The sequence below is a fragment of the Acinetobacter sp. AS23 genome (assembly GCF_023612055.1).
In the GTDB taxonomy this organism is placed as follows: domain Bacteria; phylum Pseudomonadota; class Gammaproteobacteria; order Pseudomonadales; family Moraxellaceae; genus Acinetobacter; species Acinetobacter oleivorans.
The window spans coordinates 2,652,887-2,766,303 of the sequence record NZ_CP082274.1; the positions used below are offsets into that span (position 1 = coordinate 2,652,887).

Consider the following 113,417-nt stretch of genomic DNA (forward strand, 5'->3'; position numbering starts at 1 on the left):
ATCGGACAAGGCGTTAATTGGGAGCAACTCCAGCAGCAACTCAACGATTGTTTATTAACAATGGACGAAATTAAGGATGGGCCTGATGTTTGGTCAGATTATTAATATTTAACCAATCCAAGTAATCACGCCACACTATTATTTTTCCATTTTTAACTTGTAATTTTCTTGCGCGGCTAAGCGCAAGCTTTATCAAGTTTAAATTTTGAGGTCTAAACGCTTTTGCCAAAGGTTTTCTAACCTTTTGGTATCGTGGTCAAAAGGATGAAAATCAGGACGGTAGTAATCTAAAAAATCTTTAACGGTTTGTAGTGTCAGTAATCCTTGATTACCTACGCCCTTTTTAAAAAATTTAGTGATGCCATTTAAAGAAAGCACTCCATCGGCTTTAAGTAATCTTCGTGTGTTATTCGCAATTAAGAAAAGTAAAATGCTTCCTGCAAATGTCATGTAAAAAATACGTGATAAGTATCCACCGCCTGATGCTACATAAGCATCAAAAAATACCGCTTTATGTTCATTTTCTTCAACTGCATGCCATAGCCATAGCTCAGCAACTGGACCGACTAAGCGATGATTCCACTCATCATTACGCAAGAGTTCGGCGCCTAAAGTTGCCGTAATATGTTCAATTGCGCAACCAACCGACATGATATGCATAGTTGGCAATATTTTTTGCATTAGGGCATATAAGGCTTTAACTTCATTTTGCAATTCATTGATATTGATTTGCTGTTCATCTGCATAACGGTTAAATGCCAAATGCTCTTTAGCATGCATCGCTTCTTGTCCAATAAAGGCACTTATCTCTGCTTGAAGTACAGGATCATCAATTTTATCTCGAATATTTCTCAGAGCCTCAATCAACATTAATTCTCCTTGCGGAAAAATAGCTGACATTGCATTCATCAAATGGGTGAAATAAGCGTCATTATCAAACCAGTAACGCTTTGAACTGGTGAAATCGAAACTTAAACGTCTGACTGGAAACGAGGCTATCAAACGATGTGCTGTTGAGGATGGCTTAGGTTTAACTTCTTCAAGGGTAGTCATCATTATTTCCATTTTACAAAAGTACCAATTAGTTCTTTTGTAAATTTCTTTATATCCTTAGTCAATAGTTATTTTTCATCCAATTGAAATTCATATATTTATTTATAAAAAAGTTTCTGAGAACAAAACAATCTTGAGCAAAAAAGCGGTTAATGATAGTTTTAGCAAGATTTCAAATTTTAGAAGATTCAGTGTGGAAAAACTCTCTGGCGCTTACGATACTCAAGCAGCAGGCTTACCCAGAGGCCGCACCAGCCTGTTAACTGAAGAAACTCGTGAAAAGCAACGCCGACGTTTGGTTAAAGCAGCCATTAGTGCATTTGCAGAAAAAGGATTTGCTGCTACAAGCATTACAGACATTGTTAAAAGAGCACGAGTATCTAAGCAGGCGTTTTATGAAATTTTTGAAAATAAAGAAGATTGTTTTCTGGCAGCAGATGATTTAGGTAGAAAAGCTTTATTTGAGCAAGTTCTCTCTGAAATTAAACTTGAAAATATGAATGCAGATCAATGGATTAGATCTTCAGTTCGTGCCTATTTACAACTATGCAATAGTGAACAAGACTTTACCAAGGCTTGGGCGATCGAGTTCCCCAATGCTGGAAGTCGCTGTCTAGAACAACGTAATTTATTTTTTGCAGAATTAGGACAAAGACTAAAATCTATACATGACATCATTAAAATGAATGACCCAGATCAATGGGTCAGCGTTCCTCATTTATTTTATGATGCAGCAATTGGCGGCGCTTATGAAATTATTTTCCGCTACATTTGCCAAAACAAATTTACTGAATTATTAGCTCTCGAAGATGATCTGGTTAACTTTATTCAGTTTTCTATTGGATATAAACAAGTAGTCTAAACCTATCCAGATACGCTAAAACCCTATGATATAGAGCTTACCCAAACAAAGGCTCAAACGTCTAAAGAAAGATATTAGAAATCATATTCCAGTGGCTTTCTCTGTTTTCTGCTCCATCTGAGCTTAAATGCTGAATAATTGCGCCTTCAATCATATATAAAAATAGTTTTGCATCCTGAAAAGTTGCATCGGTTTTTAGTTTTATTAACTGGCTATAGATTTCACTGATTAGCCAAGTTCTATATTTAATTGCGACTTGATAGGCTTTTGAATAGGTTAGTTTTATTTCAAAAATGGCTTTAAATAATAGGTAGTAAAGCCCGTCTAAATCGGTGTGTAAAAGATAAATTTTCTTAAGTTTATCAGTCACGCTTGTACCTTGGTGAGACTCAGCAATTAAAACCACTTTTTCTTTTAAGCGTTCTTTCTGCACGATTAAACAGATTTCAATAAACCGCTCTTTAGAATGAAAGTAGTTATAAAAAGTCGCTTTAGGAATTTGGCACTCTTTCACAATTCGGTCGATCCCCACAGTATGAAACCCAAAATGGTGAAATAAATGAATCGACTTGTTGATGACTTGCATGGCACGGGAGGAAAGTACTAAATTTGGCATGGTTTTACCGTTATAAATTCTTGTTGTTTCTAAATGAGATACTTTTTTGGGAGAAAAAAAGCATAGCAAAGCCCGTAAGACTATGCGTAGCACATCTCGATTTTGTTATTGCTAAGTTTTAAATAAAAAGACTTAAAGCCTGAGAACCTTAGGGCAATCAAGCTGCTTTAAAATTTTAAGCTGTGTTGTTATAGCCTTTGGCAGTAAGAGCCAAGAAATAATGGATGTGCAAAGCCAACTCCTTTTTATTGGGAGTTCTGCCAGACATTAAAATTATGGTGGCAGAACGAGAAAGGGTTCGCGGACTGGTGAAAGATATAACCAGCACACCCGAAGGTGTCCCTCTCCCGTCCTACCGCAACGGGAGGAGACGAGGAGTTCACGCATAAGACTATCCCTCAGAAGGAATAACTCTGATGCGATCTTTCATCACGGTCCGCGACGACCGTCTGGCAATGTAGGCCAGCAGGCAAAGAATAGTGCCCAACCCTATTGCAGTCAAGCACGCAAAATGCCATTTGTTTTAAATTAAATCATTAGAAAAGTAAGGCTAAATAATGAGGGAGTTATTGTTAAGTGGGGGTTATAGAGGACGGATTTTTTAGGCTTAATGCGGTGCTAATTTTGAAATGTAAGTTGGAAATTAGAGATTTATTATCTCTTTAATACAGCTTCGTTCCCCGTATCAGAATACTTACTTAAGGCTTTGGTTTTAAATCTTCACCCCATACATTAGGTACACCTGAAAAATAATCTCTCAATCTATCTTCCACGTGCTCTGGCTCCCAGACCGCTGCAGATTCTAAATCTTTAATTTCCTCATATGTTGCAGGCAGAATATTACCTTGGTGATAAATTGAAAACTCCTTGGTAATCACATCCTGCATGAAATATTTATTTGGTATCGCCAAATCTGCCTCAATAGGCTTATTGTCAATCACTACCCATTGACCAGAAGTAATAGCATATTTCATTACGGGCACTCGAAATAATTCTTTTGCTGAATAAATCTTATCGAGATCAAGACTAGAAATATTATCTGTAAAAAAGTCATAAAAAAGTGTTTCCTCTTTATTTATGACCCGACCAAATGCATATTGACCATTTTTTAAATCAATTTGTAATAAAGCCCCAATACTAAAATTCTGCTTTTTCATTTTCTACTCCTCTTTAATATTTCTAACTTCACTAAAGTTGGATCGCATTTATATCCTTTACTATTAGGATAAATATTAGTTATTTTTTATTAAATATCAAAAAATCAGTCATCAAACTTAGTAAAAAATTTAATCCTCTACTCTAAAGAGTCGGGTTCAAATGTAACGATGGATGAGGGAATAGAAATAGTTTTACCAAAATTTTCTTTGGTTCAACGAGTCATATAATGATCAAACTCAGGTTTGTAATAACGATAAATTACGACCCGATGACTAGCTTAGAAAATTGAAATTTTATGCCTATACTACTCAAAAAGTTTTTAATCTTATCCAGAAATTTAAGATCACTCACAAAAGGATCGAAACGATAAATAAGTTCTATAACAAATTTTTTGCCAATAGCTTGTTCATACTTTTCATAAACATCACCACTCTCAATAAAATCAATATACTTATTTATTTTTTCTTGCAGGATATAAAGATGCTCATCATTCCCCCATACGAAATGATCAGAGATCGTTAACACGACATCCCCTTCTGGACTAGTGCTAATGAAATCTATACTTTCCAAATTATCTACTGTCATCATTTTCTCTTATTTATTTTGGCCAAACAATTTCCATCTTTTATAATTAACTAGATAATATAAAATTATTGAATAGCTCTTTAACCTTTGAAGTAGTGTTTGTTTTATCAAAAAAGAATGAAACTTGATTTGGCTCAAGCTTTATATGGAAAAGTACAGAATGCTTTTCCGTTAGAAAATCTTCAAATTGATCTGCAAGCTCCAAATTTGGACAAACTAGTATTACGCCGTATTCAGGATCTTCCATAATTTGTACATTAGAAATTGGATTATTCATTTACTACTGCTCTAAATTTGTTGACTCTCACGCCATTTTTTAAATAAGTCTTCAAGCTTCTTTTGTGCATTGAAACGTGGTTTGTCTCTATTCCTATCATAATAATTGAGCCATTTTGTATTAGAAAACAACCAGAAAGACCAACCCTCATCAGTCAAATCACCGCGTGTTACTACCGCTTTTTTCACACCTTTTCCTAATACTTTTTCACGACTAACGAAGAAATTATTTTGAGCAAGAAAATTTAAATAATATGTATATATTTCTTCTATTTGAAAATAATACTTCTCATCACGAACCCATTCATCATCCATCAGCACGACAGCTTCTCGCTCAAGCGAACCTGTTACATTCATTGCTTTATATGAGCTTTCTACTTCTACTATTCTTACGATGGCATCCTCTCTTGTAGGACATTCTGAAATGGATTGCTCATGATCTATGTTCCAACTTTTTTAAAACACTAACAAAATTTATCATCAATATACTGATAATATTTTTTCCATTAATGCCTTTTCTTTAGCCCCAATAGACCATTTCGTACTATCAAACATTTCAATCACAACTTCACAATTATCAAAGATCTCTTTTTTTAATTGATCACCTCTAATATCTTGTGGTGATTTAGCTGCGATAATTAAACAATCATAAATCTGCTCTAATGAATTTGAAAATTCATTTAATTCAGACCATGTCATAAAGACTCCATGTGGACTAGACCGTACAAGTTTTTCAAAATCATCCATGGACAGGTTATTTGGAGCATGACCTATCCCATAAAAGTCTAATATTGCCCACGTCCAGTTATTTTCGGGAACAACTGTCAGTAAATCTGTTAATTGAACTAAAGAATCATTTTTTCGAAACGAAGGTAATGTAACAAACTTCATTTTGGTAACTCCACGGATCTTTTTATTTAATCTCCTAAAGGAGTGGCATAACTTATCTTTCTTTATTTGACTGTGAAACTAAAGAAGCAGCTAAAGTCTTTGTTGTACCATTATATTTTTCACTTTGTAATACTCTAGACGCTTCTGATTCCATTTCACTTCCAGTTTGTTTAGTGGAGTGCGTTTGGGCTAAAGCTGATCCAGCTAACTTTTTCTGAATTGCTGAGGAAGATGGATCTCGCAATACTTCTGAAGCTAATTTAGCGACTTTATTTGAAGTTTGTTTTGCATTTTTAGACATAATAAAAACCCATTAGTTAAGAAATTCTTATCATATCTAAGTCTTTGAATTGATCAATATATAAACGACTCAAACTGTCGTGTTAGTTAAGTTTTACTCTGAATCTAACAATCAAACAACCATCTATTAAGGTGCAAGTCTGTAACACGTAGATGTAAACAAAGCGACTCTATTATTCAAACCGTCTATTATCACAACTTCATAATGCCAAATTCTTAAAAAAGCTTGGGTAAATGCACATTGGTAAAAATATTATCAGCACACAGATGCAGATTTGTGTGAAGACCTATTAACCGAATTCAAGCTTTCCATTAGAAATTTACTAAAAAATTTAAAATGTCTAATAAATCATCGGTTTCAATTATTTTTAGGATACTTTTTTTAAAAACGATAATTTGAATATTGATTAAGACAATAGATTTTCTACTGGGTTCAACGAATATATATCGTTTGCTCAACACCCTCTTAAATTTTAACATCATCTCAAAATTTATTAAATATTTCATATTTTTAATTAAATCTAGAGGTGAGAATTATGTCTGAGAAAGTTGCTATTATTACAGCTGCTGGGAGTGGTATGGGCGCAGCTATTGCAAAAAAATTAGCAGCAGATGGATTTAATGTTGCTATTCTTTCTTCATCAGGAAAAGGTGAAGCTCTCGCAAACCAACTGAATGGTCTAGGTATTACTGGATCAAATCAATCAATAGACGATGTTCAACGCCTTATTGATGAAACTCTTTCACGTTGGGGACGAATAGATGTTTTGGTTAACAGTGCAGGACATGGTCCCCGCAAGGAAATTTTAGAATTAACAGACCAAGATTGGCATGATGGTATAGACACTTACTTTCTTAATGCTGTACGACCTATACGTTTAGTTATTCCTGTAATGCAAAAACAAAAGCAAGGTGTAATTATCAACATTTCTAGTGCATGGACATTTGAGCCTAGCTCACTATTTCCAACTTCGGCAGTTGCTCGTTCTGGATTGGCAGCATTTACCAAAATTTGTGCAGATACCTATGCGATTGATAATATCCGTATTAATAATGTCTTACCTGGATGGATTGATACTCAGCCAGAAACAGATGAACGCATTAACAATGTTCCAATGAAGCGTTATGGTTCAAAAGAAGAGATAGCAGATACAGTTGCTTTCCTTGCATCTTATAGTGCTGCTTATATTACAGGGCAGAATATTCGAGTAGATGGTGGCTTAACTCGCTCGGTATAATGAATCTTAATAAAAATTTGAAGGGATAAATTGCTAAACCATTATCCCTTCAAGATTGGAGTTAAACTCATCACAGCAATAAAACTCTCCTTTTATGGTTGCTCTGTACCTAAATATTCAATACACCATTTCCAAATTTGATCTACTTTGTCATTCGGATGTAGAACTTTTTTTCTGACAAGAAAATAACTTGGCTCAACAATTTTAGTGTCGGAAATAACTTGTACTAGTTTTCCTGACTTAATATCTGCTTCAACAAACGCTCGACATGTTAAAGCTATTCCTTGCCCTGACACAGCAGCATCCAACGCCAGAGTGGTTTGATTAAATATAGGCCCTGACAACTTGGTGAATGTATTTAGAAATTTTGGCCATTGATCGTGTGCATCGTGCAGAAGTGGCATTGATAATAACTGTTCACGTTTTAATGGCAACGTTAAATCTTTGACAAAATAAGGACTTGCGACAGCTACGAGTTCCTGACGAAACAATAATTGTGTTTCTAAATTATCTGGAAATGATTTTGTGGTAAGCCTGATGGCAATATCAACCTGATCCCGATCAAAGTCAGATACTGCTTCAGTAGCTAATGTATGTAAGTTAATGTCAGGTAATAGAGTATGTAAATCGCCTAACCGAGGAATTAAGAGTTTAGCAGCAATGGTTGGTGTGACACTTATCGTAACGCTATCAGGCTGATCTAATAGTAATTCTGTCGAATCAGTAAGAATGTCGAAAGCACGAGTAATATTGACCAGATACTTTGCTCCTTCAGGAGTCAAAGACAGTCCTCGTGGAAGCCGTTGAAACAAAGTAACGTTTAAATGATCTTCTAGTGCACGAACTTGTTGAGCAATAGCACCTTGTGTAACACCTAATTCATCAGCAGCAGCGCGAAAACTTAACTTCCTGCCCGCTGTTTCAAAAGCACGCAAAGCATTTAAGGACGGAAGTTTTCGACGAGATAACATGAAAAATAAAGAAGTAGTTTTTCTACACTCTAGTTTGTTTGCTAACTGTATGCAACCCATTCACGGCGCAAGTCTGTAACATGTAGATGTAAATAAAGCGACTCTATTATTCAAACCATCTGTTATCACCACCTCATAATGTGCAAATTTTTTACTACTACCAACCTTGGTTGCCGTTGCAAATAACACCTTATCTTTCGCACCGCTCATATAGCGAATATCCGCCTGTAGGCCAGTGTATGGCGCATTCCCTGCATTACAAGCCATCGCAAAAGCAATATCGGCTAAAGAAAATATGACACCACCATGTACGCCGCCCAAGGCATTCATGTGTTCGTCTTTTATATTAAGCTTGCAACGCGCTTCATCAAAACTGCGATGCAGCACTTGAACACCCAATAGCTCTGCGAATTGATCAACCGCAGTGGTTTCCTTTTTTTGCACAAACGTCTCCCTACTCGTGCGAGTATTCCTTAAATGTTATGAATCTATCTGTATTGAAATCGACTTATGAATAGCCGTTAAACGCTATCTTGTTTAATCTGATAGTTTGAAGAACTAAAGTCCTTATAGGTCAGGCGATCATCCAACTCTGAGCTTAAAGGCTGAACTTCTTGCATTGAGTTTAAGCAGCGCTGTGCAAGCTCAATGTATTCTTGCGTGCCTCTAGTTTTCCACTTTTTTTCTTGTTCTGATAAATCACGTGCAACCTTGGCAGGACTCCCCATTGCCAATACATTTGCCGGAATAATATCTTTGGTTTTGACCAAACTATTTGCGCCAATAATAGTGTTTTCACCAATTTCGGCATAGTCCAAAATTACGCTGTTCATGCCCACCAAAACATTTTTTCCAATGCAGCAGCCATGCAAAATTGCCCCATGCCCAATGTGCCCCATTTCTTCAACCAAAGTCACGCTTTGTGGAAAACCATGTACAGTGCAGCTATCTTGTATATTGGCATTTTGCTTAATATGAATACGACCAAAATCGGCACGCAATGAAGCAAATGGCCCCACATATACGCCCGCTTCAATAATCACATCACCAATTAAAACAGCAGTTGGATGTACAAAAGCCTCTGGGCTAACGACGGGAATAACACCGTCAATACTATAACAAGGCATGATTTAACCTCTCATTTGTTGCCACCAAACCTCCGAAACGGCGCCAATAATGTGCTGTGGCATTGGGCATTGGTCCTTCTGCTGTTGCAGCAACAGACAAGAAGTATTCATCCGCAGGTTCAAATACTTTTTTATAAATATTCATTGATAAAGTTCGTGCACTAATCGCGGGCCAGTCAGTTGGCAATAACTCAAGCGGTAATGCAGGGTCTTTCAATAAAATCCGTCGATAATAATGAATTAGCAAAGTTCGAATTTGAAAGGCCTGAACAGGTTCCAGTTGTTCGTTTTCCTGCATCAGCAACACGCCAATTTCTCTAAAAATATCAAGAAACTGTAAATATCTTTGGCGTAATTCATCGATGGGCCAGTTGGTTCTGAGCATACGACCAATGGTATCGACCGAATTATTAAAGAGCTGCAAGGTTTCGGCTTTAAACACCACCACTTGCTCACTCATATTTAAGTCCACCAACAAGCGTTGCAGTTCAATACGGTTACAACCCGGATAAGCCATTAAGTTTGTCGAAATATTGGCAAATCCTAACCATTCGAGTTCTTTCTTTAACAACGCTTTATTTTCAGTGTCGAGGCTAGACATCAGAATAAGATCCCAATAATGGTCCCACTCTTTCATCTGGTCGTTATAAATGCGTTGCTCAGCCTGCAAATAGGTCGAACGGCTCGAATCGGTAATTCGATAAAAACTGGTTCTGCCGATTTTGTCTGAACATAACCAATCATTTTTAACTAAACGAAAAACAGAGGTTCTTACAGCGCGGTCATTAAAACCAAACAGCTCTAATAACTGAATCAGGCTTGCAAGACTAATGTTTCCACCCCGATGAAGTACTGAATCTCCAAAAATTGTCGAAATAAGCGAAGTTCCACTTAAGGTCTCATTCTTTACAACAGAATCAATTATTTGCTGTATTTTTGCACTCATACTCATGTCTTGGCGTTTAGTTTCAGGGTATAGATTCTATACCCTGAATGATTTTGATGTTAAGCAATCTGACGCATATCGATTACCCGCTTTGCCTTTCCTTCCGAACGAGGTAAGGTCGCTTCTGTAACAACTTCTACAGTAACGCTAATCCCAATCATGGTTTTAATGCGTTTCATCAACTCCTGAGCAAGTTGATTGGCCTGTATATTACAGTTATGACACATCTCTGTACGAATATGCAAAGTATCCATATGCCCTTTTTTAGTCACCAAAATTTCATAATTTGGAACTAAATGCGGAACTTGTAAAATTTGCTCTTCAATTTGGGTCGGGAAAACGTTCACGCCGCGAATAATCAGCATGTCGTCACTACGGCCCACAATTTTATCCATTTTACGCATCGCCAGATTTTCTCCAGCGAGTAAACGTGTCAAATCACGAGTACGGTAACGAATAATCGGTAAGCCTTCTTTGGTAATGGTGGTAAAGACTAACTCGCCAAGTTCGCCATCTTTACAGACTTCACCTGTTTCAGGGTTAATAATTTCTGGGTAGAAATGATCTTCCCAAATGGTTAGCCCTTCGCCCTCACCTAAGCACTGCATTGCAACGCCCGGCCCCATCACCTCAGACAAACCATAAATATCGAGTGCTTTAATATTTAAGCGTTCTTCAATTTCACGACGAAGTTCATTGGTCCAAGGCTCGGCACCAAAAATACCGACTTTTAAAGACGTATTACGTGCAGTACCAAATTGTTGCTCGAGCTTTTCAATAATACTCACGCAATACGATGGCGTAACCATAATTGCAGTCGGTTTAAAATCTTGAATAAGCTGCACTTGCTTTTCAGTTTGGCCGCCAGACATTGGAATAACCGTTGCACCTAAGCGCTCGGCACCATAATGTGCGCCTAAACCACCTGTAAATAGTCCATAGCCATAAGCCACCTGAACCATATCTTTTGCGGTTAAACCTGCCATGCGTAAGCAACGCGCAACAATGTCTGACCAAGTATTAATATCTTTTTGGGTATAACCCACCACGGTCGGTTTACCCGTTGTGCCCGATGATGCATGTAAACGCACAATCTGTTCTTGTGGCACAGCAAACATTCCAAACGGATAGTTGTCTCTTAAATCCTGTTTGGTGGTAAATGGAAACTTTGCCAGATCGTCTAAAGTCACGAAGTCATCAGGATGTACACCTGCATCATCGAACTTTTTCTTATAGACCGGACTATTTTCATATACAAAAGTCAGGGTTTGTTTTAACCGTTTAGTTTGCAGCTCTCTAAGCTCTGCAAGTGTTAATTGTTCAACATTATCCGTTGTAAGGCTGTCCATCGCCTCTCTCCTCATTATGTAATTTTTAAAACCGTCTAAATTAATTTAAGTTTTCCAAAATCAGCGCAACGCCCTGTCCCACACCTACACACATCGTGCAAAGTGCATAGCGTCCACCGCGTTTTTTTAGCTCACGTGTTGCTGTAATCACTAAACGTGTACCGCTCATACCCAGCGGATGGCCTAACGCAATCGCACCACCATTTGGGTTCACGCGTTCATCGTCATCTTTTAGACCAAGTTCACGCATACAAGCCAAAGATTGGGCTGCGAATGCTTCATTCAGTTCAATCACATCTATCTGATCTAGCGTTAAACCTGTTTGCTTTAAAATTTTCTGCACAGCCGGAACAGGACCTATACCCATATATTTGGGTTCAACCCCTGCACTTGCAATGCCAATTACACGTGCTAAAGGTTTTAACCCATGTGTATTTGCAAATTCACGGTTGGTAATTAACACACACGCGGCACCGTCATTTACACCAGAGGCATTTCCGGCAGTCACCGAGCCGCCTTCTTTTTTAAATGGCGCTTTTAGTTTTGCGAGTGCTTCAAGTGTCGTTTCACGCGGATGTTCATCGCGATTAACAACGTTCACGTTTTTTTTACGATCTACAATCTCGACAGGCAAAATCTCGTCATTAAAGAAACCATTTTGTTGTGCCGCAGCCGTTTTTTGTTGGCTACGCAATGCAAAAGCATCTTGGTCTTCACGACTAATTTGATATTTTTCAGCTACATTTTCGGCAGTTTCCGGCATGCTGTCGGTGCCGTATTGCGCTTTAAGTTGCTTATTTACAAAGCGCCAGCCAATAGTGGTGTCATAAATTTCAGGTGTACGGCTAAACGCTTCGGTCGGTTTAGCTTGTACAAATGGCGCACGGCTCATTGACTCAACGCCACCTGCCAACACAAACTGCGCTTCACCTGCCTTAATTGAGCGTGCCGCAAGGCCTACCGCATCTAAGCCAGAAGCACATAAACGATTGACGGTCATGGCTGGCACTGTATCAGGTAAGCCCGCCAAGAGTGTCGCCATACGTGCAACGTTACGGTTGTCTTCACCTGCTTGGTTAGCACATCCTAAAAACACTTCGTCTACCGTATTCCACGGCAAGTTCGGGTGTTGATCTTTTAAATATTTGATGGGCAATGCAGCTAAATCATCTGCACGTACTGCACTTAAGGCACCTGCATATCGTCCAATTGGGGTACGAATAAAATCGCAAATTAAAACGTCTTCCATGTTGACTCCTGATTATGCAAATTCGGTCATATCACGTGAATATTGAGTAGCAATGTTTTGAGTTTTCGCTACATATTGCTTGAGGTAGATACTCGCGCGATATTTTTCCTCTCCATACAGTGCATATAAATTATTTAAGGTTTGGAGCACATAAGCACCACCCATTTGTGTCAACCACTGGTAAGGACCCTTAGGATAATTCACTCCATATTTCATGGCATTATCAATATCTTCCAGACTCGCAACACCATGTAAACTTGCTTCGCAGGCTTCATTAATGAGTAAAGCGATGGTGCGTAAGGTTAACAGCGCAGGATGGTCTTTAATCCACATCACGCTGACACCAAACTGTGCAAAGTAAGCCTCAACTTTAGCCAGATCACTTGCTTCACAAAGCTCGTTATGACTGAGTACTAAAGCCTCTGCGTGCTCACAATCATGATGCCAATCCATTAAAACCACTTTACGGCTTAAGTAATGAATATTGGCTGACTCACCTTGGCTTAAACGTAAGTCGATATCATCAATTTGAAGGATATTGTCGTCACTCGCAGATCCGCTTTTTAAACCTAAACGCGTTACAAAAGCAGGTAGCTGAGACCAAGCGCCTTTTAGCTGAATATGGGCATCGACTGGCTCGGCAACCACAGCTTGAGGTTGAAATGTCTCGTACTGATTTTTTTCGTTATAGCTATAAAAGCCTTGTTTTGACTTACGGCCCCAAGCACCTGCATCGACCAATTCTTTTTGAATGAGGCTTGGGCGGTAACGTGGTTCGTAAAAAAACTCTTGATAAACGCTTTGCGTCACCGAAAAGTTAACATCTTGCCCAATAAGGTCGGTAAGTTCACACGGCCCCATCGCAAAACCGCCGCACTGCTTTAAGGCATAGTCTAGCTGGTCGTAGCTAGTGACTTGTTCTTGCAGTGCTCTAAAGCCTTCTGCATAAAACGGACGTGCAATTCGGTTAACAATAAACCCAGGAGTCGACTTGGTGAGTACCGGAATTTTTTTCCAGCCCAACATCAAATTTTTTAAAGCCAAACATAAGCTGTTTGGGGTTTTTAAGCCTTGCACAATTTCAACCAGTTTCATGACTGGCGCAGGGTTAAAAAAGTGTAAACCCACTACGCGCTCAGGGTGAGCAATGCCAGCCGAAATTGCAGTCACTGAAATTGAAGATGTGTTACTTGCAAAAATGGTTTGCGCACTACAAATTTCAGCAAGTTGCTTAAATAAAGACTGTTTAACTTCTTTTTTCTCGACGACCGCTTCAATGACTAAGTCAGCATCACGTAGCGCTTCAACTTGGTTGACCACAGTTAAACGTGCCAAAGCTTCATCAGCTTGCTGTTGTGTGAGCTTGCTCTTTTCAACCAGCTTTTTAAATGTCTGCCCTAAACCTTGAACGGCTTGTTGCGCTTTTTGAGCGTCCAGATCATATAAAATGGTCGAGTGCCCATTAACAATGGCTAACTGGGCAATGCCGATGCCCATAGTGCCAGAACCAATAACGGCAATTCGGGCACGAGATAAGTCTAAATCTGTCATGCTTAGCGCCCTTTAAAATTTGGTTCACGTTTATTCATAAAGGCTTGTACACCTTCACGATAATCTTCGGAACGACCCGCAATACGTTGTAAGTCACGCTCTAACAGCACTTGCTCATCAAAGGTGTTATTACTTGATTGATGAATGGCTTTTTTAATGAGAGATAGACCAAATGTAGGCTGTTTCGCTAAACGCTCTGCGAGTTCAGTCACTTTTGTTTTAAGTTCAGCGTCTTCTACAACATCCCAAATCATGCCCCATTCTTTTGCGGTTTCTGCTGGGAGCTTGTCACCTAACAAGGTCAAACCCATAGCACGCGCATGGCCTACAGCACGTGGTAAAAACCATGTACCCGCAGAGTCTGGAACCAAACCTAAACGGCAAAAGGCTTGTACGAAGTTTGCCGATTTTGCTGCAATCACCAAATCACATGCCAGTGCAATATTTGCTCCTGCACCTGCTGCCACACCATTTACGGCGCAAATCACAGGCTTTGGCATATTTACAATCGTTTTAATGAGCGGGTTATAGTAAGTTTCAATGGAATATCCTAAATCTGGAGCTTCAGCATTTGGGTCAACTACACGGTCACCCAAATCTTGCCCTGCACAGAAGCCACGGCCTTCGCCACTAATCACCACACAGCGAACATCCGGATTTTTGGTCCACTGGTTTAAAACCTCAGCCACTTCGCGATGCATATCAACGTTAAAGCTATTCAGTGCTTTTGGGCGGTTAAATGTCAGGTAGCCAACACCATTTTTTTCTTCAGCAATAATATTTTGATAGTCCATCACTCACCTCTAAACACTGGCTTTCTTTTCTCAAAGAAAGCATTAATCCCTTCGTTTCGATCTTTTGTAGCCGCCAACCAGACAAAGTTTTGACGTTCAAACTTAAGGCCCTGACTTAAAGTCGTTTCATGAATACTTTTAATTGATTGTTTAATCACGCGAATCGCTAAAGGCGCTTGTTTGGCAATTTTAGTTGCAAGTTGAATGGCGTATTCGACGGTTAATTCGATCGGCACCACTTGACTGCAAATGCCATGTTGCTCTGCCTGTTTTGCCGAAATCATCTCACCTGTCATGGCCCAGCGCATCGTGAGTTGTTGTCCAACCAAGCGAGCCAAACGCTGTGTTCCGCCTGCACCCGGCAACATACCCAAGGTAATTTCAGGTAAAGCAAAACGGGCATTTTCACCGCAAATTACCATATCTGAATGTAAAACCAGCTCAAACCCAGCGCCTAAGGCATAACCATTCACTGCACTAATCAGTGGCTTACTAAATGCATCAATTTTTTGCCAAAGCTTCGGGCGAATATCGAGTTGCAAAGTCACGGCGTCCATTGCAGCTAATTCGCTAAGATCTGCTCCAGCCGCAAAACATTGTGAGTTACCCGTTAAAACCACCGCTTTGACTTGAGCATTGTGTTCAGCTTCTTCGAGCAACTCGCATAAACACTGCAATGTTGCATTGTTTAAAGCATTTCTTTTTTCTGGACGGTTTAGGGTTAATAACAAAACACCGTCAGTTGCTGTGCTGGCTTTGATCAACTCTTGCATGACAGCCTCTACTCATCAAAACTCAAACGAACATTTGAGCCTTTTGGTAAGGTTTGACAGCTAAGTACATAGCCCTTTTCGACTTCGTCTTTTTCAAGGCTATAGTTAAGGAACATATCAACTTCACCAGAAACAACTTTACAACGACAAGTCGCACACACCCCACCTTTACAGGCATATGGTAAGTCAGCACCCGCACGTAAAGCCGCATCAAGAATACTTTCATCGTCCTGAGCCACAGAAACAATCAGTTCACGACCGTCTAAAATGATGTTGACCTTTTCTTCTTTACGGTTCGCATCAGCTTCAGCGCTACGTTTACGAGCCTGCCCTGTGTGGAAACGTTCGGTGTGGATTTTTTCTTTTGCAATACCATAGTTTGGCAAAGTGTTTTCTACGGCATTCATCATTTCGTCTGGACCACAGGCAAACACATGGTCAAAACTCGTTTCAAGCACATCAAAATCAAAAAGCTGTTTAAGCTTTTCTTCATCAATACGACCGTTCATTAGTTCACTATCGTTGAACTCACGAGAAAAGATATTGATGAGCTGAAAACGTTCTTTAAACTGATCTTTCAAATCCATAATTTGCTCGGCAAACATGGTTTGTTTCCATGAGCGATTGCCATAGAGCAACGTAAATTTAGCTTCAGGTTGTTCAAATAAAACTTGCTTAACAATTGATAAAATTGGGGTAATACCACTGCCCGCAGCAACGCCTAAATAGTTTTGTCCGCCTATCTTGGCTGCTTTTTGGAAAAACACACCTTGTGGTGGCATGACTTCAAGCACATCGCCTACTTTTAAATGGTCATTGGCCCAGTTTGAAAATTGACCTTGATCAATTTTTTTAACCGCAATGCTGATGTCTTCTTTTGCTGCATAGCTACAAATTGAATAACAACGGCGGATTTCACCCGCTTCGGTTAAATGGCGAATGGTTAAGTGTTGACCCGGTTGAAATTGAAATTGTTCTTGTTGTTCAGGTACAACGTCAAATGCAATACAAATTGCCTGATCGGTTTGCGGTGTAATACTTTTTACTTTTAATGGTACAAATTGGCTCATGGCTGATTTCCTTATCTAAAGACTTAAATACATTTGAAGTAATCAAAAGGCTCAAGACAGTCCTGACATTTATAAAGTGCTTTACAGGCGGTAGAACTAAACTCTGTTAACAGTCGGGTATGTCGGCTTTTACAACGTGGGCACTCGACACCATCATTTAAATGAACGTGAGTCCCACATTGATGCGCCAGCCCTTCAGGTGGTGCAATGCCATAAACTTGCAGTTTCTTTTTACCCGCTTCAGACATCCAGTCTGTGGTCCATGCCTCTGACAAATCAACCATGACTTTGACCGGTGTCAAAGCTTCTGCGGTAAATGCCTCAACAATTTGTGCTTTGAGCATATCTGTTGCTGGGCAACCGCTATATGTCGGAGTTAAACGGACAATGATCTCTTGATGATCGTTAATCTCTACACCGCGAATCATGCCTAAATCGACAACCGATAAAACCGGAATTTCAGGGTCACTTACCGTTTGTAGAACATCCCAACATTGGTCGATGCAATGACGAATCATTTGCATGGCTCACCTCCTTGTCTTACCAGGTCATTCCCGGATAAGTTCTTTGAATACATTGCATTTCAGCCAACAAATAACCTAAATGCTCAGTATGCAATCCTTGTTTCGCACCACGGCGATAAGCACCGTTCACAGCAACATTTAATTCAAAGCGCTTAAGCTCATCTGCAATGGTTTGGTTCCATTGTTCTTTTTCATTTGAAAAATCTGGAATCACGCCTTGTTCGACTAATGCTTGTTCATCTGCATTTAGTTCAAATAATTCAGCGGTAAAACGCCATAAATTATTTAATCCATCTTGCACACGTTGATGCGCTTCATCTGTGCTTAAACTTAAACGTTCCATCCAGCTTGTTGAAAAACGGATGTGATACTTCACTTCTTTTAAAGATTTAACGGCAAGTGCGCTTAATCCAGGAAGTGAGCTTTGCGTTAAAGCAGTAAATAAATGAAGATGGTAATGGTCCATCAACCACTGGCGTACAATCGTTTGTGCAAAGTCACCATTGGGTTGTTCGCACAACAATAGGTTTAAAAACTCACGTTCTGTACGGAAATACGCAAGTTGGTCTTCATCACGTTTAGCTTCATCATATTGACCTGCCAACGTCAGAAAGTTTCTTGCCTGACCTAACAAGTCCAAACCGATATTTGCTAAAGCAATATCAACTTCAAGCTCAGGTGCATGCCCGCACCATTCAGCCAAACGCTGAGATAAAACCAGTTGACTGTCGCCAATATGTAATAAGAATTTAGATAAAACTGAATGATTCATTTGCCATTCCCCTTACATGTGCTCAATGCCATCTGGGATATGGTAAAAAGTCGGATGACGATAAACCTTGTCTAAAGAAGGATCGAAAAATTCTGCTTTTTCATCTGGCTGTGATGACTTAATCAGTTCAGAACGAACCACCCAAATGCTGATTCCTTCATTACGACGCGTGTAAACATCACGAGCATGTTGCAATGCGATTTCATCATCAGGTGCTCTTAAGCTGCCTACGTGTCGGTGGCTTAAACCTTGTTTACTACGTACAAATACTTCGTAGAGCGACCAGTTATTTTTATCTTCCATTTTGATTTCCTCAAATTTTTCCATAAATCTTGTTAAGCCACTTTGTTTGCTTCAAGCTGCTGTTTTTTTGCATAGACTACTGCTGCATCACGAACCCATTTGCCGTTTTCCCATGCTTTACGGCGTGCTTCGATACGCTCGTGATTACATGGTCCACGTCCGGCAATCACTTCATTAAATTCGTGCCAGTCAATCTCGCCAAACTCATAGTGGCCTGTTTCTTCATTGAACTTTAAATCTGGGTCCGGTACTTCCAAGCCAAGTTGCAACACTTGTGGTACGGTGTTATCGACAAACTTTTGACGTAATTCATCGTTACTAAAGCGTTTGATTTTCCACGCCATGCTTTGTGCGCTGTTTGGAGAGTGTTCATCACTTGGACCAAACATCATCAGTGCTGGCCACCAATAACGATTTACCGCATCTTGCGCCATCTGTTTTTGTTCTGGTGTACCGCCTGCCAAAGCCATCATGGCTTCAAAACCTTGGCGCTGGTGGAAACTTTCTTCTTTACAAATACGTACCATTGCACGTGCATATGGTCCGTAAGAGGTACGGCAAAGCGCAACTTGGTTCACAATGGCTGCCCCATCGACAAGCCAACCAATTGCAGCGACATCTGCCCAAGTCAAAGTTGGATAGTTAAAAATTGATGAGTATTTCATTTTCCCATCAATCAATTTTTCCATCATGTCATCACGGTCAGCACCTAAAGTTTCTGCCGCACTGTACAAATACAAACCATGACCTGCTTCATCTTGTACTTTTGCGAGTAAAACCGCTTTACGTTTTAAAGTTGGTGCACGAGTAATCCAGTTCCCTTCGGGCAACATACCTACAATTTCAGAATGGCCATGTTGCCCGATTTGACGAATCAATGTTTTGCGGTAGGCATCGGGCATTTGATCCTTAGCCTCAATCGTAATTTCATTGGCAATATTTTGTTCAAATTTCTGGTAGTTGTTTTCCATTCTTTCATTCCCTGTAGGTATCACCCTTAAACCCATTTTTCGATACACTAAAAACAAAGTCAATCACTTTTTTAGTATCAAATTAAATCCAATCAAAAAATAAGAATTAAATACTTGAAATTAATAAATATTAATTAAAAACAAAAAACCTTTTTACGTTTACAAATCAAAATAAAGTTGACTTTTAGACAAATTAATCCGAAATTATGAATCATATTTTTGCAATTTTTATAATTGACGTATCAAATAAAAAAGGAGTTTGGTCATGCTTGAACAAGCACACCTAGAAGGAACCTCAACTGACACAGATTTTCAGCAGCCTGAGCATCAACTGCCTCATCTTGCTTCTTATGTCTATGGAACATGGCATTCGTCTGACGAAGAACTACGCCCTGTTTATCATGCCATTACAGGTGAATCGATTTATGCCGTAAGTAGTCATGGCATTGATATGAAACATGTTGTTCACTATGCCAAACAAAATGGTTCAGAACTGGCTAACTGGACATTCCACCAACGTGCCAATGCATTAAAACAAATTGCCCAGCATTTACTTGAACGCAAGGAAGACTTCTACAAACTTGCTTATGCAACGGGTGCGACTCGTAAAGATGCATGGATTGATATTGAAGGCGGTATCCAGACATTATTTGCTTATTCAAGTCTGGTTCGTCGTGAACTCAATGATGAAAAAATTATTACTGAAGATAGCTGGATTCAATTATCTAAAAATGGGACTTTTGGTGCTAAACACATTTTAAGCCCTAAAGCGGGTGTTGCCGTTCACATTAACGCTTTTAACTTCCCAATTTGGGGAATGCTTGAAAAAATTGCACCGACGCTACTTGCAGGTGTGCCATGTATTGTAAAACCTGCAACCGATGGCTCTCAATTAACTCAAGCTGTTGTAAAAGCGATTGAAGAAGCACATGTATTACCAAAAGGTTCGCTACAACTCATTTGTGGTCAGACTTATGATTTGTTCGACCACTTAGGTCCACAAGACTGTGTTACGTTTACAGGTTCTGCTTACACAGGCCAAAAACTGCGTAACCACCCTCACCTCAATAAATATTCGATTCCATTTAGCATGGAAGCCGACTCGGTAAACAGTGCAATTTTAAGCCCTGAGGCAAATGAAGAAACCATCGATTTATTTGTGCGTGAAGTCTTCCGTGAAATGACCACAAAAGCAGGCCAAAAATGTACGGCCATTCGTCGTGCATTTGTTCCTGAAAATTTGTTAGGTACTGTACAAGAGAAACTAACTGCCAAACTTGCTAAAGTTGTAGTGGGTGACCCGCAAAAAGAAGCAACCACCATGGGTGCTTTAGCGAGCATTAAGCAAAAACATGACGTTGCAGAAAAAGTTGCTGAACTCAGCAAAGATGCAAAAATTGTTTTTGGTGGCAATGATAGCTTTACATTTAATGCAGACCATCCTGAAAAAGGTGCTTTTTTCGCTCCAACTTTATTGCTCTGCGAGCAACCTTTACAAGCGATACATGTACATACCACAGAAGCTTTCGGCCCTGTATGTACCCTCATGCCATATAGCAACATTGAAGAGTTAGCTGATCTTGTTTCTCGCGGTGAAGGTAGCCTAGTGGCTTCAGTCGTTAAAAATAACGATGAGAATATTGAACAGATTATTCAAAAAATTGCACCTTGGCATGGCCGTGTCCATGTACTCGATGCAGAATCGGCAAAAGAAAGTACAGGACATGGTTCACCACTTCCGCATTTAGTACACGGCGGCCCTGGTCGTGCAGGTGGTGGTGAAGAGTTAGGTGGTATTCGCGCCGTTAAACACTACATGCAGCGCACTGCAATTCAAGGTTCTCCAAACAGCCTGACGCAAATTACCCACTCGTGGACTGCTGGCTCGAAAGTTAACGAAGACCGCGTACATCCATTTAAAAAGTCATTTGATGAGCTAGTGATTGGTGAACGTTTATTAACGGCGCGTCGCACCGTAAGCGAAGCAGATATTGTCAACTTTGCTGGTTTAAGCGGTGACTATTTCTATGCGCATACCGACAAAATTGCAGCTGCCGAGTCTTTCTTTGGTGAGCGTGTTGCACATGGATATTTCATTGTGTCTGCCGCAGCTGGTCTATTTGTAGATGCAGCACAAGGTCCTGTGATTGCCAACTACGGCATGGATAACTTACGTTTTGTTGAACCAGTTAAAATTGGTGACTCGATTCAGGTTGAATTGACCTGCAAACAAAAAACGCCTAAACCACAAAAAGACCCGTCTCAGCCTGCGCATGGCGTTGTAGTGTGGGATATTAAAGTCAAAAACCAACGTGGTGAACTTGTCGCAACTTACGACATTTTAACTTTAGTTGCTCGTGATTTATAAATAGAACTCAAGCTGATGGATAGCTAATATCCATCAGTTTTTTATCTTACATTAGTCGTTGTCCTTTTAATGTACCGAAAAATAGCGACTTTAGAATTGTCTCAGATGAAAACGTTTAGCCAGTTTCTTTTGCAGAATAATAACGAGAATTGGAAACACTGCTGCGGAAATTGCACATATCATCAGTAACTTTTTTACATTTTGTGGTGCCATGCCATGATCAGGTAATAAAAAAGCAGACAGAAAGAATGCGATGGTTGTAACCAGATACATGATTGAGGTCTGTAATGAAGAAAATCCAGCTCGTTGTCTATCATCAGGAAACTGAATCGAAATCACCGAAGATGTCACCAAACGACTATAAGATGCACCGAGAAATAAACTAATAAATAACGTCGCATGCGGATAGCCTAAAATTAGTATCAGCAAACTCAGTATAAAGACGATCGTTGAAGCTGTAGCCAGCATTAAAGCAGAGAAACGGGAGGTTAACGCCCCTGTGATTTTTGTAGACAGATAACCTATCACGCCCCCGCTAAAGAAGAGCCAAGACAGTAGATCTTGAGAAGCACCCAACTGTTGTATCATTAAGGGTGCCAAAATAGGAATAACCAGCATAGGACTAAACTGAACAAGTGCATTACTGGAAGCGAACAGTAAAGTTTCCATATCAAGATGCAGCTTAGGGAACGTATCTAAAGAAACTGGGTCTTGGGGAATGACGGATACAATCAATGGTAATGCCAATACACATAAGGCACTTATGAGCCACAAAGCCACATGCCAGCCATAATGTGTGCACAAAAATAATATCGTGGGCATTCCTACAATACTTACTATTGAAAATGACGCGATCACCGTCGCCAACATTTTTCCATGCAAGTTAGGCGGCACGTTGTTTATTAATATACTTATACCCACACCCATTGTGGTACCGCCGACCAGTCCTGCACAAAATCGAAGTGCAAGTAGAAGACTAAAACTGGATGTATATGTAGTTAAAAGTGTTAGTAGACCCAACAACGCCATATTGGCAATTAAAAAATGTTTCTTATTGAAATGATCAATCCAGTAAAAAGCAATAATTCCCGAAAGGACGGCACCTAGTGTGTACATGCCGGACACATAGCCTGAGAATGATACAGGCACTGCGAAATCCGTTGCCATAAAAACAAAAACAGGGTTGAACACCATATATTCCAGTGCATTGGTGAACTGGACAAAAGCAATCACAATAGCTATCCGCATGAGAGCTTTATGATTAAATATCTGCATGACTGGGAGCATAGCAAGCAACCTATGGATGAAAGATATCCGAGTTTAGCTGCTATCAATGGTGTTTATTATATGGTAGAAATGGCACTTATTATTATCAAATATGGGATAATTGATGCGTCCTGCTCTGGATTTTAATACCCTGAAAGTGTTCATTGCGGTGGTTGAAAGAGAAAGTTTTGTTGGAGCATCGAAAATCCTTGAAATGCCGACATCAAACGTGAGTCGCTGTATTTCTCAGTTAGAAGAAAAACTGGATCTTCAGCTCATTGAGCGTAGCACCCGACATATGAAAATCACTCAGGCGGGGCAGCTACTCTACACTCGCGCGAAACCATTACTGGAGGCGCTTGAGCAAACTGAGACAGAATTAACATCGCGGCAAATGCAACTCAAAGGCCCATTGCGAATCTGTATTCCCAATGAAATAGGTCCTGCATTGCTGGGTTCTGTTATTGCCGATTTCGCCTGTCAGTACCCAGACCTTGAGATCAGCTGTGTTACCAATTTGTCAGGTTTCGAATCTCTGCGAGATGATCTGGATTTAGCGATTATTATTACCCGTGGTCAGATGGATAACAGTGACTACATCGCTCGTCATCTGGTGACTATCCCTTGCACCATTGTTGCAGCCCCACCCCTCATTCAGCGTTACGGCATCCCGACTCATATCCAGCAATTTGAAGAATTACCCTGTATTACAACAGTAAGTGCACTTAAAGGTGCTCCTTGGCAATTTGTCAATAAAAAGGGGGAATTCGAAACCATCAAGGTTAAAGGGCATTATCGGGTAAACAGTGGAGAGATGGCCGGACAAGCTGCTGTAGCAGGTGTCGGTTTCGCAATTCTATCGAAACAAGTCTGCCATCCATACATTAGCAATGGACGTTTAATCGAGATTGAGTTTGAACAATCGGCAGCCCCATTGCAATTGTTCGCACTTTATTCAAATCGTCGTTACTTACCCGCTAAAACAAGAGCGCTTATTGATTTCATGCAGCAGAAATTAAGTGAGAGTTCGAGCTGATAAGGTCACTTTCTTTTTGCTGTTTATTTCCTCACTCATTTTAGGAATCCTTTTTGCCAATCAGTCTCAATTTGTTAAGATGGCAAGCTTGAGAAATTAAGTTAAGCTCTCACACACTGTTGACTCAATTTTGACATAAAAAAGGTACACTAAAAGGTATACTTTTTTCTTTGATTAAGTCCAATTCACACAGAAGTTGTTAGAATTGGTTAGATGACCAAACGTAAAATATTATTGATTTTTTAAGGGTTTATTACGCATGAATAGCGCTGAAATCATGGCTGATCTCTCCACCCACACTCCAATGATGCAGCAATATCTCAAGGTTAAAAAAGACTATCAACATGCGTTGCTGTTTTATCGTATGGGCGACTTTTATGAACTATTCTTTGAAGATGCCCATTTAGCAGCTAAACTTTTAGGTATTACCTTAACCCATCGTGGTAAAGCAAATGGCAATCCGATTCCAATGGCAGGCGTTCCATATCATTCGGCAGAAGGTTATCTTGCACGCCTTGTCAAAGCTGGGCGAACTGTAGCCATTTGCGAGCAAGTGGGAGAAGTGACAGGTAAAGGTCCGGTTGATCGTAAAGTTGTTCGCATTCTGACTCCTGGTACTTTAACTGATGATGCATTACTCAGCAGTTATCAATCCTCTAATCTCGTTTCATTATGCATTCATCAAAACCAGATTGGTTTCGCGTTACTAGACTTAAGTGCAGGCATTTTTAAAGTTCAACAACAAGATTACAAGCCAGAACAATTACCTATTGAACTTGCGCGTTTAATGCCAAGTGAAATCTTGATTGATGAAGACTTGGTCGACACAAATATTATCGAGCAAATTAAAAAACACTTAGAATGCCCTGTTACCAAACGTCCAAATGTAGACTTCAATCTAAATAACGCACAAAAAACTTTATGTGACCAATTTACGGTATCAACGCTTTCAGGTTTTGGTTTAGACCCATTACCTTTAGCTAAAGCTGCTGCCGCTGCACTCATTCACTATGCAAAAGAAACACAAAAAACTGCATTACCGCATATCCGTTCAATTCAGCTTGAGCAAAGTACAGACTTTATAGCGCTCGACCCAATCACACGCCGTAACCTAGAAATTATCGAACCGTTATTTGAACATGGCACCTCATTATTCCAACTGGTAAATGACTGCCAAACTGCAATGGGTGGTCGTTTATTAAGCCGCACACTCATGCAACCTGTTCGTGATACGGCTTTACTCGATGCTCGTTTAGATGCAATTGAGCAACTCATTCAAGGCTACCATGAAAGTCCTGTTCGTTTAGTGCTTAAAGAAATTGGAGATATTGAGCGTGTGCTTAGCCGTGTAGCATTGGGCAGTGCGCGACCACGCGATTTAGTACAGCTTCGTCATGCATGTGCACAAATTCCAGCTTTGAGAACGGCTTTAACTCCAGTCATTCAAGCGAAAAAATCTAAGTTATTAGTTCAACTTGATCAAGAACTTGGAGATTTTAAAGCGCTTCATCAACATTTGATGGCGGCTATTGTTGAAAATCCGCCAGTATTACTTCGTGATGGCAATGTAATTGCAGAAGGATATGATGCTGATCTCGATGAATTACGCCAAATTCGCGATCATGCAGGTCAATTCCTGATTGATTTAGAAATCAAAGAACGCGAGCGCACAGGTATTAACACCCTTAAAATCGGCTATAACCGTGTAAGCGGTTACTACATCGAATTGACTCGTGCTCAAGCAGAACAAGCCCCTACTGACTATATTCGTCGTCAGACTTTAAAAAATGCTGAGCGCTACATTACGCCAGAGCTAAAAAGTTTCGAAGATAAAGTCCTGTCGAGCGAATCGCGTGCCTTAGCACGTGAAAAAGCATTATTCGAAGCTTTGCTTGAAAATCTTCGCGAAAATATTGCTCACTTACAAATGATGAGTTCAGCAATTGCTCAAATTGATGTGGTTGCAAACTTTGCTCATCAAGCACGTTTAAACAATTGGGCGCGTCCTGAATTTACCCCAGAAACGGGCATTAAAATTCAGGCGGGTCGTCATCCTGTGGTTGAAGCATTAAATAAAGCTCCATTTACCCCAAATGATACGTTCCTTGATGCTCAGCACCGCATGGCAATTATTACCGGTCCAAACATGGGCGGTAAATCAACCTTCATGCGTCAAACAGCATTAATTAGTTTGCTTGCTTATTGCGGTAGCTATGTTCCAGCTAAAGCAGCGAAGCTTGGTCCAATTGACCGAATTTTCACTCGTATTGGTTCAGCCGATGATTTATCTACAGGCAAATCAACCTTTATGGTTGAGATGACAGAAACTTCGCAAATTCTGCACCATGCCACCAATCAATCGCTTGTTTTAATGGATGAGGTTGGCCGCGGAACCAGTACCTATGATGGTTTATCTTTAGCATGGGCATGCGTGGTTGATTTAACCAAGCGCGTAAAATGTTTATGTTTATTCGCCACTCATTATTTCGAGTTAACCGAACTGGGTAGTGAAGTAGGAATTGATAACTATCATGTGACGGCGCAGGAACTTAACGGCAATCTGATTTTATTGCATAAGGTTCAGCAAGGTCCTGCAAGTCAAAGCCATGGTTTACAGGTTGCAAAATTAGCGGGTATTCCTGCCAATGTTATTAAAGAAGCACAAAAGCGTTTACGTATTTTGGAAAAACAGCAGCAACAACATCTACAAACCAGTTTTCAAAATGATTTGTTTGCTCCACCAGATGCAAACTCTGGTTCACAAATCATAGAAAAAGTGGTCGAGATCGAAGTTTCATCCCCTGCTCTAGACTTACTTAAGCAAATTGAAGTCGATAACTTATCGCCTCGTCAGGCGCTTGAACAACTCTATGAGCTGAAAGCTGCACTCAAATCTTAATAAATCACCTCTGAATAAGCAGGCTTAGGTCTGCTTATTCATCTCGGAGAATAATATTTATATGATCTTAAGATCTTTGCAATATTCAGAAATCGATCTTATTTGGCAGCATATTAGCCGCCGTGAATTAATTACTCAAAACTACATACAAAAACAGCAACATCTAGACCTAGTTGATTGTTTTTTTGATGTACAACATTGGGACTCATATCATCTAGAAAATGACCCACCTAAACTAAAACAGCTCTTTGAGCAAGGTTCAATATTTGTCGGCGCCTTTGATGCTTCTGAAAAACTCGTTGGTATAAGCGTAGTCTCAAATCAACTTATAGCGGATTACCCTCACGCAAAGTTATTGCACTATTTCTATGTCGATGCAGACCTACAAGGTCAAGGCATTGGCACTAAGCTTATGCAAGCTGCAAAAGCGTCCGCCAAGCAACTCGGTGCAAAGCAATTGTATATTTCAGCAACTCCAAGTCGGCGCACTGTAGACTTCTATATGAAGCATGGTGCAGAGCCTCTAAGTGCTCCAGATCAACAACTTTGGCAGCTCGAACCTGAAGATATTCATTTACTGTGTAACGTTTAGCTCTAAATATTTAAGGATTTTCAGCCCAAAAAGCTAAAAATCAAAATTTGTAAAAGAAAAAATGAAAAGTTAAGGTATTTATTAAAATAGATGCCTTGACTTAAATGACATCTAAATAATTAAATAAAATAATTTTTAAGTTATTGTTTTATAAAATATATTATTATTTTAATTTTATAGACAAGCAGTTCATAAGACTGAAAGATCTATTTGATTATCAACGTATTAACTTATCTTCATATGCATGAATAAAGAATATCAATAAAAGCAATTGTTTGTTTACCCCTTTTTTGCCTAAAATAAGCTATTCGAAATGAAACCATATTTTTTAGGTAGCTGTCGCCATGACCTTTGTTGTCACTGAAAATTGTATTAAATGTAAATACCAAGATTGCGTAGAAGTTTGTCCTGTTGACTGTTTCTACGAAGGTCCGAATTTCCTAGTGATTAATCCGGATGAATGTATTGACTGTGCATTATGTGAACCAGAGTGCCCGGCAAATGCAATTTTCTCTGAAGATGAGTTACCAGAAGGTCAGGAAGTGTTTATTGAATTAAATGCTGATCTTTCTCAAAAATGGCCTAACATTACGCAAATTGGTGATCAACCAGCTGACCGTGAAGAATGGAACGGCAAACCTGATAAATTACAATATCTTGAAAAGTAATTTCAAAAAAAGATCAGCAACCGCTGATCTTTTTTATACCCGATTCAAACATTTCATTGCAAATTCCTCGTAATTTGTGCACTGTTTTGCATTAAAATAGCCGCAATATTTATAAGTGCTTAATTTTTCTTATGCGGAAGTTTTTGCAGAGTCTGGTGCCCTTATGCATAATCCCAGCGGTTATGGTAGGTTGTGTCAGCTCTCCCCAACACACAACAACAGGCAAAACCTCTCCAAGTGGTAAACGAATCTTTATTCCACAAGAGCGCGTTATTATCGAGCGCCCAATCCCCCCTAAAGTTGAGCCTGCGTCTTATCGAGGCTGGTTAAGTTCTGGTGAAAATTACCAACGTGTTCGTGAATACGAAAATTTCTTAACCCGAAACAACGTCGCAGGCATTGTGCCAAGTTTTGAGTTATTACGCTCAGCACGTGATTGGCAAAAATGTGGCCGCTCAGAATATGCGGTGCCTAATCGCGAACTTTGGGGCAACTCTTTATCAACCCTACGCGTATTTAAATATTTAGTTGCAGCAAAAGTTTTAACTGACTTTGAAGTAACCTCGGTTTACCGTGACTTACCTTTAAATGAATGTGCTGGTGGCGCAAGCTCATCTAAACATTTATTTAACTCGGCAATCGATTTCCGTATTGGCCCTGAGTTCCCACAAGCTCAAGATTATGCTTTTATCGAAAATACCAAGTTTAAACTTTGTCAGTTCTGGGCTCAGCATGGTCAAAGCTTAAATATGGGTATTGGCTTATATAGCTCTGGGCAAATTCATATTGATACTCAAGGCTATCGTACTTGGGGGCCAGACCTCACCCGAAACAGTTCGATGTGTAATTTCTAATTCAAAAAACTCCTTTCAACTGAAAGGAGTTTTTTTATTGTTCATTTCTCAAGCAACCAAAATTTCTTGAAACGAAGATTTTTGCACTCTATGCATAAACGTTTAAAATAGCCCGATCAACATATAGGTAAATTTGATTATGCAGCAGATGTGGACAGACATTGACCAATATATCGATTCACATTTAATTCCTGAAGACCCGCGACTCGAATATGCATTAAAGAATACCGATGAACACGGCTTTTCAAATCATCTTGCAGTGGCGCCTAACCAAGGTATGTTCTTGCAGATGCTTATTCAAATGAATAAATGCAAACGAGTTTTAGAAATCGGAACCTTTGCTGCATATAGCACTATCTGGTTAGGCCGAGCTTTGCCTGAAGATGGTTATTTACTCACAATTGAAGGCCGTGATACTCATGCAGAAATGGCTCAAAAAAATATTGACCATGCTAACCTTCCGGTAGAAGTCGATCTTAAAGCTGGTCGCGCCGCTGATATTCTGTCTGCAATTGATCCTCAATCTATCGAGCCTTTTGATTTTATTTTCATTGATGCAGATAAACAGGGTTATCCTGAATATTTAGAATTGAGCCTAAAATTCTCTAGATCAGGTACGATTATTGTGCTGGATAATGTAATTCGCGCAGGTGATATTTTAAATCCAGACAATAAAAAACCGAGTATTGAAGGCATCCGTGAAATGTTTAAAGCTCTCGAAAATCATCCACAAATATTGTCTTGTACAGCCTTACAAACAGTCGGCTCAAAAGGTCATGATGGCTTCGCAATTGCAATTGTGAAATAATGGTTAAAAAATCATCTTTTTTATTTTATTATTTATAATCAATAAATTACTTTTATTACTGTTGCTTTTCCATATAGTTATCCACAAGATTTGCGGATAACTATATGGAAATCTCATCATTTAGCCACAAGTAACGGTACAGTCGCGTTTCGGAATATGGTTGTCGCAATACTTCCTAAGAAAAATTGATGAATCTTGCTATGACTAAATGCCCCTAGCACAATAATTTGAATACCGTGTTCTTGTTGGTACTCTAAAATATTTTGTGCAACATCACCATAGCGATATACGGTCACAACATCAATGCCCGCTTGTTTAAGATAATGCTCAGGTTCATTTAATATTTCCGGATGATCACCTACATATACCAAATGACATTGCAGTGTTCGCAATAAATCACTTTGGGCAATACGGCGCATCATTTTTTGACAAGTTGGTGAATATTCATAAGCAAAGATAAAACGGGTTGGCACTTTAAAGTTTTCACCAATAGTCAAAACTGTACAGTTAGCACCACGGATAAAGTTTTCAACATTACTACCGATTGGTTTCTGTTTCTCGGCAGCCCGCTCCCCAACTCGACCTAAAATGACGATGTCATTTTCATGCAAAAGATTAAAACTTTGCTCTAAAAAATCGCCTTTTTCTTGAATTTTTGAACTCGTAATTCCATGTTTTTCTTGAATAAGATCAGAAATGTGACGGAGTAAATTATTGCTATAGTCTAAAGCGAGTTCACTTTGTTTTTGTTCCAGCTCAGCTAACTCTTTTAGCAGCATTGCATTGCTTTCAAAGCCAATTACCCCACTAATTTCACCAAGATGATAACTGGCTGGGTAATAATCTAGAATTTGTAATAATACAAGTTCCCGTCCGGTTGCTTTAGCAACCCATGCTGCTGCATCGGCAATAGCATTAATACACGGTGATGAGTCAATACACGCAATAACACGGTTCATGTTAGCCTCTCTTCTTCAGGTCTATTGCCTTGGAGATTATTCTTAAAACTTAGCTTTAACTTAACATAGATAAAAATTGCTATGTTAAGGTTTATGTATAAAAATCAACTTTTTTGTTTAAAGATCAAACATTTTATTACATTCTTAAGACTGCATTATTCTCTTAAACGAATAAATTTTGCGGGATTTCCACCAACAATATGGTAAGGCTCAACATCTTTGGTCACCATACTATTCATCCCGACTATGGCATGTTTTCCTATTTTAATACCGTCTTTAATACCCACATGTGCACCCAACCAAACATCCTGCTCAACTTCAATTCCTTTAGAAGTGACAGGCTGTTGGTAAAGTGGACGGTCTAACTGCATCCCATGATCAAATGCATATAAATGACAATATGCTGCAATACGAACTTGGTCATGCAATTTTATGCCAGCTCGCCCACCATCTAAAATACAATGATGATTTATCGCGACCTCATTTCCAATTTCAAGGGGTCCATGCAAACTACAATCTGCTGCGATAAAGCAATTATCACCAATAATAATTTTGCGTCCCGGCTCAGCAAAAATATGTGCTAACGGTGAAATAAAACAGTTTTCACCAATCTCAACGGTTTCCATGTCCATCAAATAAGCTTGGTATTCTTTTTGCCATTCTTCGGCCCAAGCACGATGTTTAGGTTTTAAAGTCCAATATAACCATGGCATATAGTTTAAGCGGTGCTTGTGTTGCTCACGATATTTCAATAAGGAATCAGTCATCAGTTAATTCCTCTTCAATCTTTAACTCTTCACGACCACGCGTTACGTCTCTAAGTTTTAAAGCAAGCGGTTCAATTTGATGTATTTGTAACCTTGCTTCGATATCTACACCCGTTGCAGTGTAGGTTTCCTGATATTCAATTTGTTGTTGAGTAAGCTCATATTGAAATATCGCCCACTCATTAAAGTGACAAGAAAAGTAAATCGTTTTCTTTGCAATCAGTTCAATACGCTCAGCCAAAAGCAAACATTGCCCAGCACAGCCTCCATATGCTCTAACAAGGCCGCCTGTTCCAAGTTTTATTCCACCATACCAGCGGTTAACCATCACAATAATATTCGTCAGGTCATTCCCTTCAATGGTGGCTAAGATTGGGCGGCCTGCTGTTCCTGACGGCTCACCATCATCATTAAAGCGTACGTTATGGCCAATTTTCCAAGCCCAACATTGGTGAGTTGTAGAGATATCTTTATTGAGTTCTAAAAATTCTTTAACTTGCTGTTCATTTTCTACTGGCGCAGCGATAGCCTGAAATCTGCTTTTTTTAATTTCTTCTTCAAATGTAATCTGTGATGCAATCGTAAAAGCCATAAATTAAATAAAGCATAATAAAAATCAAATTATAACGTGAATTTAATAGAATCAAACCCATAAAAAAGCCCCGAATCTCGGGGCTTTTTTTATTATCTTTCTCGTAACGCTTCTTTCGCTTTATTAAACGGTTTAAGTAAGTAATCGAGTACTGTTTTTTCACCCGTACGAATATCTACTGTTGCCACCATACCCGGTGTAATACCAAAAGCCTTACCTTCTTTATTATAAAGCTTGTCGGAATCAGTGCGGATATAAACACGATAATAGAATTGGTCTTGTTTCACTTCATCACGAATTGTATCTGGTGAAATAACCGTAACCTTTCCTTTTAAACCACCATAAATTGAGTAGTCATAGGCAGTAATCTTAACCAGTGCTTCTTGTCCCGGACGAATAAATGCAATGTCACGCGGCAAAATACGCGCTTCAATAAGCAACTGCTCATCAATCGGTACAATGGTCATCAATTTACCGTTCTGTGGAATAACACCACCATGGGTTGTGACTGCAATTTCTTTTACAACACCACGTACCGGTGCTTTGAACACTGCACGATCTAAGCTGTCACTACGACCCAGCACAATTTGTTGTTGCGTTTCACTATCCGTATTTGCTTTCGATAACTCTTCACGAGCCTTAACATAATACTGATTCTGCGCATCATTCATTTTGTTTCTAAGGTCATTTGCTTCACGACGTAAACGTAAAACTTCAACCTCACTTGCCGCACCTTTAGCAACCAAAGGCTCCGTCATTGCCAGTTCTTGTTGCACCAGTTGCAAAGCCTGTTTTAAACCTGAAAGTGTTTGCTCAAGATCAGCACGACGTGAGCGATAGAGCGCTGTTTCTTCTAGTACAAGTTTTGGTTCTTTCATCACAATTTCAGGAAAAACCAATGGCGTACCGTTTACTTCCGCACGCAAACGCGCTGCTGTCGCCTGAGCTGAAATGAGTAAAGATCTTGATTCACCCACATTAGATGCAAAACGGGTTGGATCTAGTTGCGCAAGAATTTCACCTTTTTGAACAATGTCGCCTTCTTGTACATTGAGCTTGGTTAAAATACCGCCCTCTAAAGACTGAATCACCTGTTCTTTAGATGATGGAATCACTTTACCCGTACCGGTAGAAACTTCTTCAAGTTTAAATACCCATGCCCAGATAAAGAAAATAACTAAACCAATCCCCACAATCCAGATCACTAAGCTGGCACGTGGTAAAGGTGGCTCACTATAAGAGACATTCATTGAACGGGTGAGTTGTTGTTCTTGTTGTGGTTCGCTCATGAATTACCCCCTTGCACTTGTTTTTGTTGGGCTGTTGATTGATTAAGGACCTGATCTCTTGGACCATCCATCACGATTTTGCCATCGTTAACGACAATAATACGGTCCACCAGTTCTAAAACAGCTCGGCGGTGAGTCGCAACGACCAAGGTCCGATGCGCCAGCCAACCTTTTAAATGATCAATCAGTTGTTTCTCTGCCACATCATCAATGGCTGCTGTTGGTTCGTCTAACAATAAAATGTTAGGTTGACGAATCAATAAACGAGCCAATAACAACGCTTGTTTCTGACCACCCGAGAAACCAACGCCACCCTCTAAAATCAGGTGATCTAGTCCTTCTTTTTTCTCTTGAACAAAAGGTAATGCACCCGTCACCACTAAAGCCCGAAGAATTTCTTCATCGGTTGCAAGCGGAGCACCCAAAGTCAGGTTTTCACGAATCGTACCGTAGAAAAGATACGCATTCTGGTTAAGTAAACCCATATCACGACGTACATCAGATGGGTCAATTAAAGACAGATCCAGACCATCTAAATGCACTGAACCTTGAGTTGGGACTTGCATTCCAGATAGAAGCTGAAGCAATGTCGATTTACCCGCCCCATTACGCCCTAGAATTGCAATTTTTTCACCAGCGCGAATTTTTAAATGACGGATTGCCAAACTTGGTCTCGGATCTTCTTCTCCATATTGGAACAAGGCATTTTTTAGTTCGTAATCGCCATTTAAAGCAGCTTTATGTACCAGATGTGAACGGTCAGCCTGATCAATCGGACGTTGCATAAGCTCATCTAAACTTTGTTTTGCAACTTTCGCCTGCTGTAAACGTCCTAGAACGCCTGTAATCTGTGCAATCGGACCTAACATACGTGAAGATAAAATTGAACAGGCCACTAACGCACCTGTCGTCATTTCACCATCCATCACCGCAAAACATCCCACTAAAACCACAATCGCATAGGTCAGACCTTGAAGCATTTGAGTCCATGCCATTAAGGTACCAACGATTTTACGTTGTCTCATACCAATATCGGCTGAAACTTCATTCATGTGGTTCCACTGGTTTTGGAAGCGTGATTCAGCACGTAAAAGCTTGATGTCTTCAATACCTTGCACCGCTTCAACAAGAATGGCGTTACGGATTGATGATTCTCTCATACCCTCTTGTGCGAGTTGAGCTAGCTTCTTCTGTGCCAGAATACCCGGCAATAGCATAAGCGGTACAACCAGCAACATCACCCAAAACAATTTCCCGCCAATAATCGCAAAGATGGTCAGGAACAGGAAAAAGAACGGGAAATCGGCAATTGCACTAATGGTGGTAGAAGTCACCAGCTCACGCACACCTTCAAGCTCACGAATCTGGGAAATAAAACTACCTGTAGACTTCGAACGGTCTTTATTTTTGATGCGTAAGGCATGACCAAATACACGGTCAGATACCCGTAAGTCAGCACGTTTACCAATAATATCGGATAAGTACACGCGTGATATACGTAAGGTAAACTCAAAAAGCGCTGCAATGAGTACACCGCCTGCAAGAACCCATAAAGTTGGAATAGACTGTGATGGAACAACGCGGTCATAGACTTGCATTGAGAAAATAATAGTTGCCAGTGCCAAAATATTGGCAATCAGTGAGGCAAACATAATATCAACGTAGCGCTTCCAGTCTCTGAGTACAATTGACCAGAACCAGCTTGCTTCATACGGTTTGATATATTCGTCAATACGTGCATCGGGAATAGAAGTTTCAGGACGCAAAATATAGACATTTTTAATTGTCGTTTTTAAGACGTCTAAGCTTAAATTTTGGGAAAGGCCGTGATCTCCACTCAACTGGATACTGACATTTCCTTGTGTATCAGCTTTATCAACAACACCAACCTGTCCGTCGTTAAACTCGACCATAACAGGCAGGCGCCACGGATTCAGCACCTCTAATGAAAAAGGTACTTTACGTAAATTTAGTCCAACCTGACGTGTAATGAGCTGTAAAACATCATCAAGGTTTTGATTCTGGTTCCAGTCAAGTTGTAAACGGATTCTTTCTTCTGAAGGCTCAATTCGGTAATGTTTAGCAATCGTTAAGACCGCCTGTAACCAGGGCTGGTAGTTTATTTTTGTCATCATGGTTGTACTTCGAACCCCTGAATTGAAATATTATTTAAGTCATAAGCTTGGCGGGAACGTCCTGTTGCCGAAATGTACTGAACAATACTGTTATAGATATCGTAACGTGCCGTCTCGAGTTCTGAGTTAGCACTATGAATGGCTTGTTCTGCGTTCAGTAAGTCAACCAATGAACGTGTACCAAGCTTGTACTGCTCTTGATAAAGTTCACGGGTACGAACTGTAGTGGCTTGGCGATTTGCTAAAACCAACATTTGACGTTGTTTATTTTCAATTTGTTCACGGCTGGTTCTAATTTGGTCGAGAACGTCCAGATAAACTGAATTGACTTTAGACTTTGCTGCTTCTTCGGCATAACTTGCCATTTTCACCTGAGAAGAAACGGCTCCACCTTGATAAAACTGACTGCTTGCTTCAAGCATGACCGAACTATATAGACCGTCATCTTTATCATTGTTTGGGTTTCTGCCATTGATGGCTTGACTCAAAGAACCTTTAACGGACAAAGTTGGATAACGTGTTAAACGAGTCTGTTCCTTTTGTGCTTTAGCGACTTCAACACTGGCTTGAGCCGCGATCATTTTTGGAATGGTATTAAACTCAGGTTCGCCATATAAATCAGATTGTTTCACCAAATCATCTGAAATAATCCAACCCGTGCGCGAGACATCTGCACCCAATAATGTTCTTAAATGTTGTTGGTACTGACGCAATAATGATTGCTGTGCAATCAAACCAGACTGGGCAGCTTGTAAATAAGACTGAGCTTGAATCGGGTCAGCCTGACTACTAATACCCGCATTTGCACGTAAATTAGCGATTTCCTGAATTCGCTGAATACCCGCAATTTGCTGCTCGGCAATTTTATTTAATTGAAGATAGCGCTGAATATTGATGATCGACTGCGCAACATCAAGTGCAATATCATCAATGCTGACCAGCACATTGGCCTGTTCAACCTGAACCTTGGCTTGCTCAACATCTACACCTGATTTAACTTTACCAAAATCATAGAGCATTTGAGTCGCATTTAAGGTCAATAACTGCCTACCACGCTCACCACTAGTCAAGTCACCTGTAGTGATACCACCTGAAAGCTGTGGATAATAACCAGCCTTGGCGTAATCAATACCTGCGTTTTGGCCAGCTAAAGTAGAAATGGCTTGAGAAATATCAGGGTTACGCTGGATTGCGATTTTCACCGCTTCCTGCAAAGTCATTTTGCTTGATGGCAAACTTGAATAAGATCCAGCCGATCGATCATTGAGTTGAACAGTCGGAAACTCCTGAACTCTAGAACGATCTAACTTAAAATTACTCAGCTCTTGCATCTTGGCAACTTTAAATTCATCACTACTTTTTGGGGCAAAAAGCTGTGATAAGTTGTCTTTTAAGGTGTGATATTGCTCACTTGGTTTAGCAGCATATATCACCATAGGTACATGCAATGAAGTTAAAAGCATCAACCCTTTCAGGAAAGCTGGCTTTTTACATGTCCTTGTTACTCTTCTCTGGTTATATCCAATCATGCTTGTCTTGTTGATCTTGTTTGTTATCGTTTAAAAGCTTTTACATTCTACATATTTTTTTGCATAAAGAAGCATAATTGCAGGAATAATTCACACATTATAGTTCTATTAATTAAACAAGTTAAATCATTGTTTTTAAAAACTAAATATAAAAAAACTAAAAAGAGGCATTGACCTCTTTTTAGACAAATAGATTAACTTTGTTATTTAAACTGTGAAATCGTCACCTAAGTAGACTTTACGAACTTGCTCGTTATCCAGAATTTCTTGTGGTGTACCTTCTGCAATTACAGCCCCTTCACTCACAATATATGCACGTTCACAAATTGCTAAAGTTTCACGTACGTTATGGTCAGTAATGAGTACACCGATACCACGATCCTTCAAATTTTGGATAATATCTTTAATATCTCCAACCGAGATTGGATCAACGCCGGCAAATGGTTCATCAAGCAACATAAATTTAGGATCAGCAGCCAATGCACGTGCAATTTCAGCACGGCGGCGTTCACCACCAGACACGCTCATTCCTAATGAATCTTTAATATGACTAATTTTAAAGTCATTTAATAATTCAGTAAGACGTTGCTGGCGTTGTTGCTTATTTAAGTCCTTACGTGTTTCTAAAATGGACATAATATTTTCAGCAATAGTCAGCTTTCTAAAAATAGAAGCCTCTTGCGGAAGATATCCAATGCCCTTACGTGCCCGTTCATGCATTGCCAAATCGGACATATCGAGATCATCAAGGTGAATTTCACCTTTGTCCATACGCACTAGCCCTACAACCATATAGAAGCTTGTTGTTTTTCCTGCACCGTTAGGGCCAAGCAAACCAACAATCTGTCCACTTTGCATACTAAAAGATACGTCTTTGACGACCCAACGCTTACTATAGTTTTTTCCTAAGTGCTTAATACACAAAGTTTGGGGTTGTTGAAGAGCTTGTTGCATTAGTCACGCGCTCCTGGAAAGCTTTTTGAACTTGATGGTGGAATAATAATCTGCACACGATTTGATGATGAACCTTGAGCTTCAACATCACCTTTGTTCATACTATATTTCAATGAGTTACCACGAATACTAGAACCATCTTGATATAAATATGCACCACCATTCAATGTAATAATGCCCGTATCTGCATTATAAACAATGGTCTGTCCTTCACCACGTGCCACACCCTTATCAGCACTTATTTGTTGCTGAAACTTAGATGGTCGGCCTTTAGCAGTAATGGTTTGGATTTCACGCTTAGAGTTTAGTGTAGCAACAATCGAATCTGCTTGAAGCTTCATCGTACCTTGCTCAATCACGACATTACCGGTGTAAGTCGTCAAACCAGTTTTTTCGTTATAAGTTGCACGGTCTGCCACGAGTGAAATTTGTTGATTACGGTCAGACGGCAACGCAAAAGTCGAAGCTGATGATAAAGCAACGAATGTAATAACCGCAGCTTGTTTTAGGAAAGCTGAAGAACGTTTTAAATTAAGACTTTGGTGCATACTTTCCTCGAATATTAAAAAATTCGTACTGACCGTTGTTCAAATTGGCTTTTAATCCTTTGCTGACAAAGTCGGCTTGTGGAGACTGTACAATCACTTGATGATCCGTTTCAATCTCTCTGGTCTTTGGATAACCAGTTAACTCATCGGTTTTGAATTCGATTTTCCCTTGTGGAGCAAGTTTAGTTGCGACCACATCACCCGATAATATAACTTTACGATTATCATCATAGCCATTTGCTTGTTTCGCAAAGAATGTCGCATCAACCTTGCCATCTTTATACATAGAGGCATTAAGTTGATCCAACTTTGATGTTTTTTGTTGCATATCCTGTTCAAGCTGACGAACTTCAGCACGAATATACAAATTGCCTTGATCATCAGTTTGAGTCAAATGGACGCCCTGCGCCGAATATGTCATATTCTTCGCAGAACCAATGTCTAGTTTTTTTGCTTTGCCACTATAGTAGTAATAACCACCACTTATAGCAGCAATAACTACAGCAACAATAGATAAAACTCTGGTATCCATGAGCAGGAATAGCCTACCTTTTTAAGTAATCTTATTATTAATGCGGTACTGCAAGATATTTTTCAAGAAGTTCTTGGTAAATGCCTTTTGCGATCAGCAACATATCACAGACTTCACGTACAGCACCACGTCCGCCCATCGACTGGGTAACCAAATGCGCACGACGACGCACTTCTTCATGACCATTTGGCACGGTAACGCTCATTCCTGCGATTGCAAAAGCAGATAAATCAGGCCAGTCATCACCCATATACAAGCAATCGGAAGGCAAAATATTAAACTGTGCACAAGCTTCACGTAACGCAGAACCTTTGTCTTCACGGCCTTGAAAAACAAGATCTACGCCTAAATCAGACATACGTTTTTCAACAATATTACTTTTTCGGCCCGTAATAATGATGACTTTCATGCCTGCTTGCTGCACAAGTTTCATGCCTAAACCATCACGAATATCGAATGATTTAATTTCATCGCCACTATTGGTTAAAGTTACAAAGCCATCACTCAAAATACCATCGACATCCAGAACCAATGCCTGTAAGTGACGTGCTTGTTCTAACAATGCATAAGATGCCATTGATTAATTTACCCCTGCCTGAATAAGGTCATGCATACTAATTACACCAATCACTTTATTTTGGTCATCAACCACAACAAATTGACTGATTTTTTTCAGGTTAAGCTGTTGTAGAGCTTCTACCGCACGTGCTTCTTGAGAAATAGTTGACGGTTTTTTTGTCATTACTTCAGAAACAGGTAAATTCACATCGAAACCTTGCTGTTTATCAATTAAACGACGCAAGTCACCATCAGTGAAAATACCAAGCAAATGTTCCTGTTCATCTACAATCGTGGTCAAGCCTAAACGCTTATTAGAAATTTCATAAAGCACTTGATTCATTGGCGTATCTGGTGAAACTTTTGGCAATTCATCGCCTGTATGCATGAGGTGTTTTACATGTAAAAGTAAACGCTTACCCAATGCCCCAGCAGGATGCGAACGAGCAAAATCATCTGCAGTAAAACCACGTGCTTCAAGTAAAGCAACAGCCAGCGCATCACCCAACACTAAAGTCGCTGTCGTGCTCGATGTTGGAGCCAAACCTAGTGGGCATGCTTCATCAGACTCACCTAAAGTTAAAGCGATGTCGGCATTTTGAGGCATTGGCCCTTTATCAGTACGGCTAATGGTAATAAGAGGTACACCAAGATGTTTGATGAGTGGCATCAACATCATGATTTCATCGCTTTTTCCAGAATTGGAAATCGCAATTAAAACATCGCCACGAACCAGCATCCCCAAATCGCCATGCCCAGCTTCGCCCGGATGCATAAAGAAAGATGGTGTACCAGTTGAAGCAAAAGTCGCAGCCATTTTACGGCCAATATGCCCTGACTTACCCATGCCAGTAATCACAACACGGCCTTTACACTGTAACAATATTTCACAAGCCTGATTAAAACTGTCATTAATTTGTGTTGCTAACACGTCTAGAGCTTGCTGCTCAATACGCAAGGTTGCTAATGCGCTGCTTTGAAAATCTGTAGGATTGGGCATACGAGTTTGACTCAAAATAATTGATCTGATCTCTTATGAAGATCGGTGATTTTAATCAAAAGATTTGGGGGCATTCTAACATAACTCAATCATCTACACGTTTTTAAATGTATAAGATTTCACAAGCTTATAAAATTCTTGCATAAACCTTTGTGAAAAATGATGCATCAGTTATGATGTAACATTGTTTTTGTTGAGTGTTTGAAAACCCTTATGCAACCGTTTGTTTTATATAACTCTGAGCAACGAAAAAAAGTTGAATTTGTACCTCGCAAAGAAGGTCACATCGATATGTACGTCTGCGGTATGACCGTTTACGATTACTGTCATATCGGGCATGCTCGAGTTATGGTTGCATTTGACTACATTATTCGTTTCTTACGTAGTCAAGGCTGGAATGTTCGCTATATTCGCAACATTACCGACATTGACGACAAAATTATAAAACGCGCAAATGAAAATGGTGAAACCATTCAGCAGCTGACTACTCGTTTCATTGATGCAATGAACGAAGATGCAGCTAACTTAGGCTGTGCTGCACCTGATGAAGCACCTAAAGCGACTGAATATATCGATCAGATGCAAAACATGATTGGCAATCTGGTTAATAAAGGTTCTGCTTACCCTGCTGCAAATGGCGATGTTTATTTTGAAGTCACCAAATTTGAGAAATATGGTCGTCTCTCTGGCCGTAAGCTTGATGACATGCAAGCTGGCGCAAGTGAGCGTGTAGACGTTGAAGTTGAAAAGAAACATCCGTTTGACTTTGTACTTTGGAAACATGCCAAAGAAAATGAACCATCTTGGGCATCTCCTTGGGGCAATGGCCGTCCGGGTTGGCACATTGAATGTTCTGCAATGTCGACTTGCTGCCTAGGCAATCACTTTGACATTCATGGTGGTGGTTCAGATTTAATGTTCCCACACCATGAAAATGAAATTGCGCAAAGTGAAGCGTCAACTGGCGAACAATATGTAAACTACTGGATGCATGTTGGCTTCATTAATGTTGATGGTGAAAAGATGTCTAAGTCTTTAGGCAACTTCTTTACGATTCGTGACGTAATGGAGAAATTCCACCCTGAAGTGATCCGCTACTTTATTGTGTCTTCACACTATCGTAGTCCTGTAAACTTCTCTGATGTAGCACTCAAAGAAGCAAAAACTTCTTTAACTCGCTTCTATCATTCATTTAAAGCTTACCAACAAGTGTATGGTCAGAAGACAACTGAAACACTTGATCAAAGCTTTATTGAACGCTTTAACAATGCAATGTGTGATGATTTCAATACTGCTGAAGCAATGGCGGTATTGTTTGAACTGAACAAAGAGTTGAACCGTGCTGTAAAAGAAGAGCAAGCTGACCAAGCGACTGTGCTTTATTCAACTTTACGTCACCTCACCAACATTTTAGGTTTGGTACAACACAATGTAGATGATTTCTTAAAATCAGATATTGGACAAGAAGCGCTTACTTTGTCTGATGCTGAAATTGAAGATTTTATTCAACAACGTGTGGATGCGAAAAAAGCAAAAGATTTTGCTAAAGCAGATGGTATTCGTCAGTCTTTGCTCGACCAAGGTGTTGTATTAGAAGATACGCGTCAAGGTACAGTTTGGCGTCGTGCTGATTAAATGTTCAATTAAATCACAAGAGTGTTGACACTTTAGTGAAACACTCTATAATGTGCTCACATTGCGGGAATAGCTCAGTTGGTAGAGCATAACCTTGCCAAGGTTGGGGTCGCGAGTTCGAGTCTCGTTTCCCGCTCCAAGATTTTATGTATTAAAATCAATAGGCTGCATAACTTTAACGAGTTATGTGGCCTGTTTTTTATTGTCGATCGGTCAGCTTTGACTACTTAAAATAGTCAAAATTCGCATTAAAAAACGCTTTATATTTCCGTTGCGACACCAAAAAAGTGGATGTCTTTTAGGCTTTCGCGAATTTTGGTGTCGCGGCGACACCACGAAATTTGGAGTGTTATTATGCAAAAGCCGGTTAAGCGCGGAGACGCGTGGCGCATCACTGTCCGTTATTTAGGCAAACGTTATACAGCTACTCGAGATACTGCGAGTGAGTGTGAACAATGGGCCGCTAAAAAATTATTAGAATTACAATCTGAACAGGCTAATCCTGAGCCTGAAAAAATCCATATCTCCTTCTATGCCCTTTTTGAACAGTACTATCAAGAAGAAGGCAGAAAAATGAAGAGTGCCCGCTTAATTGTTCAAATGCTTAAATGCCTTAAGAAAAACTGGGGGAAATTAGCAGATGAATCAATTCACGACCTGACACCAGCATTAGTTAAACAATGGCGTGACAAAAGGTTAAAGCAAGTTAAAGGCGCAACCGTCATTCGCGAAATGGCTATGTATAGCTCTGTTTTTGACTTTGCTCGAAAAGAACTATTTCTAACTAAAGAAAATCCATTCAAAGAAATATCAAAACCTACTGCTCCTCCTCCACGTAATCAACGAATTTACCAGAACTATATAGATAAGGTTTTAGCTGGGCTCGATTATGAATGGGGAAAAGTACCTGTTCAGCCAAGACACCGAGTTGCATGGTCGTTTCTATTTGCACTTGAAACAGCAATGCGCAAAGGTGAAATACTCAGTGTAGAGAAATCATTAATCTTTCCTGATTTTATTCGCTTATTAGATACTAAGAATGGTACTTCTCGTGATGTGCCTTTAACTGCTAAGGCAAAAGAGCTACTTTCTTGGCTACCAGACGATCCTGACGATAACCGTATGGTTCCTCTTACATCTAATGCCTTTCGATTAATATGGCAACGTAACTTACGCCGAGTTGGCTTAGACGGTGTTATTACGTTCCATGATACACGCCATGAAGCTATTACCCGTTTTGTGCACGACTACCGTTTACCAGTAGAGATCCTAGCGAAGATTACTGGCCATAAAACGATTAGTGTTTTAGTAAATACTTATTACAACCCTACTGCATCTGAAATTGCTAAGATGTTGGCTGCTGCATAGTAAAAAGCCCCTTAATTGGGGCTTTTTTTGTTTACAGAGGCGGGTTTAACTTTCCTATAATTTTACTAGTTTTCGTTGTATTGAAAAATTACTTCGATTGTTAGATCAAAAACCTTCGAGATCTTAAATGCTAATTCCAAGCTTGGATTATAGCGTCCTTTTTCTATAGCAAGAATAGTTTGGCGTGATACACCAAGTAACTCAGCTAATTGTTGCTGTGATAAGTTATGCTTACCTCGTAATTCAGGTACAATATTTTTCATCTATATCGTAAACACCCTACCACAACACCAATCCCCCATAGAAATGCCATTATTGGCCATACAATAAACATTGAAAAACTTGGGAATCCGATATTTTCTAAAAAGCCATAACTAAAAGTTAACAGTGCTGTCCCAGTAAAAGCAAATGCAAGTGCAAATAATTGAATATGTTTTTGCAACTCATCTAATCTAGAGATCTGCCTCAATACACTCCAGACTACTAATAAACATGGAATTACGGGTAATAGTGTAATAAAAATTTGTACTGTATTTTCAAGATTATCTTTCTTTAAATAGCTTAAAGAAAATACTAGTACTACAAGATAGAGTATTAATGCAGAACCAAGTTCAACCAAATATTTATATTTTTTCATACATCTCTCATGTAAAGTAAACTTTACACAAAGTACCTCACCCACATCAAGATGTAAAGTAAACTTTACATATCTTTAAAGTGGGATAGGTAAAATGTTTTAATGGCAAACTACAAACTTATAGATTAAGACCTAGGTCACTGACTAGATCTATTCGAACCTACGTTCGACTATAAAGCCGATGTTTATCCTGGTTACGACTGCCCTCTTATTTTTTCTAAAGATGGCGACACTTATGATCTCTTAACCGACTTTGAGCACATAGAGAAAAAGGAATGTTTGATGAAAGCTATGGATGGTATCCATAGTAAGTTTGGAAAAAAAAAATTGGTGTCGGACCATGTTTTGTTCCTGGTCGGAACTGGTCGATGTCGAGAGATAAACTTAGTAGAAATCCTTTTAAATGGGATCAATTAATGACTATAAAGGATTAATTAATTTTATATTTTCTTATATATTTAAAAGAATACTTAATCACAAAAGAAATAAAATGCCAAATGACCAATTAGTTGATGTTTTTTCAAAGCTTAGAGAACTAAAAGAGTTTGATGTGAAACGTTCAGTTGAAACTATGAATGCCTTTCCATCCAATGAATTTTCTTATGATTGGAAAGGTATACACCTAGATGAAATAAACGCAATAATATTTATTATTGATACATATTCAGATTACTATCAAGATGACTATATTAATCAACTTATCCCACGTATTAAGGAAATAACTTCAACTTATAACCAAATATTAGAAATCATTGAGATCACTGATCCAGACCTACAGGGAAATAATTTAATTGATTTTGAAAAAAAATATAATGTTTTAAAAGATTTAACAATAAAATTATATGATTTAGTTAAAAATCCAAAATTTAAAAACTATATAGTATATGATCTTCAAGATGCTAATTTTTTGAAAATTTGCACGTACATTATCTACAAATATGATTTAATATTTTTAGAAAATATTATTGAGGAGATAAGTAGAAATGAAAATGCAGCTCTAAAGCTTCAAATCATTAACAAACTAATTAATTTCAACAATATCAACCAACCCAACAAATCAAATAATATTATTATAGATTTACTAAAGGATTACAAAATAGACAACGACAATGAAATAAAAAGATCTAAAAGCGAGTTATATAATGAAAAAAATAATATTGAACAATATAAAAATCAAGCTTTAGCAGAAATTGAAACAGCGAAAAACGCTCTCATAATTACTGCTTTCAAAGAAAAAGTTGATAGCTTCAAAAAACCCATAAGAACTTTATATATATTAATTTCATTATTATTTTTAACAATAATTGGAAGTTTTCTATATAGAATATTCACAATAAATGAAACCAGCTTCAACTTAGCATTTTTTATATATTTCGTTTCTTTCATTGCAAGTATATCAAGTTTTCTTGCTTATTTAATTAAACAGAATAATAGATTAATACAACAGCAAGATTATTTTCACCGATGCCATGTTGAATTAAGTGCATTGCCTACATATGTTTATGACATAGAGAAATCTAAAATTGATTCTCTTAAAATTGAATTAGCTCATAAATATTTCACTGGTGGAACTAATACAGAATCATCCAATAATTCAGAGATTAATATAACTAATGAGAATATTAAGCAAATTTTGGATTTAGTAAAAGAAGCTACAAAAAAAACGTAACTGTTAAAGAAATAGTTGACTTAACAAGAGGAAAGGAAAAATCAAAATGAGTTCAGATAGATACATACCAGTGGAAATTAAAAGACAAGTACGCCAAAAATGCTTCTTTGGATGTGTTATTTGTGGCATGCCTTTTTATGAATATGAGCATATTGAGGAATATGCTCAGGTTAAAGAGCATACAGTAGAAAATATTATTTTACTTTGCCCGAACCATCACGCATCAAAAACAACCCAGAAGCTATCCAAAGAAAGATTAATATATGCTAAAAACAATCCATTTAATGGATCTAAAGAACATACATCAGCTTATAAAATTGAACCTTCATCTAATCTTGAAATTAAAATAGGTACAAATACATGTATAGGATGGAATGTTTCGAGAATAAAAGATCATCACATATTTTTTATTAATGGTGAATCCTATTTTACCCTCCACGCTGATGATGATGGATGGTTAACAGTTTCATTAAAAATAACCGACCCACAAGGTGAGGTTCTTTTAAAATTTACAAAAGGTGAATTGACTGTAAATACTAATATTTTTGACTTTTCATATGAGGGTAATAGAATACTTATACGTGATAAAGATTCAAAAAAAATTATATTGGATGTAAGAATTGCAGATAATATAGTTGCAATTTCATATGCATATTTTATGCACCAAGGAAATGATGGCTTCATGGTTGAAAATGGTACACTTTATACTATTGGCGACCAGACTATTATTGGAATGGATACAGGGTCTCTTTATTCACATAATTATCATGGAGCTTGGGGACTGCTAAATATAAGAAAGTACCCAAATATTAAAAAGCCAGGGGGATTCGGATCTTTTATTACGTGCTCATAATTATCATATAGTTCTCATATAAAAGCCTAAACTTACATTATAATAATCATATGAGCTGAGCATTCTGAAAACAGAATGCTCAGAAAATATAAAACCATTATAGTGAAACTCGATTAGCTATCCAACCATAAAAGAATTGCTCTTGGGTTGGATTGCGCTCACAGATTTCAATCGGTTTAAAAAGCTAAAGCGGAAAGTTTTGTATATGACTTACTATCAGTTGTTGCTAGCATTTTTCTACCATCTTTAAGTTTTAAGATGAATGTTACATCTTTTCCTTTTCCACCTAATAGTAAACCAGCCAATAAACCTAAAGGACCAAGTAGAGCAGCCCCAGCAATCCCCCATCCAACTGTGCCACCAATTCTTTTTACATTCTCTTCCGTGGCTAAGGATATTTCCTCAATATTCCCAGAAACAATAGGATGTGATGTTGCTGCCCATTTATCACCGTCACCATAAGGAGGAGTAATTGAACAATTACCAAACATGAAACTTATAGTTCCTTTTCCTTTATTGAAGTCGCCCGCATGAATTTTGATATTAGCCATAGTTTTCTCTTTAAATGAATAAGTTTAAATTTTTAATCTAAAAAATATATCAGCTTATTTATAATAAATCTTTGATATATAAATAAAACCAATTGCAAACCGAAATAAGTTAATTTTTTCTATAGAAAAAGTAAAAATTAGGTGACTTTAGTTGGAAACAACAATTAGATAACAAAAACAATAAGGCAAGTTGTTTTGAACTGATCACTAATTTTTTTAATTTCACAGAGGTTCTTAAGAGCAGCTTCATGACTCGCCATGTAACAATCTGACAAGGTATTCTGATTAGGTTCAAAATACCAATTTAGATAAATATATTCATTTCCCCATAATTGATACACGTACATTAATTCACCATCTTTTTCTATTAGTACATCACCCCCTAAAATTATAGTTTTATTTTTTTTATGCATTTCCAAAGCCATTAGAGCATCATCAAAATATAAAGCTACTTCAGTACTTCCTGGATTGATTAATGATAGTGGAATACCTCTATCAGCTAAAAGACAATTATATGTATATTCACTTTCCATTCATCTTTCCTAAGCTATAGTCATTTTATTTATCAACTTTTATTGATGAAATTCTATCAATCTTATCTCGTGTGCTAGATTTAGGCAATGTAATGAATACTATTACCTGTCTACTGACGAATTTTATAATTTAGGCTTTTCATTAGTATATTAAGTATGAATAAACAAAATATTTTAATCATTCTTCAAACTGGATTGGTCATCTTGCTTAATGGATGTACCAATCCGTCTCAGCCTCAAAATAAGGTTATTGTGCCGAAAATTACTTACGCAGGTGGTGCTGATAATGCAAGCTATAGTGAAGCACAAATCAAAATTGAAGGTTCGTGTGTCTATTTAATGCTTGCAAGTGATCGAGTCCTTCCCGTTTTTGCAACTAAAGATGCTTATTGGGATAGCAATAAGCATCTTTTAATTGTTGACTCAAAACAATATAAAGATGGTGACACTATTGCTTATGGTAGTGGAGAAGCTTATCCGCTTAATTTGAATGACTACAACTGGATCGTTAAACCTGATACCACTTGTGATCTAAATAAAGGGATTATTATCAATCAACTTATAGAACCAATTACGAAAAATTAAAGAAAAAGCCCTTATATGAAAATACAACTCTTAGCATCTTTAATGACTATTAGCCTTACATCTTGCATGGTAAAGCCTAGTAAAGCTAACAATGAAGAGATCTTTATTCAACCGATACTTATCACAAGCAATACGAGAAGTAATGTTTCAATGATGGCTTCAACACATGGAAAGCTTATTGCAGATAAAAATGGATGTATCAGACTGGGCGATGAAACGGGTCCATTAATTATTTGGCGCTATGGAAGCAAATTAGAAAATTTAGGTAATGGTAAATTTAAAATTACCAATGGTTTTTCAAATCGATCTGCTTTAATTGGCGAAGAGATATCAATAGGAGGTGGTTCATATGAAGTAAAATCTACACAAGTCACCCCTTCTGTTCCGGAGGCTTGCACAAATCATGGTTACTGGCTAGCTGGACCTATGGACTAATATATATAATAGTTATCACCTAGAGATTATCACAATAAAATTTGTTCTTATTAATTTTGTTTACTATTAATTAAACTAAATATAATATTTTGCATTAATAAAAATTAATTTATAAATTCTCACTAAAGGAATAAAAATGGAATTTTTACCCATCGAAATCAATGGTGAAAAGGTCTTTGCTGGTTTTTGGAAACGTCTAGGTGCTGCAATTATTGATATAATTGTATTCCTACCTGTAATGTTTATCAGTTATTACATTCAAAGTATCTCAATGCTAACCGCAATGCTCACTACAATTATTTTAACTCCTTTATTTTATTTATATATAATTTATTTTCATTACAAGTTTGGTGCGACTATCGGAAAAATGGTAGTAGCTATCCAGATAACTCTACCTAATGGTCATAAGATCGGTCTTAAAGAAGCTGTACTAAGATCTTCAGTAGAAATTGTCATTACCTGTTTTGTAGTTACAGCCCAACTCATAGCTTTAAACCATGCTGATTCAGTTATTTATCTTAATGCGGAATTGTTAGATCGGGCAAAATACTTAGTACTATTGTTACCCAGTTGGTATGGTTTAATAAACCTATTGAATCAAGCATGGTTCTGGAGTGAGTTCATAGTTTTACTTTTTAATAAAAGAAAACGTGCAATACATGACTTTATTGCAGGAACTGTGGTGATCAAACAAAAGTATGCTAAAGATCAAACCACTAACCCATTTAGCAGGAAAGTTACCGCTAGTTAAATTAGTATAGACAATTATGCACTAGGTTTTTACAGTTAAAAATTTTATAAAAGCTCTCCTTAGAGAGCTTTAATACAAATGCCAACACTTACATTATTATTGATAGTATGAGCTGTGCATCTTGAAAGCAGAATGCACAGCAAAACCAGAACCTTCATAATGAAACTCGGTTAGCAATCCACCCGTAAAAGAATTGCTCTTGCGATGGATTTCGTTCACAGATTTCAATATAGCGTTGGCCTTGCATGATATTCAGTACTCGGACTAATACCTTCTCTCCTTCTTTCCCACGTTTGGTTAGAAAAGTTTTTAGTGCATTTAAAGTAGCTGGACCATTAATTCCATCAACAACAAGATCTGGCCAACCTGCTTTACCCTGGTTATTCAATAAGTTTAGTGCGCGCTGTAAAAGAGGTTTTGCAAAGCTGGTACCACAATTTACTCTTGTGTCTAATAACTCCTCCGCTACTGCTGAAGAAACGGCGTTCACCTGGTTAAAACGCGGCGAGATCCAGTATTGTTTTCGATAAATAGACTTAGCGACATCAAGCGGCAAATCCTTCATGATTCCTTTAAATCCATTTGCTCGAGCAACTGCTTCAGTAATGCCGTATTTGGTTGCACCGCCACGGTCTGCGGGGTTATTCACGTAACCACCTTCGCGTTTAATCAATTCATCAAGATATTGTTCAATGTTCATTTCAGTTTCCTTTAGACGTAAAAAACCCGCATATGCGGGTTAGGTTTAAATATTCTTAACTAGTTAAATTAATACTCAATTTGGCAGAGGTTTATCCTTAAATTTCTTATGCCACTTTACAACTATAAATATACTTGCAATCAGATAAATAATCGCAATTAAAGTTTTGGAAGAAATAAAAAATAATAATGCTCCTATTGATAACACTACAATGACAGGTTTCAATTTATTATCATATGGATTATTTTCATAAGTTACTGTCGCAGCAATAAAAGCGGCTACAATATACATAATTATAAGGGCAACAACTCTTTGAGCTATGTCATTAAATGCTTTAGTTAACTCAATCACCAGAGGATATAAAGAACCTGGAAGCATGATAGGAATAACAAGAAAGATAAGCCATCTTAACATTTAAAACACCCTTATATTAATCAAATATTTATATGAAATTTTAATAAAATTAATATTATTAAAAGTGATGAAGATTCTAACCATTACTAAAAAATAATACAATACTTTCAAACACTTAATAAGAACTAAATTAAACCTCCAAAACTACTCTTTTATAAAATAGAACCACCCGAAGGTGGCTATTGATAAAAATTAGTTAATTCAATTTGCTTTTTACAAAGCTACCCCACAAATATCCTTAGCTCCAGTAGGATAGGTAAACTGCATTTTTGACTTATCAGTAATCAATTGAAGACCAACAGTTTTTCCAGTTAAAGCAGAGTTAGCAAATGGATTTTGATTAATTACACCAGTAAAGCTGATATTACTTAATTTGTTTTCCATAACAATATTTAGATAGCCATAGTTAGTACCATTAATTATATAACCGACTTGTTTGCTAGTTTGGTTTACATAAATGCCAACTCTGACCTTTCCATCAGCTGGTATTTGTACAGGAGTATTTGTGCTAGCGGCACTTAAAGGTGCTAGATAACCTTTACCATCTGATTTATTAGTTACACCCAACACAGTAATAGAATTACCATTTATCGCGCCTGAATAATTATTTGCTTTAACAAAAATTACGTTTAAGGCTAATTCTATTTTGCTCTGAGAAGAACCTGTGACTAAAAAACCGTAATTATAAATTTGCGAAGTAGTACCAAGATTGACTTGCAAATTGCTAACATTAAAAACAAATTCCTGAACAAAGATATTGGAAGTGGTAATAGGCTTATCAATTAAAACAACATTATCCGGTGTATTAATATGATATAAGGTTTTAAATTGTGCATATTTCTTAGAGGCTAAATATAAATCTACATTTTTATTTGAATAATAATTTATAAGATCATAACCAGACTGATTAGTACTATTTACATTGGCAACCTTCTCAATATAACGGTAATTTGATGTACTTCCACTAACTGCTGCTTCATAAGCTTTTAAGTCTTGTAAGGTTGCATCAAAGCTATAAGTACACTCAGCAAAAGTGCTACTTACTCCACTGAAACCCATTACTGTTACTAAAATTATCTTTTTCACGGCATTATCCTATTTTTATTTTGAACATTTAGTATAAACAAGTCATTAAATCATTTGATTAATTCCGACAGATGACAGAAATATAAGTAAGCTATTTAATAATACCGCCCGAAGGCGGCGTTAACTGTTTTCGATATCTCTTTTGGTTTTCTTAACTTCTTTGATTAATTCAACAATCGTCTTACCTTCTTGTTTGTCAATAAAGTTAAAAATCCAACGGCTCACAGCCCCCCCCCAAATAGTACGCTTGTCTAGATCTGTAGATTTCTAATACTTCATAATAAGAGCCGCAATATAAATTAGTATTAATAGAAACTACAAATAAAACATAGGAATAGAGTTTTCTCTGGCCTTCTAGTTAGACATTTCCCACTAACACCCTCAAATATTTTTAGCCAATTCTTTTGCCAAACATTGTTCATGCCACGTAGTTTGAAAATTTTCGACAGCTTTTGACTTAATGAGAGGGTCTTCAAATAGCTTTGAAGAATATGCAGATTTGATAAGCTCTTGATAAAGTTGTTTGGCTTGTTGCTCTTCAAGATGATTGGCTATGTCGTGTAACTCTTGAGCTGGCACTTCATGTTGTCTAGCATCCATCACCCCACTCGCTGCTTTTTTCACAGTTTCACAGTAATGAAGTTCCATTGCTTCTGATGCTGCATAACACTGAATTGAAATCGCGCTTATAAAGAGGAATATAAATCTCATAATCTCACCTTAATTTGACGCGCAAGAGTACCAACTAATCTGCCCAAATTTAAGTTAAAAAAGGTTATTTTTGTTTTGTCTTATTTTATTTCACCTTTTGCACTTGAGTATTAGAAGCCCTCAGCACTGTTCCATCTGCCGCCACTGGCGCCATAAATGGAATTTGCTGTCCTGTAGTTTTATCAATTAACAGAGAATGGCGCTCATCACTTTCAAATAGGTTCTGCTCTCCCCATTGTCGTAAAGCCACAAACACTGGAAACAAACTCTCCCCTTTAGCGGTCAATACATATTCTTGATAAGCCGTGCCATCCGAAGCATCTTGCAGTTCAAGAACACCAGCATCCACTAATTTTTTTAGTCGGTCAGAAAGAATATTTCGCGCAACACCTAAGCTCCGCTGAAAATCTCCAAAACGGCGCATTCCATCAAAAGCATCACGCACAATGAGCAGTGACCAGCGGTCTCCGATCAGATTGACGCAACGTGCAACAGGACAAGGTTCGTCTTTTACCAGTGTAGTGTTCGCCATTGTGAGTTTCCTTATCAATCATCAGTAACAAGCTATCTAGTTGCATTTTAAAACTAGTCGATCTAACATTCAACTAGTTGCATTTTAAAACTAGATTAAATGGATTTAGACCATGAAAGCTTCTCTTGCATCTTCTATTTCACACACAGAAAGCGATAAACCGCTTTCACGCATGCCTCGTGGCGTGATATTGCTATTTGCTATAGCAAGTGGTGCAAGCGTAGCAAATGTCTATTATGCGCAGCCTTTGCTCGACATATTGGCCAAGGACTTTAACGTTAGTCATGCCGCTATTGGTGGTGTAGTGACAGCTACTCAAATAGGTTGTGCCCTTGCCCTCGTGTTTTTAGTGCCGTTGGGTGACCTTGTAAATCGGCGTCGATTAATGGCTATTCAGTTACTGGCTTTGATCTCAGCATTACTCATGGTTGCCTTTGCTCACTCTACGATTATTCTTTTAGCAGGAATGCTTGCCGTGGGTTTACTCGGCACAGCCATGACTCAAGGACTTATTGCTTATGCTGCAAGTGCTGCTCTCCCACATGAACAAGGACATATAGTCGGTACTGCACAAAGTGGTGTATTCATTGGTTTACTGCTTGCCCGTGTGTTTTCAGGGGGAATTAGCGATTTAGCCGGATGGCGTGGCGTGTACTTGTGTGCAGCCATCATCATGCTCATGATTGCATTACCCCTTTGGAAACGTCTGCCTCATTTAGAAATTCAGCCAGTTACCATGCGCTATCCACAACTTTTAACATCGATGTTAAAACTGCTTCGCCAAGAAAAAGTGCTACAAGTGCGCGGTGTTTTAGCATTACTCATGTTTGCAGCATTTAATATTTTTTGGAGCGCATTAGTACTACCGTTAAGTGAGCCGCCTTACAGTTTTTCACATACTATTATTGGGTCTTTTGGACTCGTTGGAATTGTTGGTGCTCTAGCTGCTGCACGTGCGGGTTATTGGGCCGACCGTGGATATGCCCAGCGCACAAGCTTAGCAGCACTCGTCATATTACTGCTCGCTTGGGGTCCACTCTCACTCATGGCTTACTCACTGTGGGCCCTAGTGATTGGTATCGTATTGCTAGACTTAGGCGGCCAAGCTCTCCATGTCACCAACCAGAGTATGATTTTTCGCACTCGTCCAGAAGCGCATAGCCGGCTTGTTGGTCTATACATGCTGTTTTATGCAATTGGTAGTGGATTAGGTGCAATCAGTACAACAGCCACTTACGCCTATGCTGGATGGTTTGGCGTGTGTGCACTCGGTGCAGGTGTTAGCCTTCTGGCATTATTATTTTGGTGGATAACCCGTAAAGTCTCTTAAAAATGCCTACTCTCAAATAAAAAAACCACATCACTCAAGAGAATCATGTGGTTTTTAATGAGCAGTTAATTTAATGAGATGACTGAGCTGCTTTAGGTTTAAAGACCACTAAACAGACCACAATGAAAGCGAATAAAACAAAAGACGCGCTAAATCTGCTTAACTCTAATCCACCATGTGCGATAGGTTTATCAAGGAAATCTCCCAACACTGCACCTAGAGGTCTGGTAAGAACAAAGGCCAACCAAAATAATAAGGTTCTTGAAATTTTGGTATAAAAATAGCAGATTGCTAACACCAATAATAAAGTACCAAAAATTAAAGCAGCGCTGGTATACCCTAAGCCTTGAGTATCAGCAGTCCAGTCTCCTAAAGCTGTCCCTAATGTTTGAGAAAACATGATGGTTAACCAATAGAAAGCTTCACTTTTTGCAGATTGAACACTTTTTACTGAAATTGTGCCGCAACTTAAATACCAAACAAACAGAGATATGCCTAATAAAATAAGTAATATTAAGCTCCCTCCTGCATAGCCCACACCTAAAGTTCGATCAACGAAATCGGCTATTGTCGTACCTAACGTGGTAGTGGCAATGATCGTCGCCCAGTAGAAAAATGAATTATAGTTTTTAGCTTTAATTTGTAGTCCGACAAATACTGCAAAGATCACAGCAAAAATTGCCGTACTAATGATATATCCCAAATTTAGGGACATAGATAGCGCATCTCCAGCAGTTTCACCTAGCGTTGTAGCTGCAATTTTAATGATCCAGAATAATAAGGTGACTTCTGGAACCTTACTCAAGGTTTTAGATAAATTCTCATGACTAATCATTGTATGTTCTCCAAACATACGTATTTATTAACTCTTATCTAAATATTTATGCCTTAAGATAAAGTTAAGGTTAAAAATAAATTACAAATATCTTTTTCAAAGAAAATTGCACGATGCATATAACCCAAAAACTCAAATGAAAAAAGATAACAATATACAAATAAATAAAATATAATAACCAATAGTTAATCATGCCAGTGAATGCATACATTTGGCTTGAGTACTTAAGTTTAAACCGTAGTGAGATGAAATCTTCTCTAACAATCTAAAGATTGATATGCAACATTAGTCCATTACTATCAAAATTATATGGAAATCCCTATAGGAACAAAATTGGGTATTAATAATAAATTGATTTGCGCAGTTGTATTTGCACTTCTTACAGGATGTCAGCAGCAAGAAGCGAACGAAAATGCAAGTGCGGTGAAACTCCCTGTTTATCAGTCTAATGGTATTTCTGCTTCAGCGCGCTTAAAAGGAATATTAGAGCAGAAACAAGAGTGCCTTTATGTAAACGATATTCTCATTATCTTTCCTGAACACACCGCTCAGTGGGATTCTGAAAAAGAAGCTTTAAGTTATAAAGGCAAGCATATCCGCTTAGGTAATGAATTAGATATTGCTGGTGGGAGTGGCGATTTTGAGCGAGACAACCTACGCATTAAACATTTAAGCCCAATGTGTGATCATCAGAAGATTTGGTTTGCTGGATAATCTAGAGAGAAGAGTTTGAATTCGATTTTCGCTCCTCTCAATCTCTAGGCCTTAAACAGAACGATTTAATTCACTACCAGATTTATAGATTTTTCTCACAGGTCACTAAAGATGAAACATTAAAAAAGCCCCCATCTGGGAGCTTTTAAAAATAGTTGAGGACCTGCTATTCACAGCTAAAAACTTAACTTGGATTAATCTCTGTGGTTAATCTCTGCAAATCATGACCTGAAGGTGCTTGGTAAACACGTAAACCAAATTCAGGAAGAATCGCAATTAAGTGGTCAAAAATATCTGACTGAATTGCTTCATAAGAAACCCATGCAATCGTATTGGTAAATGCATAAATTTCTAAAGGTAAACCTTGGCTAGTCGGCTGTAATTGACGAACCATAATGGTTTGATTTTGGGCAATGCCCTTGTGCTGGCGCAAATAAAATTCAACATAGGCTCTAAATGTACCGATATTGGTTAAACGGCGTTTGTTATAACGAGATTGATTGCTTAAATGCTTATTGAACTCTTCAATTTCAGAATTCTTTGCATCGAGATATTGATCTAATAATAAAAACTCTTTGAGCTTTTGTTGCTCTTCGTCACTCATAAAGTGAACACTGCTTTGATCGAGAAAGAGTGAACGCTTCATTCGACGGCAACCCGAATTGCTCATGCCTCGCCAGTTTTTAAATGTATCGGTAACGAGTTTATTGGTTGGAATAGTGGTATAGGTTTTATCAAAATTTTGCACAGTGACCGTATGCAGCGAAATATCAATTACATCCCCATCTGCATTAAGCGACGGCATCTCAATCCAGTCTCCAATCCGCACCATGTCGTAAGAGGCAATTTGTACACTCGCCACTAAAGACAAAATCGTGTTTTGGAAAACCAACATTAATACCGCCGCCATCGCACCGAAACCTGCCAGTAAAGTGAACACATCCTTTTTAAGGAATGTTCCCAAAATCATCAGGCCACACACAACAAATAAGATTAACTTAACCAATTGTAAGTAACCTTTAATCGGCTTGTTTCTAGACTTCGGATTACGCTGATAAATAAGATTAAAGATATTTAACAGCTCGCTGACTGTAAGCGCGAGTGTAAGAAAGATAAATGCTTGCGCGCCCATTTCTACAAACGAAATGAACTTTGGAGTGAGATGAGGAACCGTTGCAATACCGTTCATAATCACAACAGCAGGAACAATATTTGCAAATTTCTTTATGACGCTATGCTGGGCAAAAATAGATTGATTGGGTGATTTTAGCTTGGTCACCAAGTGACGGACGCCCCGAACAATAATGCGTTTAGCAATAAAATTTGCTATTGCTGCAAATAAAATCAAAATAGTGAGTGAAACAAACATTTCTAGCCAAGGATAATGGCTTAACTGAACCCGAATATCGCGGAAAAAACTTAAAAAATCCAAACCTATACACCTTAAAACTTTCTTTTCTAGAATTTTAAGGGCTAAAGCATGTGTTAATAAGACTTGTTTACATATGTAGGCATAAATACAACAACTAAGTTATATACCCTGCTATTTATCTTATTATTTTTAACGCTTAACGATAAGGTTTTATCCGCTTATGTTTTGGATCACGTACATCAACTAGATTGAACAAATCTGTTCATTTAGAATCATGCGTTAAACGAATAATTCTGGTTTTAGTAAGTGAAATTTTCTGATTTTTTGACTTTTATTGGAGTAGTCTGGTTTAGCTTATTCTTTGTCTATATTGCTTGGACCTTTTTTCTTAAAAGTCTGGTTCATAAGTTTTTAATCTATAAACGAGGAATGATTACTTCTGCCGAGGTTGTGTATTTTCAGGACTCATTAGCTAAAGTGCAATATCGCCCGTTATGTTATATAAAATTGAAATTTCAAACTGAGCAAGGCGAAATCATTACTGAAAATCTTAAGGTACTTATTGCTAAGCAAAATCACGATCAATATAAAGTCGGTAGCATCATCAAAATTAAATATGACTCTAAAAATTTAAAGAATATTTCGATATTGGGAGAGATCATGGTTTAAGTGATTAGAGATTATTTAAAAAGTACGATAAACCCTGAGGTGCGCGTCCGTTTAAGCGACTACTCGTTGTCACTCGAACCAGATTACTCCAAGTAATATTGCAACAATGCTTGATCAATTTTTTGATTAAAGACACATCTTCATGGCATGAAATAGGTTCAAAGCCACCTACCAAAAGATAAACCTCTGCACTAAAACTTAAATTTGCCCCATGAATATGCGCGTGATCCATCTGATCTTTATAATGCGCTAAATATTTTTGCCGTTTCGTTATAGAGAGATGACTAAAATCGTCGAGCGTTACAGTACCGCAAATTGCATCTGTAGGTTGGTGCTGGATTTGATAGCGCAACCAATCAGGACTAACGACCGTGTCTGCATCCGTACATGCAATCCATGTCACGCCACGCCCAATTAAATGACGAATTCCTAAATCTCGTGCTTGCCCAACACATGCATAGTTACATTCAATCCAATTGATTTGATGGCTTTGTACAATCAACCGCGACTGATCTGTACAGTTATCCAGTACCACAATCACCTCTACGTCATAACCGCTAATGTTCTCTATAGCGACCTGAATAGACTGCAAACAGGCAGATAGATAGTGCTCTTCGTTATGCGCTGGAATGACGATACCTATTTTCATCTTAATTTTTCCTGCTGTGCTAAAGAGGAAGTGTTCGCCGTCCATAGATCAATCATAAAATCTGGATCGTTTAAGCTGAGATAGTGATGAAATGGGAAATGTTGCTGAAAACCTTGATGGACTTTTTCTGCATTTAATTCAAAATCTTGAATTTCATGACGCCAATGGCAACAAAGAATCTCGCCGTCGTCATTTAAACTATGTTTTAACTTTTCAATGAACTGCTGCAACTCATTAGCAGATAAGTAATAGGCCATCTCACTAATTAAAATGAGGTCGAATTTTTGAATTGAGTAGTCTTCAGGTATTTTTCTATTTTCAACAACCACATGCTCAAATTCTTTTAAGCGCTCGGACGCTAAGCGAACAGCACATTCAGAGACATCTATACACAACAGTTGCTCGGCTCTTTGCGCCAAATGAAAACTTAAATGTCCATTTGAACAGCCCACTTCTAACACTTTTGAATAACGAGGTTTTGTCAGCAGCGCGAGACAAATTTGTCTTTTACGAGCTTCATACCAATGAGAGTCATAGCCCCACGGATCACTGTTATGACGATATAAATCTTCAAAGTACATGCGAGAATGAATCACTCAAATAAACCTCATAAGGCATTAAAAGACGTTTAATTGCACTAGAAGAGAGAACCGCAGCATTACCCGTAGTTTCATCTGCTTCAAGTTGGGTTTTAAACTGCAAAATTGCTTGATGTTTTTTAGTTAGCTGTTCTTCGGTTAAGTGATATGCTTTTGCTCGGTACCAATCAATTCGTGAGTCTAACGGCTTTGCCCAATGCCAAGCCCAAATTAATACGTGTAAACATAGAAGTTGCTTAGCTGTTGCGTAAGCTTGTACGGTTTTACCTACGGCTTCGTGGTCTGGGTGACCATCAAAGGCATAGCTACAAATTAGAATATCGTCGGCTTGAACGATCTGCTCTAAACTCTGCCACAGTTGATCGGTTTGTAAATGAATCTGACCATCTAAAAAATGAAGCTCTACATGCTCGGCTGACTCGGCTACTCCTAAACACTTTAAGGCTGCCAAGCTTTCTTGCGGACGAAGAATATTGAGCTGATCTGGAGGATATTTTGTAGAGTTAGGATGGCTTTGTGTGCCGTTACTTACCGCTAAAATGAGAATCTTACAATTCAGCGCAATAAGTTGCTGCATTAAACCACCGCAACCAAGCACCTCATCATCAGGATGTGGAGCGACTATCACCACCCTTTTTGAGCGAAACAATTCAAGATCTAAAGCTGCTAAAGGTTGTTGTTGAAATGCATTTAACCATTGCTCTTTTGACGTACCCTCACCAAAAATAATGCGGTCTTCGACCAAAGGATGTTTTAAAGTTCCCATAGGCTTTGGTCCGATAAACAGAGTTCTGTAATTTGCTGGTAGTCAAAAGCAGCATGACTTTGTCTGATAAACACAGGCAAATCAGCCATGAGCTGTGCAAAAGTTGCATCTTCACAAAAAGGACGAGCACCTAATGCTTTGCCTACTCGCTCAACCACACTCAGACAGCATTGTTCTGTTTGGGCACGTAGTATTCGTATTTCCCGCTCATGATTTAGCATGGGTTTGCTGTCAATCAGTTCAGCAACATATTGAAAATATTGCTTAGTAATTTCTAATTGATGAGCGACCTCTCCCAAGTACAGTTTTTTAAAAGGATTCGGACTGACCTGACAACTTTCTTGTAAAAAACCAGCTAAACCAACGGCGGCACCATACCAACAAACTGCAACACCTGCTGCACCATGCCAAAAGCCTGAACGTTTTAAATAACTATTTGGGTGACCGATCAATTTAACAGGCGTATTTTCAAAACTTACTCTTGCAGTTTGCGTCGCATTCATCCCGACTGCATGCCAGTGGCTTGAGTCCGTGCTAATAGAAGAATGACTTAAGTCAACAATACAAAGCTGCGCCTGCCCTTGTTGATTTTTATAACTCATTAAAACTTTTTGAATAAACTCTGCACCAGAGCACCAAGGCTTTATGCCATTACAAAGGTTATCTTTCACTTGCAATGGAGCTGGTCCACCGTCTGCTGCCCACACAGCCCAAAGCTGGTCATCTATTTCTGGGTGATAACCCAATTCACTTAAAATGCTTAAAGCATCGCAATGCGACTCAAAAAGCTTCGCCAAACTTAAATCGACTCCAGCAATCTGAGCAAAAAGCTGCCAGCGTTGATAGGTCTGTCCCGAAGCTGGATGAGGCAAGTTTTTGGCTAAATTTACCAATTGAGAGAGTAAATTTATACGAAGCTTGCTTTTATCTTCAGCCGAGGCAGATTCAAATTCACTCAAGATACTTAATATCGTCACATTTATAGGTATTTTAATATTCATTGCAAATAATTATTTATAAGACTTGGTTTAACCTTATCTAAATACTTCTGTTTAAATAAACATGTAAATTGTAATAAAAAGATAAATATTATTAGTTTTATATCTAATTATTTCATTGTTACTCGAATATATTTATTAAGTGAACTTATAAACCCATCCTGTAAGGTTTATTAAAAACCCCTGATTTATCCAATTATTTAAAGTAATTTAAGTCTTACCGTTTTTCTATTTCTAAAGAAGAGGTCTAAAATGAGCACTTTAAATATTAATGATATTAAAAAACACGCAGACGTTATTGCTTCTTGTGGTACTAAAGTAGGTACAGTCGACCATCTAGAGGGTGAAAACCAATTAAAGCTGACTCGAGACGAAAGCGGTCAACATCACCTTATTCCTACTGGATGGATTGGTGAAGTGAAAGAAAACCAAGTCATTCTGAATAAAAATTCACAAGAAGTTAAAGATCAGTGGCAAGCGATCTAGACTTTAAAGCACTGTAAGTGACTTAACGTGAAATTTATAATAAAGCGTTTTAGCTTATAAAAAATAAATAGGCTCAAAAACTTTAAAGCCTAACTCCCCAAACTGAAGGCTCCTTTTCATAAGGAGCCTTTTTTTATTTATGAAATCTCTGTCTTAGACCGTTTTTATCTCTTTAAGCCTTTGGTTGGATGTTTTTGTCCTTTACTCACATGGTGATCGATTTTACTTAATGCTAAAAATTGTGCATTCGCATTAAATGAATAATTATGAATAGGGTGACGTATATGATCACAGGGAATCATCAGCTTAAAGCTCGAAAAGTACATTTTGATTTTGCGGAGTCATCTGTGTGTTGGATGCCGAATGATCCGCTATGCTCACATGTAGCCAATGGTATTAATATGCTCTTGCCGGCTGGTGAGTTTTGGTTTTGCCGCGTGTTTAATAAAACCCTTCCCTTGATTACCGACGAAACATTAAAACAAGAAGTGATTGGCTTTGTTCGTCAAGAAGCAGCACATGCACGTGCCCATGAAAAAGCTCAAGACTTCTTACGCGAAAAAGGCTACGACATTCAAGAAACACTCAACCGTGCCCATTTTGTGTTTAACATTTTATTGGGTGACAAACCTTTAGGTATGCCCTTTTTAAAAGGCGAAAAGCTCGATGAATATTGGTTACTTTTCCGAGTTGGTGTGATTGCTGCAATTGAGCACTTTACTGGAACCATTGGTCAATGGACACTCGACAGTAAGTCTTGGGACAAAGCCGACCCTGCCATGGCAGATTTGTTCCGTTGGCATTTGGCTGAAGAAGTTGAGCATCGTTGTGTTGCCTACGACTTATTTGAGCACCTACTAACAAACAAGTTTGGGTTTTATGTGTCGCGCCAAGTGATTATGGCGGCTGTTTTCCCGCTGTTTATTTATTTCCTAGCTGACTTTGCGCGTAGTTTAGGTCAACAAGATTTAGAGCACGAAGACATTCAAAAATTGATGCGTCGTGGCTACTTCAAAATTATTCGTGAATTTGAAAAAACTGCGACTCGCTCAGACAACTTACCGACCATTAAATATTTATGGAAAGCGACATTAAGATGGGTTTCTCCAAAATTTAACCCACTTCATGAAGGTGATACCGAGCAAGCTTTAGCTTATATGGCTCGTTCGCCTGCCGTGCAATATTTTGAAGGAATAGCACAAGCTACAAAACCTGCGACATTAAGCTAAGCAGTTATTTTATTTAAAATGAAAGCCTCCTTGATTGGAGGCTTTTTCTTAGGAGAATTTTGTCGCTTAAGCAAAATTTAAAAAGAAATAATCCAACAACCGATCTCTTTCATCGACCACATTTTTATCTAAAAGCTGGACCATTGCGCCATCAATCATAAATAAAAACATATAAGCATCTTGAATGGAGGCTGTAGCTTTTAAGGTTAAGAGCAACTTATAGATTTCGTTTACAAACCAGTTTCTATAGTCAACCACAACTTTATAGGCAACTGGATAGAGCTTTTCTATTTCAAAAATAGCTTTAAAGGGTAAATGATAAAAGCCATTTAAATCGGCATGTAAAAGGTAAATCTGCCTAAGTTTATCGAGCACCATTTGTTCACGGTAAGAATTAATAATGGAAAACACTTTTACTTTTAACGCGTCTTTTTGAAAAGTGAGACACATCTCGATGAGTCGTGCTTTTGAGTGAAAGTCGTTGTAAAAAGTAGCCTTGGCAACTTTGGCTTCTGCAATAATTTGGTCGACCCCGACCTTATGAAACCCATATTGATTAAATAAGTCTTTTGCGATGTGAAGCACTCTGAGTGCTCTAAATGAAGATTCTAAATTTGGCATAGGAATACCGTTTAAATAATTTTTTGTTGTATCTAAAAGAGATAGAAATGCCGTCACTCTTAAAATGAGTGCTAAAAACAGGCATGCAAAAGCAGCACAAAAATGTGCCTAAGCTATCTCAGGTTTTATTGTTGCTATGATTTTTTAGTCGTAACGAGCTAAGGTTTTAAAAACCTAGAGTCGGTTGAACCGTTTTAAAGACCAGTTGGACGATATGGCTAGAGAGAGTTTGGCAAAGACCAATAAATGAGAAGAAATAGTACGCATGAGCGGACTCCTTTGGGTAATAAAGAAGTTTCGCCACATTACTGTCAAATAATGGTGGCGAAACGAGAGAAGGTTGACAGACTGATACCCAAAAGATCAGCACACCCGAAGGTGTCCCCCTCCCGTTCCGCCGCAGAGGGGGCACGCAGGGATGCCCACAAAAAAGAAAGACTTTTTCGTGTGCTTTGGGTATACGGCCTGTCAAAGCCGACTGGCGATGTAGGCCAGCAGGCAAAGCATAATCGGAGGGGTTTTAGGTGTCAATGTGATATTGGCTAGAAAATAATTGAATAAATATTATTTTTCATTTGAGTAAAATATTTAATTCTTTCATTAGAAATTCATTATTTAGTAAAAATAATAATAGAACAAAAGAGGGTTAGCAGACTGGGCATATAGAACCAGCACGCACAAGGCGTCCCTCCTCCATTCTACCTCAGAGAATAATAAGATAGATTTTAAGTGTCAATGTGATGTTGGCTAGAAAACAATTAAATAAATATTATTTTCATTGGATTAGATTCATTAATCTATTGAATAGAATATATTATATTTGATTAACACACATTAACTCATAAATATGAATACTATCTCAGCTGCTCTTTTACATGAACATCCAATTGAGGGATGTATAAAAGACGCAAATGGCCATTTAAAACCTTTCCCTATTCTCGCAATTGATAATATTCCATTAAATATATGGGTGCATCAAAATATTCCCATTATTGATGGCACAGAAAGTTTAGTTCCAGCCCAGGGTTGGTTATATGATCATGATAGTGAGTTGGCATTAAGTAATGCATGGAAACTTCTTAAACCACAAGCTTATGAAAATGTATCTATTTCAACAGTAGTTCCAATTTTAATTTGCCCTGATGATTTAGATCTAGAGTGCAGCGTAATTATGGTTGAACAAGTTGTTTCAGCAGATAAAGTCGTATGGACTCGTTTTGGTTACGCATTTAACCATATTCACGATGTTGTGACATCCGTAGTCTGGCAAACCTCGCCTTCTGCTCCTCACCTAAGTTTTCCGTTGAGCGAATTTGAAAAAGCATATAATGATTTAAAAGAATTAGATAAAAAATGGACTGAAAATTTTATCTAGTTTTCTTTAACATAAAATACAAGAGTTAGAGATTAAGGAAAGATCTTGGTAAAAGAATTTTTCTTCTTAATCGAAAATATGACCCTGAGAATACTTATTTCTATAGAAACTGTTAAGTTCGCATTAGATAGGTTAATTAAATATCAAAATTCAATTCTATAAACCATGAAAATTTGTATTGTAGGCCCTTCTGGTGCCGGTAAAACAACTATCGCTAAGAAATTAGCGAAAGAATTAAAGATTCCTGCTCATGCATTTGATGAAATCTATTGGGACTTAAGTGGAACTGAATTTGTAAAGAATTCCGAAGAAACTATCTCATTTGGTATTAAAAAAATCACCTTACAAGATAGTTGGATTGTAGAGGGAGCTTACGATAAACGTTTACTTCCACTACTTCTTGAGTGCTCTTTAATTTTAAAGATGGAAGTACCTCTTTATTTAAGAACAACAAGGCTACTTCAACGTTACCTAAAGTCTGTAGTTACAGGTAAAAGCCCTAAAGAGACTCTAAAAAACACAATCGAGTTGATTCAGTTTTCACATAGTTTTGATAAACGCTTGGAAAAATTTCTGAGTAGTAATAATCAACTCTCGAGAAAGGTTATTTCTTTTAATAATTTTTCAAAAGCTACAAATATTATTCAGACAGTTTTTAAAAATAATTTATCCGCTTCATTGAATCATAATGATAGAACGAGAAAGGGTTAGCAGACTGATTTACCCAAAAATCAGCACATCCGAAGATGTCCCCCTCCCGTTCCGCCGCAGAGAATAATAAGAGAGGTTTTAAGTGTCAATGTGATATTAGGTGAATTATTAAAATTTATTATCGGGTTTAATTGGCAAATTATAAGTGGTGATACACCGATAAAATGAATAAATAAATCCATTTTATCGGCTTGCTAGAAGAGGTTTTTAAAACCTTATTTTATTTTTTAATATAATTTGGAAACTCTTTTAAAACCGTACTACATAATTGGCCTTTCATATCTCCTCTCTTGCGTGCTTCAAATTGATCCATACCTAATCTCATAACTTCTCTACCATATTTTTCACCTAGTTCATGTTTAGTACATTTGTCAGATTCATGAACTAATTCTTGTGAAGTATAGTGATAATTACAATCAAGTTGAGCACGGCTTAAAAAACCATGTAGTTGTACTGTTCTCTCGCAAGTTGTTCGCTGTATATAAGTTTTCGGCTCTTGCTCAGCATAAACTGATGTTGCTACCAATAAAGTGAAAACTGTTACTAAAATATTACGCATTATTTCCCCGACAAAGTTATTAAAAGTATTAGTGATAATGTTGCGGGCGTATTAAATAATAATTACTTATAAGTGTCTATTAATAATAAGAAAATTAGATAAATCCTCTTCTCTTTTGAATATTTAATCACCTTAAAAAAATTGTGTGATTAACTTTTATCAAATAAATGATATTAAATTTTTTCTAATCTTCTTTAATATAATCCAAGTTATTCAAGTAAAGAGTTTTAGTGATATTTCATTCATTTCTTATCGACTAAAACCCTTACTCATTACACAACTTTAAAACCCTAACTTCTTAAAGACAAAATAGCCCACATGGCTTTCAAAGCTACCGTCATTTTGAATTTTGAAATACTTCTTAACGAGGTCAGACGAACCTTCCTGTAAATAGCGTAAAGTTTTAATTTGATCTTCAGGAGTTTTCATACGCTTTACCCAACTATCAAAGTCTAAAGAAAGCGTTTGCTTGTCTAAAGCTACTAAGTCAAAGCCTGCATCTTCAATAAAATAGACCCACTCTTTCACACTATAGTTTCTTACGTGACTTGGGTCTCGAATCGTTTCGATCGTCTGTAAAAACGTATCTAATATAGGTGAGCTAGAACTAATAATGTCTACAAAAATAACAATGCCATCTGGCTTAAGAACGCGGTTTACTTCTTTCATGGCCGTCGGAACATGCTGCCAGTGATGAGCTGAATATCGACTAATCACGACATCAAACTGCTGATCACTAAAAGGCATGTCTTCAGCAATGCCCTGCTGCACAAAGATGTTTTTTAATTTGCGCTGGCTAGCTGCCTTAGACACTGTGTGTAACATTTCATGAGATAAATCATAGGCAAAGACGAGATCAGCATGTGGAGCAACATTATAAGAAACATGACCACCACCACAGCCTAAATCTAGAACGACAGCCTTTTCATATTTCTGAATTTCATGAATAAATTTATTAAATTCAATTCCTTCAGAGTGAGCTTGGCTATTCAAATAGTCTAAAGATTTATTTTGATATTGTTTTTGGTTTATATCGTGCTGGGTGATCATAACCTTGCTTCCTACTTTGCAATGAAATCACCATAAAGCAAAAGTTAGATAAAAAATAATGATTAGTTTTTCTTCAATTGATAAATAAAAGTTATTATTTAATTTGTTTTAATACACTACGGCAATTAATAAAAATAGATTTAAGAACTTAGAAAGGATCCGCAAAGAGCACTGTTTAGTCACCCTTACTGAAACAGTGCTCTTTGCTCCATCACAACCCTTATCCAGAGAGTTCGATGCATAGAACTAGTGTATGTACCTTTAACTCAAAATGTTTCCTGTATTTTTTAATATTTTTAAATGTTCGCAGCATAAAAATGAAGTATATTTAATTTTATCAGAAGATTCTTCTTTGGTTTATATTTTGAACAGAACAGAATACACACTAGATCGCATAGATCGGAAAATTTTATCTGCCTTACGCGGTAATGGCCGTCTAACCGTTGCTCAATTAGCAGAAGAAGTTGGTCTTTCATCTTCACCATGCTGGACACGACTAAAACGTCTGGAAACTTTAAAAATTATTGAAGGCTATACGGTAAACGTAAACCCAAAAGCGATTGGTATTCATGAAGTATTCTTTATAGAAATTACTTTAGAACGCCATGACGATGAAATGCTGGAAAATTTCAGCGAAGCATTAGCTGACATACCTGAAGTTGTAGAAGCTCATCTCGTCACAGGTGATTATGATTATTTGGTTAAAGTAGCAGTAAAAGATGCTGACCATTACGAACGTTTTTTACGAAAAAAACTCTATTCAATTAAAGGAATTCGACACACCCGTTCGACCTTTGCCCTACGCCCTCTTAAATCTGCCAATACCGCCGATTTAATGTTAATTGAATAAAAGGTGTAATGCCTATAGCGCATCGACGTAAACTATTGATTTTAAAATGCTTATTTAGTTAAGCGGCTTAAGCGATAACAGATTTAGGCTCTGTTATATTTTTTTTAAAAAATTCTGTATCTATGATTACAGCCTCCTCATCTCCATAATAAAATTAATCTGAATTGGAGGCATCGCCATGAACATTTTGAAGAAAAAAAATAAGGCCAGTTTTGTATTCTTTATTATTACTCTCTACTCTTTTATTGGGTTTGGCTTAGGTTTCATTATTTGGGAATACTTCTTAAAGGCCTAGTTTGCTAAAAAGCGTTAACGAGCCTCAGAAATAATTTCTGAAGTAATTTCTTTGCTACGATGATATGCGGCCCTCATTGCTAAACGTATATCATCAGACACATTGCCTAATTCAAACATTCGTAAAGCAGATTCGGTAATCCCATTTGCTAAAGTGACCTTTCCACATAACTCCGCTGGTGGAACATTACTTTTACGAATCATTTCGACTGCGCCAGTAGCCGCTTGAAGCGCAAGATCTAAGGCAAATTGTTTATCTAGCCCTAATGAAACACCCGTCTTAATCATGCTATCTAAAATATAGAAAAAGTAAGCTGGCCCTGAACCTGATAATGCAATAATGGCATCACTTTGTGTTTCAGACGGCGCCCAAAAAGTCTGACCCGTTGCAGAATACAAGGTTTCAATTAAGTCTTTATCAAGCTGGTCCATTTGCTCTGAAGCAATCAGCACGTGAGTACCAACATGGGTCAGTACAGGCGGATTTGAAATCACACGAACGATTTTCTTTGAACCTGTAAAACTGGATAGGTGCGCAATATCAATCCCTGCCATCATAGAAACAATAATCTTATTTGCTAACCATTTTTTAAACGGCGCAAGTATCTCTTTTAATTGTTTTGGATCGAGTAACAACACAACAATATCAGCTTTTTTTAAACCATTTTCTTTTTGCTTCAAAGCATGTGTATCATTAATTTTTTTCTCTTCAATTAAGTGTATTTTTTCTTTGTTAAACCCTTTTAAAACCATTCCTCCGATTAAAGCCAAAGCTAAATTACTACTGCCAATAAAGCAAATATTAGGTTGTACTTCACTTAACATTTAAAATGTTTTCCTTTCTAAGCGAGGCTATAACAATAAATATTATCTATAGTTTAATTATGAATGTTGAATTAAAGATGACCGTCTGAATAAAGAGCCCACTTTAATAAAAGATTTTATTAAAGTGGGCTTTGTTTTATTTGCGCAATAAATAAAACAACTTTAGCTTACGCCTAATGTATAACTATATTTACCAAATTCCACTCACAAATTGTAATGGTCTGTAACTAATACTAAAATATTGTAAATATCATTTGAAGCTATAAAATAAAATCATTGTTTTTCAAAAATTAAAGTTTACTCATTAAATCTATTTCAATTAATTTAATAAGAAAATCTTTAAAATAATAGACAGTAGTAAAATTATTTTAATTTATTAGCTAAATATTTTCATTTTTCTTCTTTAAAATACTCTCGGCTCTTCTCATTGCTTGACTTAAATCAACCTCATCACACACCCAAAAGCTAAAAATTTGTCCAAACAAGTGGAAGTGTTGCCTAATATATTTAGAACTATTGTCTGAATAATGCTCTTCAACCTTAAAGAAATCATTATTATTTTCTATTTTCTGACCGTCAAAAATACCGCCAATACAAATATCCATTTTAATACCATACACCTAATTCGTTATATTTTAACATAAAAATTTAGAAGCACTTTGATAAGAGTATTTTTATACTTCTTTTTTTAAATATAAGTTGAATTAAAACTTATAAAAAACCCACAAGACTAAAGTGGGCTTTTTTTAAACTCTAATAAAATGCTTTAGACTTAAATATATTTTATTTAAACAATATATTCAAATCAATTAAACGCTTTATTTATGAGTTTTGAAGAATCACAATATTTGAAGCTTGAGGGCCTTTTTTACCTTGTACTACGGTAAACTCAACACGTTGACCTTCTAATAGAACTTTAAAACCTTGTGTTTGAATATCAGTAAAATGAGCAAAAATATCTTTACCTTCATCAGTCACAATAAAACCAAAACCTTTAGTTTCATTGAACCATTTTACTGTACCAGTACTAGTAGACATATGTTATATCCTAAATCTTAAAATATTATAACTTATTATTGGGAAACCAATTTAACTAAAAAATAGATGTCAAAAATTAAATATCTGAAGAAACCCAAGGATTATAAATATAAAACTGCGCAAATAGAAATTTATTATGACAAGAATATTTTGTTAGTTATGCTCGATAATACACGCTTCATAAGCATTTGCAATCGATATTCAAAATAATTAAAGCAAGAAAAACTCTACCCACTCCCCGATTCATCTTTCATATTGATTTAATTAAGATTCCTTTCAATTAAAAGTCAAATTTTGTTTCATTTTAATCGAAAGAAGTCAAATATCAGTGCTATTTCTCCATAAAAACCATCAATAAAATTTCTTTTCGCCAGCAGGACGCGTCTTAAAGCGTCGATGGAACCACATGTATTGCGTAGGGGCAATACGAATTTGATTCTCAATAATCTTATTGACTCTTTCAGCATCACTCACTTCACATCCACTCGGAAAATTTTCTAATTTAGGTTCCACGAGTACATGATATTGAGGGTTTCTAATATCGCCACTTCTATAAAAGTATAAAGGTACTGCTGCTGCTTTTGAGATATCCATCAATCTACGGTGAGCGGTCACGGTAGCCGCCTGTATTCCGAAAAATGAGGCCATTACACCTTGTTTTAAGCCAAAGTCCTGATCTGGGCTATACCATATGGCATGACCATGTTTAAGGTTTTGGATAAGTCCACGCATGTTGTCTCGAGCAATCTGGTTTTTATAGACTCTTGCACGGCTACGATGAATCAGAAAATCTAAAAAGGGATTATTTTGAGGTCTGTAAACCACGTCCATATTAAAAAATAAGGTACAAGCTGCTCCACCAGCGTCTAAAAGCGTACTATGGGTGCCTAATAGTAGTACGCCATTTTCCTGATTATTTGTTAAATTCTCTAATCCATCTATGTGAACACGGCTTTTAAACCAGTTTGGACTGTACCAAGCATTTAAGGCTTCAAATACACCCGTGAGAGTATCTACAAAAACCTGTTTGGCTTTCACCTCAATTTGCATAGGTGTTTTTTCAGGAAAGCAGGCTTCTAAATTACGTAATGTTGTTTTTCGTCTTGAACCTAAAGATTTCCATGCTATTTTTGATAAAAGATCGGCAAGACGCCATTGAATTGCCCAAGGTAACATCGCAAAACACATCAGAATAAATGCTAAAAACCATATACCCCAATATTTAAACGATAAAAAGGAAAATCGAAATTCGCCAGATTTAAACTGCCGTTCTTTTTTCGTCATGCTGTATATTTCTTGAGGTATAGGTTTAGCATACTAACACCCCCTGCTGTTGGGGTTGTATGTTTATGTTGCTTTGAGTAATAAGCTTTTTATTACCCTACCTATTTATCGAAATGCATATTTTAAACATTTAATCTATTTCAGGCTTAAATATACATAACTGTCTGTATACATAACTTATTTTCTCATTTAAAGTAATCGCATAATCTAGTCTCATTGATAAATAGGATATATCAGCGTGAGCGGTCTTTTAGTCTTTATAACAATTGCATTTCTTACTCTCTTAAGCCCCGGACCTGGCGTTTTATTTACTGTCACAAATTCAATCAATTATGGTGTTAAAACTGCTCTATTCGGTATTAGCGGCTTAATCATTGGTATGTTTGTAATTGCTGTAATTTCCGCTAGTGGTGTAGGTCTTATTATTACCAGCAACCCTACTATTTTTACGGTTTTAAAATTTATTGGTGCCTTTTATTTAATGTACCTTGGATATAAAAACTTCAGCAAAAAATCGCCATCGCAAGATTTAATCACTGATCAACAAAGCGATAAAAATGTAAGTAAATCGAGACTCTTTTATCAAGGCCTACTTGCATCTTTGCTTAACCCTAAAACAATCGTATTTTTTATTGCTCTATTCCCTCAATTTATTGATATCAAGAAAGAAATTTTAACTCAGTTTTTAATTCTATCTTTAACCTTTTGTTTTATTGGATTTTTAATTCATTTGGTCTATGCAAATTTCTCTTCAATTTTTAAAGAAAAGATGCTGGCTGGAAATAATTTTTCTATACTCAATAAAATTAGCGGTGCTATTTTCTTTCTTCTTGCTGTTTTACTCATTGCACAATAAATCATTACTCGACATATGATTATTTGAAAAGCCTCAACTCATGGTTAGGCTTTTCAAGTCTTTTGTCTATTAACATATTTTTATCTAACTACAATTTTTACAACGCTACCCTGTTTAAGATCCATCCATAAAAGAAGTCTTCGTAATTTGGGTTCTTCTCTGTAATTTCGATATAGTGCTGCCCTTGCATAATATTTAAAACGCGTAGTAAGACCGTTTCTCCGTCTTTATTACGCCTGTTCAAATACGTGCTCAGTGCTTGAATAGTGAGAGGTCCATATTGACCATCTAAGGTAAGATTTGGCCAGCCCTCCTCACCCTGCTTATTTAGCAGATTTAGAGCACGTTGTAATAAAGGTTTAGCAAAGTTGACTCCGCAATTTATAGCCGTATCAAGTAACTCTTCTGCAATAGCAGGGCTAATTTTATTGATCTGGTCAAATTGGGGTTCAAACCAATATTGTTGTTTATAAATAGACTTGGCCACAGCTAAAGGTAAATCTCTCATATCACCTTGATATCCGTTTGATCGAGCAACTGCCTCGGTAATGCCAAATTTGGTGGCATGCCCATGGTCTGATGGATGATTAATATATCCACCTTCTCTGTCTATGATTGCTTCTAAGTATTGGTCAATATTCATTTTATTTTACCTATATCATTGAAACTGTTTTAGCTATTTTGCAGATCATCTTTCGCTTTTTTTAAGTCTTTGATGACTTCCACAATCGTTTTCCCTTCTTGTTTATTGATGAAATTAAATATCCATCTCACAATCGCCCAGCCTGGCAAACCGCAAATAAAGAAGAATCCACATAGTGTGATCATTCCCCAAATATCCGATACCCATTCATGTAAATTCCATTTCATGATAATAAATGAGCCACCTGTTAAGCTTGAAACGACTGTGCATATCAGCCCAACAATCCATTCTTGTGGTGAGCGAGGGAAACGCATCATCAACACGACTGCCACAACTAAGCTGACTGCTAAAGCCACCATAATTGCGATGCTATAAAAATCTAAAAATGTGGCTAAACCACCAGTTGGAACTGTTTTCATCATCTTGTCCTGCTTTAAAGGGTAAAACTTGAAAACTCGCTATTCTTAATCGCTTGTTGTTTTTCAGGTTCTTTAAATACCCTTAGTTTTCTTTATTACAGTCAATAAAAAACACTAACGCTTTTTTAACCGCGCTAAATTGCAAGACGAACTGATCCTTGACCCCATATTTCAGGGGTCCAAGAAAGAATGTTTGTATGCTAAAGCCTGTTAGTGTGCACTGTTTAAGGCTTGTTCAATCAACTCAATCACGGTGATTGCACCTATCGCTTTTTGCATTGAGACTTGATCATCGAATTCGAATGCATCATCTTCAAGCTCACTTGCAATTAGCTTTGCCTCTTCAAGCGCCCTTTTTATTTTTTGTACCTTGTATTTGTTTACGTCTTTTGCAATTGTCGGGACATATCCTCCACGTTTTGCATTTTTAAGTTGTTTAGCTCTGTTCTGCATTGCTGTAGTCATTCACTATCTCCAACTCACACGTTTAATAAGGCATCTTTATCGTTTGTTATTCTTGAAGTTTTGATCCATTCTTTGAGCAATATAGCGAAGCCAAGACTACAAATGTGTGTTCAAAACGTTTCATCTGGTACAACAAACCTAAAGAACTAAACGGTATGCATTTAAAGCATTCATTTAAAAGTAGATATTCCTTTTTCTAAAATTGTAAAAAAGTATGAAAGCGCTTACATTTACGCCTTTTTCGAACTTTAATTTTTTGACCAAAAAGTTCAAATAAGACTTTGCCGTATATCGGAAACTTTTGTTACGACTCACAATCTTTGCTAAATTCTTCATGTTCTTGATACCCTTTATCGACGAACATTAAGCCTGATCCACGGAATCGGGCTTTTTTTTATTCCATTTTTTGTTTTGATAGCCTATCTGTAAATAATAATTGAGCTATCTCCCTTCTATTTTGCCTCTTCTAGAAACAAAATAAATTTAGCTTTCATCTCAACATGTTGATAATTCAATAAATAGTGGTTCAAATACGATTTAAACTTAATCTATTCATCTGAAGATATAACTGATATTATAACTATAGTTATTATTAGTCAATAACTATAGTTGTTTTACTCGATATAACTTTAGTTATATATTTGTTATAAGTTTGCTGGTGTAACCGTTATGGCTCTTAAAGACCGTTTAAAAGATTCTAGAATTAAAGCCAAAAAAACTCAGGCTGAAGTCGCTGAGGCTGTAAAAATGTCTCAGCCGGCCTATCAAGCTTTAGAATCTGGCAAAAATTTAAAATCTGCGTTTCTTCCACTCATTGCCCAGTTTTTAGGTGTAGATGGTTATTGGTTAACGACTGGCAATACAGAAGATGCTTTTAGAGAAAGTGATGTATTTAGCCCTACAGTTGTGAGTGCTGAATCCACCGATCAATATGCTTGGATTGAAGTGGTAGAAGCTAGTTTTTCGTGTGGTACAGGTGAGTCGATTGAGTTCCACTTCGATGCAATTAATGGAAAAATCCCTTTCCCTGCTTCATTCTTTAAAGAAAAACGGGTTGCTCAAGAGTGCATGCGTATTATAAAAGCTAAAGGCGATAGCATGACGGACTACATTAAAGATGGAGATCTGGTCGGTATTGATATCTCTCAAACTGAAGTAATTGATGGCGAGATTTATGCGGTTTACTTTGCAGGGGAAGGAATGATTAAGCAAATTTTTAAAGAAGCGGATGGCTCTTTAATTTTGCATAGTTTGAATGAAAAATTTAGAGACCGCCGTGTAACCGAAGAAAATGGAAAGAACTTTAAGGTCATGGGGCGTCAATTCTGGCGAGCGGGTTAAGGTCGTTATAAATATAATTAAAATAATAATTCTATCAATTTATTAAGTTTTCTTTTTTTATAACTTTAATTATTTTATATCCATAGAGATATAAAAAAACCTATCTCTTTTAAAGGAGATAGGTTTTTTAGCTTTAGAGCCAAGCATTTTATCAACAATACGTTGTTAAACGATAAAGCTGATTAAATCCAGCATAAAAGCTTTTACCATCTTGGTTTAATTCGATTTCTTCACCAGATTGAAGTTGAATTTTCTTACCAACTTCGACCCAACGATAACCATCTTGAGAGTTTTGCTTACGCACATGAGGAACGATCCTCACATTAATCTCATTGCCATTTACGGATGTGGCAATTTGCCACTCATTTACTATATTCACAATCATTCACTCATCACTGAGCTCATGTGATTTAACGGTATTTAATTAGAACGCTAGATTTAAGGTATGGACAGTCAGTCTAGAATTTAATATTTAGCTTTATATTGGGTTATTTATAAGCTAATTGCTTTTCATAATTTTCGCATTATGAAAAGTGGTACATCACAGAGCATAATATTTTGGTTGCGGGGGCCGGATTTGAACCAACGACCTTCGGGTTATGAGCCCGACGAGCTACCAGACTGCTCCACCCCGCAATTGGAAGTAAGCTTTATACGCTCATATATTTCATAAAGCAAACTTTATTTTTTAATCGGTTGTAATTATTAAGAATTATCTTTTTATTAATTTTTCATTTTAACCGTTTGGTCTAAATAACCCTATCAATTTCCAATTTTTAATTCTTTAAATTGTTGTATTTATTTTAAATAGAACCCGATATTCATAGACAGCAATTGCCTTGGTTGGATGGCTTTTATACTATCTAGGTTGGTCCTTTAATGTTTAGTTCGTATGTCTGAACCTCAGTTTTCCCTCAGTGAATATCTCGGCACAGTTCAGGAAGTCATACGTTTGGCTTTTGATGAGCCAGTCTGGGTAAAAGCAGAGATTCGAAATTTAAATATTAAAGGCGGCCATTACTATTTAGAGCTTGCAGAAAAAGATGCAGAGACTGATAAAGTCATTGCCAGTTGTAAAGCTACGATCTGGAAGTTTTCAGCCAGTAAAATTGTTTTAAAGTTTGAACGTGAAACTGGTATTGAGATTTCAAGCGATTTAAATGTGCTCATCAAAATTAGAGCGCGTTTTGATCCTCAATATGGATTTTCGGTCAATATTGAAGAGATTGATTCAAGCTTTACCTTAGGCGAAATTGCTAAACGTTATCAGCAAATTATTGAGCGACTCACACAAGAAGGGTTAATTCACAAGAACAAACTCCTCCCTACCCCTTTTGACATTCAAAATGTTTTAGTCATTGCTCCTCAAAACGCCGCGGGCCTAGGTGACTTTAAAAAAGATGCCGATGCTCTAGAGAGAAATGGTGTTTGCCATTTTGTGTATCACACCGCTACTTTTCAAGGGAACACCGCTGCAACTAGTTTGATTGAGTCTTTAGGTTCAGGTTTAAGACAATGGGCCAGCACTTTTAAATTTCCACCAGACCTTATCGTAATTATTCGCGGCGGCGGATCTGTGAATGATTTGGCTTATTTAAATGATTATGAACTTGCAGCCCTGCTCTGCAAACGCACTGTACCGATTTGGGTCGGTATTGGTCATGAAAAAGACCGTACTATTCTTGATGAAATTGCCCATCGTTCATTCGACACGCCAAGTAAAGTAATTGCTGGCATCCGTAACCACATTGTTGAACGCGTACAAGAAGCCGTCGATAGTCTGCAAACCATTAAGCTTCTTTCGCAGCATCAAATCACGACCTATCAAAGCAAGAATGATCAGCTACTTCATCAGATTAAATCTTCGGCCCAAGGTCAACTTAACTCGGCACATCGCCTACTTGACCAAATGAAAGAGCGTATTCAATTTAGTTCACAGCAACAGGTTAAATTTTCATTAGCTCAAATCGAATCATTAATGAAAGAAGTCCTTTTACAAAATCCGAAACAAGTTCAAGCCAAAGGCTATGCAATTGTTAGATCCGAAGGAAAAGCGATTCGGTCTATACATCAAATTTCAAACCCTGCCATTGCGATTGAAATGCAAGATGGTGTGATTGAAGCCAACATTACACAGGTAATTCCAAATGAACAATGAAGAGTTAACGTTTAAAGACGGCCATGACATTTTGAAAAAAAATGCCGAACTACTTGAGTCTCAAGAAAGCCCAGATATTGATAATTTAATGAAGATTGTTGAAGAATCGATTACTGCTTATAAAGCGTGTAAATCACGTATAGAAGCGGTTCAACAAGCTTTAGATGAAACATTTAAAGAATAATTTGCAATAAAAAAAGCCCATTCCTACTTCTCATTGAAGGAATGGGCTTAGTGAAAACCACTTAGTCCTGAAATGCAAAAATGTGGATTAGGTCACATTTTTGCAAAAGCATAGTCCCACAAGTATTGGGCATCTTCAATATTTTAATTGTGTCTATTACGTAGTTTGGCTTTATTTTCAGCACTTCTTAGCTAAAAGCTATTCCTCGCTGAATGCTCCAATCAATTGATAAATTTTACCGTCTTTAGGGTTTTCATAAAGCAAATCCATGTTTGGCAAAATAATATCGTCATCAATTTCAATATGTTCAACGCTTTTGTGAAGTTCAAGGGCGTGGTCATTCATAGGTCGAACTTTTGCCAAAGCAATCGTTTCTTGGTTAAACTGGTCCTTAATAATTACTTTTAATCTTTTCATAAAAATCTCCTGAAAATTAAATTTTTTAATATAAATAACGAGTTAAGTTTAAAATGAGCTAATCGCTGAATAGCCGATTGGCATAGCAAAAAAAGTTAAAATAAATGCAGCCGTACGTTGTAAATTACGTTGGTTTAACCAAGTTACTTTGTTTGAAATTAATACGGTTCCAAAAGCAATCCATAAAAAAGCAATGGGTGTAATTAATGATAAAAAAACAGCAATATGAATAAAATATACGTGAAACACTTCCCATGCTGCATGTGGAAAAATAGCAGAAGCAAAGAGTAAAGCTTTAGGATTTAAAAGTGTCGCGACAAATAAAGCCTTAGGCGTAATCAGTGGATTGTCTAATTTGATGTCGTTTGTCGATGTTGTCCAAAGTTTAAATGCAAGGTAGAGAATAAAAGTTGCACTTATTAACTTTAATACAGGTGGAAGCCACGGAATAAAATGTGAAACGGACTCAAGTAAAATACCCCATGAAGTAATTGCAATGAGATATCCCATCACTTCAGCAGGAATAAGTTTAAGAGACTGCTTTACTCCTGCCTGTATTCCAGCAGAGGCTAACAATGTATTTGTTGGGCCTGGAGTCAACAAAATGGTGACCACAAGTCCAATGAACATAAATGACACCATAGGCAACGAACTCTTTAATTATGCTAGGCGAAATATGTCAAAAAGGTGCATCTATTGTCGACAAAATGGTTGTAACAAGAAATATTAAAACTTAATTATTTATTTTTAAAACAAATAATTAACTAAAACTGACCTTAAATTCACTTACGATTTAATCAATTTTAAATATGCAAAACCGATCACACAAATACGGAATAATGAGCTATTCTTTCTTGCCTACAAGGAATGAACTTGAAAATTTATTACTCAAAAAAATAAGCTTTTTTTTAATATTTTTGAGGGTATATAACTCAGTAAATAATAGCTTTCCGCCTCACTTGAAATTTGAAAATTGAACAATATATAAACAACTAGAAATCGTAATTTTACTGAATATGATGTCTCACTCCCCATCAATTCATTGATTGTCGCTTTCATCAAATAAATCAAATGATGGAGGATGCATGATGAATGCTTATGTTCGCCCTCATCCCGATGGCTTTAAATCTTATTTAGGTAAAAATCAGAAAACCGGACTCTATGCTGTGCGGCTTGGTTGGACGGTTTATGAAACAAATGGCAATGGCTCTGTTCTATACATTGTCAAGAATGAAGATAAGATTCCATTAGATGTAGATAAGTTTAAAACTGAGCGACCCAAAATTTATGCTGCTCTTCTTAATGAAGTTCAGTTTCAACGCAAAAAACAACTGGCAATTGATCTCCAGCAATCAAATATCCCTTCTTATGACCGTAAAGCCTACAAAAAACGTCATGGTTTTATAGACTCTTAAATATATCTATTTATAGTACACATATAGAAAAAGCACCCTCGGGTGCTTTTTCTTTTAACGACCAGTTGTAATTAATACAAACATGCTCAGTATTAATGTGCTTAATGATCGTTTGCAATGGATGTGGACTTCATGCTCAGCTCCGTGAGCGTATTGATTAACGTTTTCCATTTCGTGTCCTTCAAAGTTCACATTCCTAATTTGCCTAATATTCACACAATAAGAAATTAGCCAAAAGTATTATATGCAATTAAATTTAACACAATCCTTAAATTTAAATCCTCTATCAATTTCAAAAAATACGAGCATTTAAGCTAAAAGCTGGATGTAACATTCTACTACGAGGTTAATTATGTATTAGCGATTTGTAGACCTTTCATCTCAAACAGCCATGCCTTAAAAATGATCTTCTAAAATAGAAAATATAACGATATTCCATTTTTTAATAATAGTCTTCGATAGGAGAACTCTTATGGAAATTCAACAAGAAACAAACTCGGCTTTATTTTGTAACACCTCTACCTCAGTTCAAGCCTGTATTGAATGTATGATCGCTTGTAAAACGTGCGCAGCTGCATGTTTGCAAGAGGAACATGTCCAGATGATGCGAGAGTGTATTAAGCATTGCATGACATGTGTAGAAACCTGCCAACTGTGTACATCTTTAGAGTTAAGAAATTCTGAGCTTGCTGAACAAGCCATGCAATTGTGCGCCAATGCCTGTCAACTCTGTGCAGCAGAATGTAGCAAACATGAACATGAGCACTGTCAGATCTGTGCTAAAGCATGTTTAGCTTGTGTTCAAGCTTGTTTGGCCTATCGCGCCTAAATTTTTAAACATGTAAAGCCTACGCAATCGTTAGATCGTAGGTTTATTAAAATCTAATAAATATCAGAAAATTATATGTTTTTTATTTAAGTCGAATTAATCGCCACTTTTCTATAGGCATAAAAAAAACCCGCATCTTGGGGAAGAATGCAGGCTCTTAGATCTCCCACAACGACCATGAGTCCATTATTAAACTTGAACTTTAAACCGTTAAGTAAATGTACCTATAAATAAATTAAATTGCAATACAGAATAGTCTGTATGTTTAAAAAATTTTATTATTTCTACATCTTTTTATTTGCTTAAGAACGAATGGTAAAAAATGACGTTATAAAAAACTTTATTTATAGTCTGATCATCCACTAAATAGCTTTTTACAGGCATTAAAAAAGCCCGTTTCACGGGCTTTTCTGCAACGGTGAGCAATCTAAGATTTGTGTCTATCCATCTCTTACATGCTCTTTGCTAGCTATATGTAAGGTCCTATCGTATCTTTTGCCCTGTCCCAAGTTTCCCTGTGAATCGAGGAGATATTACGATTACCTTAGGTACAGTTATAGCACATTATTTATTCATGACTAGTCTTGTTCACGTTTTTTTACAAATGAATAAAATACGGTCTAACCTTAATATTTAAGGGTTTTCTACCCCATTTTGATATTGGCGAGCACTATCACAAATTGGATACCACTTCACTTTTGAAGACACAAAAGCATGAGAAATTACAGATGTCGATATTTCTTCATTAATGAGCCCTACTCTTAAACGTACCACTGCTGGCTTATCTAAACGTTCACTCCAGATCGGTGAACCACAGGTTTTACAGAACACTCTCTTTTTATTTGGCGATGCAAAATAAGCCTGCAAAAGGTTTTCACCCTGCACAATATTTAAGTCATTTTTTTGTACTTGAGTAATGGCAGCGAAAGCAGCACCTTGGGCTTTTTGGCACTGCGTGCAGTGACAAACCATGATGGGTTCTAATTCGGCATTAATGTGCAGTTGAATCCCATTACAAAGACAAGAAGCTGTATAAGCCATGATTTTCCCTTTTTTTATTTTAATAAGATTTAGCTTACACCTACACCTTTTTCAATGTGATCTAAAATGGCACAAGAAGCTTGCTGGTTACCACAGCAATCATCGGCTGATGCCTGCAAGATATTAACCATTTCTTGTAAATGCGCAATTTTCTGTTTTAATTCGGCAATGTGTTTTACGGTTAAGGCTTTCACCTCTGCACTCTGCCGGTCGGTATTTTTCCAAAGCGAAATAAGCTCTTTCATCTGTTCAGATGAAAAACCTAACTCCCGAGCATGCTTTAAGAAGTTTAAAGTTTTAAGATCTGTTTCTGAATAAATACGATAGCCAGAAGCAGAACGCTGAGCTGCTTCAAGTAGACCGATTTCTTCATAGTAGCGAATCATTTTCGCCGAAATGCCTGAATGTTTGGATGCCTGACCGATATTCATCTCACACCTCAAATATTAAATTTGGTTTAAGACCTGCTGTCATGATCTTAAACCAAAAGTTGATTTTCAGCACCCTTACTGTACTGGCGCATGAAAACGTTTTAAGCGTAATGCATTGCCTAAAACAAAAACCGAAGAAAGTGCCATCGCGCCTGCTGCAAACATAGGTGAAAGTAACACACCAAATGCTGGATAAAGCGCACCTGCTGCAATTGGAATTAAAGCAACGTTATATACAAATGCCCAAAACAGGTTTTGACGTATGTTTCGCATGGTTGCTTTACTTAATGCAATTGCGTTCGGTACGCCTTTTAAACTACCAGACATCAACACAACATCGGCAGCTTCAATGGCAACATCTGTTCCTGTACCAATGGCTAAGCCGACATCTGCTTGCGCCAAGGCTGGTGCATCGTTAATGCCATCACCTACAAAGGCCAAACGACCATATTGTTTTTGCAGTTGGCGAACTGTGTCCACTTTGCCTTCGGGTAAAACCTCTGCCACAACTTCATCAATGTTCAGCTTTTTAGCAATCGCTTGCGCCGTATGACGGTTATCTCCTGTAATCATGGCAACCTTGAGACCTAATTGATGCAAGGCCTCAATCGCAGCATAGGTTGTTTCTTTAATTGGGTCTGCCACGGCAATAATTGCTGCAAGTTGCTGATCGATAGCAACATAAAGCGGTGTTTTACCTTCTTCACCTAACTGAGCAGCAATCGTTTGGAATGAGGTGGTGTTTAAACCAAGTTGGTGCATATAACGATCTGCGCCAATTTGTACTTTCTGGCCTGAAACTTCCGCCTCAATACCTGAACCGGTAATCGAGTTAAATGCTGTCACGGGTAATAAGTTTAAGCCTTCACTTTCTGCTGCTTGAACAATCGCAAGAGCAATTGGATGTTCAGACTTGGCTTCGACCGAAGCAACTAAAGTCAGTACTTGTTCACGTTCAAAACCTGATTGCACATTAAAGTCTGTCAGTGTCGGTTTACCCTCGGTAAGTGTGCCCGTTTTATCAACTGCAACCACTTGTGCTTCTTGTAAAAGCTGCAAAGCTTCACCTTTACGGAACAAGACACCTAACTCAGCACCACGTCCAGTACCGACCATAATAGAAGTTGGCGTTGCAAGTCCCATCGCACAAGGACACGCAATAATCAGTACCGCAACAGCATTCACTAATCCAAAAGTCAGCGCAGGCTCTGGCCCAAAAATAAACCAGACCAAGAAAGTAATTGCAGCAATTAGCATGACAGCCGGTACAAACCACATGGTGACTTTATCGACCAAACCCTGAATCGGAAGTTTAGAACCTTGGGCTTGTTCAACCATGCGAATAATTTGTGAAAGTACAGACGAGCTACCCACTGCGGTTGCACGAATGTTTAGAGTACCGTTCTGGTTGACCGTACCACCGACCACTTGATGCCCTACTATTTTTTCAACAGGAACAGGCTCACCCGTAATCATAGATTCATCAATGTAGCTATGCCCTTCAATCACTTCACCATCGACAGGCACACGTTCACCCGGGCGAATTTCTACAATAGTTCCACTGACCACTTCGGCAACAGCAACTTCCACCACTTGACCATCACGCTGAATACGAGCAGTTTTAGGTTGCATTCCCACTAAATGTTGAATGGCTTGCGAGGTTCGTCCTTTAGCTTTGGCTTCAAAATATCGCCCAAGCAAAATTAAACTGACAATAACGGCAGCCGCTTCAAAGTAAACATTAACCGTGCCTTGTGGTAAAACCTGCGGCATAAAAGTTGCCACGACTGAGAAACTGTAGGCAGCCAAGGTTCCAACAGCAACCAGCGAGTTCATATCTGGCGCCAAACGCCATAAGGCTGGAATACCTTTTTGGTAAAAACGGCGACCAGGAAAAACGAGTACTAAAGTTGTTAAAACAAATTGTAAAAGCCAGCTATTGTATTGACCAATGGTGTGCATGACCCACATGTGAAAAGCTGGAATGAGATGTGAGCCCATTTCCAAAATAAACACAGGTAAGGCCAAAACAATCGAGATGATCAAATCTTTTTTAAGCTGATCTAACTCTGAAGCTTTTTTATCGAGCTGCTCATCTTGATTTTTTTCAGAGGCTTTTGCGTCGTAACCTGCTTTTTTAACAGCGCGAATCAAATCTTCAACATTTACTGAATTATCTGCCTGAACCCAAGCCTGCTCTGTGGCTAAGTTAACTGTGGCTTCTTGAACACCGTCTACTTTTTTAAGGGCTTTTTCAACACGTGCAACACAAGATGCACAAGTCATACCCTCAATAGACAACTCTACTGGTGCGGCTTTTGGAACATCATAACCTGCTCGTTCAACTGCTTTAACCAGTGCTTCACGCTGAATCGGTTGATTTGAATAAACAACGGCTTTTTCTGTTGCCAAATTAACGTTGGCAATCTCTACATTTTCAACTTTCTTAAGTGCTTTTTCGACACGACCTACACACGAGGCACAGGTCATGCCTTCGATTGGAAGTGTTTCACTATATGCTGGCAATTTTGTGTTTTTTGAGTCCATCAAACACCTCTGCAAATTTGCAAAATTTAATATTCTGTATTGAGCATACAGATTCCCATCATGGGAAGGTCAAGCATATTTTTTTAAAAATTTGGTCTTGACCTTACAATCATGACAAGGTTTAGACTCAGTGTTATCCAAACAAACATCTCATTCTTGATGGAGTATGAACATGAAACTACTTATTGAAAATATGACTTGTGGTGGCTGCGCTCGTGGCGTGACTGCGACGATTCAAGATATCGATCCAAATGCAAAAGTAGATGTAGATTTAGCAACCAAAATCGTGACTGTTGAAAGCAGTGAAAGCGTCGATAAAATTACCGAAGCGCTTGAAGAAGATGGTTTCCCTGCTCAAGTGCAATAATCAATAAGGCCTAACGTTTAAAGTTAGGCCTTTATTTTTGAGCTTGTTGATATTGACTCAAAGCTGAAATTTTTTAATTCGATAATCCAGTGCTGCCCGAGTTAGTCCCAATAAGCGTGCCGCTTCTGACACATTATGATTTGCCTTTTTTAAAGCTGTTAAAATTAACTGCTTTTCGTGTTCTTCTAAATTAAACTCTGCCTTTAATAATTGCTCAAAGTCAGTTTCAACAGCTACAGCCTGCTCTGGGTCATGCTTGATCTGTGGAAAAATGGCATTTAACTTAATCAGTTGCTGATCGTCCGTTAATAAAACCGCCCTTTCTAATAAGTTTTCCAACTCACGAATATTTCCCGGCCATTCATATTGCTGCATAAAAACTTTGGTCTTTTCACTTACGCCCTGAATAGTTTTGCCGTACATTTTTTCAAAACGATGAAGAAAGTGTTCAACCAATAAAGGAATGTCTTCACGGCGCTCCCGCAAAGGTGGAATCTGAACTGGAAAAATATTTAAGCGATAGTACAAATCTGCCCGAAAGCGCCCTGTTTTTACAGCCTGCTCAAGGTCTTCATTGGTGGCTGTAATTACACGGACATCTAAAATACGTGTCTGTGAATCTCCTACTCGCTCAAATTCACCTTCTTGCAAAATGCGTAATAGTGCTGCTTGTGCACGAGGAGAAAGCTCAATCACTTCATCTAAAAAAATCGTACCGCCATTGGCTCGTTCAAACTTACCCAAGCGAGACTGATGTGCCCCCGTATAGGCACCCTTTTCTACCCCGAATAATTCGGACTCAATTAACTCTGGTGGAATCGCTGCACAGTTTACCGCAACAAAAGGTTGGTCTTTTCTTTGGCTATTTTCATGAACTCCTCGTGCAAAAGCTTCTTTACCAACGCCTGTTTCGCCTTGTAGCAAAATAGAAACTTTCGAACCTGCTGCTTTTGTTAGTAATGCACAGACCTGTTTATAAGAGGCTGACTTACCCACAGAACTAAATAATTGGTAATCGGCTTCACTGTCGCTATAAATTGATTTTTTTAGTTCAAAAAGTTCAGCCTGCAACGCAATCAGTTCTTTTTCCATAGGTTCGGGTGACATGAACTGAATCAGCTCATCTGCATTTTCCCACTCTTCTAAAGGCTTCCCGATAATACGGCAATGCTCATCGCCACAGGCCTTACACTCTATTTCTTGATAAATAATGGTCATGCCCGTCGCAAAACTGCTATATCCGCATGCATAACCAAGAAGCATCCAGCACGCAGGTTCATCACTTGGGCCAAAATGCTCTAAATGCACATCGGCTTCAAAAGAGTTAAGCCAATTTAAATCGGCATAAAACTGTTTTTTATCGTGGCTTAAATTGAGCTGGTTGGCCTGTACTTGCACCATTCCACGAATAGCATGCATTTGTGGACCCGCCATAAAAGCATCGTGTTCATTTAAATCGGGACGCATTTTTGTTGTAACTTCTGCATCCTTTAATCCAGCTTGATACCCTAATCGAATAAAGAAACGCTTGGTTCGCTCAAGCCCAATCATGTGTGCTAAATCTTTACGCAAATACCCCATAATGCTGGTGTGTAAAAGTAGCATGCGATATTCATCAAACCAGATTTGGCCGTGGGCAGTATCAAAGTGCAGTTTAGATAGCAAATCATGAATTTCTTGCGGATGATCTGCGTATCGTCCCGTTGTATCGTATTTTACTCGAGCCATGAGTGATCTGTTTTAATCCATTAAACACATTTGGGTGTTATCTCATCTTATAGAAGAACCAGATAAATGTCCTACTACCTTAAAGACATAACTTCATACTAAAAAAGTATTTCTAAATATCTCCCTTTAAAGCCTCAAACATTCTTAAAAGAAATTTGTACGGCCCTATTCATCAAATCATGAAGATCTCTATTTCACCATTCAAAAATATTCATGAAATGGTGAATTTCAAAAATACCTCACTTTCAAAAAAAAATCATAAATACATGTTTTTAATAACAAAAATAAAGTTGGCATAGCTTTTGTAAAGCTTATAGCGAGAGCAAGGAGCATTCATCAATTTCAAGACTATGTCTTGATGGAGTACAGCATGACGCAACCTCAAGTCGAAGTATTAACCAAATATATTCGGGTCACTGGCGACTTAAACGCAGAGTTTATCGAATTCGATTTTGCCATTCACGACCCAAGTCTATTTGTGGAACTGGTTTTGCCTAAACATGCATTTAATGATTTTTGTAAGACCAATCAAGTGGTTGAAATGACCCAAGAACAGCAAGCTTTTAATGATGCTCAGGAAGAAAAATGGCGCTATGGCACTGAAGCAACCTTAGTCGGCACACAACGTAATAGTAATAGCAACGATCACGATGATCAGATGTAAAAAATATAAGGAGATAAAGCCATGACTTTAGAGATCAAAACGTCAAATGTCGAACCTATCCGCCAAAACTACGCCTATATAGAAAGACGATTTGGTACTAAGCCAGCAACTCGATATCAAGAAGTAAGTTTTGATGTACAGGCAGAAACTAACTTTCACTATCGTCCTTTGTGGAAACCTGAAAAGACCTTAAATGATAAAACCCATACTGCCCTGCAAATGCAAGATTGGTATGCATTTAAAGATCCACGTCAATTCTATTATGGAACTTATGTTCAACACCGTGCGCGGTTACAAGACACCGCCGAAAGTAATTTTGCTTTTTTTGAAAAACGTCAGCTTGCAGAACATTTGTCTGATGAAGTCAAAGCTAAGGTCATTGAGTGCCTATTGCCATTTCGCCACGTTGAACAAACTGCAAACTTACACATGATGTCTGGCAGTGCCTATGGTTATGGCACCGTGCTTACCCAAGCTTGTATTTATGCCGCGATGGATCATTTAGGAATTGCGCAGTACATCTCACGGATTGGCTTAGCTTTAGATGGTAATAGCGGCGACTCACTACAGCAGGCAAAACAGGCTTGGATGCAGCATCCTGCATGGCAAGGCTTACGCCGTCTATGTGAAGACAGCCTCACCGAGCAAGACTATTTCAAACTTTTCTTATTACAAAATCTTGTGATTGACGGCTTTGTGACAGAGCTTGTCTATCAACAGTTTGATCAGTGGTTAGTGAGTCAAAATGCTCGCGACTTAGCCATGCTGACCGAGTTTATGAAAGACACTTTAGGTGATTTACGTAAGTGGTCAGACACCGTCATTAAAACTGCCGCAGCAGAGTCTGATCATAACAAACAACTATTAAATGAATGGTTCACTCAGTCTTTGGCTCAAGTAAAAGCAGCTTTTACACCGTGGGCAACAGCAGCCTTAACAGCAGATGCAGTTGATCAAGCAGCACAAGCCGTTATTGAACGTGCAAAAAAACTAGGTCTACAACCACTTACAAATGCTTAAGGAGAAGCAACATGTCTAAAGTCTATCTCGCATTACAAGACAACGATACTTCACGCTACATCCTCGAAGCGATTGAAGAAGATAACCCTGAAGCTTCAATTCAGTATTTACCCGCCATGATTCGCATTGAAAGTGAAACTGATTTGGTGATTAAAGCTGAAACCGTATCTGAAAAGCTAGGCCAAGATTGGGACATCCAATCGTTACAACTCAACATGATTACGCTGGGCGGCAATGTCGAAGAAGATGACGATACTTTCCGCCTTCACTGGAATTAATCACAACATAGACGTTGTTTAACAAAGATTTAAGGATGATCAATCATGACAACTCAAACGAAAGAAACCAGCAAAAAGTTAAATGCTAAAGATCGTTACCGCGCTTTAACCCGTGATCTGGACTGGGACTTTTCCTATGCTGACCGTAAAGACGCCTTCCCTTATGAAGAATTTGAAGGCATCAAAATTACGGACTGGTCTAAATGGGAAGATCCATTCCGTTTAACCATGGATGCTTACTGGAAATATCAGGCAGAAAAAGAGAAAAAACTTTATGCCATTTTTGATGCGTTTGCTCAAAACAACGGTCAGATGAATGTCAGCAATGAACGCTACTTAAATGCGATTAAACTCTTTTTAACGGCGGTTACCCCACTTGAATATCAGGCTTATCAAGGTTATGCCCACGTAGGTCGCCAGTTTAGTGGTATTGGAGCACGTATTGCTTCTCAGATGCAGTCGATTGATGAGCTGCGTCATGTACAGACCCAAATTCATGCCATGAGCCATTACAACAAGTTCTTTGATGGCTTTCAGGACTGGGCGCATATGCATGACCGCGTTTGGTATTTGTCTGTGCCTAAATCATTTTTTGAAGATGCCCGTTCTGCCGGACCTTTCGAATTTTTATTAGCGATTAGTTTTGCTTTTGAATATGTACTTACCAACTTGCTATTTGTGCCGTTTATGTCGGGTGCAGCTTATAACGGCGATATGGCAACCGTGACCTTTGGTTTTAGTGCACAGTCAGATGAAGCGCGCCACATGACGCTTGGTCTGGAAATCGTGAAATTCTTGCTCGAACAACATGAGGACAACGTACCTATTGTTCAGGAATGGATTGATAAATGGTTCTGGCGGGGAACGCGTTTGCTTTCAATTGTAGGCATGATGATGGATTACATGCTGCCAAACAAAGTGATGTCTTGGAAAGAAGCTTGGGAGGTTTATTTTGAACAGGCAGGTGGTGCGCTATTTAAAGATTTAAGCCGTTATGGCATTCGTATGCCGAAATATAGCGATGTCATTGTAAAAGAAAAAGAGCATGTCTCACATCAGGCATGGTGGATTTTCTATAACTTTGGTCATGCTGCTGGTTTCCATACTTGGATTCCAACCGACGAAGAAATGGATTGGTTATCGGCTAAATATCCAGACACTTTCGATAAATACTACCGTCCAAAATGGGAGCTGGCCCGCAAAATGGAAGCTGAAGGTAAGCGTTTCTACAGCGCAGGTTTACCACAGCTTTGTCAGGTTTGTCAGATTCCTATGACCTTTACCGAAATGGGTGATGATCCGACTCAATTTAGTTATCGCCATAGCATTTACCAAGGCGAACGCTACCATACCTGTTCAGATGGCTGTCATGACATTTTCGAACGTGAGCCTGAGAAATATATACAAGCATGGTTACCTGTAAATCAAATTTTGCAAGGCAACTGTGGTGGCGGTGACCTCGAAACCATGCTCCGCGATTATTACCGCATGAATGTCGGCGCCGACAATCTGGATATTGAAGGTTCACCAGACCAACAGCGCTGGAAAAAATGGAAAGGCAACGCAGCTTAAGCACAAGGAATTGTTCAGGCAGTCATCAAGCTGCCTGATAGGAAATAAGGAGATTGAACATGACTGTTCGCGCGATACACAACAACTATCAATTTGAACCGCTTGATCTGCAAAAAAATTATGGTGATCAATTCTTACTTTACGTGGGTTGGGATCATCACACACTTTTTTGCTCGGCACATGCCATGCTTGCCTCGCCTCAACAAACTTTTGGACAGTTGATTGAGCAACAAATTACAGGTGGTTTTGCCCAACATCCAGATTTTGCCAAAATTGATTGGTCAAAAGTGCAATACACCTTAGATGGTCAAACAATTAGCCCAGAGAGTACACAAAGCTTGGCAGAGCTTGGTTTTGGGCAGAAGTCACTACTTCGTTTCGTTACGCCAGAATTAAATGGCTATAACGACAGCTACGTTTAATTCGGAGGTGTGTCATGAGTTATCAAGTCACCATTGAACCGATCGGAACAACGATTGAAGTAGAAGAAGACCAAACAATTTTAGATGCCGCTTTACGCCAAGGCGTTTGGTTACCCTTTGCCTGTGGTCATGGCACTTGCGGGACATGTAAGGTTCAAGTCACTGACGGTTTTTATGATGTTGGTGAAGCCTCGCCATTTGCACTCATGGATATTGAACGTGATGAAAATAAGGTGCTTGCCTGCTGCTGCAAACCACAGTCCGACATGGTCATTGAAGCCGATGTCGATGAAGACCCAGATTTCTTAGGTCATTTGGTTCAAGACTATCAAGCGACCGTCATTGATATAAAAGACTTGTCGCCAACCATTAAAGGAATCCGACTACAACTAGATCGCCCAATCGAATTCCAAGCTGGCCAATATATCAATGTCCAATTTCCAGATATTGAAGGAACTCGTGCATTTTCAATTGCCAATTCACCAAGTGAAGTGGGCATTGTTGAGTTGCATATTCGTAAAGTTGAAGGCGGTGCAGCGACGACTTATGTACATGAACAACTTGCCACAGGTGATCAGCTCGATATTTCAGGCCCTTATGGTCAATTTTTCGTACGCAAGTCAGATGATCAAAATGCCATTTTCATTGCAGGTGGTTCAGGTCTTTCAAGTCCACAATCGATGATTTTAGATTTGCTTGAATCTGGAGATAGTCGCACCATTTACCTCTTCCAAGGAGCACGAGACTTGGCAGAGCTGTACAATCGAGAATTGTTTGAACAACTCGTAAAAGACTATCCAAACTTCCGCTATATCCCTGCCCTGAATGCACCAAAAGCAGAAGACCAATGGACTGGATTTACCGGATTCGTGCATGAGGCTGTTGCCGATTACTTTGAAAATCGATGTGGTGGACACAAAGCGTATTTGTGCGGCCCACCAATCATGATCGACTCGGCAATTTCAACACTCATGCAAAGCCGCTTATTCGAACGAGACATTCATACTGAACGTTTCTTAAGTGCAGCCGATGGTGCTGCTGGACAATCGTGTTCGGCTTTGTTTAAGCACATCTAAAGACAAACCATTCAACAATCCACTTTTTCAAATGAGCTTTGTATTTGTGATTTAGAAAGCAAATACAAAGCTCACAGGAGTTCTGCATTCCAAATTTACAGGTTAAACAGACTCAAATTTTAAAGACCGTTAAGGAATAACGTTTTTTAGTGACAAGCCAAACAATACAGAATAGGACATTCTATGAATAACAAAATTGCTGCAATCATATGTGGTGTAATCAGTGCCCTTTACCTTCCTTCTGCATTTGCGACAGAAAATGGCTCGGACTCTTTTGCTTTAGGTGCCGAAGGTATGATGGCGGGTGCCTTACCACCTGCTGGTATCTACTTACTTAGTTATTATCAAAATTACTACGCATCAGATTTTCAAAATGGTCCCGATCAGTTCCATGTTGATGTCAACGCCGTGGTTCCGCGGTTGGTCTGGATGACCGATCAAAAAATTCTGGATGGACAACTCGGGTTTTATGCAGCCCAGCCCTTGGTCGATCTACGGCTTAAAGTAAATGGAATGGCTGACTCAAACCAAGGTCTCGGAGACTTGATTTTGGGTAGCATGCTCGGCTGGCATCAAGGAAATCATCACTGGATTGCAGCCCTAGAAACCGTACTTGGGACAGGTGAATACGACACTCCAAGTACGACACACCCAGTTGAAGCTAATCTCGGGAAAAACTATCACACCATTCGACCTATTCTTGCCTATAGTTATGCCAACGCGGCAGGCTTAGACCTTTCAACTAAACTGTCTTATAGCTGGAATACGCGTAACGATGCAACCGACTACCAGTCTGGACAATATATTGCGGATGACTATAGCTTAGGCTACCGCATTAACCCTAAACTCAAAGTTGCAGTTGAAGGCTATGCTTTTAAACAAACTACAGATGACAAAGTAAACGGAAATGACATTGGGTTTAAAGGACAAGCTTTTGCAATTGGGCCAGGCATTCAATATGCCGATAAAAACTGGTCTATCGAAGCCAAATTTTTAAAAGAAACCGAAGTCGAATATCGTCCCGAAGGACATACTAGCTGGCTAAAACTAATTTGGGCTTTCTAAAACACATCAACGCATAGCTTCAGCTTTTGAGGCTATGCCCTGCTTTATTTAAAAATCGATACCGTCTGAATCATCTATCGGATTTTGATCGAGCGTGAAAACGGTGCGTTTATATGGAATACCTTCAAGATCATAAACCTGATAAATACAATCAAATAAAAGCTGTAAGTCTTCACTTCGGTCCATTGCACGAGCAGTAATGAAAATCGGGCTGACTGCACCGTTATCTAAAATCGGAATGTAATTTAAATGAGGAAAGCGAATAGTATCGGCACTGGCAGGAATAATACATAAACCCTCACCCGCTGCCACCAAGCCCAAAGCCAGTTGAATTTCCCGTATTTCATGCATATTTTTTGGAACTAAACTGTGCTCGGCAAAAATATTTAAAAGCTGGGTTGAAAAATTAGGCTTTGGCGAAGTGGGATACATAAACATCTTTTCATCAATGAGATCGGCCAGATATACCCCTTCTGTACGCTGAGCAATGGGGTGGCTCGTATGTGCAGCAACCACCAAACGTTCTTTACGTAGCAAAATACGTCTTACCGCAGGATCACTAATTCTTAAACGTCCAAACCCAACATCAATACGTCCTTCTTTTAACGCCTGTAGCTGTTCAGTAGTACTTAACTCCATCAATTGAATATTCAGATGCGGCTGCTGCTGCCGAAATAAATAAATGATTCGCGGCAGTAAACCATAGAGTAAAGACCCGACAAAACCAATCGTCACACTACGTTCAATGAGACCAATACGTTTGGTCATACTTTTTATTTCTTCAGCATTCGACAAAAGTTTAAGGGCATGCTGATAAAAGAAATGTCCGGCTGGGGTTGTCTGTAAAGGACGGCTTCCGCGCTCAAACAGTTGAATTCCAAGCTCACTTTCCAAATTTTGAATCTGTCGACTCAAAGGTGGTTGAGCAATAAATAGTTTTTCCGCAGCTTTTGTAAAGCTCTGCTCTTCAACAACAGCCACAAAATACCGTAAATGTCTTAGTTCCATAAGGCATCCATACCTTTAAGATATAAAAAAATGCAAATTCAGTCTTAGACACAGTTTAACCATTCTTTTAAGGTATATACAAGCAACAAACCGATGAAGTGATGAATTGCTTTGTGAAAAAGCCCTCTTGCCAATCTTCCAGTGATTCATCTTCATCAATTCACGGTTAAACACCCAGCGCACTCATGCGCTTCATTGACAATATTAGGATATCAAGACCTTGTAAATCGTAGCTAAGGCCTTGGTGACTTCCACACTTTTGGAAAGTCGGAGAACGGACATGCCACGTATTCCTGTAATCAATACTAGCCATCTTGACCGTATTGATGAATTACTTGTAGATAATATCGATACAGGTGAATTTAAACTTCATCGCTCAGTGTTTACTGACGAAGCCCTATTTGACCTCGAAATGAAATATATCTTCGAAGGTAATTGGGTTTACTTAGCGCACGAAAGCCAAATTCCAAATAATAATGACTACTACACCACTCACATTGGTCGTCAGCCAGTCATTATTGCCCGCAACCGTAACGGCGAACTCAATGCCATGATCAATGCGTGTTCACACCGCGGAGCACAACTTTGCCGTCACAAGCGTGGTAACAAAGCAACATATACCTGCCCTTTCCACGGCTGGACGTTTAACAATTCAGGTAAATTACTCAAGGTTAAAGATCCAAGCGAAGCTGGTTACTCAGACTGCTTCAACCAAGAAGGCTCACATGACCTTAAAAAAGTGGCTCGTTTTGAGAGCTACAAAGGTTTCTTATTTGGTAGCTTAAATCCCGATGTTCCTTCACTTGAAGAATTCTTGGGTGAAACCACCAAAATCATCGACATGATTGTTGATCAGTCTGAACATGGTTTAGAAGTTTTACGTGGTTCATCTACCTATACCTATGAAGGTAACTGGAAACTCACCGCTGAAAATGGTGCCGATGGTTACCACGTTTCTGCTGTTCACTGGAACTACGCAGCAACAACTCAACATCGTAAAGAAACACAAGCTGCCGATAACATCCGTGCGATGAGTGCAGGTTCTTGGGGTAAACAAGGCGGTGGCTCGTATGGCTTTGAAAATGGCCACATGTTGCTTTGGACACAATGGGCAAACCCAGAAGACCGTCCAAACTTCCCGAAAGCAGATGAATACACCAAAAAATACGGTGAAGCAATGTCGAAATGGATGATTGAGCGTTCACGTAATCTTTGCCTCTATCCAAACGTTTATTTGATGGATCAGTTCGGTTCGCAAATTCGTGTACTTCGCCCACTTTCGGTTAATAGAACTGAAGTCACTATTTACTGTATCGCACCTAAAGGCGAAGCACCTGAAGCTCGTGCACGTCGTATCCGTCAATATGAAGATTTCTTTAATGCATCAGGCATGGCAACACCAGACGATTTAGAAGAATTCCGTGCTTGTCAGGCAGGCTACGCAGGTATTGCACTTGAATGGAATGACATGTGCCGCGGTTCTAAACACTGGATTTATGGACCAGACGATGCAGCGAACGAAATCGGTTTAAAACCAATGTTAAGTGGTATCAAAACTGAAGATGAAGGACTGTATCTGGCCCAACATCAATATTGGTTACACACCATGAAACACGCGATTGCATCAGAGAAAGAAATTGCTGATCAGGGAGAAACAGCATGAGTGCTCAAGACAAAGCAACTTTAGAAAATATTGCTCAGTTTCTCTATCGTGAAGCTCGTTTTTTAGATGATGAACAATGGGATGACTGGCTTGAATGCTATGCACCGGAAGCTTCTTTCTGGATGCCAGCTTGGGACGACGACGATAGATTAACTGAAGATCCGCAATCTGAAATTTCACTTATTTATTATCCAGACCGTCAAGGTTTAGAAGATCGTGTGTTCCGTATTAAAACCGAGCGCTCATCTGCAACCATGCCAGACACACGCACAAGCCACAATATTGCCAACGTTGAAGTCGTAGAGCGCGATGGCGACAAAGTTACTGTGCGCTTTAACTGGAATACCTTGAGTTTCCGTTACAAGACAAATTACAGCTATTTCGGTATGTCACGTTATGTGATCGATTTTTCAGGTGATCAACCAAAAATCTTGAGCAAGTATGTCGTTTTGAAAAATGACTATATCAATCAAGTCATTGATATCTACCACCTTTAAGACATACCCCCTCAGTTAAACGGACTGTTGGCTGAGGGTAAAAGTTTCAAATATTTTGTAGGATACATGCCATGTCAAACCACAATGTTGCACTTCAATTTGAAGATGGTGTTACACGTTTCATTAACGTAGCTCAGGGCGAAACCCTATCTGACGCAGCCTATCGCCAAAAAATTAATATTCCTTTGGATTGCCGTGACGGTGCATGTGGAACTTGCCGCGCATTTTGCGAATCCGGCAGTTATGACATGCCAGAAGAAACCTATATTGAAGATGCATTAACACCAGAAGAAGCTGAGCAAGGTTATATTCTTGCTTGCCAATGTCGCCCAACTTCAGATGCTGTATTTCAAATTCAAGCATCGTCAGATGTTTGCAAAACTGCAATTCATAGCTTCCAAGGTACATTAGCCCGCGTTGAAAACTTATCAGACTCAACGATCACATTTGATATTCAACTTGATGAAGGTCAACCAGATATTCATTTCCTTGCAGGTCAATACGTCAACGTTGCTATTCCTGAAACTGGTGAAACACGTTCATATTCATTTAGCTCAAAACCGGGCAATCGCTTAACGGGCTTTGTGGTCCGTAACGTACCAAATGGCAAAATGAGTGAATTCTTAAGCAAAAATGCCCAAGCTGGCGACAAAATGACATTTACCGGTCCATTCGGTAGCTTCTATTTACGTAATGTAGCGCGTCCAGTATTGATGCTTGCAGGCGGTACTGGCATTGCCCCATTTATGTCGATGTTACAAGTACTCGAAGAGAAAGGTTCAGAACAGCCTGTTCGTTTAGTCTTTGGTGTCACCAATGACTTTGATTTGGTTGCTCTAGAAAAACTCAATGAGTTGCAGGCGAAATTCCCTTGGTTTGAATATCGAACTGTAGTTGCAAGCCCTGAGAGCAACCATGAACGCAAAGGCTATGTAACGGGTCATATTGAAAGTGACTGGTTAAACGGTGGCGACGTCGATATTTATCTATGTGGTCCAGTGCCAATGGTAGAAGCTGTACGCGGCTGGTTAGAAACTGAAAATATCAAACCTGCTAATTTCTTATTTGAAAAATTCTCTGCGAATTAACAGGTGGAGAAGTTATCTATGTCAAACCGTCAAAGATTTACCGATAAAGTCGTGATTGTTACGGGTAGTGCTCAAGGCATTGGGCGTGGCGTAGCTTTACAAGTCGCGGCTGAAGGCGGACAAGTCATCATGGCTGACCGCTCTGAATATGTTGAGGAAGTTCTTAAAGAAATTCAGAGCACAGGTGGCGATGCTGTTACGATTAATGCCGACCTTGAAACCTATGCAGGCGCGCAAGCGGTAGTTGCAAAAGCCATTGAACACTATGGTCGGGTAGATATCCTGATTAATAATGTGGGTGGCGCGATCTGGATGAAACCTTTTGAAGAGTTTTCCGAAGAAGAGATCATTAAGGAAGTAAATCGCTCGTTATTTCCAACGTTATGGTGTTGCCGCGCTGTGCTACCCGCCATGATTAAGCAACAATCAGGTGTGATTGTAAATGTATCTTCAATTGCCACCCGTGGTATTAACCGTATTCCCTACTCTGCATCTAAGGGCGGTGTAAATGCTCTAACAGCATCGCTTGCTTTTGAACATGCCAAAGACGGAATTCGAGTCAATGCCGTTGCGACTGGCGGAACCGAAGCACCACCTCGCAAAGTGCCACGAAATGCCAATCCGTTAAGTCAAAATGAAAAAGACTGGATGCAGCAAGTGGTTGATCAAACCATAGATCGAACATTTATGGGCCGTTATGGCACAATTCAAGAACAAGTAAATGCAATTTTATTTCTTGCATCAGACGAAGCATCCTATATGACCGGATCGGTTATTTCAGTCGGAGGTGGAGATCAGGGTTAACACTGATCTTTTTATATGATTGGGTAAATAATATGATTTGCATGGAGGCAATCACACATGGCAACCCTGTTAAAGACATTAAAAAATGACTGGTCCATATCAGCAACAGTTGCGGGCTTTCTCGCGGTTTTAATTTCTTACTCAGGCCCACTGATTATTTTTTTTCAAGCTGCTCAGCGTGCCCATGTGTCCACCGATATGATGGTGTCATGGATTTGGGGAATTTCAATTGGTGCTGCCGTTTCAAGTATTTATCTTTCGATTAAATATAAAACGCCTGTCATCACCGCATGGTCAGCACCAGGTACTGCCCTGTTAGTTACTCTATTTCCAAACGTCTCGTTGAATGAAGCAGTAGCCGCCTATATTACTTCTGCCATTGTTATATTCTTAATTGGCGTTACAGGTTACTTCGACAAATTACTAAAATGGATTCCGCAAGATGTCGCTGCGGGCATGATGGCGGGTATTCTTTTTCAATTTGGTATTGGTCTATTTACCGCGTCTGATAGCATGCCTTTTATTGTCTTTAGTATGCTTATTGTCTTTTTAATTGCCAAACGTTTAATGCCGCGCTACACCATGATTTGGGTGTTAGCTGCCGGAGTTTTATTAAGCCTCATTTTAGGAAAAATGAATCCGGTTGATGTGAGTTTTAGTTTAGCTATTCCACAGTGGATTAGCCCAGAATGGACATGGAACTCAACACTCAACCTCGCTGTTCCTCTCATTTTAGTCAGCCTAACCGGCCAATTTTTACCGGGTATGGCGATTATGAAACTCAGCGGTTACGACACACCAGCCAAACCCATTATTACTGTCACTAGTATTGCTTCTTTAGCTGTTGCCTGCGTCGGCGGTATTACGATTGTGCTTGCCTCAATTACCGCAGCTTTATGTATGGGCAAAGATGCACATGAACTGAAAGAAAAACGCTATATCGCAGGAATCGCCAACGGGATTTTTTATATTTTAGGAGGCTTATTTGCTGGCAGTATTGTCATGCTATTTAGCCTACTTCCTAAAGAGTTGGTGGCAGCATTGGCAGGTTTAGCCTTGCTTGGAGCAATTGCCACCAATATTTCTGTTGCCATGAAAAATGACAATCAACGTGATGCTGCACTTATTACCTTTTTAGCAACTGCATCAGGCATGCATTTCCTTGGATTAAGCTCAGTGTTTTGGGGCATTTGTATTGGTGTAATCGCCCATTTCATTCTCACACCACGTTCAACTTCAGCCACAAATTAAGTTTTTTATCTAAGCGCCCGCCACTAAAATAAAGCCTCAATCGCCACATCAGGATGCAAATAATTTGTTAATTCTGATTTTGCGATTTTTTATTGAATATAGATTAAATTTCATTTTTAAGATCAATTTCTAAAATAATTAAATAATAGACTTTAGTATTTTGTTTTTATATTTTCACTTCAACTCATAATATAAATTTAGCTATATTTTTAGCTGTGATTATCATCAATAAAATCTATAAAAAAACATCTATAAAATCCTTAAAATTCTCATAATACAATATTTAACCCCATTTTAAAGACACAACAAAACCAACTAAAGCAATAAAAATAAATACATATTTTTCAAATAATTAAACCAATAAAAGCACAATACCTTAAAGACATAAAGATATATCAATTAGGTTTTTGACTCTAATCCAATAACAAAATAGTTTATTAAAAAATAACGCAATGCTTCACAAATTGGAGGTGAAGAAAATGGATATGAGCAAGGTTAATATTAATGAGTTAATTGATAAAGCCAGTTTTACATCTTTTCATTGGAAAGTTTTAATCTGGTGCTTACTTATTATTATTTTTGATGGATATGATTTAGTTATTTATGGGGTTGCTCTTCCTGTGTTAATGCAGCAATGGTCATTAACTGCGGTAGAAGCTGGTTTACTCGCCAGTGCCGCTCTATTCGGCATGATGTTTGGTGCCATGATTTTCGGCACACTTTCAGACAAACTTGGACGTAAAAAAACCATCCTGATTTGTGTCACCTTATTTAGCGGTTTTACCTTTATAGGTGCCTTTGCCAAAGGACCAACTGAGTTTGCTATTTTACGCTTTATTGCGGGTCTTGGGATTGGTGGCGTTATGCCAAACGTCGTTGCGCTTATGACCGAATACGCACCAAAAAAAATCCGCAGTACATTAGTGGCAATCATGTTTAGTGGCTATGCAATTGGCGGCATGACATCTGCTCTACTTGGTGCATGGCTGGTTAAAGATATGGGCTGGCAAATCATGTTTTTAATTGCGGGTATTCCCCTGTTACTGCTCCCACTCATTTGGAAATTTTTGCCAGAGTCTCTCACCTTTTTAGTGAAATCGAACCATAGCGAACAGGCAAAAAGTATTGTTTGTAAAATTGCGCCAGAAACGCAGGTAAACGCCAATACACAACTGGTGTTAAACGAAAGCACAACCACAGATGCACCTGTCCGTGCGCTTTTCCAACAAGGCCGTACTTTCAGCACGTTTATGTTCTGGATTGCTTTCTTTATGTGCTTACTCATGGTGTATGCCTTAGGAAGCTGGTTACCTAAACTCATGCTGCAAGCGGGCTATTCATTAGGTGCGAGCATGTTGTTCCTGTTTGCACTCAATATTGGCGGCATGGTCGGTGCAATTGGCGGCGGTGCTTTAGCAGATAGATTCCATTTAAAACCTGTTATTACGATCATGTTTATTGTGGGATCAGCAGCTTTAATTTTGCTTGGCATTAATAGTCCGCAATTTATTTTATATAGCCTGATTGCGATTGCTGGTGCTGCCACAATTGGTTCACAAATCTTACTCTACACTTTCGTTGCACAGTTCTATCCGACAGCACTTCGTTCAACTGGCATGGGCTGGGCATCTGGAATTGGCCGTATTGGCGCGATTATCGGACCAGTTTTAACAGGAGCCCTACTCACGCTTGAGCTTCCTCACCAAATGAATTTCTTAGCGATTGCAATTCCGGGTGTGATTGCTGCACTTGCAATATTTATGGTCAATCTAAAAGCCTCTGTTGCTGCACAAACGCCATCAACTTTTAACCCTCAAAACACGCTTACCCAGCAGTAAATTAAATGTGCCGAGGACTGGCGCATCTTTTTGGAAATGGATTATGGAATTATTACACCGCTTTAAACCATGTAATTTAGCAATAGCCACATTATTAGGTTTATTGACTAGCCCAAGTTTATGGGCAGCAGATACAGCTCAACAAAGTGAAGATGAATGGAAATTCACTTTAAAAAACGCCTACATCAACCGTAATTTTGATAATGATGCACTCAAAGACACGGGCAGTTGGTCTCAAGCAGCATCGCTATTTTATAAATCGAAAATGCATGACACTCCGCTGCAAATTGCAGACAAACCCATCACCATTGGGGCTGATGCTTCTGTTCAATACGCAGTTCGCTTAAGTTCAGACAAGCACGTTGCGGACACGGTTTTGCCTTTTAATAAAGAAACACAATCTCAAGCATCTGACTTTTTAAAATACGGCGCCACGTTAAAACTGGGCTATGACAAAACCCTTTTAAGCGTCGGTGAACTCTGGTTAGACTTACCAGTAACGGCTGTGGATGCCAGCCGACAACTACTTGCCTCTTATTGGGGAACCAATCTTAAGTCGCAACTTTCAGATCAGCTTTATGCTGAAATTGGTCGGGTTGAAAAAGTCTCTCCACGAAATGAAGAAGATTTTAAAAAGTTTTCTTTCACATCAAATGGAATCACTAAAGAATCCGATGGATTGAATTATATTGACCTACGCTATCAATTTACGCCGTCTTTAAAGGGCGAATATTATTTTGGTAATTTAGAAGATCTCTACAACAAACACTATGTTGGACTTGAGCATAATTGGAAACAACCTAATTTTGCCCTGACCTCTAAGTTTAAATACTTTAATGCAAAAGATGACGGCAACACTTTTGATATTGATGCGCAAAACATTGGAGTGCTAGAGACTCTTAAAGTAAAAAACCATACCTTTGGCTTGGGGTACCAGCAGATTATCGGTGAGTCGGCTTATCCATTACCAGATGGTTTCTTACCAGAGACCTATTTCATTAACTGGAATACCACCGGATTCTTTAAAGAAGACGAAAAGTCCTATCATGTGATGTATGGCTACGACTTTAAAGATTATGTTCCGGGCCTAAATGCGATGGTGAAATATGTTTACGGAAATGATTTCAAGGCAGCGAATGGTGAGAAAAATCATGAAACCGAGTCGAATGTGATTTTAAACTATGCGTTTCAACAGCCATTCTTAAAAGGCGTTGCCCTGCAATATATTCGGATTGATTACAACGTTAAACATGGCAATGATTTTGGTGAAGACCGCTTATTTGTAAACTACACCAAAAAGTTTTAATAACTTTTGATTCAATCTAAGCGGGCTAATTTTGGCCCGCTTTTTATATTATTTCGCTCATAAAAAAACGCTCTTACGAGCGTTTTTTAGTTAACTTTGCAACTTAAGCAACGTGCTTTTGTACAACAATCGAACCTACTGAATAGCCAGCACCGAAAGATGAAATCACGCCATATTCGCCATCATCCACTTCGTGGCCTGTACGGTGTAAAGCAATAATCACACCTGCTGAAGAGGTATTGGCAAACTCATCTAGAATAATTGGTGCACGGCTTAGATCTGCCTCTTTACCAGCCACATATTTCAAGATTAATTCATTCATGTTGGCATTGGCTTGGTGTAACCAGAAACGCTTAATATCGTTTGCAGTTAACTGCATTTTTTCTAACTGCGCATTAATGATTTTTGCCACTAACGGACAAACATCTTTAAAGACTTTGCGGCCATCTTGACGGAATAACTTATCGTCAACGACCGCATCTTCGCTACGGTTTAAGAAACCGAAGTTATTACGGATGTTGTTTGAAAATTGAGTAAATAAATGAATATCTAAGATTTCAAAACCAGTTTTAGTCGTAGTCTCTTCAATAATAGAAGCCGTTGCAACATCACCAAAAATGAAGTGACAATCACGGTTACGGTAGTCTAGATGACCAGAGGTAATCTCAACGTTCACTAATAAAACACGGCGAGCACCTGAACGAATTGCATCTGCCGCTTGTTTCAAACCAAAAGTTGCAGCTGAACATGCAACGTTCATGTCGTAGGCATAACCTTGAATACCAAGTGCTGACTGGATTTCAATTGCAACTGCTGGATAAGCACGCTGCATGTTTGAACATGCCAAAATTACAACATCGATATCTTCAGCAGTTACGCCTGCATTTTCCATTGCCTGCTTTGCAGCAATCACACCCCACTCTGCTTGAAGTGAAAGTTCATCATTTGAACGTTCAGACAAACGAGGACGCAAGCGATTTGGATCAAGAATACCCGATTTCTCAATCACGTAACGGCGCTTAATACCAGACGCTTTTTCAATAAATTCAGCACTAGAACCACGTAATTCTTCTAGCTCACCTGCTGCAATTTTCTCTGCATTCTCTTGGTTATATTGTTCCACATAAGCATTTAAACTGTCGGCCAGTTCTTCATTAGAAATGATTTCTGTTGGGTGAAATAACCCAGTACCTGTGATACGAATGCCCATGTAAAACTCCTAAAAAAATGAATAGGGTCTGTTAATCTTTCATTTATAAATTGCGTTGTAGGCTAAACAACAACATAAACAGACCCCGATCTATCTTAACTGATTCCCAAACGATCCCATAACTTTTGCAGTCGAGTTGGTGAAATAGGCATCTTGGTTTTCATCGGTTGAGAAAATAAAGAAATGCGGAATTCTTCCAACATCAAATACAATTCTTTGATTTTTGGATCGTTTTTGAATTTAAATACCTTGTCCATCCATGGATCGACATCATCAATAGCGGCATGATCTCGCTGTAGATTATTTGGCAATCGATCTAAACGCAATAGCAGCGCTTTTAAATATCGCGGATATTCCTGCCAAAGATCGACGGGTTGGCAGTAAACAAAATTACCAAGTGACATTAAATCTAGCTGATCTTCAATATCATCAACACTACGGCCAAATATGTCTCGGTCAAGCACTAAAAGCTGACGGCGAATTTGCTGCCATTGAATATAAATATCACTTAGTTGCTCAAGTGCTTGCTGACCATGGGTCAAAAATTGCTTTTTAACTTGCTCAAGCAGTTTATTAAATTCATCTGCATTAATTGGCAAAGTTGTAATTGCCATTTGCAACGTAGCATAGACCAACATCTGCTCAAGCTTAGCTTTATCACCCAAAGGTGAATATGCCAAAGCAAGCGGTTTTGAAATCTGCTTTTTCAACTGGCGAACCAAATCGCCAAGTTGCATATGGACGAGACGGATAATCCCTTCACGATGCTGCTTAATCGCCTCAGCTTGATCGTTAAACGTTTGAATAACAATGCCTGACTCATCTTTAGCTTCGAGGTCAGCAAAAGCTTTTGTAGGAACCAAAGCCTGATATTGCTTTACTACAACGCCCGTAACTTTATGAGAAGCCTCAAAAGTAAAGTTTTCAGGAAAGTCCTTAAACTCACCTTTTTGCTGTTTAACTGGACGATGTGTTTCTACGCGGCAACGTGCTTTTAACTCAGGTAAATCACGACCTTTCGCAATCAGCTTACCTTTTTCATCAATAACCTTAATGAAAGGCACCAAATATGGATCAATGCGTTCAAACGAGAAATCTTTGTCAGTAATTTGCTCACCACGTAAGGCAAAAGCTAAATAACTAAAAATATGTTCACGTAAATGTACTGCATCAATGCCTTGCATGAGCTTACGAGCAGTATCAGGAATAGGCACTACATTACGACGCTTATCTTTAGGTAAAGCTTTAAGTAATGCCTCAATTAAATCTTGGCGCCAACCCGGAATTCCCCATGACCAAATATTTTCATCAACTTGAGGCAGCGCCTGCACAGGAATTTGAACAGTGGCACCATCTTCATCATGGCTCGGGTCAAAATGATATGTTGTTGCTAAACGTAGCTGCCCATTGTGTAGATGATCTGGGAATTGCTGCGTTGTTGGTCGGTCATTGAGCCAGAGTGAATCATCTTCAATAAATAAATAGCGTGGATGATTCGCTTCTACCGTCGCGCGCCAGTCTTCAAAACTACGACGGCTTGCGATTTCTTCAGGAATCTTAGAGGCATAAAACTGATAAATCGTTTCTTCATCGACCACTAAATCACGGCGACGCAATTTATCTTCAACTCGCTCTACTTCTTCAAGTTTAAGCAAGTTGTGTTTTAAAAATGGTGGGATCGTACCCAAATTACCAGTGGTTAATGCATCGCGTAAGAAAATCTCATGCGCAGCAGGCTGGTCAACTTTCTCAAAATTAATTAACCGTTTTGGCTCAATAATTAAACCAAACAGCGAAATTTGAGCATAGGCATTTACGATCCCAGCTTTTTTAGACCAATGCGGCTCAAAATAGTGATATTTCAATAAGTCACGTGCAGCAAGCAAAATCCATTCAGGGTCAATTTTGGCTAAAGTACGTAAATACACTTGAGAGGTTTCAACCATCTCAAAAGCCATCACCCAAGAGGTATTGGTTTTGTGCAACGTACTTGCTGGAAAAACTTTAGCCTTTTGCTGACGCACCGCCATAAAGGTATTGCGCTCATCTGTTTTATTGGCAATGAACGATAATAAGCCTGTCAGCAATGCGCGGTGCAAGTTTTCATAATTTGCAGCTTTTTCATTAAAGCTAAGTTTTAAACCTTCTGCTAACTCAACCAATTGCTGGTGTGTCTGCTTCCATTCACGTAAACGTAACCAACTTAAAAAATTCTGCTTAGCAAACTGACGTCGTTTATTTTCAGACATGCCTGCTTCACCTTTAGGATTTAAAGTATCCCAAAGTTTCAAATAAAACAGAAAATCTGAATCTGCTTCTTTAAACAAAGCATGCTTTTGGTCAGCCTGCATCTGTTTATCGGCTGGGCGCTCACGTGGGTCTTGGACAGCTAAAGCACTGACCACAATTAAAATTTCTTTGAGTACACCAAAATGAGCACCGCCAACAATCATACGAGCGAGTCGTGGATCAATTGGCATACGTGCCATCATTTGCCCGACTTTAGTCAGCTCATTTTTCTTCTCGTTAAGTGCGCCTAGCTCGATCAGCAACTTACGGCCATCATTTACAAGTCGGAAATCTGGCGGCTCAATAAAATCAAAGTTTTCTAGCTCACCCAAACCTAAACTGTGCATTTGTAAAATAACAGACGCTAAGTTAGTCCGTTTAATTTCAGGTTCGGTAAACTCAGGACGGCTTAAAAAGTCTTCTTCGCTATATAAACGAATACACACACCCGCCGCAATACGACCGCAACGCCCTTTACGCTGATTAGCAGCAGCTTGAGAAATTGCTTCAATTGGTAAACGTTGCACACGTGAACGGTAGTTATAACGAGAAATACGGGCAAAACCGCTATCAATCACATAACGAATATTTGGAACCGTAAGTGCAGTTTCGGCCACGTTGGTCGCAATAATAATACGGCGGCCTTTACCACCTGGACTAAAAATCTTTTGTTGTTCAGAAACAGCTAAGCGCGCATACAACGGTAAAATTTCGGTATGTCTAGGCCCATACTTTTGTAAAGTTTCTTGTAACTCTCGAATTTCTTGCTCTGTGCTTGAGAAAATTAAAATGTCGGCATGTTCAGGATGACCTTTTGCTTCTGCATCAGCAAAGCATTCTTCAACTGCCTGTACAACTGCTCGAGGTAAGTTTTCTTCGAAATCATCAAACTCATCGTCGTCACTTCCGCCAATATTCATTTCTGAAATTGGACGATAAAGCACTTCAACCGGATAGCTACGACCTTCTACTTCAAAAACTGGTGCATTATTAAAGTAATTACTGAAACGATTTACATCTAAAGTTGCCGAAGTCACAATCACTTTTAGGTCTGGGCGTTTTGGCAGTAACTGCTTTAAATAACCCATAATAAAATCGATATTGAGTGAGCGTTCATGCGCTTCATCAATAATGATCGTGTCATATTTAGACAAGAAACGGTCATTGCCTAACTCGGCGAGCAAAATACCATCGGTCATTAACCGTACAATTGAATCTTGCGAACCTTGTTCATTAAATCGGATTTTAAAACCAATCGATTCGCCAAGCTTTTCACCGACTTCTTCTGCAATACGCTGAGAAACACTACGTGCAGCTAAACGACGTGGCTGAGTATGCCCAATCATACCCGTTAAGCCACGGCCTGCTAACATTGCAATTTGAGGAAGCTGAGTGGTTTTACCTGAACCTGTTTCACCCGCCACAATAATGACCTGATGCTTTTGAATCGCATCAATTAAACGGTCAGCATGTTGAGAAACAGGTAATTCTTGATTGAGTTTAATTTTAGGCAGTCGTTCAAATCGCTGCCTTACTTTGGCATTAGATTGTTCAAATAATTTTTCAATCTCTGCTGTATTGGCTTTTTTATCTTTACGCAAACGATTTAAACGGTAACGATCTCTTGCCATTACCCACTGATCAATATTTAAATCATTCTGCACAGACAAATTTTCCTGAAAATACAACAATCCTCTATTTTACGCTCTAATGCCCTTCAGGTAAAACACTTGGTTTTTTATATATTTTTAATTTTTTAAAATTTTACCCTTGAATTTTGACTAAGTAGACTTCATGTTGTTATGCAAGTTTCTTTTACTATAACTGTCATTTGATTTACATGTTTTTGCAGTCAAATCGAATACAGTGTTTGGGGACTTAAAAATCGTAAATTTATCACTTATTCAATTTTCCGATTTTAGTCATGTAAAAATACTATTTCCCCAATAAAGAATTTTTATTTATTCTACATCTCGTAAACAAGTTTAAATATAAACCTCAATCATGGAGACAATGATGAGCTTGATTAATACTGAAGTTAAACCATTCCAAGCAACTGCTTACCACAACGGCCAATTTGTTGAAGTTAACGAAACTAACCTTAAAGGTAAGTGGTCTGTTGTATTCTTCTATCCAGCTGACTTCACTTTCGTTTGTCCAACTGAACTTGGTGACTTAGCAGACAACTACGCTGAATTCCAAAAACTTGGTGTTGAAATTTATGCTGTATCTACTGATACACACTTCACTCATAAAGCTTGGCACGACACTTCTGAAGAAATCAAAAAAATCCAATATCCATTAGTTGGTGACCCAACTTGGACTCTTTCTAAAAACTTCGACGTTCTTATTGAATCTGAAGGTTTAGCTGACCGTGGTACTTTCGTTATCGATCCAGAAGGTAAAATCCAAATCGTTGAACTTAACGCTGGTGGTATCGGCCGTGACGCGTCTGAACTTCTTCGTAAAGTAAAAGCTGCTCAATACGTACACGCTCACCCAGGTGAAGTTTGCCCAGCTAAATGGAAAGAAGGCGAAGCTACTCTTGCTCCATCTATCGACCTAGTTGGTAAAATCTAATTTTTTAGATTAGACCAATACGTCTGAAAACCACCCTTTTTAGGGTGGTTTTTTTATTGGTTATTTTTATAAATCTAAGCCCTATTCTCTACTCAAATTTTATAGCTAATTTTTTACAATTCTTATACTTATAAATTTATAGCAATCTTCATTTATGAATTGTCAGCCTGCTTAACTTAGAGTACTGTCGAATTATGAAACAAAAGAGCTTTATATATGTATTAAAAGATCAAACAAAAGTAGGAGTAGTTATATGGAAAAATCTGTTGTTGTAACCTCTTGGAAATACGATGTTTCTTCACGCTATTTAAAAATTTTCTATAGCAATGGCTCAGGTGAGCTCTACCATCCAGTTCCAGAGTTTATCTACAATAATTTGTTACGTACCAATGATAAAACTGCATTTGTTCACAAATATCTTGAGTTTGATCTGCATTTTAATAGACTCCGTATTTCTGCTTAATCATAAAAAATCAGCCCAATGGGGCTGATCTGTTTTTATATCTTTTGGCTATTAAGCCGCGTCATTTTGACCAATATATTTCTCTAACATTTTTTCCTTCACATCAATATGCATATTGATTTTACTAAGGTCACCCTTATAGTGCTCGACAACGCGATCATCCATAATTTTTGACCACCAAGATGGAATAAATGCAGGCAAAATCATTGCACCATAACCTGCTGGTAATTGCGGCGCATCTTCAAAGTGACGTAAGGTCTGAAAGCTACGAGTTGGATTGGCATGATGATCTGAATGGCGTTGTAATTGATACAAAAACAGATTGGTCACCACATTATTATTGTTCCAGCTGTGCTCTGGCAAAGTACGTTCATATTGGCCATTTTCTTTCTTTGCACGCTTTAAACCATAATGTTCAATATAATTCACCGATTCAAACAAAGTTATTGCATACGCAGCTTGAGTGACTTGGAATGGAATCGAACGCGTACCAAATGTCGCAAACATGGCTGCATGGTAAACAGCAGACATCGCCCAGCCATGAATCAGCTCATTTTCCTTACAGAAGAAAGGCAATTTCTTACGTTCTAAACGATTCTTTTCAATTTCGATTGCCGATTTAAAGCTACCAATCACGGTACGTGGTAAAAACTTCCAAAAAGTTTCACCAAATTGTGAAGATGCTGGGTCTTCAGGTGTCGCAACGCGACGGTGGTGTCCATAAGGATGTTCAATTCGGAAATGGTTATAACCCGATGGCGCTAAAGCTAAATGCGATAAATAATGTTCAAGCTGTCCATTCTTGTGGCTAAGTTCATGTGCCGTATTAATAGCAATCCCATTAACCATTCCCACCAAAGTTCCAAGTAAAACCTGATCAGCAAGAGGTGTATTTTTACGACTGGCTAAATATGCTCCATAAATATTGGTCGCATATTGCAAAGGAATAAAAAGTTTAACAATGCGAGCATAATACGGATCTGCTTCTAAATCCGCGATTGCGTCTAATGGCGGATTTTCCTTGTCTTCTCCAATCAGTTTATCTAATGCTGGAATAACACCATGAATAAATAATGGCCCAAATGAAGCGAAGAATTTTTTAGTTTTTTTAGGACCAAATTGATAGCTTGCTAACCCACCCATTGCAATGGTCGGTACAGCCAAACCCAATAGCCATAAATGACGTTTCTTATCCTTAAATGTTGTTGTCGCTTGCTCGACATCCAGTTGAGTATGCATATTCATTAGAGAATCCAATCAAACACAAAATGTTTTGCTTGAATTGATTGTGCTCGTTCATAGCCCCCCTATATTATCATTTTAAGACTTGCTATTATCATTTTAAGACTTTGCTGAGTTTTTCTTGTGCAGAAGCAACAGATCCCTGTTATTCCATCACGTTATTATTTACGGCTGATTGAAATTTTAATCGGCACACATCAATACGATAATGATTTATTGACGGCATTCCAGCAAGAACTGGCAAAAACAGAATTATTATCAATTCAACAAATTGAACAATTTATTGAAATGGGTTTAAGTCTGCCCAATACCCAAGACTTAGCCTTTGAACTGGGTAAAAATATCAAGCTCAGCTCACATAGTCTGGTCGGTTATGCGCTAATGACCAGTCCTAATTTGGAACATGCTCTTAGGCTGATTGCACAATATTTTAGACTGATTATGCCCAGTTTTAAGCTCAGCATTCAGTTTCCGACCAATCAGCAAAAGGTTGAACTATTATTTGAACCGATTTTGCAGATGAATAAGCAATGTTTGGCCTTTCATATTGAAGCGATTGCCGTGGCGTTTTACTACAGCCTGTTAGAATTGGCAGGTCAACAATTACAACGCTACCAAGTGTATTTGAGTGTTCCAGAGCCGAGCTATCAAGAACGTTACATATCCTTAGTAAAAGCCAATTTCCACTTTAACTATACGTGGCTTTCAGGTATACGCGTGGTGATTGATCAGCAACAATTAGCACTACCCTTGCCTCTAGCTGACGCACATAGTCTAAAAATAGTTGAACAACGCTGTCAGGAACAAATCCAGAAGATCTATCATCAAGGTGAAATTGTTGAATGGGTTAGCATGATGTTGCGGCAAGCCAATCAAGTTCCAACTCTAATGGAATGTGCCAAAGTATTAAATATTTCGACCAAAACATTGCAACGCTATTTACAGCAGCAAGGCGTTGAATTTCAAAATTTAAAGCAACAGATCAGCACTGAGCGGGCCATTGATTTATTAGAGAATTCTACCTTTACCATTACCCATATTGCCTATGAACTGGGCTATTCCAATCCTGCCAATTTCACCCGTGCATTTAATAAAGTACAGGGCTGTAGTCCACAAGCTTATCGCCAAGAATATATTAAGAAAGCGAATCTACTTTAAAACCACCAGACTTAAACCTGCGCCTACCGGCAAAATACTGCTCATAAAATTTTCATCTTTTTTAATTAAAGATAAGAATGAACTTACTTCCGCCGCATGTGAAATAACCTTATCAATAATAAGAACACCACCTTTGGGCTTCATCAGACGCTTTAAATCGGGCCAATAATTTTCGTAAGCATTACGCTCAGCATCTAACAAAATAAAATCGAACGTTTCGTGAGTTTCTTTTAAATAATCAGCGGCATCCCCTATCCAAAAATCAACCACTTTATCTAATGCTAATTCAGTCGCATGGCGTTTCGCCTCGGTGCTACGATTGGCATCAATTTCAAGCGTGGTTACTTTTCCGTGAGTCGATTGTGCAGCCTCAGCAAGCCATAGAGTAGAATAACCCGTTGAAGTCCCGATTTCTAAAATTGATTTGGCTTGCTGCATTCTGATAAATTGCGACAAAAGTTTTGCAGATTCAGCCTCAATATTTCGATAGCGTAGCAAGCGATCTGACTGCTGGGCATCATGTCGTTTAAAGGTGTCATATAAATCTGCAACTCTTTGTAAGAAAAAAGTATTTGGCATATCTTCACCCTTTAAAATCGTTATTTTATATGACAGCCGTTTGAGTTAAGTGCTTTGAATTAACTTGAATCTCGGCACGATACCTCCATCAGCCATTTGAACCGTTTCAGTAAACATATCAAGCGGACGTACCCAAGTTGAATAGTCACCATAAAGACACTGATAAACCACGAGTTCCTCTTCAGTCTCGCTGTGTTTTGCCACAGAAAAAACTTGATAGAGATTACCTTTATAATGCTGATAAATGCCGCGTTGCAATGACATGAAAGTACCTTTTAATGTTATGACATAAAATCTTTACAGCCATATAACATATATAAATTTTTAAACACTTTCACTTTAAAAGATAAAAAAGAGTAATAAAGACGACCTAAAGACAAATTCCATTTTAACTTCTTGATATTACTTATAAGTGCCAATCAACATTCAAAAAACCGATTAAATCTATAAAAACATACTGTTTCACCTATTCTGTGTTTTAACGTACTATGCATCTATTGAAAGAATTTGGATGCATTGGAGTAAAAACAGATGTTAGATCAAAACATTAAAACTCAATTAAAAGCTTACTTAGAACGTTTAGAAAGTCCAATCGAATTAGTGGCTGCTTTAGATCAATCAGATAAAGCTGCTCAAATTAAAGAGTTAGTGACAGAAATCGCTGAGCTTTCTGACAAAGTGACTGCCCGTTTTGATGGCAACAATACACGTCGTCCAAGCTTTGGTGTGGCTAAAGCAGGTGAACAACCTCGTGTGTTCTTTGCTGGCTTGCCAATGGGCCATGAGTTTACATCTTTGATCTTGGCTCTGTTACAAGTGTCTGGCTATGCACCTAAAGTGTCAAGTGAAGTGCTCAACCAGATTAAAGGCTTAAACCTCAAAGCCAACTTTGATGTGTTTGTATCGTTAAGCTGTCATAACTGTCCGGATGTGGTACAGGCACTTAACCTGATCGCGATTTATAACCCGAACACAACGGCAACCATGATTGATGGTTCATTCTTCCAAGATGAAGTTGAACAACGCAAAATCATGGCCGTACCAATGGTATTCCAAGACAATGAACACATTGGTCAAGGTCGTATGACCCTTGAAGAGATTGTGGCGAAACTCGACACCAACTCAGCTGAAAAAGATGCAGCAGCACTCAATGCCAAAGATGCTTTTGATGTATTGGTAATTGGTGGTGGACCTGCGGGTGCAACAGCAGCAATCTATGCAGCACGTAAAGGTATTAACACAGGTATCGTAGCTGAACGTTTTGGTGGTCAGGTGATGGACACCATGGACATTGAAAACTTCACGTCTGTGCAAAAGACTCAAGGTCCTAAGTTTGCTGCCGAGATGGAAGCACACGTTCGTGAATATGATGTCGATATCATGAACTTGCAACGTGTTAGTAAAATCACAGGTGCAAACCAAATGATAAATGGTCTGGTTGAAGTTGAACTTGAAAACGGTGCAAAACTTGAATCGAAAACAGTGATCCTTTCAACAGGTGCACGTTGGAGAGAAATGAATGTACCGGGTGAGCAAGAATACCGTACCCGTGGTGTCGCGTACTGCCCACACTGTGATGGTCCGTTATTCAAAGGCAAACGTGTTGCGGTGATTGGTGGTGGTAACTCAGGTGTTGAAGCTGCGATTGACCTTGCTGGGATTGTTGAGCATGTAACTTTGGTTGAGTTCGATACAAAACTACGTGCTGACCAAGTGTTGCAAAACAAACTGCATAGCCTGCCAAACACAACGGTGATTATGAATGCGTTAAGTACAGAAGTGTTAGGCGACGGATCACAAGTGACTGGTCTTAAATATAAAGACCGTGCCACTGATGAAGAGCATGTGGTAGAGCTTGCAGGGATCTTTGTACAGATTGGTTTACTCCCAAATACTGACTTCTTAAAAGACAGTGAAGTTGAGTTAACCAACCGTGGCGAGATCATTGTGAATGATCGCAATGAAACCAATGTCAAAGGTGTATTTGCTGCGGGTGACTGTACAACTGTGCCTTATAAGCAAATCATTATTGCTACAGGTGAAGGTGCTAAAGCAT

General features: G+C 38.4%; 123 protein-coding genes, 2 tRNA genes and 7 pseudogenes (2 of these 132 running past the window's edge). 55 read left to right on the forward strand and 77 right to left on the reverse strand.

Annotated elements, in window-relative coordinates; all coding sequences use genetic code 11:
• On the forward strand, positions 1–105 hold the 3' end of the coding sequence (locus K6I41_RS12395; RefSeq protein ID WP_250374452.1) for a GTP-binding protein. The gene continues 1,107 nt to the left of window position 1, outside the view; the window shows 105 of its 1,212 coding nt (coding positions 1,108–1,212); its start codon lies off the left edge, out of view; the stop codon is at positions 103–105.
• A gap of 93 nt (positions 106–198) precedes the next feature.
• On the opposite strand, the gene K6I41_RS12400 is transcribed toward K6I41_RS12395, so the two are convergent.
• Positions 199–1,053: a metal-dependent hydrolase gene (locus K6I41_RS12400; protein ID WP_250374453.1), complete on the reverse strand. Its 855-nt coding sequence runs from the start codon at positions 1,051–1,053 to the stop codon at positions 199–201.
• Positions 1,054–1,246: 193 nt separating this feature from the next.
• Here K6I41_RS12400 and K6I41_RS12405 point away from each other — a divergent pair, with 193 nt between their 5' ends.
• Entirely contained in the window at positions 1,247–1,915 is a 669-nt protein-coding gene (locus K6I41_RS12405) for a TetR/AcrR family transcriptional regulator (RefSeq protein WP_250374454.1), read from the forward strand.
• Positions 1,916–1,976: 61 nt separating this feature from the next.
• On the opposite strand, the gene K6I41_RS12410 is transcribed toward K6I41_RS12405, so the two are convergent.
• The 8 genes and pseudogenes from K6I41_RS12410 to K6I41_RS12445 form a co-directional block, all read right to left on the reverse strand.
• Entirely contained in the window at positions 1,977–2,531 is a 555-nt protein-coding gene (locus tag K6I41_RS12410) for a TetR/AcrR family transcriptional regulator (RefSeq protein ID WP_250374455.1), read from the reverse strand.
• A gap of 698 nt (positions 2,532–3,229) precedes the next feature.
• A complete protein-coding gene (locus tag K6I41_RS12415) occupies positions 3,230–3,688 on the reverse strand; it encodes an Imm26 family immunity protein (RefSeq protein ID WP_250374456.1) in 459 nt (152 codons plus the stop codon).
• Between the two features lie 259 nt (positions 3,689–3,947).
• Positions 3,948–4,277 carry a DUF6572 domain-containing protein gene (locus K6I41_RS12420; protein WP_228710337.1) on the reverse strand — a complete coding sequence of 110 codons (330 nt, stop codon included), beginning with the start codon at positions 4,275–4,277 and terminating at the stop codon, positions 3,948–3,950.
• A 43-nt stretch (positions 4,278–4,320) separates the two neighbouring features.
• On the reverse strand, positions 4,321–4,551 hold the full coding sequence (locus K6I41_RS12425; protein WP_250374457.1) for a hypothetical protein: 231 nt from the start codon (positions 4,549–4,551) through the stop codon (positions 4,321–4,323).
• Positions 4,552–4,562: 11 nt separating this feature from the next.
• Positions 4,563–4,907 (reverse strand): hypothetical protein, encoded by a 345-nt coding sequence (locus K6I41_RS12430; RefSeq protein WP_250374458.1) that lies wholly within the window; start codon positions 4,905–4,907, stop codon positions 4,563–4,565.
• Positions 4,908–5,030: 123 nt separating this feature from the next.
• Positions 5,031–5,441, reverse strand: a complete 411-nt coding sequence (locus K6I41_RS12435) for a hypothetical protein (protein WP_250374459.1) — start codon at positions 5,439–5,441, stop codon at positions 5,031–5,033.
• A 52-nt stretch (positions 5,442–5,493) separates the two neighbouring features.
• Positions 5,494–5,742, reverse strand: coding sequence for a hypothetical protein (locus tag K6I41_RS12440; RefSeq protein ID WP_250374460.1), 249 nt, complete (start codon positions 5,740–5,742; stop codon positions 5,494–5,496).
• A gap of 126 nt (positions 5,743–5,868) precedes the next feature.
• Positions 5,869–5,949, reverse strand: a pseudogene (locus tag K6I41_RS12445) (PaaI family thioesterase); the annotation flags it as partial.
• Between the two features lie 328 nt (positions 5,950–6,277).
• Between K6I41_RS12445 and K6I41_RS12450 the strand changes: the two are divergent.
• Positions 6,278–6,979: an SDR family oxidoreductase gene (locus K6I41_RS12450; protein WP_002114397.1), complete on the forward strand. Its 702-nt coding sequence runs from the start codon at positions 6,278–6,280 to the stop codon at positions 6,977–6,979.
• A gap of 92 nt (positions 6,980–7,071) precedes the next feature.
• Here K6I41_RS12450 and K6I41_RS12455 read toward each other — a convergent pair whose 3' ends face one another.
• The 14 genes from K6I41_RS12455 to paaA form a co-directional block, all read right to left on the reverse strand.
• Complete coding sequence (locus K6I41_RS12455) at positions 7,072–7,950, reverse strand: LysR substrate-binding domain-containing protein (protein ID WP_250374461.1); 879 nt, start codon at positions 7,948–7,950, stop codon at positions 7,072–7,074.
• 60 nt (positions 7,951–8,010) lie between these two features.
• On the reverse strand, positions 8,011–8,394 hold the full coding sequence (locus K6I41_RS12460) for a PaaI family thioesterase (protein WP_250374462.1): 384 nt from the start codon (positions 8,392–8,394) through the stop codon (positions 8,011–8,013).
• Positions 8,395–8,471: 77 nt separating this feature from the next.
• Entirely contained in the window at positions 8,472–9,077 is a 606-nt protein-coding gene (locus tag K6I41_RS12465) for a gamma carbonic anhydrase family protein (protein ID WP_250374463.1), read from the reverse strand.
• Positions 9,064–10,029 carry a phenylacetic acid degradation operon negative regulatory protein PaaX gene (gene paaX, locus K6I41_RS12470; protein WP_000062822.1) on the reverse strand — a complete coding sequence of 322 codons (966 nt, stop codon included), beginning with the start codon at positions 10,027–10,029 and terminating at the stop codon, positions 9,064–9,066. The genes K6I41_RS12465 and paaX overlap by 14 nt, the downstream gene beginning before the upstream one ends.
• A 53-nt stretch (positions 10,030–10,082) precedes the next feature.
• Positions 10,083–11,372: a phenylacetate--CoA ligase PaaK gene (paaK, locus tag K6I41_RS12475; protein WP_016144874.1), complete on the reverse strand. Its 1,290-nt coding sequence runs from the start codon at positions 11,370–11,372 to the stop codon at positions 10,083–10,085.
• 40 nt (positions 11,373–11,412) lie between these two features.
• Entirely contained in the window at positions 11,413–12,621 is a 1,209-nt protein-coding gene (gene pcaF / locus K6I41_RS12480; protein ID WP_250374464.1) for a 3-oxoadipyl-CoA thiolase, read from the reverse strand.
• Between the two features lie 12 nt (positions 12,622–12,633).
• Positions 12,634–14,172: a 3-hydroxyacyl-CoA dehydrogenase gene (locus K6I41_RS12485; RefSeq protein WP_250374465.1), complete on the reverse strand. Its 1,539-nt coding sequence runs from the start codon at positions 14,170–14,172 to the stop codon at positions 12,634–12,636.
• A gap of 2 nt (positions 14,173–14,174) precedes the next feature.
• Positions 14,175–14,966, reverse strand: a complete 792-nt coding sequence (paaG, locus tag K6I41_RS12490) for a 2-(1,2-epoxy-1,2-dihydrophenyl)acetyl-CoA isomerase PaaG (protein ID WP_000386298.1) — start codon at positions 14,964–14,966, stop codon at positions 14,175–14,177.
• Positions 14,966–15,739, reverse strand: coding sequence for an enoyl-CoA hydratase-related protein (locus K6I41_RS12495; protein WP_250374466.1), 774 nt, complete (start codon positions 15,737–15,739; stop codon positions 14,966–14,968). The genes paaG and K6I41_RS12495 overlap by 1 nt, the downstream gene beginning before the upstream one ends.
• 8 nt (positions 15,740–15,747) lie before the next feature.
• A complete protein-coding gene (paaE, locus tag K6I41_RS12500) occupies positions 15,748–16,809 on the reverse strand; it encodes a 1,2-phenylacetyl-CoA epoxidase subunit PaaE (RefSeq protein ID WP_198071294.1) in 1,062 nt (353 codons plus the stop codon).
• 23 nt (positions 16,810–16,832) lie between these two features.
• The gene (paaD, locus tag K6I41_RS12505; protein WP_005124314.1) at positions 16,833–17,333 is read right to left on the reverse strand and encodes a 1,2-phenylacetyl-CoA epoxidase subunit PaaD; all 501 of its coding nucleotides are present in this window, start codon (positions 17,331–17,333) and stop codon (positions 16,833–16,835) included.
• 16 nt (positions 17,334–17,349) lie between these two features.
• Positions 17,350–18,105 carry a 1,2-phenylacetyl-CoA epoxidase subunit PaaC gene (paaC, locus tag K6I41_RS12510; protein ID WP_250374467.1) on the reverse strand — a complete coding sequence of 252 codons (756 nt, stop codon included), beginning with the start codon at positions 18,103–18,105 and terminating at the stop codon, positions 17,350–17,352.
• Positions 18,106–18,117: 12 nt separating this feature from the next.
• Positions 18,118–18,408, reverse strand: coding sequence for a 1,2-phenylacetyl-CoA epoxidase subunit PaaB (paaB, locus tag K6I41_RS12515; protein ID WP_000389648.1), 291 nt, complete (start codon positions 18,406–18,408; stop codon positions 18,118–18,120).
• Positions 18,409–18,440: 32 nt separating this feature from the next.
• Positions 18,441–19,379, reverse strand: a complete 939-nt coding sequence (paaA, locus tag K6I41_RS12520; protein ID WP_046879723.1) for a 1,2-phenylacetyl-CoA epoxidase subunit PaaA — start codon at positions 19,377–19,379, stop codon at positions 18,441–18,443.
• Between the two features lie 265 nt (positions 19,380–19,644).
• On the opposite strand from paaA, the gene paaZ reads away from it, so the two are divergent.
• Positions 19,645–21,747 (forward strand): phenylacetic acid degradation bifunctional protein PaaZ, encoded by a 2,103-nt coding sequence (paaZ, locus tag K6I41_RS12525; protein WP_250374468.1) that lies wholly within the window; start codon positions 19,645–19,647, stop codon positions 21,745–21,747.
• A 90-nt stretch (positions 21,748–21,837) separates the two neighbouring features.
• Here paaZ and K6I41_RS12530 read toward each other — a convergent pair whose 3' ends face one another.
• A complete protein-coding gene (locus K6I41_RS12530) occupies positions 21,838–23,034 on the reverse strand; it encodes an MFS transporter (RefSeq protein ID WP_250374469.1) in 1,197 nt (398 codons plus the stop codon).
• Between K6I41_RS12530 and K6I41_RS12535 the strand changes: the two genes are divergently transcribed.
• The 7 genes from K6I41_RS12535 (at position 23,005) to K6I41_RS12565 (ending at position 29,870) form a co-directional block, all read left to right on the forward strand.
• The gene (locus K6I41_RS12535) at positions 23,005–23,160 is read left to right on the forward strand and encodes a hypothetical protein (protein ID WP_250375809.1); all 156 of its coding nucleotides are present in this window, start codon (positions 23,005–23,007) and stop codon (positions 23,158–23,160) included. The genes K6I41_RS12530 and K6I41_RS12535 overlap by 30 nt on opposite strands.
• Positions 23,138–24,049, forward strand: a complete 912-nt coding sequence (locus K6I41_RS12540) for a LysR family transcriptional regulator (RefSeq protein WP_250374470.1) — start codon at positions 23,138–23,140, stop codon at positions 24,047–24,049. Before K6I41_RS12535 ends, K6I41_RS12540 begins: the two co-directional genes overlap by 23 nt.
• A gap of 259 nt (positions 24,050–24,308) precedes the next feature.
• The gene (gene mutS, locus K6I41_RS12545) at positions 24,309–26,948 is read left to right on the forward strand and encodes a DNA mismatch repair protein MutS (protein WP_250374471.1); all 2,640 of its coding nucleotides are present in this window, start codon (positions 24,309–24,311) and stop codon (positions 26,946–26,948) included.
• A 61-nt stretch (positions 26,949–27,009) separates the two neighbouring features.
• Positions 27,010–27,540, forward strand: a complete 531-nt coding sequence (locus K6I41_RS12550; protein ID WP_250374472.1) for a GNAT family N-acetyltransferase — start codon at positions 27,010–27,012, stop codon at positions 27,538–27,540.
• Between the two features lie 344 nt (positions 27,541–27,884).
• On the forward strand, positions 27,885–28,208 hold the full coding sequence (gene fdxA, locus K6I41_RS12555) for a ferredoxin FdxA (RefSeq protein WP_003650851.1): 324 nt from the start codon (positions 27,885–27,887) through the stop codon (positions 28,206–28,208).
• A gap of 131 nt (positions 28,209–28,339) precedes the next feature.
• Positions 28,340–29,062, forward strand: a complete 723-nt coding sequence (locus K6I41_RS12560) for a D-Ala-D-Ala carboxypeptidase family metallohydrolase (RefSeq protein ID WP_174746768.1) — start codon at positions 28,340–28,342, stop codon at positions 29,060–29,062.
• Positions 29,063–29,201: 139 nt separating this feature from the next.
• Positions 29,202–29,870, forward strand: a complete 669-nt coding sequence (locus K6I41_RS12565; RefSeq protein WP_250374473.1) for an O-methyltransferase — start codon at positions 29,202–29,204, stop codon at positions 29,868–29,870.
• A 116-nt stretch (positions 29,871–29,986) separates the two neighbouring features.
• Here the strand turns inward: K6I41_RS12565 and K6I41_RS12570 are convergent, their stop codons facing one another.
• The 11 genes from K6I41_RS12570 to K6I41_RS12620 all read right to left on the reverse strand — a co-directional run bounded on the left by K6I41_RS12570 (position 29,987) and on the right by K6I41_RS12620 (position 40,733).
• Positions 29,987–30,829: a universal stress protein gene (locus K6I41_RS12570; RefSeq protein ID WP_005303762.1), complete on the reverse strand. Its 843-nt coding sequence runs from the start codon at positions 30,827–30,829 to the stop codon at positions 29,987–29,989.
• A 155-nt stretch (positions 30,830–30,984) separates the two neighbouring features.
• On the reverse strand, positions 30,985–31,596 hold the full coding sequence (locus tag K6I41_RS12575) for a DapH/DapD/GlmU-related protein (protein ID WP_199942395.1): 612 nt from the start codon (positions 31,594–31,596) through the stop codon (positions 30,985–30,987).
• Entirely contained in the window at positions 31,589–32,188 is a 600-nt protein-coding gene (locus K6I41_RS12580; RefSeq protein ID WP_004793414.1) for an IMPACT family protein, read from the reverse strand. Before K6I41_RS12580 ends, K6I41_RS12575 begins: the two co-directional genes overlap by 8 nt.
• Positions 32,189–32,280: 92 nt before the next feature.
• On the reverse strand, positions 32,281–33,477 hold the full coding sequence (locus K6I41_RS12585) for a beta-barrel domain-containing protein (protein WP_013198415.1): 1,197 nt from the start codon (positions 33,475–33,477) through the stop codon (positions 32,281–32,283).
• Positions 33,474–35,612 (reverse strand): type I secretion system permease/ATPase, encoded by a 2,139-nt coding sequence (locus K6I41_RS12590; protein ID WP_013198416.1) that lies wholly within the window; start codon positions 35,610–35,612, stop codon positions 33,474–33,476. The genes K6I41_RS12585 and K6I41_RS12590 overlap by 4 nt, the downstream gene beginning before the upstream one ends.
• Positions 35,609–37,075 carry a TolC family outer membrane protein gene (locus tag K6I41_RS12595; RefSeq protein ID WP_192833678.1) on the reverse strand — a complete coding sequence of 489 codons (1,467 nt, stop codon included), beginning with the start codon at positions 37,073–37,075 and terminating at the stop codon, positions 35,609–35,611. The genes K6I41_RS12590 and K6I41_RS12595 overlap by 4 nt, the downstream gene beginning before the upstream one ends.
• A 273-nt stretch (positions 37,076–37,348) precedes the next feature.
• Entirely contained in the window at positions 37,349–38,095 is a 747-nt protein-coding gene (gene lptB / locus K6I41_RS12600; protein WP_107881577.1) for an LPS export ABC transporter ATP-binding protein, read from the reverse strand.
• Complete coding sequence (gene lptA, locus K6I41_RS12605; RefSeq protein WP_013198418.1) at positions 38,095–38,643, reverse strand: lipopolysaccharide transport periplasmic protein LptA; 549 nt, start codon at positions 38,641–38,643, stop codon at positions 38,095–38,097. Before lptA ends, lptB begins: the two co-directional genes overlap by 1 nt.
• On the reverse strand, positions 38,627–39,175 hold the full coding sequence (gene lptC / locus K6I41_RS12610; protein WP_013198419.1) for an LPS export ABC transporter periplasmic protein LptC: 549 nt from the start codon (positions 39,173–39,175) through the stop codon (positions 38,627–38,629). Before lptC ends, lptA begins: the two co-directional genes overlap by 17 nt.
• Positions 39,176–39,212: 37 nt before the next feature.
• Complete coding sequence (locus K6I41_RS12615) at positions 39,213–39,752, reverse strand: KdsC family phosphatase (protein WP_004793423.1); 540 nt, start codon at positions 39,750–39,752, stop codon at positions 39,213–39,215.
• A 3-nt stretch (positions 39,753–39,755) separates the two neighbouring features.
• On the reverse strand, positions 39,756–40,733 hold the full coding sequence (locus K6I41_RS12620; protein ID WP_013198420.1) for a KpsF/GutQ family sugar-phosphate isomerase: 978 nt from the start codon (positions 40,731–40,733) through the stop codon (positions 39,756–39,758).
• A 213-nt stretch (positions 40,734–40,946) separates the two neighbouring features.
• On the opposite strand from K6I41_RS12620, the gene cysS reads away from it, so the two are divergent.
• The 3 genes from cysS (at position 40,947) to K6I41_RS12635 (ending at position 43,736) form a co-directional block, all read left to right on the forward strand.
• A complete protein-coding gene (gene cysS, locus K6I41_RS12625) occupies positions 40,947–42,368 on the forward strand; it encodes a cysteine--tRNA ligase (RefSeq protein ID WP_151987441.1) in 1,422 nt (473 codons plus the stop codon).
• Between the two features lie 63 nt (positions 42,369–42,431).
• A tRNA-Gly gene (locus K6I41_RS12630) sits at positions 42,432–42,507 on the forward strand.
• 215 nt (positions 42,508–42,722) lie between these two features.
• Positions 42,723–43,736 carry a tyrosine-type recombinase/integrase gene (locus K6I41_RS12635; protein ID WP_250374474.1) on the forward strand — a complete coding sequence of 338 codons (1,014 nt, stop codon included), beginning with the start codon at positions 42,723–42,725 and terminating at the stop codon, positions 43,734–43,736.
• Between the two features lie 65 nt (positions 43,737–43,801).
• Here the strand turns inward: K6I41_RS12635 and K6I41_RS12640 are convergent, their stop codons facing one another.
• Both K6I41_RS12640 and K6I41_RS12645 read right to left on the reverse strand, forming a co-directional pair.
• The gene (locus K6I41_RS12640) at positions 43,802–43,999 is read right to left on the reverse strand and encodes a helix-turn-helix transcriptional regulator (protein WP_250374475.1); all 198 of its coding nucleotides are present in this window, start codon (positions 43,997–43,999) and stop codon (positions 43,802–43,804) included.
• The gene (locus tag K6I41_RS12645; RefSeq protein WP_038346537.1) at positions 43,996–44,373 is read right to left on the reverse strand and encodes a hypothetical protein; all 378 of its coding nucleotides are present in this window, start codon (positions 44,371–44,373) and stop codon (positions 43,996–43,998) included. Before K6I41_RS12645 ends, K6I41_RS12640 begins: the two co-directional genes overlap by 4 nt.
• A gap of 144 nt (positions 44,374–44,517) precedes the next feature.
• Here K6I41_RS12645 and K6I41_RS12650 point away from each other — a divergent pair.
• From K6I41_RS12650 to K6I41_RS12665, 4 genes and pseudogenes are all read left to right on the forward strand, one after another.
• Positions 44,518–44,601, forward strand: a pseudogene (locus K6I41_RS12650) (SOS response-associated peptidase); the annotation flags it as partial.
• Positions 44,593–44,807: pseudogene (locus tag K6I41_RS12655) on the forward strand (DUF4113 domain-containing protein); the annotation flags it as partial. The pseudogenes K6I41_RS12650 and K6I41_RS12655, both read left to right, overlap by 9 nt.
• Positions 44,808–44,863: 56 nt before the next feature.
• The gene (locus K6I41_RS12660) at positions 44,864–46,042 is read left to right on the forward strand and encodes a hypothetical protein (protein WP_250374476.1); all 1,179 of its coding nucleotides are present in this window, start codon (positions 44,864–44,866) and stop codon (positions 46,040–46,042) included.
• 46 nt (positions 46,043–46,088) lie between these two features.
• Entirely contained in the window at positions 46,089–46,895 is an 807-nt protein-coding gene (locus K6I41_RS12665; protein WP_250374477.1) for an HNH endonuclease, read from the forward strand.
• A gap of 97 nt (positions 46,896–46,992) precedes the next feature.
• Here K6I41_RS12665 and K6I41_RS19240 read toward each other — a convergent pair.
• From K6I41_RS19240 to imm40, 3 genes and pseudogenes are all read right to left on the reverse strand, one after another.
• Positions 46,993–47,067 (reverse strand): annotated as a pseudogene (locus tag K6I41_RS19240) (glycoside hydrolase family 108 protein); the annotation flags it as partial.
• A 4-nt stretch (positions 47,068–47,071) separates the two neighbouring features.
• Positions 47,072–47,446, reverse strand: a complete 375-nt coding sequence (locus tag K6I41_RS12670; protein ID WP_250375810.1) for a hypothetical protein — start codon at positions 47,444–47,446, stop codon at positions 47,072–47,074.
• Between the two features lie 164 nt (positions 47,447–47,610).
• Entirely contained in the window at positions 47,611–47,979 is a 369-nt protein-coding gene (gene imm40 / locus K6I41_RS12675; protein WP_199943012.1) for an Imm40 family immunity protein, read from the reverse strand.
• 156 nt (positions 47,980–48,135) lie between these two features.
• On the opposite strand from imm40, the gene K6I41_RS12680 reads away from it, so the two are divergent.
• The 3 genes from K6I41_RS12680 to K6I41_RS12690 all read left to right on the forward strand — a co-directional run bounded on the left by K6I41_RS12680 (position 48,136) and on the right by K6I41_RS12690 (position 49,750).
• Positions 48,136–48,564, forward strand: coding sequence for a hypothetical protein (locus K6I41_RS12680; protein ID WP_250374478.1), 429 nt, complete (start codon positions 48,136–48,138; stop codon positions 48,562–48,564).
• A gap of 15 nt (positions 48,565–48,579) precedes the next feature.
• On the forward strand, positions 48,580–48,999 hold the full coding sequence (locus tag K6I41_RS12685; protein WP_250374479.1) for a hypothetical protein: 420 nt from the start codon (positions 48,580–48,582) through the stop codon (positions 48,997–48,999).
• 136 nt (positions 49,000–49,135) lie between these two features.
• Positions 49,136–49,750 carry an RDD family protein gene (locus K6I41_RS12690; protein ID WP_250374480.1) on the forward strand — a complete coding sequence of 205 codons (615 nt, stop codon included), beginning with the start codon at positions 49,136–49,138 and terminating at the stop codon, positions 49,748–49,750.
• Between the two features lie 154 nt (positions 49,751–49,904).
• Here the strand turns inward: K6I41_RS12690 and K6I41_RS12695 are convergent, their stop codons facing one another.
• The 6 genes and pseudogenes from K6I41_RS12695 to K6I41_RS12715 form a co-directional block, all read right to left on the reverse strand.
• Entirely contained in the window at positions 49,905–50,450 is a 546-nt protein-coding gene (locus tag K6I41_RS12695) for a glycoside hydrolase family 108 protein (protein WP_250374481.1), read from the reverse strand.
• A gap of 75 nt (positions 50,451–50,525) precedes the next feature.
• A complete protein-coding gene (locus tag K6I41_RS12700) occupies positions 50,526–50,864 on the reverse strand; it encodes a hypothetical protein (protein WP_250374482.1) in 339 nt (112 codons plus the stop codon).
• Positions 50,865–51,077: 213 nt separating this feature from the next.
• Positions 51,078–51,950: a DUF4882 family protein gene (locus tag K6I41_RS12705; RefSeq protein WP_250374483.1), complete on the reverse strand. Its 873-nt coding sequence runs from the start codon at positions 51,948–51,950 to the stop codon at positions 51,078–51,080.
• A 120-nt stretch (positions 51,951–52,070) separates the two neighbouring features.
• Positions 52,071–52,184: pseudogene (locus K6I41_RS19245) on the reverse strand (hypothetical protein); the annotation flags it as partial.
• A 147-nt stretch (positions 52,185–52,331) separates the two neighbouring features.
• The gene (locus K6I41_RS12710) at positions 52,332–52,661 is read right to left on the reverse strand and encodes a hypothetical protein (RefSeq protein ID WP_005303733.1); all 330 of its coding nucleotides are present in this window, start codon (positions 52,659–52,661) and stop codon (positions 52,332–52,334) included.
• 85 nt (positions 52,662–52,746) lie between these two features.
• Positions 52,747–53,193 carry a winged helix-turn-helix transcriptional regulator gene (locus K6I41_RS12715; RefSeq protein ID WP_250374484.1) on the reverse strand — a complete coding sequence of 149 codons (447 nt, stop codon included), beginning with the start codon at positions 53,191–53,193 and terminating at the stop codon, positions 52,747–52,749.
• A 112-nt stretch (positions 53,194–53,305) separates the two neighbouring features.
• On the opposite strand from K6I41_RS12715, the gene K6I41_RS12720 reads away from it, so the two are divergent.
• Complete coding sequence (locus K6I41_RS12720) at positions 53,306–54,523, forward strand: MFS transporter (protein WP_250374485.1); 1,218 nt, start codon at positions 53,306–53,308, stop codon at positions 54,521–54,523.
• Positions 54,524–54,593: 70 nt separating this feature from the next.
• Here the strand turns inward: K6I41_RS12720 and K6I41_RS12725 are convergent, their stop codons facing one another.
• On the reverse strand, positions 54,594–55,358 hold the full coding sequence (locus tag K6I41_RS12725) for a COG4705 family protein (protein ID WP_250374486.1): 765 nt from the start codon (positions 55,356–55,358) through the stop codon (positions 54,594–54,596).
• Between the two features lie 309 nt (positions 55,359–55,667).
• Between K6I41_RS12725 and K6I41_RS12730 the strand changes: the two genes are divergently transcribed.
• Positions 55,668–56,072 carry a hypothetical protein gene (locus K6I41_RS12730; RefSeq protein ID WP_250374487.1) on the forward strand — a complete coding sequence of 135 codons (405 nt, stop codon included), beginning with the start codon at positions 55,668–55,670 and terminating at the stop codon, positions 56,070–56,072.
• Positions 56,073–56,256: 184 nt separating this feature from the next.
• On the opposite strand, the gene K6I41_RS12735 is transcribed toward K6I41_RS12730, so the two are convergent.
• The gene (locus K6I41_RS12735; RefSeq protein ID WP_005303717.1) at positions 56,257–57,504 is read right to left on the reverse strand and encodes a mechanosensitive ion channel family protein; all 1,248 of its coding nucleotides are present in this window, start codon (positions 57,502–57,504) and stop codon (positions 56,257–56,259) included.
• 246 nt (positions 57,505–57,750) lie between these two features.
• Here K6I41_RS12735 and K6I41_RS12740 point away from each other — a divergent pair, with 246 nt between their 5' ends.
• Positions 57,751–58,113, forward strand: a complete 363-nt coding sequence (locus K6I41_RS12740) for a DUF3592 domain-containing protein (protein WP_250374488.1) — start codon at positions 57,751–57,753, stop codon at positions 58,111–58,113.
• Positions 58,114–58,117: 4 nt separating this feature from the next.
• Here K6I41_RS12740 and K6I41_RS12745 read toward each other — a convergent pair whose 3' ends face one another.
• The 4 genes from K6I41_RS12745 to K6I41_RS12760 are packed head-to-tail and all read right to left on the reverse strand — an operon-like array spanning position 58,118 to position 61,128.
• On the reverse strand, positions 58,118–58,762 hold the full coding sequence (locus tag K6I41_RS12745) for a glycosyltransferase family 2 protein (protein WP_199944764.1): 645 nt from the start codon (positions 58,760–58,762) through the stop codon (positions 58,118–58,120).
• Positions 58,759–59,358 carry a class I SAM-dependent methyltransferase gene (locus K6I41_RS12750; RefSeq protein WP_250374489.1) on the reverse strand — a complete coding sequence of 200 codons (600 nt, stop codon included), beginning with the start codon at positions 59,356–59,358 and terminating at the stop codon, positions 58,759–58,761. Before K6I41_RS12750 ends, K6I41_RS12745 begins: the two co-directional genes overlap by 4 nt.
• Positions 59,333–60,127 (reverse strand): PIG-L deacetylase family protein, encoded by a 795-nt coding sequence (locus K6I41_RS12755; protein WP_250374490.1) that lies wholly within the window; start codon positions 60,125–60,127, stop codon positions 59,333–59,335. The genes K6I41_RS12750 and K6I41_RS12755 overlap by 26 nt, the downstream gene beginning before the upstream one ends.
• Positions 60,115–61,128, reverse strand: coding sequence for an acyl-CoA dehydrogenase (locus tag K6I41_RS12760; protein ID WP_250374491.1), 1,014 nt, complete (start codon positions 61,126–61,128; stop codon positions 60,115–60,117). Before K6I41_RS12760 ends, K6I41_RS12755 begins: the two co-directional genes overlap by 13 nt.
• 249 nt (positions 61,129–61,377) lie before the next feature.
• On the opposite strand from K6I41_RS12760, the gene K6I41_RS12765 reads away from it, so the two are divergent.
• Together K6I41_RS12765 and K6I41_RS12775 are read left to right on the forward strand one after the other, a co-directional pair.
• Entirely contained in the window at positions 61,378–61,611 is a 234-nt protein-coding gene (locus tag K6I41_RS12765; protein WP_250374492.1) for a DUF2171 domain-containing protein, read from the forward strand.
• Between the two features lie 284 nt (positions 61,612–61,895).
• Entirely contained in the window at positions 61,896–62,840 is a 945-nt protein-coding gene (locus K6I41_RS12775; RefSeq protein WP_250374493.1) for a metal-dependent hydrolase, read from the forward strand.
• A gap of 66 nt (positions 62,841–62,906) precedes the next feature.
• Here K6I41_RS12775 and K6I41_RS12780 read toward each other — a convergent pair whose 3' ends face one another.
• Positions 62,907–63,461: a TetR/AcrR family transcriptional regulator gene (locus K6I41_RS12780; protein ID WP_199942411.1), complete on the reverse strand. Its 555-nt coding sequence runs from the start codon at positions 63,459–63,461 to the stop codon at positions 62,907–62,909.
• Between the two features lie 847 nt (positions 63,462–64,308).
• Between K6I41_RS12780 and K6I41_RS12785 the strand changes: the two genes are divergently transcribed.
• A complete protein-coding gene (locus K6I41_RS12785) occupies positions 64,309–64,836 on the forward strand; it encodes a hypothetical protein (protein ID WP_199942412.1) in 528 nt (175 codons plus the stop codon).
• A 165-nt stretch (positions 64,837–65,001) separates the two neighbouring features.
• Positions 65,002–65,547: an AAA family ATPase gene (locus K6I41_RS12790; protein WP_199944758.1), complete on the forward strand. Its 546-nt coding sequence runs from the start codon at positions 65,002–65,004 to the stop codon at positions 65,545–65,547.
• A gap of 220 nt (positions 65,548–65,767) precedes the next feature.
• Here the strand turns inward: K6I41_RS12790 and K6I41_RS12795 are convergent, their stop codons facing one another.
• Together K6I41_RS12795 and K6I41_RS12800 are read right to left on the reverse strand one after the other, a co-directional pair.
• Positions 65,768–66,106 (reverse strand): hypothetical protein, encoded by a 339-nt coding sequence (locus K6I41_RS12795; RefSeq protein WP_151768479.1) that lies wholly within the window; start codon positions 66,104–66,106, stop codon positions 65,768–65,770.
• Between the two features lie 282 nt (positions 66,107–66,388).
• Complete coding sequence (locus K6I41_RS12800) at positions 66,389–67,156, reverse strand: class I SAM-dependent methyltransferase (protein ID WP_250374494.1); 768 nt, start codon at positions 67,154–67,156, stop codon at positions 66,389–66,391.
• 364 nt (positions 67,157–67,520) lie between these two features.
• On the opposite strand from K6I41_RS12800, the gene K6I41_RS12805 reads away from it, so the two are divergent.
• Together K6I41_RS12805 and K6I41_RS12810 are read left to right on the forward strand one after the other, a co-directional pair.
• On the forward strand, positions 67,521–68,006 hold the full coding sequence (locus tag K6I41_RS12805) for an Lrp/AsnC family transcriptional regulator (RefSeq protein WP_031945309.1): 486 nt from the start codon (positions 67,521–67,523) through the stop codon (positions 68,004–68,006).
• A gap of 178 nt (positions 68,007–68,184) precedes the next feature.
• Complete coding sequence (locus tag K6I41_RS12810; protein WP_004793556.1) at positions 68,185–68,301, forward strand: hypothetical protein; 117 nt, start codon at positions 68,185–68,187, stop codon at positions 68,299–68,301.
• A 14-nt stretch (positions 68,302–68,315) separates the two neighbouring features.
• Here the strand turns inward: K6I41_RS12810 and K6I41_RS12815 are convergent, their stop codons facing one another.
• The 4 genes from K6I41_RS12815 to K6I41_RS12830 form a co-directional block, all read right to left on the reverse strand.
• The gene (locus K6I41_RS12815) at positions 68,316–69,125 is read right to left on the reverse strand and encodes a pyrroline-5-carboxylate reductase family protein (protein WP_151987405.1); all 810 of its coding nucleotides are present in this window, start codon (positions 69,123–69,125) and stop codon (positions 68,316–68,318) included.
• A gap of 380 nt (positions 69,126–69,505) precedes the next feature.
• Positions 69,506–69,730 carry a hypothetical protein gene (locus tag K6I41_RS12820; protein WP_151987403.1) on the reverse strand — a complete coding sequence of 75 codons (225 nt, stop codon included), beginning with the start codon at positions 69,728–69,730 and terminating at the stop codon, positions 69,506–69,508.
• Positions 69,731–69,947: 217 nt separating this feature from the next.
• Positions 69,948–70,163, reverse strand: coding sequence for a cold-shock protein (locus K6I41_RS12825; RefSeq protein ID WP_005303678.1), 216 nt, complete (start codon positions 70,161–70,163; stop codon positions 69,948–69,950).
• 351 nt (positions 70,164–70,514) lie between these two features.
• Complete coding sequence (locus K6I41_RS12830) at positions 70,515–71,447, reverse strand: LpxL/LpxP family acyltransferase (protein WP_013198449.1); 933 nt, start codon at positions 71,445–71,447, stop codon at positions 70,515–70,517.
• Between the two features lie 238 nt (positions 71,448–71,685).
• On the opposite strand from K6I41_RS12830, the gene K6I41_RS12835 reads away from it, so the two are divergent.
• A complete protein-coding gene (locus tag K6I41_RS12835) occupies positions 71,686–72,303 on the forward strand; it encodes a LysE family translocator (protein ID WP_151987401.1) in 618 nt (205 codons plus the stop codon).
• Positions 72,304–72,400: 97 nt separating this feature from the next.
• Here K6I41_RS12835 and K6I41_RS12840 read toward each other — a convergent pair whose 3' ends face one another.
• From K6I41_RS12840 to K6I41_RS12850, 3 genes are all read right to left on the reverse strand, one after another.
• The gene (locus K6I41_RS12840; RefSeq protein WP_013198451.1) at positions 72,401–72,946 is read right to left on the reverse strand and encodes a glycoside hydrolase family 108 protein; all 546 of its coding nucleotides are present in this window, start codon (positions 72,944–72,946) and stop codon (positions 72,401–72,403) included.
• Positions 72,947–72,975: 29 nt separating this feature from the next.
• A complete protein-coding gene (locus K6I41_RS12845; protein WP_005303665.1) occupies positions 72,976–73,365 on the reverse strand; it encodes a hypothetical protein in 390 nt (129 codons plus the stop codon).
• Positions 73,366–73,575: 210 nt separating this feature from the next.
• Entirely contained in the window at positions 73,576–73,830 is a 255-nt protein-coding gene (locus K6I41_RS12850) for a hypothetical protein (protein ID WP_005303662.1), read from the reverse strand.
• A 669-nt stretch (positions 73,831–74,499) separates the two neighbouring features.
• On the opposite strand from K6I41_RS12850, the gene K6I41_RS12855 reads away from it, so the two are divergent.
• Positions 74,500–75,171: an XRE family transcriptional regulator gene (locus K6I41_RS12855; RefSeq protein ID WP_005303661.1), complete on the forward strand. Its 672-nt coding sequence runs from the start codon at positions 74,500–74,502 to the stop codon at positions 75,169–75,171.
• Between the two features lie 151 nt (positions 75,172–75,322).
• Here K6I41_RS12855 and K6I41_RS12860 read toward each other — a convergent pair whose 3' ends face one another.
• Entirely contained in the window at positions 75,323–75,556 is a 234-nt protein-coding gene (locus K6I41_RS12860; RefSeq protein ID WP_004793577.1) for a hypothetical protein, read from the reverse strand.
• Between the two features lie 174 nt (positions 75,557–75,730).
• A tRNA-Met gene (locus tag K6I41_RS12865) sits at positions 75,731–75,807 on the reverse strand.
• Positions 75,808–76,063: 256 nt separating this feature from the next.
• Between K6I41_RS12865 and xseA the strand changes: the two genes are divergently transcribed.
• Both xseA and xseB read left to right on the forward strand, forming a co-directional pair.
• Positions 76,064–77,329 (forward strand): exodeoxyribonuclease VII large subunit, encoded by a 1,266-nt coding sequence (xseA, locus tag K6I41_RS12870; RefSeq protein WP_250374495.1) that lies wholly within the window; start codon positions 76,064–76,066, stop codon positions 77,327–77,329.
• Complete coding sequence (xseB, locus tag K6I41_RS12875; RefSeq protein WP_004793582.1) at positions 77,319–77,513, forward strand: exodeoxyribonuclease VII small subunit; 195 nt, start codon at positions 77,319–77,321, stop codon at positions 77,511–77,513. The genes xseA and xseB overlap by 11 nt, the downstream gene beginning before the upstream one ends.
• A 198-nt stretch (positions 77,514–77,711) precedes the next feature.
• On the opposite strand, the gene K6I41_RS12880 is transcribed toward xseB, so the two are convergent.
• Positions 77,712–77,930: a hypothetical protein gene (locus K6I41_RS12880; RefSeq protein WP_004793583.1), complete on the reverse strand. Its 219-nt coding sequence runs from the start codon at positions 77,928–77,930 to the stop codon at positions 77,712–77,714.
• Between the two features lie 48 nt (positions 77,931–77,978).
• A complete protein-coding gene (locus tag K6I41_RS12885; RefSeq protein WP_004793584.1) occupies positions 77,979–78,572 on the reverse strand; it encodes a LysE family translocator in 594 nt (197 codons plus the stop codon).
• A gap of 443 nt (positions 78,573–79,015) precedes the next feature.
• On the opposite strand from K6I41_RS12885, the gene K6I41_RS12890 reads away from it, so the two are divergent.
• Together K6I41_RS12890 and K6I41_RS12895 are read left to right on the forward strand one after the other, a co-directional pair.
• Entirely contained in the window at positions 79,016–79,345 is a 330-nt protein-coding gene (locus K6I41_RS12890; RefSeq protein WP_250374496.1) for a hypothetical protein, read from the forward strand.
• A gap of 472 nt (positions 79,346–79,817) precedes the next feature.
• Positions 79,818–80,174, forward strand: a complete 357-nt coding sequence (locus K6I41_RS12895; RefSeq protein WP_250374497.1) for a four-helix bundle copper-binding protein — start codon at positions 79,818–79,820, stop codon at positions 80,172–80,174.
• Positions 80,175–80,807: 633 nt separating this feature from the next.
• Here the strand turns inward: K6I41_RS12895 and K6I41_RS12900 are convergent.
• The 3 genes from K6I41_RS12900 to K6I41_RS12910 all read right to left on the reverse strand — a co-directional run bounded on the left by K6I41_RS12900 (position 80,808) and on the right by K6I41_RS12910 (position 84,193).
• Positions 80,808–81,215, reverse strand: a complete 408-nt coding sequence (locus K6I41_RS12900; protein WP_250374498.1) for a GFA family protein — start codon at positions 81,213–81,215, stop codon at positions 80,808–80,810.
• 29 nt (positions 81,216–81,244) lie between these two features.
• On the reverse strand, positions 81,245–81,646 hold the full coding sequence (gene cueR, locus K6I41_RS12905; protein WP_004642046.1) for a Cu(I)-responsive transcriptional regulator: 402 nt from the start codon (positions 81,644–81,646) through the stop codon (positions 81,245–81,247).
• Between the two features lie 75 nt (positions 81,647–81,721).
• The gene (locus K6I41_RS12910; protein WP_250374499.1) at positions 81,722–84,193 is read right to left on the reverse strand and encodes a heavy metal translocating P-type ATPase; all 2,472 of its coding nucleotides are present in this window, start codon (positions 84,191–84,193) and stop codon (positions 81,722–81,724) included.
• 166 nt (positions 84,194–84,359) lie between these two features.
• Between K6I41_RS12910 and K6I41_RS12915 the strand changes: the two genes are divergently transcribed.
• Positions 84,360–84,560 carry a heavy-metal-associated domain-containing protein gene (locus K6I41_RS12915; RefSeq protein ID WP_077162564.1) on the forward strand — a complete coding sequence of 67 codons (201 nt, stop codon included), beginning with the start codon at positions 84,360–84,362 and terminating at the stop codon, positions 84,558–84,560.
• Positions 84,561–84,617: 57 nt separating this feature from the next.
• Here the strand turns inward: K6I41_RS12915 and mobR are convergent, their stop codons facing one another.
• Positions 84,618–86,288: a phenol degradation transcriptional regulator MobR gene (gene mobR / locus K6I41_RS12920; protein ID WP_250374500.1), complete on the reverse strand. Its 1,671-nt coding sequence runs from the start codon at positions 86,286–86,288 to the stop codon at positions 84,618–84,620.
• 370 nt (positions 86,289–86,658) lie between these two features.
• Between mobR and K6I41_RS12930 the strand changes: the two genes are divergently transcribed.
• The 7 genes from K6I41_RS12930 to K6I41_RS12960 all read left to right on the forward strand — a co-directional run bounded on the left by K6I41_RS12930 (position 86,659) and on the right by K6I41_RS12960 (position 92,385).
• Positions 86,659–86,952: a phenol hydroxylase subunit gene (locus tag K6I41_RS12930; protein WP_250374502.1), complete on the forward strand. Its 294-nt coding sequence runs from the start codon at positions 86,659–86,661 to the stop codon at positions 86,950–86,952.
• 21 nt (positions 86,953–86,973) lie between these two features.
• Entirely contained in the window at positions 86,974–87,972 is a 999-nt protein-coding gene (locus K6I41_RS12935) for an aromatic/alkene monooxygenase hydroxylase subunit beta (protein ID WP_250374503.1), read from the forward strand.
• An 11-nt stretch (positions 87,973–87,983) separates the two neighbouring features.
• Complete coding sequence (locus K6I41_RS12940) at positions 87,984–88,250, forward strand: MmoB/DmpM family protein (protein ID WP_000049450.1); 267 nt, start codon at positions 87,984–87,986, stop codon at positions 88,248–88,250.
• A 45-nt stretch (positions 88,251–88,295) separates the two neighbouring features.
• Positions 88,296–89,822, forward strand: a complete 1,527-nt coding sequence (locus K6I41_RS12945; protein WP_000211828.1) for an aromatic/alkene/methane monooxygenase hydroxylase/oxygenase subunit alpha — start codon at positions 88,296–88,298, stop codon at positions 89,820–89,822.
• A 59-nt stretch (positions 89,823–89,881) separates the two neighbouring features.
• Positions 89,882–90,244: a phenol hydroxylase subunit P4 gene (locus K6I41_RS12950; RefSeq protein WP_250374504.1), complete on the forward strand. Its 363-nt coding sequence runs from the start codon at positions 89,882–89,884 to the stop codon at positions 90,242–90,244.
• A 14-nt stretch (positions 90,245–90,258) separates the two neighbouring features.
• Complete coding sequence (locus tag K6I41_RS12955; RefSeq protein WP_250374505.1) at positions 90,259–91,320, forward strand: NADH:ubiquinone reductase (Na(+)-transporting) subunit F; 1,062 nt, start codon at positions 90,259–90,261, stop codon at positions 91,318–91,320.
• A 183-nt stretch (positions 91,321–91,503) separates the two neighbouring features.
• Positions 91,504–92,385 carry a SphA family protein gene (locus K6I41_RS12960; protein ID WP_250374506.1) on the forward strand — a complete coding sequence of 294 codons (882 nt, stop codon included), beginning with the start codon at positions 91,504–91,506 and terminating at the stop codon, positions 92,383–92,385.
• Between the two features lie 48 nt (positions 92,386–92,433).
• Here the strand turns inward: K6I41_RS12960 and K6I41_RS12965 are convergent, their stop codons facing one another.
• Together K6I41_RS12965 and K6I41_RS12970 are read right to left on the reverse strand one after the other, a co-directional pair.
• Positions 92,434–93,393 (reverse strand): LysR family transcriptional regulator, encoded by a 960-nt coding sequence (locus tag K6I41_RS12965; RefSeq protein ID WP_004702719.1) that lies wholly within the window; start codon positions 93,391–93,393, stop codon positions 92,434–92,436.
• A 44-nt stretch (positions 93,394–93,437) separates the two neighbouring features.
• Positions 93,438–93,567, reverse strand: a pseudogene (locus tag K6I41_RS12970) (hypothetical protein).
• A 106-nt stretch (positions 93,568–93,673) separates the two neighbouring features.
• On the opposite strand from K6I41_RS12970, the gene benA reads away from it, so the two are divergent.
• From benA to K6I41_RS13005, 7 genes and pseudogenes are all read left to right on the forward strand, one after another.
• Positions 93,674–95,056 (forward strand): benzoate 1,2-dioxygenase large subunit, encoded by a 1,383-nt coding sequence (benA, locus tag K6I41_RS12975; RefSeq protein WP_250374507.1) that lies wholly within the window; start codon positions 93,674–93,676, stop codon positions 95,054–95,056.
• A pseudogene (gene benB, locus K6I41_RS12980) lies at positions 95,053–95,572 on the forward strand (benzoate 1,2-dioxygenase small subunit). The gene benA and the pseudogene benB overlap by 4 nt, the downstream one beginning before the upstream one ends.
• A 52-nt stretch (positions 95,573–95,624) precedes the next feature.
• Positions 95,625–96,641 (forward strand): benzoate 1,2-dioxygenase electron transfer component BenC, encoded by a 1,017-nt coding sequence (gene benC / locus K6I41_RS12985; protein ID WP_250374508.1) that lies wholly within the window; start codon positions 95,625–95,627, stop codon positions 96,639–96,641.
• 18 nt (positions 96,642–96,659) lie between these two features.
• Positions 96,660–97,445 carry a 1,6-dihydroxycyclohexa-2,4-diene-1-carboxylate dehydrogenase gene (locus K6I41_RS12990; protein ID WP_199987852.1) on the forward strand — a complete coding sequence of 262 codons (786 nt, stop codon included), beginning with the start codon at positions 96,660–96,662 and terminating at the stop codon, positions 97,443–97,445.
• A 57-nt stretch (positions 97,446–97,502) separates the two neighbouring features.
• Positions 97,503–98,696: a benzoate/H(+) symporter BenE gene (benE, locus tag K6I41_RS12995; RefSeq protein ID WP_250374509.1), complete on the forward strand. Its 1,194-nt coding sequence runs from the start codon at positions 97,503–97,505 to the stop codon at positions 98,694–98,696.
• Positions 98,697–99,175: 479 nt separating this feature from the next.
• Positions 99,176–100,534, forward strand: coding sequence for an aromatic acid/H+ symport family MFS transporter (locus tag K6I41_RS13000; protein WP_192833715.1), 1,359 nt, complete (start codon positions 99,176–99,178; stop codon positions 100,532–100,534).
• A 43-nt stretch (positions 100,535–100,577) separates the two neighbouring features.
• Complete coding sequence (locus K6I41_RS13005; RefSeq protein WP_192833716.1) at positions 100,578–101,840, forward strand: OprD family outer membrane porin; 1,263 nt, start codon at positions 100,578–100,580, stop codon at positions 101,838–101,840.
• 103 nt (positions 101,841–101,943) lie between these two features.
• Here K6I41_RS13005 and K6I41_RS13010 read toward each other — a convergent pair whose 3' ends face one another.
• Positions 101,944–103,050 (reverse strand): beta-ketoacyl-ACP synthase III, encoded by a 1,107-nt coding sequence (locus K6I41_RS13010; protein WP_032004013.1) that lies wholly within the window; start codon positions 103,048–103,050, stop codon positions 101,944–101,946.
• 95 nt (positions 103,051–103,145) lie between these two features.
• A complete protein-coding gene (gene hrpA / locus K6I41_RS13015) occupies positions 103,146–107,003 on the reverse strand; it encodes an ATP-dependent RNA helicase HrpA (RefSeq protein WP_250374510.1) in 3,858 nt (1,285 codons plus the stop codon).
• 352 nt (positions 107,004–107,355) lie between these two features.
• Between hrpA and ahpC the strand changes: the two genes are divergently transcribed.
• A complete protein-coding gene (ahpC, locus tag K6I41_RS13020; RefSeq protein ID WP_003652649.1) occupies positions 107,356–107,919 on the forward strand; it encodes an alkyl hydroperoxide reductase subunit C in 564 nt (187 codons plus the stop codon).
• 253 nt (positions 107,920–108,172) lie between these two features.
• Positions 108,173–108,382 (forward strand): KTSC domain-containing protein, encoded by a 210-nt coding sequence (locus K6I41_RS13025; protein ID WP_004793625.1) that lies wholly within the window; start codon positions 108,173–108,175, stop codon positions 108,380–108,382.
• Between the two features lie 51 nt (positions 108,383–108,433).
• On the opposite strand, the gene K6I41_RS13030 is transcribed toward K6I41_RS13025, so the two are convergent.
• Positions 108,434–109,627, reverse strand: a complete 1,194-nt coding sequence (locus K6I41_RS13030; RefSeq protein ID WP_250374511.1) for an alkane 1-monooxygenase — start codon at positions 109,625–109,627, stop codon at positions 108,434–108,436.
• A gap of 120 nt (positions 109,628–109,747) precedes the next feature.
• On the opposite strand from K6I41_RS13030, the gene K6I41_RS13035 reads away from it, so the two are divergent.
• A complete protein-coding gene (locus K6I41_RS13035) occupies positions 109,748–110,782 on the forward strand; it encodes a helix-turn-helix domain-containing protein (protein ID WP_250374512.1) in 1,035 nt (344 codons plus the stop codon).
• Here the strand turns inward: K6I41_RS13035 and K6I41_RS13040 are convergent.
• Together K6I41_RS13040 and K6I41_RS13045 are read right to left on the reverse strand one after the other, a co-directional pair.
• Positions 110,774–111,361, reverse strand: a complete 588-nt coding sequence (locus K6I41_RS13040; RefSeq protein WP_250374513.1) for an O-methyltransferase — start codon at positions 111,359–111,361, stop codon at positions 110,774–110,776. The genes K6I41_RS13035 and K6I41_RS13040 overlap by 9 nt on opposite strands.
• A gap of 45 nt (positions 111,362–111,406) precedes the next feature.
• Complete coding sequence (locus K6I41_RS13045; RefSeq protein ID WP_250374514.1) at positions 111,407–111,625, reverse strand: DUF1653 domain-containing protein; 219 nt, start codon at positions 111,623–111,625, stop codon at positions 111,407–111,409.
• Between the two features lie 267 nt (positions 111,626–111,892).
• On the opposite strand from K6I41_RS13045, the gene ahpF reads away from it, so the two are divergent.
• Positions 111,893–113,417, forward strand: the 5' portion of a protein-coding gene (gene ahpF, locus K6I41_RS13050; RefSeq protein ID WP_250374515.1) for an alkyl hydroperoxide reductase subunit F. The gene runs 41 nt beyond the window's last position; 1,525 of the gene's 1,566 nt are visible here — the first part of the coding sequence; its start codon is at positions 111,893–111,895; the stop codon falls past the right edge of the window.

What these genes read in the sequence shown, in the direction of transcription:
- K6I41_RS12755 (WP_250374490.1), bottom strand. Translation starts at nt 60,127, where the DNA reads ATGGGAACTTTAAAACATCCTTTGGTCGAAGACCGCATTATTTTTGGT.
- paaZ (WP_250374468.1), top strand. Translation starts at nt 19,645, where the DNA reads ATGCTTGAACAAGCACACCTAGAAGGAACCTCAACTGACACAGATTTT.
- K6I41_RS12465 (WP_250374463.1), bottom strand. Translation starts at nt 9,077, where the DNA reads ATGCCTTGTTATAGTATTGACGGTGTTATTCCCGTCGTTAGCCCAGAG.
- K6I41_RS12910 (WP_250374499.1), bottom strand. Translation starts at nt 84,193, where the DNA reads ATGGACTCAAAAAACACAAAATTGCCAGCATATAGTGAAACACTTCCA.
- paaC (WP_250374467.1), bottom strand. Translation starts at nt 18,105, where the DNA reads ATGAATCATTCAGTTTTATCTAAATTCTTATTACATATTGGCGACAGT.
- K6I41_RS12830 (WP_013198449.1), bottom strand. Translation starts at nt 71,447, where the DNA reads ATGACGAAAAAAGAACGGCAGTTTAAATCTGGCGAATTTCGATTTTCC.
- paaG (WP_000386298.1), bottom strand. Translation starts at nt 14,966, where the DNA reads ATGGACTATCAAAATATTATTGCTGAAGAAAAAAATGGTGTTGGCTAC.
- K6I41_RS12720 (WP_250374485.1), top strand. Translation starts at nt 53,306, where the DNA reads ATGAAAGCTTCTCTTGCATCTTCTATTTCACACACAGAAAGCGATAAA.
- K6I41_RS12840 (WP_013198451.1), bottom strand. Translation starts at nt 72,946, where the DNA reads ATGAATATTGACCAATACTTAGAAGCAATCATAGACAGAGAAGGTGGA.
- K6I41_RS12850 (WP_005303662.1), bottom strand. Translation starts at nt 73,830, where the DNA reads ATGACTACAGCAATGCAGAACAGAGCTAAACAACTTAAAAATGCAAAA.
- lptA (WP_013198418.1), bottom strand. Translation starts at nt 38,643, where the DNA reads ATGCACCAAAGTCTTAATTTAAAACGTTCTTCAGCTTTCCTAAAACAA.
- benE (WP_250374509.1), top strand. Translation starts at nt 97,503, where the DNA reads ATGGCAACCCTGTTAAAGACATTAAAAAATGACTGGTCCATATCAGCA.
- K6I41_RS12965 (WP_004702719.1), bottom strand. Translation starts at nt 93,393, where the DNA reads ATGGAACTAAGACATTTACGGTATTTTGTGGCTGTTGTTGAAGAGCAG.
- K6I41_RS12880 (WP_004793583.1), bottom strand. Translation starts at nt 77,930, where the DNA reads ATGAAAAGATTAAAAGTAATTATTAAGGACCAGTTTAACCAAGAAACG.
- xseB (WP_004793582.1), top strand. Translation starts at nt 77,319, where the DNA reads ATGAACAATGAAGAGTTAACGTTTAAAGACGGCCATGACATTTTGAAA.
- paaK (WP_016144874.1), bottom strand. Translation starts at nt 11,372, where the DNA reads ATGGACAGCCTTACAACGGATAATGTTGAACAATTAACACTTGCAGAG.
- K6I41_RS13005 (WP_192833716.1), top strand. Translation starts at nt 100,578, where the DNA reads ATGGAATTATTACACCGCTTTAAACCATGTAATTTAGCAATAGCCACA.
- K6I41_RS12945 (WP_000211828.1), top strand. Translation starts at nt 88,296, where the DNA reads ATGACAACTCAAACGAAAGAAACCAGCAAAAAGTTAAATGCTAAAGAT.
- K6I41_RS13030 (WP_250374511.1), bottom strand. Translation starts at nt 109,627, where the DNA reads ATGAATATGCATACTCAACTGGATGTCGAGCAAGCGACAACAACATTT.
- K6I41_RS12800 (WP_250374494.1), bottom strand. Translation starts at nt 67,156, where the DNA reads ATGATCACCCAGCACGATATAAACCAAAAACAATATCAAAATAAATCT.
- K6I41_RS12990 (WP_199987852.1), top strand. Translation starts at nt 96,660, where the DNA reads ATGTCAAACCGTCAAAGATTTACCGATAAAGTCGTGATTGTTACGGGT.
- K6I41_RS13025 (WP_004793625.1), top strand. Translation starts at nt 108,173, where the DNA reads ATGGAAAAATCTGTTGTTGTAACCTCTTGGAAATACGATGTTTCTTCA.
- K6I41_RS12695 (WP_250374481.1), bottom strand. Translation starts at nt 50,450, where the DNA reads ATGAACATTGAACAATATCTTGATGAATTGATTAAACGCGAAGGTGGT.
- K6I41_RS12550 (WP_250374472.1), top strand. Translation starts at nt 27,010, where the DNA reads ATGATCTTAAGATCTTTGCAATATTCAGAAATCGATCTTATTTGGCAG.
- paaE (WP_198071294.1), bottom strand. Translation starts at nt 16,809, where the DNA reads ATGAGCCAATTTGTACCATTAAAAGTAAAAAGTATTACACCGCAAACC.
- K6I41_RS13010 (WP_032004013.1), bottom strand. Translation starts at nt 103,050, where the DNA reads ATGGGCATTCGTATCACAGGTACTGGGTTATTTCACCCAACAGAAATC.
- K6I41_RS12900 (WP_250374498.1), bottom strand. Translation starts at nt 81,215, where the DNA reads ATGGCTTATACAGCTTCTTGTCTTTGTAATGGGATTCAACTGCACATT.
- K6I41_RS12930 (WP_250374502.1), top strand. Translation starts at nt 86,659, where the DNA reads ATGACGCAACCTCAAGTCGAAGTATTAACCAAATATATTCGGGTCACT.
- cueR (WP_004642046.1), bottom strand. Translation starts at nt 81,646, where the DNA reads ATGAATATCGGTCAGGCATCCAAACATTCAGGCATTTCGGCGAAAATG.
- K6I41_RS12530 (WP_250374469.1), bottom strand. Translation starts at nt 23,034, where the DNA reads ATGCTCCCAGTCATGCAGATATTTAATCATAAAGCTCTCATGCGGATA.
- K6I41_RS12575 (WP_199942395.1), bottom strand. Translation starts at nt 31,596, where the DNA reads ATGACTGATTCCTTATTGAAATATCGTGAGCAACACAAGCACCGCTTA.
- paaA (WP_046879723.1), bottom strand. Translation starts at nt 19,379, where the DNA reads ATGGAAAACAACTACCAGAAATTTGAACAAAATATTGCCAATGAAATT.
- K6I41_RS12400 (WP_250374453.1), bottom strand. Translation starts at nt 1,053, where the DNA reads ATGACTACCCTTGAAGAAGTTAAACCTAAGCCATCCTCAACAGCACAT.
- K6I41_RS12730 (WP_250374487.1), top strand. Translation starts at nt 55,668, where the DNA reads ATGGAAATCCCTATAGGAACAAAATTGGGTATTAATAATAAATTGATT.
- K6I41_RS12955 (WP_250374505.1), top strand. Translation starts at nt 90,259, where the DNA reads ATGAGTTATCAAGTCACCATTGAACCGATCGGAACAACGATTGAAGTA.
- K6I41_RS12495 (WP_250374466.1), bottom strand. Translation starts at nt 15,739, where the DNA reads ATGCAAGAGTTGATCAAAGCCAGCACAGCAACTGACGGTGTTTTGTTA.
- imm40 (WP_199943012.1), bottom strand. Translation starts at nt 47,979, where the DNA reads ATGGAAAGTGAATATACATATAATTGTCTTTTAGCTGATAGAGGTATT.
- ahpC (WP_003652649.1), top strand. Translation starts at nt 107,356, where the DNA reads ATGAGCTTGATTAATACTGAAGTTAAACCATTCCAAGCAACTGCTTAC.
- K6I41_RS12825 (WP_005303678.1), bottom strand. Translation starts at nt 70,163, where the DNA reads ATGTCTACTAGTACTGGTACAGTAAAATGGTTCAATGAAACTAAAGGT.
- K6I41_RS12420 (WP_228710337.1), bottom strand. Translation starts at nt 4,277, where the DNA reads ATGATGACAGTAGATAATTTGGAAAGTATAGATTTCATTAGCACTAGT.
- paaX (WP_000062822.1), bottom strand. Translation starts at nt 10,029, where the DNA reads ATGAGTATGAGTGCAAAAATACAGCAAATAATTGATTCTGTTGTAAAG.
- K6I41_RS12685 (WP_250374479.1), top strand. Translation starts at nt 48,580, where the DNA reads ATGAAAATACAACTCTTAGCATCTTTAATGACTATTAGCCTTACATCT.
- K6I41_RS12745 (WP_199944764.1), bottom strand. Translation starts at nt 58,762, where the DNA reads ATGAAAATAGGTATCGTCATTCCAGCGCATAACGAAGAGCACTATCTA.
- pcaF (WP_250374464.1), bottom strand. Translation starts at nt 12,621, where the DNA reads ATGGAAGACGTTTTAATTTGCGATTTTATTCGTACCCCAATTGGACGA.
- K6I41_RS12540 (WP_250374470.1), top strand. Translation starts at nt 23,138, where the DNA reads ATGCGTCCTGCTCTGGATTTTAATACCCTGAAAGTGTTCATTGCGGTG.
- K6I41_RS12435 (WP_250374459.1), bottom strand. Translation starts at nt 5,441, where the DNA reads ATGAAGTTTGTTACATTACCTTCGTTTCGAAAAAATGATTCTTTAGTT.
- K6I41_RS12440 (WP_250374460.1), bottom strand. Translation starts at nt 5,742, where the DNA reads ATGTCTAAAAATGCAAAACAAACTTCAAATAAAGTCGCTAAATTAGCT.
- K6I41_RS13040 (WP_250374513.1), bottom strand. Translation starts at nt 111,361, where the DNA reads ATGCCAAATACTTTTTTCTTACAAAGAGTTGCAGATTTATATGACACC.
- K6I41_RS12560 (WP_174746768.1), top strand. Translation starts at nt 28,340, where the DNA reads ATGCGGAAGTTTTTGCAGAGTCTGGTGCCCTTATGCATAATCCCAGCG.
- K6I41_RS13045 (WP_250374514.1), bottom strand. Translation starts at nt 111,625, where the DNA reads ATGTCATTGCAACGCGGCATTTATCAGCATTATAAAGGTAATCTCTAT.
- K6I41_RS12725 (WP_250374486.1), bottom strand. Translation starts at nt 55,358, where the DNA reads ATGATTAGTCATGAGAATTTATCTAAAACCTTGAGTAAGGTTCCAGAA.
- K6I41_RS12640 (WP_250374475.1), bottom strand. Translation starts at nt 43,999, where the DNA reads ATGAAAAATATTGTACCTGAATTACGAGGTAAGCATAACTTATCACAG.
- K6I41_RS12950 (WP_250374504.1), top strand. Translation starts at nt 89,882, where the DNA reads ATGACTGTTCGCGCGATACACAACAACTATCAATTTGAACCGCTTGAT.
- K6I41_RS12795 (WP_151768479.1), bottom strand. Translation starts at nt 66,106, where the DNA reads ATGCGTAATATTTTAGTAACAGTTTTCACTTTATTGGTAGCAACATCA.
- lptC (WP_013198419.1), bottom strand. Translation starts at nt 39,175, where the DNA reads ATGGATACCAGAGTTTTATCTATTGTTGCTGTAGTTATTGCTGCTATA.
- K6I41_RS12845 (WP_005303665.1), bottom strand. Translation starts at nt 73,365, where the DNA reads ATGAAAACAGTTCCAACTGGTGGTTTAGCCACATTTTTAGATTTTTAT.
- K6I41_RS12620 (WP_013198420.1), bottom strand. Translation starts at nt 40,733, where the DNA reads ATGCCCAATCCTACAGATTTTCAAAGCAGCGCATTAGCAACCTTGCGT.
- K6I41_RS12585 (WP_013198415.1), bottom strand. Translation starts at nt 33,477, where the DNA reads ATGAGCGAACCACAACAAGAACAACAACTCACCCGTTCAATGAATGTC.
- mobR (WP_250374500.1), bottom strand. Translation starts at nt 86,288, where the DNA reads ATGGCTCGAGTAAAATACGATACAACGGGACGATACGCAGATCATCCG.
- K6I41_RS12590 (WP_013198416.1), bottom strand. Translation starts at nt 35,612, where the DNA reads ATGATGACAAAAATAAACTACCAGCCCTGGTTACAGGCGGTCTTAACG.
- K6I41_RS12765 (WP_250374492.1), top strand. Translation starts at nt 61,378, where the DNA reads ATGAGCACTTTAAATATTAATGATATTAAAAAACACGCAGACGTTATT.
- K6I41_RS12820 (WP_151987403.1), bottom strand. Translation starts at nt 69,730, where the DNA reads ATGGATATTTGTATTGGCGGTATTTTTGACGGTCAGAAAATAGAAAAT.
- K6I41_RS12860 (WP_004793577.1), bottom strand. Translation starts at nt 75,556, where the DNA reads ATGATTGTGAATATAGTAAATGAGTGGCAAATTGCCACATCCGTAAAT.
- K6I41_RS12425 (WP_250374457.1), bottom strand. Translation starts at nt 4,551, where the DNA reads ATGAATAATCCAATTTCTAATGTACAAATTATGGAAGATCCTGAATAC.
- K6I41_RS12410 (WP_250374455.1), bottom strand. Translation starts at nt 2,531, where the DNA reads ATGCCAAATTTAGTACTTTCCTCCCGTGCCATGCAAGTCATCAACAAG.
- K6I41_RS12635 (WP_250374474.1), top strand. Translation starts at nt 42,723, where the DNA reads ATGCAAAAGCCGGTTAAGCGCGGAGACGCGTGGCGCATCACTGTCCGT.
- K6I41_RS12915 (WP_077162564.1), top strand. Translation starts at nt 84,360, where the DNA reads ATGAACATGAAACTACTTATTGAAAATATGACTTGTGGTGGCTGCGCT.
- K6I41_RS12710 (WP_005303733.1), bottom strand. Translation starts at nt 52,661, where the DNA reads ATGAGATTTATATTCCTCTTTATAAGCGCGATTTCAATTCAGTGTTAT.
- K6I41_RS12570 (WP_005303762.1), bottom strand. Translation starts at nt 30,829, where the DNA reads ATGAACCGTGTTATTGCGTGTATTGACTCATCACCGTGTATTAATGCT.
- benA (WP_250374507.1), top strand. Translation starts at nt 93,674, where the DNA reads ATGCCACGTATTCCTGTAATCAATACTAGCCATCTTGACCGTATTGAT.
- xseA (WP_250374495.1), top strand. Translation starts at nt 76,064, where the DNA reads ATGTCTGAACCTCAGTTTTCCCTCAGTGAATATCTCGGCACAGTTCAG.
- K6I41_RS12790 (WP_199944758.1), top strand. Translation starts at nt 65,002, where the DNA reads ATGAAAATTTGTATTGTAGGCCCTTCTGGTGCCGGTAAAACAACTATC.
- K6I41_RS12580 (WP_004793414.1), bottom strand. Translation starts at nt 32,188, where the DNA reads ATGGCTTTTACGATTGCATCACAGATTACATTTGAAGAAGAAATTAAA.
- K6I41_RS12450 (WP_002114397.1), top strand. Translation starts at nt 6,278, where the DNA reads ATGTCTGAGAAAGTTGCTATTATTACAGCTGCTGGGAGTGGTATGGGC.
- K6I41_RS12810 (WP_004793556.1), top strand. Translation starts at nt 68,185, where the DNA reads ATGAACATTTTGAAGAAAAAAAATAAGGCCAGTTTTGTATTCTTTATT.
- K6I41_RS13000 (WP_192833715.1), top strand. Translation starts at nt 99,176, where the DNA reads ATGGATATGAGCAAGGTTAATATTAATGAGTTAATTGATAAAGCCAGT.
- K6I41_RS12595 (WP_192833678.1), bottom strand. Translation starts at nt 37,075, where the DNA reads ATGCTTTTAACTTCATTGCATGTACCTATGGTGATATATGCTGCTAAA.
- K6I41_RS12935 (WP_250374503.1), top strand. Translation starts at nt 86,974, where the DNA reads ATGACTTTAGAGATCAAAACGTCAAATGTCGAACCTATCCGCCAAAAC.
- K6I41_RS12940 (WP_000049450.1), top strand. Translation starts at nt 87,984, where the DNA reads ATGTCTAAAGTCTATCTCGCATTACAAGACAACGATACTTCACGCTAC.
- K6I41_RS12890 (WP_250374496.1), top strand. Translation starts at nt 79,016, where the DNA reads ATGATGAATGCTTATGTTCGCCCTCATCCCGATGGCTTTAAATCTTAT.
- K6I41_RS12565 (WP_250374473.1), top strand. Translation starts at nt 29,202, where the DNA reads ATGCAGCAGATGTGGACAGACATTGACCAATATATCGATTCACATTTA.
- mutS (WP_250374471.1), top strand. Translation starts at nt 24,309, where the DNA reads ATGAATAGCGCTGAAATCATGGCTGATCTCTCCACCCACACTCCAATG.
- K6I41_RS12760 (WP_250374491.1), bottom strand. Translation starts at nt 61,128, where the DNA reads ATGAATATTAAAATACCTATAAATGTGACGATATTAAGTATCTTGAGT.
- K6I41_RS12895 (WP_250374497.1), top strand. Translation starts at nt 79,818, where the DNA reads ATGGAAATTCAACAAGAAACAAACTCGGCTTTATTTTGTAACACCTCT.
- K6I41_RS12690 (WP_250374480.1), top strand. Translation starts at nt 49,136, where the DNA reads ATGGAATTTTTACCCATCGAAATCAATGGTGAAAAGGTCTTTGCTGGT.
- K6I41_RS12785 (WP_199942412.1), top strand. Translation starts at nt 64,309, where the DNA reads ATGAATACTATCTCAGCTGCTCTTTTACATGAACATCCAATTGAGGGA.
- paaD (WP_005124314.1), bottom strand. Translation starts at nt 17,333, where the DNA reads ATGCAAATGATTCGTCATTGCATCGACCAATGTTGGGATGTTCTACAA.
- K6I41_RS12815 (WP_151987405.1), bottom strand. Translation starts at nt 69,125, where the DNA reads ATGTTAAGTGAAGTACAACCTAATATTTGCTTTATTGGCAGTAGTAAT.
- K6I41_RS12775 (WP_250374493.1), top strand. Translation starts at nt 61,896, where the DNA reads ATGATCACAGGGAATCATCAGCTTAAAGCTCGAAAAGTACATTTTGAT.
- K6I41_RS12665 (WP_250374477.1), top strand. Translation starts at nt 46,089, where the DNA reads ATGAGTTCAGATAGATACATACCAGTGGAAATTAAAAGACAAGTACGC.
- benC (WP_250374508.1), top strand. Translation starts at nt 95,625, where the DNA reads ATGTCAAACCACAATGTTGCACTTCAATTTGAAGATGGTGTTACACGT.
- K6I41_RS12670 (WP_250375810.1), bottom strand. Translation starts at nt 47,446, where the DNA reads ATGGCTAATATCAAAATTCATGCGGGCGACTTCAATAAAGGAAAAGGA.
- K6I41_RS12960 (WP_250374506.1), top strand. Translation starts at nt 91,504, where the DNA reads ATGAATAACAAAATTGCTGCAATCATATGTGGTGTAATCAGTGCCCTT.
- K6I41_RS12855 (WP_005303661.1), top strand. Translation starts at nt 74,500, where the DNA reads ATGGCTCTTAAAGACCGTTTAAAAGATTCTAGAATTAAAGCCAAAAAA.
- K6I41_RS12680 (WP_250374478.1), top strand. Translation starts at nt 48,136, where the DNA reads ATGAATAAACAAAATATTTTAATCATTCTTCAAACTGGATTGGTCATC.
- K6I41_RS12700 (WP_250374482.1), bottom strand. Translation starts at nt 50,864, where the DNA reads ATGTTAAGATGGCTTATCTTTCTTGTTATTCCTATCATGCTTCCAGGT.
- cysS (WP_151987441.1), top strand. Translation starts at nt 40,947, where the DNA reads ATGCAACCGTTTGTTTTATATAACTCTGAGCAACGAAAAAAAGTTGAA.
- paaB (WP_000389648.1), bottom strand. Translation starts at nt 18,408, where the DNA reads ATGGAAGATAAAAATAACTGGTCGCTCTACGAAGTATTTGTACGTAGT.
- K6I41_RS12415 (WP_250374456.1), bottom strand. Translation starts at nt 3,688, where the DNA reads ATGAAAAAGCAGAATTTTAGTATTGGGGCTTTATTACAAATTGATTTA.
- K6I41_RS12715 (WP_250374484.1), bottom strand. Translation starts at nt 53,193, where the DNA reads ATGGCGAACACTACACTGGTAAAAGACGAACCTTGTCCTGTTGCACGT.
- K6I41_RS12780 (WP_199942411.1), bottom strand. Translation starts at nt 63,461, where the DNA reads ATGCCAAATTTAGAATCTTCATTTAGAGCACTCAGAGTGCTTCACATC.
- K6I41_RS12455 (WP_250374461.1), bottom strand. Translation starts at nt 7,950, where the DNA reads ATGTTATCTCGTCGAAAACTTCCGTCCTTAAATGCTTTGCGTGCTTTT.
- fdxA (WP_003650851.1), top strand. Translation starts at nt 27,885, where the DNA reads ATGACCTTTGTTGTCACTGAAAATTGTATTAAATGTAAATACCAAGAT.
- K6I41_RS12535 (WP_250375809.1), top strand. Translation starts at nt 23,005, where the DNA reads ATGATTAAATATCTGCATGACTGGGAGCATAGCAAGCAACCTATGGAT.
- K6I41_RS12885 (WP_004793584.1), bottom strand. Translation starts at nt 78,572, where the DNA reads ATGGTGTCATTTATGTTCATTGGACTTGTGGTCACCATTTTGTTGACT.
- K6I41_RS12430 (WP_250374458.1), bottom strand. Translation starts at nt 4,907, where the DNA reads ATGAATGTAACAGGTTCGCTTGAGCGAGAAGCTGTCGTGCTGATGGAT.
- K6I41_RS12645 (WP_038346537.1), bottom strand. Translation starts at nt 44,373, where the DNA reads ATGAAAAAATATAAATATTTGGTTGAACTTGGTTCTGCATTAATACTC.
- K6I41_RS12485 (WP_250374465.1), bottom strand. Translation starts at nt 14,172, where the DNA reads ATGACAGATTTAGACTTATCTCGTGCCCGAATTGCCGTTATTGGTTCT.
- K6I41_RS12660 (WP_250374476.1), top strand. Translation starts at nt 44,864, where the DNA reads ATGCCAAATGACCAATTAGTTGATGTTTTTTCAAAGCTTAGAGAACTA.
- K6I41_RS12615 (WP_004793423.1), bottom strand. Translation starts at nt 39,752, where the DNA reads ATGGCATCTTATGCATTGTTAGAACAAGCACGTCACTTACAGGCATTG.
- lptB (WP_107881577.1), bottom strand. Translation starts at nt 38,095, where the DNA reads ATGCAACAAGCTCTTCAACAACCCCAAACTTTGTGTATTAAGCACTTA.